General features: G+C 71.4%; 95 protein-coding genes and 2 pseudogenes (1 of these 97 only partly in view). 30 read left to right on the forward strand and 67 right to left on the reverse strand.

All coding sequences use genetic code 11. The annotated features are described in order from the left end of the window. A protein-coding gene (locus ABTW72_RS17015; RefSeq protein ID WP_350859760.1) for a glycosyltransferase family 87 protein crosses the window boundary here: on the reverse strand, nt 1-1,103 show its 5' portion. 172 nt of this gene lie to the left of the window's left edge; only the first 1,103 of its 1,275 coding nucleotides appear in the window; the start codon lies at nt 1,101-1,103; its stop codon lies beyond the left edge, outside the window. A 35-nt stretch (nt 1,104-1,138) separates the two neighbouring features. Here ABTW72_RS17015 and ABTW72_RS17020 point away from each other — a divergent pair, with 35 nt between their 5' ends. Further along, a complete protein-coding gene (locus ABTW72_RS17020; RefSeq protein ID WP_350859763.1) occupies nt 1,139-1,720 on the forward strand; it encodes a GNAT family N-acetyltransferase in 582 nt (193 codons plus the stop codon). 40 nt (nt 1,721-1,760) lie between these two features. Here ABTW72_RS17020 and ABTW72_RS17025 read toward each other — a convergent pair whose 3' ends face one another. The 4 genes from ABTW72_RS17025 to ABTW72_RS17040 all read right to left on the reverse strand — a co-directional run bounded on the left by ABTW72_RS17025 (nt 1,761) and on the right by ABTW72_RS17040 (nt 6,108). Then, complete coding sequence (locus ABTW72_RS17025; protein WP_350859766.1) at nt 1,761-2,648, reverse strand: carbohydrate ABC transporter permease; 888 nt, start codon at nt 2,646-2,648, stop codon at nt 1,761-1,763. A 1-nt stretch (nt 2,649) separates the two neighbouring features. Next, entirely contained in the window at nt 2,650-3,771 is a 1,122-nt protein-coding gene (locus ABTW72_RS17030; RefSeq protein ID WP_350859769.1) for a carbohydrate ABC transporter permease, read from the reverse strand. A gap of 72 nt (nt 3,772-3,843) precedes the next feature. After that, nucleotides 3,844-5,094, reverse strand: coding sequence for a sugar ABC transporter substrate-binding protein (locus ABTW72_RS17035; RefSeq protein WP_350859772.1), 1,251 nt, complete (start codon nt 5,092-5,094; stop codon nt 3,844-3,846). Between the two features lie 24 nt (nt 5,095-5,118). After that, nucleotides 5,119-6,108: a LacI family DNA-binding transcriptional regulator gene (locus ABTW72_RS17040; protein WP_350859775.1), complete on the reverse strand. Its 990-nt coding sequence runs from the start codon at nt 6,106-6,108 to the stop codon at nt 5,119-5,121. Nucleotides 6,109-6,253: 145 nt separating this feature from the next. Between ABTW72_RS17040 and ABTW72_RS17045 the strand changes: the two genes are divergently transcribed. Beyond that, entirely contained in the window at nt 6,254-8,383 is a 2,130-nt protein-coding gene (locus tag ABTW72_RS17045) for an amylo-alpha-1,6-glucosidase (protein WP_350859778.1), read from the forward strand. Nucleotides 8,384-8,533: 150 nt separating this feature from the next. On the opposite strand, the gene ABTW72_RS17050 is transcribed toward ABTW72_RS17045, so the two are convergent. The 7 genes from ABTW72_RS17050 to truB form a co-directional block, all read right to left on the reverse strand. Further along, nucleotides 8,534-9,004 (reverse strand): GNAT family N-acetyltransferase, encoded by a 471-nt coding sequence (locus ABTW72_RS17050; protein WP_350859781.1) that lies wholly within the window; start codon nt 9,002-9,004, stop codon nt 8,534-8,536. A gap of 56 nt (nt 9,005-9,060) precedes the next feature. Further along, nucleotides 9,061-9,828, reverse strand: coding sequence for a 4-hydroxy-tetrahydrodipicolinate reductase (gene dapB, locus ABTW72_RS17055; RefSeq protein ID WP_350859784.1), 768 nt, complete (start codon nt 9,826-9,828; stop codon nt 9,061-9,063). A gap of 107 nt (nt 9,829-9,935) precedes the next feature. Continuing rightward, nucleotides 9,936-11,360, reverse strand: coding sequence for a M16 family metallopeptidase (locus ABTW72_RS17060; RefSeq protein WP_350859787.1), 1,425 nt, complete (start codon nt 11,358-11,360; stop codon nt 9,936-9,938). 47 nt (nt 11,361-11,407) lie between these two features. Further along, on the reverse strand, nt 11,408-13,795 hold the full coding sequence (locus ABTW72_RS17065; protein ID WP_350859790.1) for a polyribonucleotide nucleotidyltransferase: 2,388 nt from the start codon (nt 13,793-13,795) through the stop codon (nt 11,408-11,410). Nucleotides 13,796-14,022: 227 nt separating this feature from the next. Then, on the reverse strand, nt 14,023-14,292 hold the full coding sequence (gene rpsO / locus ABTW72_RS17070; protein WP_030337594.1) for a 30S ribosomal protein S15: 270 nt from the start codon (nt 14,290-14,292) through the stop codon (nt 14,023-14,025). 199 nt (nt 14,293-14,491) lie between these two features. Continuing rightward, nucleotides 14,492-15,421 (reverse strand): bifunctional riboflavin kinase/FAD synthetase, encoded by a 930-nt coding sequence (locus ABTW72_RS17075; RefSeq protein ID WP_112699907.1) that lies wholly within the window; start codon nt 15,419-15,421, stop codon nt 14,492-14,494. A gap of 71 nt (nt 15,422-15,492) precedes the next feature. After that, nucleotides 15,493-16,377: a tRNA pseudouridine(55) synthase TruB gene (gene truB / locus ABTW72_RS17080; RefSeq protein WP_091402049.1), complete on the reverse strand. Its 885-nt coding sequence runs from the start codon at nt 16,375-16,377 to the stop codon at nt 15,493-15,495. A 215-nt stretch (nt 16,378-16,592) separates the two neighbouring features. Between truB and ABTW72_RS17085 the strand changes: the two genes are divergently transcribed. Beyond that, complete coding sequence (locus ABTW72_RS17085) at nt 16,593-17,603, forward strand: hypothetical protein (RefSeq protein WP_350859794.1); 1,011 nt, start codon at nt 16,593-16,595, stop codon at nt 17,601-17,603. A 21-nt stretch (nt 17,604-17,624) separates the two neighbouring features. Here ABTW72_RS17085 and ABTW72_RS17090 read toward each other — a convergent pair whose 3' ends face one another. Continuing rightward, nucleotides 17,625-18,947: an MATE family efflux transporter gene (locus ABTW72_RS17090; RefSeq protein WP_350859797.1), complete on the reverse strand. Its 1,323-nt coding sequence runs from the start codon at nt 18,945-18,947 to the stop codon at nt 17,625-17,627. A 204-nt stretch (nt 18,948-19,151) separates the two neighbouring features. Between ABTW72_RS17090 and ABTW72_RS17095 the strand changes: the two genes are divergently transcribed. Beyond that, on the forward strand, nt 19,152-19,991 hold the full coding sequence (locus ABTW72_RS17095) for a hypothetical protein (RefSeq protein ID WP_350859800.1): 840 nt from the start codon (nt 19,152-19,154) through the stop codon (nt 19,989-19,991). A 445-nt stretch (nt 19,992-20,436) separates the two neighbouring features. On the opposite strand, the gene ABTW72_RS17100 is transcribed toward ABTW72_RS17095, so the two are convergent. From ABTW72_RS17100 to rimP, 9 genes are all read right to left on the reverse strand, one after another. Continuing rightward, nucleotides 20,437-20,646: a DUF6186 family protein gene (locus tag ABTW72_RS17100; RefSeq protein WP_350859976.1), complete on the reverse strand. Its 210-nt coding sequence runs from the start codon at nt 20,644-20,646 to the stop codon at nt 20,437-20,439. Further along, nucleotides 20,646-21,053 (reverse strand): hypothetical protein, encoded by a 408-nt coding sequence (locus tag ABTW72_RS17105; protein WP_350859803.1) that lies wholly within the window; start codon nt 21,051-21,053, stop codon nt 20,646-20,648. The genes ABTW72_RS17100 and ABTW72_RS17105 overlap by 1 nt, the downstream gene beginning before the upstream one ends. A 100-nt stretch (nt 21,054-21,153) precedes the next feature. Then, nucleotides 21,154-22,206 (reverse strand): DHH family phosphoesterase, encoded by a 1,053-nt coding sequence (locus ABTW72_RS17110; protein WP_350859806.1) that lies wholly within the window; start codon nt 22,204-22,206, stop codon nt 21,154-21,156. Beyond that, complete coding sequence (rbfA, locus tag ABTW72_RS17115; protein ID WP_350859809.1) at nt 22,203-22,703, reverse strand: 30S ribosome-binding factor RbfA; 501 nt, start codon at nt 22,701-22,703, stop codon at nt 22,203-22,205. The genes ABTW72_RS17110 and rbfA overlap by 4 nt, the downstream gene beginning before the upstream one ends. A 126-nt stretch (nt 22,704-22,829) precedes the next feature. After that, nucleotides 22,830-23,126 carry a DUF503 domain-containing protein gene (locus ABTW72_RS17120; RefSeq protein WP_091400377.1) on the reverse strand — a complete coding sequence of 99 codons (297 nt, stop codon included), beginning with the start codon at nt 23,124-23,126 and terminating at the stop codon, nt 22,830-22,832. A 91-nt stretch (nt 23,127-23,217) separates the two neighbouring features. Continuing rightward, nucleotides 23,218-26,235 (reverse strand): translation initiation factor IF-2, encoded by a 3,018-nt coding sequence (infB, locus tag ABTW72_RS17125; protein WP_350859812.1) that lies wholly within the window; start codon nt 26,233-26,235, stop codon nt 23,218-23,220. A 93-nt stretch (nt 26,236-26,328) separates the two neighbouring features. Then, entirely contained in the window at nt 26,329-26,661 is a 333-nt protein-coding gene (locus tag ABTW72_RS17130) for a YlxR family protein (RefSeq protein WP_112624296.1), read from the reverse strand. A gap of 16 nt (nt 26,662-26,677) precedes the next feature. After that, nucleotides 26,678-27,721 (reverse strand): transcription termination factor NusA, encoded by a 1,044-nt coding sequence (gene nusA, locus ABTW72_RS17135; RefSeq protein ID WP_238671748.1) that lies wholly within the window; start codon nt 27,719-27,721, stop codon nt 26,678-26,680. After that, nucleotides 27,718-28,410 carry a ribosome maturation factor RimP gene (gene rimP, locus ABTW72_RS17140; RefSeq protein WP_091400370.1) on the reverse strand — a complete coding sequence of 231 codons (693 nt, stop codon included), beginning with the start codon at nt 28,408-28,410 and terminating at the stop codon, nt 27,718-27,720. Before rimP ends, nusA begins: the two co-directional genes overlap by 4 nt. A gap of 233 nt (nt 28,411-28,643) precedes the next feature. Between rimP and ABTW72_RS17145 the strand changes: the two genes are divergently transcribed. From ABTW72_RS17145 to ABTW72_RS17175, 7 genes are all read left to right on the forward strand, one after another. Then, nucleotides 28,644-29,093, forward strand: a complete 450-nt coding sequence (locus ABTW72_RS17145) for a hypothetical protein (protein WP_350859816.1) — start codon at nt 28,644-28,646, stop codon at nt 29,091-29,093. Then, entirely contained in the window at nt 29,090-29,527 is a 438-nt protein-coding gene (locus ABTW72_RS17150) for a ferritin-like domain-containing protein (RefSeq protein ID WP_124856468.1), read from the forward strand. Before ABTW72_RS17145 ends, ABTW72_RS17150 begins: the two co-directional genes overlap by 4 nt. A gap of 54 nt (nt 29,528-29,581) precedes the next feature. Beyond that, nucleotides 29,582-30,184: a PadR family transcriptional regulator gene (locus tag ABTW72_RS17155; protein ID WP_350859818.1), complete on the forward strand. Its 603-nt coding sequence runs from the start codon at nt 29,582-29,584 to the stop codon at nt 30,182-30,184. Next, a complete protein-coding gene (locus ABTW72_RS17160) occupies nt 30,157-30,915 on the forward strand; it encodes an ABC transporter ATP-binding protein (RefSeq protein ID WP_350859821.1) in 759 nt (252 codons plus the stop codon). Before ABTW72_RS17155 ends, ABTW72_RS17160 begins: the two co-directional genes overlap by 28 nt. Continuing rightward, on the forward strand, nt 30,912-33,692 hold the full coding sequence (locus tag ABTW72_RS17165; RefSeq protein WP_350859824.1) for an FtsX-like permease family protein: 2,781 nt from the start codon (nt 30,912-30,914) through the stop codon (nt 33,690-33,692). Before ABTW72_RS17160 ends, ABTW72_RS17165 begins: the two co-directional genes overlap by 4 nt. Nucleotides 33,693-33,766: 74 nt before the next feature. Then, the gene (locus ABTW72_RS17170) at nt 33,767-34,267 is read left to right on the forward strand and encodes a nitroreductase/quinone reductase family protein (protein WP_350859826.1); all 501 of its coding nucleotides are present in this window, start codon (nt 33,767-33,769) and stop codon (nt 34,265-34,267) included. 92 nt (nt 34,268-34,359) lie between these two features. Further along, nucleotides 34,360-35,088, forward strand: coding sequence for a nucleotidyltransferase domain-containing protein (locus ABTW72_RS17175; RefSeq protein ID WP_350859829.1), 729 nt, complete (start codon nt 34,360-34,362; stop codon nt 35,086-35,088). Between the two features lie 6 nt (nt 35,089-35,094). Here the strand turns inward: ABTW72_RS17175 and ABTW72_RS17180 are convergent, their stop codons facing one another. Continuing rightward, a complete protein-coding gene (locus ABTW72_RS17180) occupies nt 35,095-35,808 on the reverse strand; it encodes a VIT1/CCC1 transporter family protein (protein WP_328650517.1) in 714 nt (237 codons plus the stop codon). A gap of 55 nt (nt 35,809-35,863) precedes the next feature. Next, on the reverse strand, nt 35,864-36,721 hold the full coding sequence (gene map, locus ABTW72_RS17185) for a type I methionyl aminopeptidase (protein ID WP_091400357.1): 858 nt from the start codon (nt 36,719-36,721) through the stop codon (nt 35,864-35,866). A gap of 95 nt (nt 36,722-36,816) precedes the next feature. On the opposite strand from map, the gene ABTW72_RS17190 reads away from it, so the two are divergent. Next, on the forward strand, nt 36,817-37,131 hold the full coding sequence (locus ABTW72_RS17190; protein WP_350859832.1) for an STAS domain-containing protein: 315 nt from the start codon (nt 36,817-36,819) through the stop codon (nt 37,129-37,131). A gap of 26 nt (nt 37,132-37,157) precedes the next feature. Here the strand turns inward: ABTW72_RS17190 and ABTW72_RS17195 are convergent, their stop codons facing one another. From ABTW72_RS17195 to pcaF, 11 genes are all read right to left on the reverse strand, one after another. Then, nucleotides 37,158-40,814, reverse strand: a complete 3,657-nt coding sequence (locus ABTW72_RS17195) for a SpoIIE family protein phosphatase (protein WP_350859835.1) — start codon at nt 40,812-40,814, stop codon at nt 37,158-37,160. Between the two features lie 194 nt (nt 40,815-41,008). Continuing rightward, on the reverse strand, nt 41,009-41,560 hold the full coding sequence (locus ABTW72_RS17200; RefSeq protein ID WP_350859838.1) for a pyridoxamine 5'-phosphate oxidase family protein: 552 nt from the start codon (nt 41,558-41,560) through the stop codon (nt 41,009-41,011). Between the two features lie 47 nt (nt 41,561-41,607). Next, nucleotides 41,608-42,339 (reverse strand): gamma-glutamyl-gamma-aminobutyrate hydrolase family protein, encoded by a 732-nt coding sequence (locus ABTW72_RS17205; RefSeq protein WP_350859841.1) that lies wholly within the window; start codon nt 42,337-42,339, stop codon nt 41,608-41,610. 20 nt (nt 42,340-42,359) lie between these two features. Beyond that, complete coding sequence (locus ABTW72_RS17210; RefSeq protein WP_350859978.1) at nt 42,360-43,127, reverse strand: 3-oxoacyl-ACP reductase; 768 nt, start codon at nt 43,125-43,127, stop codon at nt 42,360-42,362. 5 nt (nt 43,128-43,132) lie between these two features. After that, a complete protein-coding gene (locus ABTW72_RS17215) occupies nt 43,133-44,488 on the reverse strand; it encodes an aldehyde dehydrogenase family protein (RefSeq protein ID WP_502892214.1) in 1,356 nt (451 codons plus the stop codon). A 127-nt stretch (nt 44,489-44,615) separates the two neighbouring features. Further along, nucleotides 44,616-45,980 carry a glutamine synthetase family protein gene (locus ABTW72_RS17220; protein WP_112699918.1) on the reverse strand — a complete coding sequence of 455 codons (1,365 nt, stop codon included), beginning with the start codon at nt 45,978-45,980 and terminating at the stop codon, nt 44,616-44,618. 126 nt (nt 45,981-46,106) lie between these two features. Further along, complete coding sequence (locus ABTW72_RS17225) at nt 46,107-47,693, reverse strand: amino acid permease (protein WP_350859847.1); 1,587 nt, start codon at nt 47,691-47,693, stop codon at nt 46,107-46,109. 352 nt (nt 47,694-48,045) lie between these two features. After that, complete coding sequence (locus ABTW72_RS17230) at nt 48,046-48,546, reverse strand: DUF456 domain-containing protein (protein ID WP_350859849.1); 501 nt, start codon at nt 48,544-48,546, stop codon at nt 48,046-48,048. A 46-nt stretch (nt 48,547-48,592) separates the two neighbouring features. Then, nucleotides 48,593-50,785, reverse strand: a complete 2,193-nt coding sequence (locus ABTW72_RS17235) for a putative bifunctional diguanylate cyclase/phosphodiesterase (RefSeq protein WP_350859852.1) — start codon at nt 50,783-50,785, stop codon at nt 48,593-48,595. A 4-nt stretch (nt 50,786-50,789) separates the two neighbouring features. Then, the gene (locus tag ABTW72_RS17240) at nt 50,790-51,602 is read right to left on the reverse strand and encodes an SAM-dependent methyltransferase (protein WP_350859855.1); all 813 of its coding nucleotides are present in this window, start codon (nt 51,600-51,602) and stop codon (nt 50,790-50,792) included. Between the two features lie 110 nt (nt 51,603-51,712). Then, nucleotides 51,713-52,918: a 3-oxoadipyl-CoA thiolase gene (pcaF, locus tag ABTW72_RS17245; protein ID WP_091400345.1), complete on the reverse strand. Its 1,206-nt coding sequence runs from the start codon at nt 52,916-52,918 to the stop codon at nt 51,713-51,715. Nucleotides 52,919-53,024: 106 nt separating this feature from the next. Between pcaF and ABTW72_RS17250 the strand changes: the two genes are divergently transcribed. The 4 genes from ABTW72_RS17250 (at nt 53,025) to ABTW72_RS17265 (ending at nt 57,265) form a co-directional block, all read left to right on the forward strand. Next, nucleotides 53,025-53,990, forward strand: a complete 966-nt coding sequence (locus ABTW72_RS17250; protein ID WP_350859858.1) for a glutathione S-transferase family protein — start codon at nt 53,025-53,027, stop codon at nt 53,988-53,990. Beyond that, complete coding sequence (locus ABTW72_RS17255) at nt 53,983-54,666, forward strand: DUF998 domain-containing protein (RefSeq protein ID WP_350859860.1); 684 nt, start codon at nt 53,983-53,985, stop codon at nt 54,664-54,666. The genes ABTW72_RS17250 and ABTW72_RS17255 overlap by 8 nt, the downstream gene beginning before the upstream one ends. Nucleotides 54,667-54,834: 168 nt before the next feature. Next, nucleotides 54,835-56,127, forward strand: a complete 1,293-nt coding sequence (locus ABTW72_RS17260) for a dicarboxylate/amino acid:cation symporter (protein ID WP_350859980.1) — start codon at nt 54,835-54,837, stop codon at nt 56,125-56,127. 70 nt (nt 56,128-56,197) lie between these two features. Beyond that, nucleotides 56,198-57,265 (forward strand): NADH:flavin oxidoreductase/NADH oxidase, encoded by a 1,068-nt coding sequence (locus ABTW72_RS17265; protein ID WP_350859863.1) that lies wholly within the window; start codon nt 56,198-56,200, stop codon nt 57,263-57,265. Between the two features lie 49 nt (nt 57,266-57,314). On the opposite strand, the gene ABTW72_RS17270 is transcribed toward ABTW72_RS17265, so the two are convergent. The 3 genes from ABTW72_RS17270 to ABTW72_RS17280 form a co-directional block, all read right to left on the reverse strand. After that, entirely contained in the window at nt 57,315-60,857 is a 3,543-nt protein-coding gene (locus tag ABTW72_RS17270) for an ATP-binding cassette domain-containing protein (RefSeq protein ID WP_350859866.1), read from the reverse strand. A gap of 303 nt (nt 60,858-61,160) precedes the next feature. Next, nucleotides 61,161-62,000, reverse strand: a complete 840-nt coding sequence (locus tag ABTW72_RS17275; protein WP_350859869.1) for a GNAT family N-acetyltransferase — start codon at nt 61,998-62,000, stop codon at nt 61,161-61,163. Next, nucleotides 61,930-63,270, reverse strand: a complete 1,341-nt coding sequence (locus tag ABTW72_RS17280) for an MFS transporter (protein ID WP_350859872.1) — start codon at nt 63,268-63,270, stop codon at nt 61,930-61,932. Before ABTW72_RS17280 ends, ABTW72_RS17275 begins: the two co-directional genes overlap by 71 nt. Before the next feature lie 112 nt (nt 63,271-63,382). Between ABTW72_RS17280 and ABTW72_RS17285 the strand changes: the two genes are divergently transcribed. Further along, on the forward strand, nt 63,383-63,970 hold the full coding sequence (locus tag ABTW72_RS17285) for a PadR family transcriptional regulator (protein ID WP_091400331.1): 588 nt from the start codon (nt 63,383-63,385) through the stop codon (nt 63,968-63,970). A 132-nt stretch (nt 63,971-64,102) separates the two neighbouring features. Here the strand turns inward: ABTW72_RS17285 and ispG are convergent, their stop codons facing one another. The 6 genes from ispG to ABTW72_RS17315 form a co-directional block, all read right to left on the reverse strand. Beyond that, a complete protein-coding gene (ispG, locus tag ABTW72_RS17290) occupies nt 64,103-65,275 on the reverse strand; it encodes a flavodoxin-dependent (E)-4-hydroxy-3-methylbut-2-enyl-diphosphate synthase (protein ID WP_112588507.1) in 1,173 nt (390 codons plus the stop codon). Between the two features lie 9 nt (nt 65,276-65,284). Continuing rightward, entirely contained in the window at nt 65,285-66,535 is a 1,251-nt protein-coding gene (locus ABTW72_RS17295) for a M50 family metallopeptidase (protein WP_350859876.1), read from the reverse strand. Then, the gene (dxr, locus tag ABTW72_RS17300; protein ID WP_112624216.1) at nt 66,535-67,746 is read right to left on the reverse strand and encodes a 1-deoxy-D-xylulose-5-phosphate reductoisomerase; all 1,212 of its coding nucleotides are present in this window, start codon (nt 67,744-67,746) and stop codon (nt 66,535-66,537) included. The genes ABTW72_RS17295 and dxr overlap by 1 nt, the downstream gene beginning before the upstream one ends. A 43-nt stretch (nt 67,747-67,789) precedes the next feature. After that, nucleotides 67,790-68,422 carry a Uma2 family endonuclease gene (locus tag ABTW72_RS17305; RefSeq protein ID WP_350859879.1) on the reverse strand — a complete coding sequence of 211 codons (633 nt, stop codon included), beginning with the start codon at nt 68,420-68,422 and terminating at the stop codon, nt 67,790-67,792. Between the two features lie 351 nt (nt 68,423-68,773). Next, on the reverse strand, nt 68,774-69,349 hold the full coding sequence (locus ABTW72_RS17310) for a T6SS immunity protein Tdi1 domain-containing protein (protein ID WP_350859882.1): 576 nt from the start codon (nt 69,347-69,349) through the stop codon (nt 68,774-68,776). Continuing rightward, the gene (locus tag ABTW72_RS17315; RefSeq protein WP_350859885.1) at nt 69,349-77,145 is read right to left on the reverse strand and encodes a ricin-type beta-trefoil lectin domain protein; all 7,797 of its coding nucleotides are present in this window, start codon (nt 77,143-77,145) and stop codon (nt 69,349-69,351) included. The genes ABTW72_RS17310 and ABTW72_RS17315 overlap by 1 nt, the downstream gene beginning before the upstream one ends. A gap of 2 nt (nt 77,146-77,147) precedes the next feature. On the opposite strand from ABTW72_RS17315, the gene ABTW72_RS17320 reads away from it, so the two are divergent. Next, nucleotides 77,148-77,429, forward strand: coding sequence for a hypothetical protein (locus ABTW72_RS17320; protein ID WP_350859888.1), 282 nt, complete (start codon nt 77,148-77,150; stop codon nt 77,427-77,429). 162 nt (nt 77,430-77,591) lie between these two features. Continuing rightward, nucleotides 77,592-80,705: a DNRLRE domain-containing protein gene (locus ABTW72_RS17325; protein WP_350859891.1), complete on the forward strand. Its 3,114-nt coding sequence runs from the start codon at nt 77,592-77,594 to the stop codon at nt 80,703-80,705. Nucleotides 80,706-80,790: 85 nt separating this feature from the next. Here ABTW72_RS17325 and ABTW72_RS17330 read toward each other — a convergent pair whose 3' ends face one another. Together ABTW72_RS17330 and ABTW72_RS17335 are read right to left on the reverse strand one after the other, a co-directional pair. Then, complete coding sequence (locus ABTW72_RS17330; protein ID WP_350859894.1) at nt 80,791-84,762, reverse strand: CARDB domain-containing protein; 3,972 nt, start codon at nt 84,760-84,762, stop codon at nt 80,791-80,793. A gap of 450 nt (nt 84,763-85,212) precedes the next feature. Further along, nucleotides 85,213-85,764 (reverse strand): GNAT family N-acetyltransferase, encoded by a 552-nt coding sequence (locus tag ABTW72_RS17335; RefSeq protein ID WP_350859897.1) that lies wholly within the window; start codon nt 85,762-85,764, stop codon nt 85,213-85,215. A 51-nt stretch (nt 85,765-85,815) separates the two neighbouring features. On the opposite strand from ABTW72_RS17335, the gene ABTW72_RS17340 reads away from it, so the two are divergent. Together ABTW72_RS17340 and ABTW72_RS17345 are read left to right on the forward strand one after the other, a co-directional pair. Next, a complete protein-coding gene (locus ABTW72_RS17340; RefSeq protein WP_350859900.1) occupies nt 85,816-86,682 on the forward strand; it encodes a YhjD/YihY/BrkB family envelope integrity protein in 867 nt (288 codons plus the stop codon). A gap of 132 nt (nt 86,683-86,814) precedes the next feature. Then, on the forward strand, nt 86,815-88,410 hold the full coding sequence (locus ABTW72_RS17345; RefSeq protein WP_350859903.1) for a phytoene desaturase family protein: 1,596 nt from the start codon (nt 86,815-86,817) through the stop codon (nt 88,408-88,410). Here ABTW72_RS17345 and ABTW72_RS17350 read toward each other — a convergent pair. Beyond that, the gene (locus tag ABTW72_RS17350) at nt 88,399-89,082 is read right to left on the reverse strand and encodes a TMEM175 family protein (protein ID WP_350859906.1); all 684 of its coding nucleotides are present in this window, start codon (nt 89,080-89,082) and stop codon (nt 88,399-88,401) included. The genes ABTW72_RS17345 and ABTW72_RS17350 overlap by 12 nt on opposite strands. 141 nt (nt 89,083-89,223) lie before the next feature. Continuing rightward, entirely contained in the window at nt 89,224-90,804 is a 1,581-nt protein-coding gene (locus ABTW72_RS17355; protein WP_350859909.1) for a Rieske 2Fe-2S domain-containing protein, read from the reverse strand. Between the two features lie 198 nt (nt 90,805-91,002). Between ABTW72_RS17355 and ABTW72_RS17360 the strand changes: the two genes are divergently transcribed. Next, a complete protein-coding gene (locus ABTW72_RS17360; protein WP_036412111.1) occupies nt 91,003-91,224 on the forward strand; it encodes a DUF2631 domain-containing protein in 222 nt (73 codons plus the stop codon). Nucleotides 91,225-91,311: 87 nt separating this feature from the next. Here ABTW72_RS17360 and ABTW72_RS17365 read toward each other — a convergent pair whose 3' ends face one another. From ABTW72_RS17365 to ABTW72_RS17375, 3 genes are all read right to left on the reverse strand, one after another. Beyond that, entirely contained in the window at nt 91,312-92,475 is a 1,164-nt protein-coding gene (locus ABTW72_RS17365) for a DivIVA domain-containing protein (RefSeq protein WP_350859913.1), read from the reverse strand. A gap of 31 nt (nt 92,476-92,506) precedes the next feature. Next, complete coding sequence (rlmN, locus tag ABTW72_RS17370) at nt 92,507-93,664, reverse strand: dual-specificity RNA methyltransferase RlmN (protein ID WP_124854467.1); 1,158 nt, start codon at nt 93,662-93,664, stop codon at nt 92,507-92,509. A gap of 104 nt (nt 93,665-93,768) precedes the next feature. Beyond that, entirely contained in the window at nt 93,769-95,157 is a 1,389-nt protein-coding gene (locus ABTW72_RS17375) for a phosphatidate cytidylyltransferase (RefSeq protein ID WP_350859915.1), read from the reverse strand. A gap of 383 nt (nt 95,158-95,540) precedes the next feature. On the opposite strand from ABTW72_RS17375, the gene ABTW72_RS17380 reads away from it, so the two are divergent. Further along, a complete protein-coding gene (locus ABTW72_RS17380) occupies nt 95,541-95,984 on the forward strand; it encodes a hypothetical protein (RefSeq protein ID WP_350859916.1) in 444 nt (147 codons plus the stop codon). A 52-nt stretch (nt 95,985-96,036) separates the two neighbouring features. On the opposite strand, the gene frr is transcribed toward ABTW72_RS17380, so the two are convergent. From frr to ABTW72_RS17405, 5 genes and pseudogenes are all read right to left on the reverse strand, one after another. Continuing rightward, entirely contained in the window at nt 96,037-96,594 is a 558-nt protein-coding gene (gene frr, locus ABTW72_RS17385) for a ribosome recycling factor (RefSeq protein WP_088946658.1), read from the reverse strand. A gap of 84 nt (nt 96,595-96,678) precedes the next feature. Further along, complete coding sequence (gene pyrH, locus ABTW72_RS17390) at nt 96,679-97,446, reverse strand: UMP kinase (protein WP_030335195.1); 768 nt, start codon at nt 97,444-97,446, stop codon at nt 96,679-96,681. 161 nt (nt 97,447-97,607) lie between these two features. Beyond that, nucleotides 97,608-98,435: a translation elongation factor Ts gene (tsf, locus tag ABTW72_RS17395; RefSeq protein ID WP_030487500.1), complete on the reverse strand. Its 828-nt coding sequence runs from the start codon at nt 98,433-98,435 to the stop codon at nt 97,608-97,610. A 134-nt stretch (nt 98,436-98,569) separates the two neighbouring features. Beyond that, on the reverse strand, nt 98,570-99,472 hold the full coding sequence (rpsB, locus tag ABTW72_RS17400; protein ID WP_196921541.1) for a 30S ribosomal protein S2: 903 nt from the start codon (nt 99,470-99,472) through the stop codon (nt 98,570-98,572). Between the two features lie 462 nt (nt 99,473-99,934). Beyond that, a pseudogene (locus ABTW72_RS17405) lies at nt 99,935-101,144 on the reverse strand (hypothetical protein). A gap of 166 nt (nt 101,145-101,310) precedes the next feature. Between ABTW72_RS17405 and ABTW72_RS17410 the strand changes: the two are divergent. The 6 genes and pseudogenes from ABTW72_RS17410 (at nt 101,311) to ABTW72_RS17430 (ending at nt 107,177) form a co-directional block, all read left to right on the forward strand. Beyond that, nucleotides 101,311-101,670: a YraN family protein gene (locus ABTW72_RS17410; protein WP_350859921.1), complete on the forward strand. Its 360-nt coding sequence runs from the start codon at nt 101,311-101,313 to the stop codon at nt 101,668-101,670. A 30-nt stretch (nt 101,671-101,700) separates the two neighbouring features. Then, nucleotides 101,701-103,221 (forward strand): YifB family Mg chelatase-like AAA ATPase, encoded by a 1,521-nt coding sequence (locus ABTW72_RS17415; protein WP_350859923.1) that lies wholly within the window; start codon nt 101,701-101,703, stop codon nt 103,219-103,221. Next, nucleotides 103,218-104,432: a DNA-processing protein DprA gene (dprA, locus tag ABTW72_RS17420; protein WP_350859925.1), complete on the forward strand. Its 1,215-nt coding sequence runs from the start codon at nt 103,218-103,220 to the stop codon at nt 104,430-104,432. The genes ABTW72_RS17415 and dprA overlap by 4 nt, the downstream gene beginning before the upstream one ends. A 358-nt stretch (nt 104,433-104,790) precedes the next feature. After that, nucleotides 104,791-105,018 (forward strand): annotated as a pseudogene (locus tag ABTW72_RS32735) (site-specific integrase); the annotation flags it as partial. A gap of 3 nt (nt 105,019-105,021) precedes the next feature. After that, on the forward strand, nt 105,022-105,918 hold the full coding sequence (locus ABTW72_RS17425) for a tyrosine-type recombinase/integrase (protein WP_502892218.1): 897 nt from the start codon (nt 105,022-105,024) through the stop codon (nt 105,916-105,918). A gap of 77 nt (nt 105,919-105,995) precedes the next feature. Then, on the forward strand, nt 105,996-107,177 hold the full coding sequence (locus tag ABTW72_RS17430; protein WP_350859929.1) for an aminotransferase class V-fold PLP-dependent enzyme: 1,182 nt from the start codon (nt 105,996-105,998) through the stop codon (nt 107,175-107,177). Here the strand turns inward: ABTW72_RS17430 and ABTW72_RS17435 are convergent. Next, nucleotides 107,098-107,784, reverse strand: a complete 687-nt coding sequence (locus ABTW72_RS17435) for a murein hydrolase activator EnvC family protein (protein WP_350859931.1) — start codon at nt 107,782-107,784, stop codon at nt 107,098-107,100. The two genes, ABTW72_RS17430 and ABTW72_RS17435, sit on opposite strands and share 80 nt — an antisense overlap. Nucleotides 107,785-108,028: 244 nt before the next feature. Here ABTW72_RS17435 and ABTW72_RS17440 point away from each other — a divergent pair, with 244 nt between their 5' ends. Continuing rightward, nucleotides 108,029-109,171 (forward strand): sulfite oxidase, encoded by a 1,143-nt coding sequence (locus ABTW72_RS17440; protein WP_350859933.1) that lies wholly within the window; start codon nt 108,029-108,031, stop codon nt 109,169-109,171. Nucleotides 109,172-109,234: 63 nt separating this feature from the next. On the opposite strand, the gene ABTW72_RS17445 is transcribed toward ABTW72_RS17440, so the two are convergent. From ABTW72_RS17445 to rpsP, 10 genes are all read right to left on the reverse strand, one after another. Then, nucleotides 109,235-109,558 (reverse strand): DUF2469 domain-containing protein, encoded by a 324-nt coding sequence (locus ABTW72_RS17445; RefSeq protein ID WP_007075222.1) that lies wholly within the window; start codon nt 109,556-109,558, stop codon nt 109,235-109,237. Continuing rightward, complete coding sequence (locus tag ABTW72_RS17450; RefSeq protein WP_091400284.1) at nt 109,555-110,367, reverse strand: ribonuclease HII; 813 nt, start codon at nt 110,365-110,367, stop codon at nt 109,555-109,557. Before ABTW72_RS17450 ends, ABTW72_RS17445 begins: the two co-directional genes overlap by 4 nt. Continuing rightward, nucleotides 110,361-110,846 (reverse strand): NUDIX hydrolase, encoded by a 486-nt coding sequence (locus ABTW72_RS17455; protein WP_350859982.1) that lies wholly within the window; start codon nt 110,844-110,846, stop codon nt 110,361-110,363. The genes ABTW72_RS17450 and ABTW72_RS17455 overlap by 7 nt, the downstream gene beginning before the upstream one ends. 47 nt (nt 110,847-110,893) lie before the next feature. Continuing rightward, nucleotides 110,894-111,529 (reverse strand): signal peptidase I, encoded by a 636-nt coding sequence (gene lepB / locus ABTW72_RS17460; RefSeq protein ID WP_112588428.1) that lies wholly within the window; start codon nt 111,527-111,529, stop codon nt 110,894-110,896. Between the two features lie 10 nt (nt 111,530-111,539). Beyond that, nucleotides 111,540-112,409, reverse strand: coding sequence for a signal peptidase I (gene lepB / locus ABTW72_RS17465; protein WP_350859935.1), 870 nt, complete (start codon nt 112,407-112,409; stop codon nt 111,540-111,542). A 183-nt stretch (nt 112,410-112,592) separates the two neighbouring features. Continuing rightward, on the reverse strand, nt 112,593-112,949 hold the full coding sequence (rplS, locus tag ABTW72_RS17470) for a 50S ribosomal protein L19 (RefSeq protein WP_030335223.1): 357 nt from the start codon (nt 112,947-112,949) through the stop codon (nt 112,593-112,595). A 143-nt stretch (nt 112,950-113,092) separates the two neighbouring features. Further along, entirely contained in the window at nt 113,093-113,866 is a 774-nt protein-coding gene (gene trmD, locus ABTW72_RS17475) for a tRNA (guanosine(37)-N1)-methyltransferase TrmD (RefSeq protein WP_350859937.1), read from the reverse strand. 11 nt (nt 113,867-113,877) lie between these two features. Then, the gene (gene rimM, locus ABTW72_RS17480) at nt 113,878-114,480 is read right to left on the reverse strand and encodes a ribosome maturation factor RimM (RefSeq protein ID WP_350859939.1); all 603 of its coding nucleotides are present in this window, start codon (nt 114,478-114,480) and stop codon (nt 113,878-113,880) included. Further along, nucleotides 114,480-114,740 carry an RNA-binding protein gene (locus ABTW72_RS17485; protein ID WP_172862164.1) on the reverse strand — a complete coding sequence of 87 codons (261 nt, stop codon included), beginning with the start codon at nt 114,738-114,740 and terminating at the stop codon, nt 114,480-114,482. The genes rimM and ABTW72_RS17485 overlap by 1 nt, the downstream gene beginning before the upstream one ends. Then, nucleotides 114,715-115,215 carry a 30S ribosomal protein S16 gene (rpsP, locus tag ABTW72_RS17490; RefSeq protein WP_112736214.1) on the reverse strand — a complete coding sequence of 167 codons (501 nt, stop codon included), beginning with the start codon at nt 115,213-115,215 and terminating at the stop codon, nt 114,715-114,717. The genes ABTW72_RS17485 and rpsP overlap by 26 nt, the downstream gene beginning before the upstream one ends. Nucleotides 115,216-115,343: the final 128 nt, after the last annotated feature.

Below are 115,343 nucleotides of genomic sequence, written 5' to 3' on the forward strand. Positions count from 1 at the left end.
TTGCTGCCCAGGAAGCCGTCGACGCCGGTGAAGTCCTTCTCCCAGAGCCAGACGGTCCGGCTGATCAGCAGCGCGTACCCGATGGTCGCGGCGACCAGCAGGACCTGCCGTCGGCGGCCGGCCGGCGCGGCCATCGCGTTGTCGACCAGCAGGATCAACGCGGGCAGCAGCCAGACCAGGTGGTGCACCCAGGTGACCGGGCTGACCAGGCACATCACCGCGCCGGTCAGCGCCAGGCCGGTCGCCTCGTCGCCGGCCGCGACGGCGGCCCGGGAACGCCAGGCCCAGAGCGCCAGGGTGCCGAGCACCAGCAGCAGCCACAGCAGGGTGCTCGGGTGCTCCGGGTCGAGCCGGGCAACGACCCCGCGCAGCGACTGGTTGGAGACGAAGGCCAGCTCGCCCACCCGCCCGGTGTTCCACAGCGCCTCGGTCCAGAACTCCCGGGACGCGTCCGGGAAGAGCGCGGCGGCCAGCAGCGAAACCCCGGCGGCCGTGCCGCTGGCGGTGAGCGCCGCCCGCCACCGTCCGGTCACCAGCAGGTAGACGATGAACACGCCAGGGGTCAGCTTGATCGCGGTGGCGAGGCCGATGCCCACCCCGGCCCACCGGTTGCCGACCGGCAGCAGCCGCAGCAGGTCCACCGCCACCAGGAAGAGCAACAGGGTGTTGACCTGGCCGAAGTTGACGGTCTCCCGCATCGGTTCGAACGCGGCGGCCAGGCAGAGCGCCACGGCGAGGGCGAACCACCGGGTCCAGCCGGCGCGGCGGGCGATCGGGTCGACCAGCCACCAGATCAGCACCGTGGTGGTGGCCACGCTGGCGAGCACGCTCACCACGATCGCGGCCGTCCACGGCAGGTACGCCATCGGCAGCATGACCAGCGCGGCGAACGGCGGATAGGTGAAGCCGTACTGGGTGCCCGGTTTGAGGTAGTCGTAGATCTCCCCGCCGTCGCGCACCCACCAGGTCAACGCGCCGTAGTAGACCTTCAGGTCGAAGAACCCGTGCCGGACGGCGGCGACGGCGAGGAACCCGGTGACCGCCGCGGCGAGCACCACCACCCCGACGACCTGCGCGGTCGTCCTGTTGGCACCCTGCGCCACCGTCGTCTCCCTCGCCCTGCGTAGGCTTCCGTCCCATGGCTCTCGGGTACGTCCGCCCGGCGCGTCCCGAGGACGCCGGCGAGATCGCACGCATCCAGCTCGCGACCTGGCGGGTCGCGTACCGCCGGATCCTGCCTCGGCATGTGCTCGACAACCTGGACGAGGCGTTCCTCGCCCGGCGGTGGAGCGCCGCGGTGCTGGAGCCGCCCTCGGGCGCGCACCGGGTGCTGGTCGCCGTCGAACAGGCCGAGCAATCGTATCTGGTGGGGTTCGTCGCCTCCGGCCCGGCCGACGGCGAGGCGTTGGCCCCGGGTGAGCCGGCCGACGCGCTCGGCCCGGACGTGGCGGCGGTGACCGACCTGCTGGTGGAGCCGCGGTGGGGCCGGCGGGGGCACGGCAGTCGGCTGCTCGCTGCCGCCGTCGACCTGTGGCGCGAGGACGGGATGAGTCGGGCGGTGGCCTGGGCGTTCGACGGTGACGAGGCGACCCGCAAGTTCCTGACCAGCACCGGGTGGGAGTCCGACGGCGCGGCCCGGGCGCTGGACGTCGACGACATGCTGGTGCCCCAGGTGCGCCTGCACGTGGGCGTGCCGACCGAGAAGGTACCGGCCGAGTGAACCGGTGTGGCGGCCTCGGCAGGCCGCCACACCGGGCCGGTCAGCCCTTGTCCGAGCCGTCGTTGGCGTCGCGGACGAAGTACCGCTGGAACACCACGAAGATGATCGCTACCGGGATGGTGGCCAGCAGCGCGGCGCCGAGCTTGAGCGGATACTGGGTGCCCTTGCCGAGCGAGCCGCTGACCAGGTCGGCCAACCCGCGCGGCAGGGTGAACAGGTCCGGGTCCTGCACCGACACCAGGCTGTGCGGGAACTCGTTCCAGGAGCCCTGGAACGACAGGATGGTGAGGGTGATCAGCGCCGGTTTCGCCATCGGCAGCACCACCGACCAGAAGGTACGGAAGATGCTCGCCCCGTCTATCCGGGCGGCCTCCTCGACACTCACCGGGATCGACTCGAAGAACTGCTTCATGATGAACACGCCCGCCGCGTCGGCCAGCAGCGGCACCACCAGCCCGGCGTAGCTGTTGTAAAGGCCGAGCTGGTTGAGCACCAGGAACTTCGGGATCAGCAGCACCACCCCGGGCACCGCCATCACCGCGATGACGGCGGCGAACAGCCCGCCGCGGCCCCGGAACCGCAGCCGGGCCAGCGCGTACCCGGCGAGCGAGTCGAAGAAGACCCGGCCGATGGTGACCAGCACCGTCACCAGCAGCGAGTTGCCCAGCCACAGCGGGAAGTTGGTGCCGGCGAAGATCCGTTCGAAGCCGGCCAGCGTGAGCGGGTCCGGAAACGGTGACAGTGGGTTGGCCGCCGCGTCGGGCTCGGTCTTGAGCGCGTTGCCGATCTGGATGACGAACGGGTAGAGGAACACCAGCCCGAAGAAGACCAGCGTGGCGTACCCCAGGAAGCGGGTGGCCAGGGTGCGGGCCGCGCGCTGGTGACGCCGCGCGGGCGCCGCCGCCGGGCGGTCGGTGAGCACGGCCATCTCAGGACCTTTCCGGTACGCGCCGACGCCACGGGCCGCTGCGCGGCCGGTCGGTGTCCCGCTCGGCCAGCGCCCGGCGCTGGATCAGTGTGAGCACGATGATGATCAGAAACAGGACGAAGGAGATCGCCGCGCCGGAGCCGTAGTCGAAGTCCCGGAAGGCGGTCCGGTACGACAGGTACGCCGGGGTGAGTGTGGTCTTGGCCGGGTCGCCCTGGCTCATCACGTACACCTGGTCGAAGACCTGCCAGGAGCCGATCATGCCGAGGGTGAGCACCAGGAAGGTGGTGGGCCTGATCATCGGCAGGGTGACGTACCGGAAGCGCTGCCACCGGGAAGCGCCGTCGAGGGTGCTCGCCTCGTCCAGCGTGACCGGCACGTTCTGCAGCCCGGCCAGGAACATCAGCATGAAGGTGCCGGAGGTGGTCCAGACGACCAGCGTGATGATCGAGATCATCGCGACACTCGGGCCGGCCAGCCAGTCCCACCAGGTCAGCCCGAACGGGCCGCCGTCGGCCAGCGCCGCCGGTGGCGAGTCGACGCCGACCGCGCCGAACAGCAGGTGCAGCACGCCGCGGGAGTCGGCGAACCACTCCGGGCCGTCGATCCCGAGGAAACCGAGCAGCGCGTTCACCGCGCCGGAGTTGGCGAAGAGGAACAGGAACACCACGCTGATCGCGACCGAGCTGGTCACCGAGGGGAAGTAGAAGGCGCTGCGGAAGAAGCTCTTGCCCTTGAGCATCCGGTTGTTGACGACCAACGCCAGGCCGAGTGCGAGCACGGTCTGCGCCGGCACCACGATCGCCACGTAGTAGATGTTGTTGCGGAGGCTGGTCATGAAGTCGCGACGGGCCAGCCCGTCCTCGGTGAACAACTGGGTGTAGTTGTGCGCGCCGACGAACGGGACGTCGCCGGTGAACGGGCTGCCCTGGCCGTTCCAGTCGGTCAGGCTGACCCAGAGCGCCATCAGGATGGGCAGCAGCAGGAACAGCCCCAGAATGACGATCACCGGCGCGACGAAGAGCCAGCCGGCGAGGTTCTCGTTGCTCCGGATGCCGCCCCCGCGTCGGCGTGGGCCGGCCCCGCCCGCGGTCGCCGCGGCGGTCAGTGTCTCGGTTGCCATCTTCCCTCCTTTCCTCTCTCCGGCCGACGTGCGGCGGGGGCCCCGGTGTTCGCCGGGGCCCCCGCCATCACCTCAGCTGCCGCCGAGCGCCGCCTTGGCGTTCTTGTCGAAGTTCTGCAGCACGGTCTTCGGGTCGCCGTTGGCCAGCCCCTGTAGACCGGTGTCGAGGTCCTTGAGGACGCTGTCCATCTTCGGGGCGTTCACCGGGCCCTGGGCGTACGCGGCGCCGTCGATGAACACCTTGTCCGCCGGGAAGGCGGCGGTGTACTGGTCGCGGGCCGACTGGCGGGACGGCATGACGCCGAACGCCTTCGCGAAGGTCATCTGCTGCTCGCCGCTGGTCATCGCCTCGACGAACTTGATCGCCTGATCCTTGTACTTGCTCTTCGCGGCGATGCCCCAGCACTGGGTGAAGGAGAGGGTGCCCTGCCCCTTGGGGCCGGCCGGCAGCGCCACGACCTTGTACTTCACGTTCGGGAAGTCGTTCTGCAGAGCACCCTTGATCCAGTTGCCCTCGATGGTCATCACGGCCTTGCCCTTGCCGAACGCCTCACCGGACCAGCCGGCGTCGAGCTGCTTCGGGTACTTGGCCAGGCCGGTGCTGAGCATGGTCTTGACGTACTGGAGGGCGGCGAGGTTCTCCGGGCTGTCGGCGGTGGGCTGCTTGCCGTCCTTGCTCACCAGCCAGCCGCCGTTCTGCACCATGAAGGCGCCGATCCGGTCCCGGGTGTCACCGAGGGCCAGCGGGACCTGCCCCTTGGCCTTGATCTTCTGGGCGACGGCGGTGAGCTGCTCCCAGGTCGTCGGCACGTCGGCGTCGGTCAGCCCGGCCCTGGTCCACAGGTCGGTGTTGATCTGCAGGGCCAGGGTCGAAAAGTCCTTGGGAGCGCAGTAGACCTTGCCGTCGTACGTGAAGGCACTGCGCAGGCTCTCGTAGAAGTCGCCCGAGTTGCTGATCTTGTCGCCGTACGGCTCGAGGGCACCGACGCTGGCGTAGTTGGCGAACTGGGCCGCGTCCACGTAGAAGACGTCCGGCGGGGTGCCGCCGGCGAGGGCCTGACCGAGCTGCTGGGTGAGGTCCTGCGCCGGGGTGACCGTCGCGGTGTTGCCGGAGCTGCTGGCCCACTTCGCGGCGGCGTCCTGGACGGCTTTGGTCTCGGCCTCGCCGGACGAGCCGATCAGGATCTGCAGGCTGGCCGGGCCGCTGGACTGGGCGGTGTCGCCGGAGGAGTCGTCGAAGCCGCTGCCGCAGGCGGTGGAGCCGAGGAGGGCGACGGCGGCGAGGCCGGCCACCGCTGCCCGGGTGATTGTTCGGGGTGCCATGGTTTCTCCTGGTGGGGGGTGGGACTACGCGGTGTGCCGCAGTGCCAACGAGGGCTGGAGCAGCACGGGGGTGGGGGTCTCGTGGTCGCCGTCGAGGACCCCGGTGAGCAGGTCCACGCAGCGGGCGGCGGCCTCGCCGAGCGGTTGGCTGACGCTGGTCAGCCCGACCGCGGCGGCCACCGGCGTGTCGTCGAAGCCGATCACCGACACGGGCGGGTCGACGCCGCGAATCGCCTGGAGGGCGCCGAGGGCGAGTGAGTCGCTGGCGCAGACCACGGCGCTCGGTGCCACGGTGGCGAGCAGGTCGTGCATCAGGCGTTCGCCCTCGGCGATGCCGTCCTCGGTCTCCCGGTGCAGCCCGGTCGGGTCGACGCCGGCCGCACGCAGCGCGTCGCGCCAGCCGGCCCGTCGGTCGTCGCCGACGCCGGAGCCGACCGGCCAGCCGATGAAGGCGATCCGCCGGTGGCCGGCGTCGAGCAGACGCCGGGTGGCCTGGGCGGTGCCGGCCGCGCCGTCCACGTCCACCCAGGGGTGCGCGTCGAGCGCGTCCCAAGGGCGACCGAAGGTCACGAACGGCACGTCCCGGTCGGCGAGCCATTCGGTACGCGGGTCGCCGTGCTTGGTGCCCACCAGGACGAACGCGTCCAACTCGTAGGTGCCGAGCAGGTCGCCGTAGGTGGCGATCTCCCGGTCGTCGTCGGTGGCGGTGTAGAGCAGCACCCGGTAGCCGGCGGCGTCGGCGGTCTCGGTGAGGCCGTGCAGGAAGCGGTCGAGCACGGAACCGTTGATGCCGTCGCGGGTCGGGTCGATCCGGGCGGCGATGAGGCGGGACCGGCCGGTGCGCATCTGTCGGGCGGCCTGGTTGGCCCGGTAGCCGAGCGCGTTGATCGCGTCCTCGACCCGCTGACGGGTCTCCTGCCGCACGATGTGCGGGCTGTTGAGCACGTTGGACACCGTCTGCCGGCTGACTCGGGCGTGCCGGGCCACCGTCGCGATGGTCACCTTTTCGGCCACTTAATCCCTCTCGCCATCTTGAACGATCCAATTTGGATAAGGCAGGATTGGAACGTTCAAGTTTCTGGAATGTTTCGCACTTTGCACCGCCAGGGGCGCGTTGTCAAGATGGCCGCCCCGCACCCCGAGGATCTGGAGCCACACCGTGATCGAACGCCAGCTGCAACCCCTCCTGCACGAGCTGGTCGGGGTGGTCTTCGCCCCGACCAGCGCGCTGGGGGACGCGACCGGGCAGATCCGCCCGACCGGCGTCCAGGGCGTCTTCCACGCCGACGCCCGGGTGCTCTCCCGCGCCGAGCTGCGGGTCGACGAGCGGGAGCTCGAAGGGCTGGCCCGCAGCGACGACGGCCCGCACGGCGCACGTTTCGTGGGCCTGGCCCGCTGGCTCGGTGACCCCACCCCCGACCCCACCGTCCGCGTCGACCGGCTCCGGCGGGCGGCCCGCAACGGCCTCACCGAGGAGCTGCGGATCGTCTCCACCGCCACCATCGGCGTACGGGCCACCGTCTCCGTCGACCTCGGCTGCGACCTGGCACCCATCGAAGTCGTCAAGTCCGGTGGCGCCACCGACGCGCTGACGGCCAGGACCGGTCAGCCCGGCACGCTCACCTGGTCGGGCGCCGGGATCACCGTCACCGTCACCGCGCCAGGCGCCGACCTGCTGGTCGACGGCGAGCGGGCCACCGCACCCCGGCTGGTCTGGCCGGTCGACCTGCCCCCCGGCGGGGAGACGGTGCTGCGCTGGGAGCTGACCGTCGACGACCCGCGCGCCGTCGTCGTCGGGCCGGCCGGCGAGCCCGAGTGGTCCCGACCCGAGGTGACCGCCGACGACCGACGGCTGATCCGGCTGCTCGACCGCAGTCTGGACGACCTGCGCGGCCTCCGACTGGCCGAGACCGGCGCACCCGGCGACGTGTTCCTCGGCGCCGGGGTGCCCTGGTTCCTCACCCTGTTCGGCCGGGACAGCCTCTGGGCCGCCCGGATGATGCTGCCGCTCGGCACCGACCTGGCCGCCGGCACCCTGCGCGTGCTCGCCCGGCGGCAGGGCACGCGGGTCGACCCGACGACCGGCGAGGCTCCCGGCAAGATCCTGCACGAGCTGCGCCGCCACGCGTTCGCCCTGCCCGACAACGGCCTGCGTCTCCCGCCGGCGTACTACGGGACCGTCGACGCCACAATGCTCTGGGTCAACCTGCTGCACGACGCGTGGCGTTGGGGGATGCCCGCCGAGCAGGTCGAGCCCCTGCTGCCGCACCTGGAGGCGGCGCTGCGCTGGCTCGGCGAGCACGCCGACCCGGACGGTGACGGCCTGGTCGAGTACGTCGACACCACCGGGCACGGGCTGTCCAACCAGGGCTGGAAGGACTCCGGCGACGCCGTCCGCTTTCACGACGGGTCCCTGGCCACCGCGCCGATCGTGCTGGCCGAGGTGCAGGGGTACGCGCACGAGGCCGCCGTGAACGGGGCCGCCCTGCTGGACGCCTTCGGCCGCCCGGGCGCCGACCGCTGGCGCGAGCACGCCGCCGCGCTGGTCGGCCGGTTCCGCAAGAGCTTCTGGGTCGACGGTCGCCACGGACCGCAACCCGCGCTGGCCCTCGACCGCGACAAGCGGCCGGTCGACTCGCTGACCAGCAACATCGGCCACCTGCTCGGCACCGGCCTGCTCGACCGCGACGAGGAGGCCCAGGTCGCGCACCTGCTCACCACCGACACGATGGCCGCCGGGTTCGGGCTACGCACCATGTCCAGCGACGACGCCGGGTTCAGCCCGCTGTCGTACCACTGTGGCTCGATCTGGACCCACGACACCGCGATCGTGCTCGGTGGGCTGGCCCGTGCCGGGCACCGCGAGGCCGCTCTCGGTCTGGCCGACGGGCTGCTCAGCGCGGCCGAGGCGTTCGACTACCGGATGCCGGAGCTGTACGGCGGCGACGACCGGGCACAGGTGAATCGCCCGGTGCCGTACCCGGCCTCGTGTCGACCGCAGGCGTGGGCCGCTGCGGGCGCGGTGCTGCTGCTCCAGGCCGCCACGGGGCTCTACCCGGACGTGCCGGGCGGCACGGTCCGGCTGGCGCCCCTGGCGGGAGCAGAGTTCGGTGCCGTGACGGTCGACGGTCTCCGCGTGGCCGACACCCCGGTACACGTCACTGTCGACCGCACCGGCGAAGCCACACTAACCGGCCTCCCCACCCCCCTGACCCCAACCCTCCCCACCCAACGCCAACCCACGCCCCTCCCCCACCCGCCCCACCCCACGCCGCCCCGCCGATCATGAAGTTGTGGTGGGCGAGAGCTCCATGTGCGCCCCTTTTGTGAGGCACCACAACTCCATGATCGACGCAGGCGGGGCGAGGCCGGGGCGGGCGGGGCGGGCGGGGCGGGACAGCGCCTTGTGTCGCGACAGGAGGTGCCGGATCGGCGGGGTTCAGGGGGTTCGTTCGGCGATCAGCTCGTCGTCGTCCATGGCACCCGTGGGGTGGAAGCCCAGGGAGGTGTAGAGGGCTGCGGCCGAGGTGTTGTCGGGGTGGTAGGACAGGCGGACCGGGGGGTTGCCATCCCGGGCGGCCAGCCAGGGGGCGAGGGTCTGCACCGTCGCCCGGCCGACGCCCCGGCCCTGCTCGGCGGCGTCGATCAGCATTCCGCCGATCCAGTGCGAGCCGTCGTCGTCCACGCCCCACATGACGTGGCCGACGACCGTCTCGTCGGCGTACACCGCGAGCGAGTTCCACACCTCGGAGCGGGTGCTCAGCAGCAGATAGCGCGCGCCCAGCGCGGCCACGAACCGGCGCTGGTCGTCGCGCGGGGCGACGTCGGCCACCGCCCGCCAGTTGTCGTCGTCGACAGGCCGGAGCGTCACTCGCCGCCCGACCCGGTCATCATGTCCACCGTCGATCATCGGGGCAGCCTAGGGACGGCCAGGCCAACGCCGCCATTAGGTTTCGACCCGCCCGGTCAGTCGAGCAGGGCGTCCAGGCCGACGGTGAGGCCGGGGCGGTTGCGCACCGCGCGGACGGCCAGCAGCACACCCGGCATGAACGACACCCGGTCGTACGAGTCGTGCCGGATGGTCAGTGTCTCGCCGGTGCCGCCGAACAGCACCTCCTGGTGGGCGACCAGGCCAGTGGCGCGCACCGCGTGGACGCGTACCCCCTCGATGTCGGCGCCGCGTGCACCCGGCACCTCGTCCCTGGTGGCGTCCGGGACCGGGCCGAGGCCGGCCTCGGCGCGGGCCTGGGCGATCTGCCGGGCGGTGTGGGTGGCGGTGCCACTCGGGGCGTCCAGCTTGCGCGGGTGGTGCTGCTCGATGATCTCGACGGACTCGAAGTGTCGGGCGGCCCGCGCGGCGAACTGCATCATCAGCACCGCGCCGATGCCGAAGTTCGGGGCGATGACCACGCCCACCTCGGGCTTGTCGGCCAGCCAGCCGCGCACCTGCTCCAGCCGCTGCTCGGTGAAGCCGGTCGTGCCGACCACCGCGCTGATGCCCTGCTCGATGCACCACTGGAGGTTGTCCATGACGACGTCCGGCGTGGTGAAGTCGACGACCACCTCGGCGGTGGAGACGGAGGAGCGGCTGTCGCCCTGGTCGACCGCCGCGGTCAGGGCGAGATCGTCGGCGGCGTCGACCGCCTTGCAGACCTCGATGCCCATCCGGCCGCGCGCACCAAACACGCCGACCCGCAGCTGCTGGGCCGGGGTCTTTCCCTGCTCGTCAGTCACGGGGCACAACCTATCCCAATCGGGACGGACCCTTCCGGCCGGATCCGCTCTGCTCCACCGGCCGGGACGCCCGACCGGGGTGCCTCGACCGGGCCGGGCGGCAGAACTCAGACCGCGAAGTCGCCGGCGCCGAACGGGCCCACCACGGCCAGCGACATCGGCCGGCTGAGCAGCTCGGCGGCGAGGACGTTCACGTCCTCCACGGTGACCTCGTCGACCCGGCGGAGCAGCTCGTCGACCGGCATCAGGTCGCCGTAGAGCAGCTCACCCTTGGCCAGTCGGCTCATCCGGGAACCGGTGTCCTCCAGGCCGAGCACGAACGAGCCCTTGCTCATCCCCTTGCCCCGGGCCACCTCGGCCTCGGCCAACCCGTCGGCGGCCACCCGGGCCAGCTCGGCGCGGGTCAGGGCCAGCACCTCGTCCACCTTGCCCGGCGCACAGCCGGCGTAGACGGCGAACAGGCCGGTGTCGGCGTACTGGCTGGCGTACGAGTAGACCGAGTACGCGAGGCCCCGCTGCTCGCGGATCTCCTGGAACAGGCGGCTGGACATGCCGCCGCCGAGCACGTTGTTGAGCACCCCGAGGGCGAACCGCCGATCGTCGAGCCGGTCGATGCCGGGGCAGCCGAGGATGACGTGTGCCTGCTCGGTCTCCTTCGGCTCCACCAGGGTGGTCGCCGGTTTGGTGCGTACCGCCGGGGTGGCCGCGCGGTGCGGCGCCGGCGTGGCCGGGTCGCTGTCCAGTGGGGTGCCCCGCACGGCCTGGCGGACCATCTTGACCACAGCGGCGTGGTCGAGGTTGCCGGCAGCGGCGATGACGATCTGCGGCGCGGTGTAGCGGCCCCGGTAGAAGCTCTGGATCTGCCGTCGGGTCATCGGGGTGACGGTCTCGGCGGTGCCGGAGATCAGCCGACCCAGCGGGTGGTCGCCGTAGACGGCCTGGACGAAGAGGTCGTGCACCTCGTCACCGGGCTCGTCGTCGTGCATGGCGATCTCTTCGAGGATCACGCCGCGCTCGGTCTCGACGTCGGCCGGCTCCAGCAGCGAGTCGGCGACCAGGTCGCACATCACGTCGACCGCGAGCGGCAGGTCCTCGTCCAGCACGCGGGCGTAGTAGCAGGTGTATTCCTTCGTGGTGAAGGCGTTCGTCTCACCACCCACCGCCTCGATCTGCGAGGAGATCTCCAGTGCGGTGCGCTTGTGCGTGCCCTTGAAGAGCAGGTGTTCGAGGAAGTGCGCGGCACCGGCCTGCGGGCCGGTCTCGTCACGCGAGCCGACCGCCACCCAGATGCCGAACGAGACGCTGCGCATCGCCGGAATCGCCTCGGTGAGGACGCGCAGACCGCTGGGCAGCACGGTACGACGTACCGTGCCGCCCAGCGGGTCGTCGCTGAGCGTCCGGGTCACCGCGCGGGCGGTGCCGCCGGAGCGGCCCGCCCCGGTGTCCCGAACTCGACTCGCCTGGCTGGCCCGCCAGCCGGGGGCCACCCCCCGTCGATCCGGTGGAAACGGCGCGCTGATGGCCCGACTCACGACTTGCTCCCGGTTCGACGAGGGGTGGGTGATGCGTTGTACGACGGTCAGCTGTGCCGGGTCCGACGGCGCGGACGCTCGCCGCCCTCGCCACCCTCGCCGCCGCCGTTGCCGCCCTCGCCGCCGCGCTCCGGGCCACGCCCGCCACGGTCGCCGCCACGCTCACGGTCGCCGCGGTCACGCGGGGCCCGGTCGCCCCGGTCCCGGCCAGCCGGCCGGTCGCCAGCGGCGGCCTCACCGGCGGCCGGAGCCTCGGTGCCCTCCGGGCGGACCTTGTCGAGGTAGATCTTGCCGCGGGCGTCGATGTCCGCGATCTCGACCTCGACCCGGTCACCGACGTTGAGGAAGTCCTCAACACGCTCGACGCGCTTGCCGTCGCCCACCTTGGAGATGTGCAGCAGGCCGTCACGGCCCGGCAGGAGCGAGATGAACGCGCCGAACGCGGCGGTCTTGACCACCGTGCCGAGGAACCGCTCGCCCTGCTTCGGCAGCGTCGGGTTGGCGATGCCGTTGATCCGGTCGACGGCCGCCTGGGCCGACGGGCCGTTGGTGGCGCCGACGTAGATCGTGCCGTCGTCCTCGATGGAGATCTCGGCGCCGGTCTCGTCCTGGATCGCGTTGATGGTCTGCCCCTTCGGGCCGATCACCATGCCGATCTTGTCCACCGGGATCTTGACGGTGGTGACTCGCGGCGCGTAGTCGGACATCTCGGCCGGAGCCTCGATCGCCGCCTTCATGACCCCGAGGATGACCTGCCGGGCCTCGTTCGCCTGCTGCAACGCGGAGGCCAGCACGTCCGACGGGATGCCGTTGAGCTTGGTGTCGAGCTGGAGCGCGGTGACGAACTCCGGCGTGCCGGCGACCTTGAAGTCCATGTCACCGAACGCGTCCTCGGCACCGAGGATGTCGGTCAGCGTCACGTACTGGGTCTTGCCGTCCACCTCGTCGGAGATGAGCCCCATCGCGATGCCGGCGACCGGCGCCTTCAGCGGAACACCCGCGGAGAGCAGGCCCAGCGTCGAGGCGCAGACCGAACCCATCGAGGTGGAGCCGTTGGAGCCGAGCGCCTCCGACACCTGCCGGATGGCGTACGGGAACTCCTCGCGCGACGGCAGCACCGGGATCAGCGCGCGCTCGGCGAGGGCGCCGTGGCCGATCTCGCGACGCTTCGGCGAGCCGACCCGGCCGGTCTCACCGGTCGAGTACGGCGGGAAGTTGTAGTTGTGCATGTAGCGCTTGCGGTTCTCGGGGGACAGCGTGTCCACCATCTGCTCCATGCGGAGCATGTTCAGCGTGGTGACGCCCAGGATCTGGGTCTCGCCCCGCTCGAACAGCGCCGAACCGTGCACCCGGGGCAGCACGCCGACCTCGGCGGTCAGCGCCCGGATGTCGCGCGGGCCACGCCCGTCCATGCGGACCTGCTCGCGCAGCACGCGGTTGCGCACCTCGGACTTGGTCAGCGACCGGAAGGCAGCGCTGAGCTCCTTCTCGCGACCCTCGAACCGTGCGCCCAGCTCCTCGGCGACCCGGGCCTTGACCCGGTCCAGGGCCTCCTCGCGGTCGGCCTTGCCGGCGATGGTGATCGCCTCGGCCACGTCGGCGCGGGCCAACTCGGAGACGGCGTCGTACACGTCGTCCTGGTAGTCCAGGAAGACCGGGAACTCGGTGACCGGCTTCGCGGCGACCTCGGCCAGCTCGCTCTGCGCGCGGCACAGCTCACGGATCGCCGGCTTCGCGGCCTCCAGGCCGCTGGCGACGACCTCCTCGGTCGGGGCGGTGGCACCGGCCGAGATGAGGGCGACGGCGTTCGGGGTGGCCTCGGCCTCGACCATCATGATCGCGACGTCGCCGTCCTCGAGCGTGCGGCCGGCCACGACCATGTCGAAGGTGGCGCGAGCCAGCTCCTCCAGGGTCGGGAAGGCGACCCACTGGCCGTCGATGTGGGCGACGCGGGTCGCCCCGATCGGGCCGGAGAACGGCAGGCCGGAGAGCTTGGTCGACATCGAGGCTGCGTTGATCGCCACGACGTCGTACGGGTGCTGCGGGTCGAGCGCGAGGATGGTCTCGACGACCTGGACCTCGTTGCGCAGGCCCTTGACGAAGGACGGGCGCAGCGGCCGGTCGATCAGCCGGCAGGTGAGGATCGCGTCCTCGCTGGGCCGACCCTCACGGCGGAAGAACGAGCCGGGGATGCGACCCGCGGCGTACATCCGCTCCTCGACGTCGACGGTCAGCGGGAAGAAGTCGAACTGCTCCTTCGGATGCTTACCGGCGGTCGTGGCGGAGAGAACGACCGTCTCGCCCAGCTGGGCGATGACGGAACCGGCGGCCTGGCGAGCCAGCCGACCGGTGGAGAAGGTGATCTCGCGGGTGCCGAAGGACCCGTTGTCGATCACGGCGGTGCGGGATTCGGTGCCGAGTTTGGTCTCGGTCATGTGCTGTCGTGCTCCTTCGCGTCGTGGGCCCACGACATCGGGGAGCTGCTCAGCCGGCCGGTCTTCGATCGAAGCGCCCGGGTGGCCGGCATGATGCCGGGGTTCCCGGGGGCCACTACCGGAGACCGGTACGCTGACCGGCTCCCTCTCGGGTGGTCGCGCGGCCCGTGTTTCTTCAGGTGGGACGCGGTACGGGGGAGTGGCCGTACGGCCACTCCCCCGTCACGTCACCGGCGCAGACCGAGCCGCTCGATGAGCGACCGGTAGCGGGCAATGTCCTTCTTCTGGACGTAGTTGAGCAACCGACGGCGCCGGCCGACCAGCAGCAGCAGCCCACGGCGGCTGTGGTGGTCGTGCTTGTGCACCTTCAGGTGCTCGGTCAGCTCGGCGATCCGCTTGGTGAGGACCGCGACCTGGACCTCCGGCGAACCGGTGTCGCCCTCGGCGGTCGCGTACTCCGCGCGGATGCTGGCCTTGGCTTCCTGATCGAGCGCCATGTTCTCCCTGTTTCGATGGGTTGATCAAGTGGGTGTCCGTCGTCCCGGTGGACCGGGAACGGACCGGTACCTCGCACCCGCGGCGTCGAGCAGGCACGCGAGGCCCCACGCCGGTCACCCGACGTCCCGGCAAGACTACCAGCACTCGCCGGTAACACCCGGCGAAGGGCCTCGGTGGCGGCCCGTCAACCCACCACGATCAGGCCAGTACGCGCCGGGTGCGCTCGACGTCCTGATTCATCTGGGCGATCAACGGCTCGATCGAGTCGTACCGGATCTGACCACGCAGGTGCGCCACGAAGTCCAGCGCCAGCCGCTCGCCGTACAGGTCGCCGGAGAAGTCCAGCGCGTACGCCTCCACCCGCCGCTCCCGCCCGGAGAAGGTCGGGTTGGTGCCCACTGACACCGCCGCCAGCAGCGGCTCGTGTTGACCGCGGCGGATCAGCCGGGCCGCGTACACGCCGTCGGCGGGCACCGCCGCGTACCGGTGGCAGAGCAGGTTGGCGGTGGGGAAGCCCAGCTCCCGGCCCCGCTGGTCGCCGCGGACCACGACGCCCTCCACCCGGTGTGGGCGGCCCAGCGCGGCGGCCGCCGCGCCCACGTCACCCGCGTCGACGCAGGACCGGATGTACGTGGAGGAAAAGACGGTGCCGTCCTCGGCGACCAGCGGGCCGCCCTCCACGCCGAAGCCGAACGTCTGACCCAGCCGTTCCAACAACGCCACGTCGCCGGCGGCCCGGTGCCCGAAGCGGAAGTTGCTGCCGACCACCACCAACGCCGCGTGCAGGTGCTCGACAAGGACGTCGTGCACGAACTGCTCGGCCGGCACCCGGGAGAACTCCGGGGTGAACGGCACCACGCAGAGCACGTCCACGCCGAGCGCCTCGATCAGTTCGGCCTTACGGGCCGGCTCGGTGAGCACCGCCGGGTGCGAACCGGGGCGGACCACCTCGGCCGGGTGCGGGTCGAAGGTGACCACCACCGACTGCACGCCCAACTCGCGGGCCCGGGCAACGGCATGCCCGATCGTCGCCTGGTGCCCCTTGTGCACGCCGTCGAAGACGCCGATGGTGACCACCGAGCGTCCCCACCCGCCGGGCGCCGCGTCGTAGCCCCGCCACCGCTGCATGCCGTTCCTCTCTGCTGTCCCGCCGGCCGGCGGGTCGACACCGCCGGCTGCGGGCCGGCGGACCTGCGCTGTCAGGCCGGTGCGAGCACGATCTCCGCGCGGGCCCGTCCGTCCCGCTCGCTGACGATAGCGATCAGGCCGCCGGCCGGCCCGAAGACGGCGTACGGCCCGGTGAGGCCGGCCGGGTCCAGTGGCCCACCGTGGGCGAGCACCCGGGCCTCGTCCGGCGTGGCCTCCCGGCGGGCGAAGAACCGGTCGGCCGCCGCGTCCAGTGGCAGGTTCACCACGTCCGGGGCGCGCTGCTCCAACTCGTCGAGCGTCGCCGCCTCGGCGAGGGTGAAGCCACCCACCGCGGTACGCCGCAGCGCCGTGAGGTGCCCGCCGACGCCGAGCGCCAGGCCGGCGTCCCGGGCGATGGCCCGGATGTACGTGCCGGAGGAGCAGGTCACGTCCACGTCCACGTCCACCACGTCCGGCTCGGTGCGGCGGATCGCCAGCACTTCCAGCCGGGAGATGGTGACCCGCCGCGCCGGCAGCTCGACGCTCTCCCCGTCGCGGACCCGCTTGTACGCCCGCTGCCCGTCGATCTTGATGGCGCTGACCGCGCTCGGCACCTGGTCGACCTCGCCGCTCAACCCGGCCAGCGCCGACCGGATCGCGTCGTCGGTGACCTGCCCGGCCGGCACGGTGGCGGTAACGTCGCCCTCGGCGTCGTCGGTGACCGTGGTCTGGCCGAGCCGGATGGTGCCGGTGTAGCTCTTGCCCGCGCCGATCACGTAGGTCAGCAGCCGGGTGGCCCGGCCGACACCGATCACCAGCACACCGGTCGCCATCGGGTCGAGGGTGCCGCCGTGCCCGACCCGTCGGGTCTTCGCCAGTCGGCGGATGCGCGCCACCACGTCGTGCGACGTCATGCCGCCGGGCTTGTCGACCACGATCAGACCATCGGTGCTCACGTCGGCCAAGCCTGCCAGATGGCACCCACTCCGCAGAGCGTGGGCAGGCCCGGCGTGACCCGAGCCTCCGCTCACACGGCCTGAGCCGGTTTGTCGGGACGTGGCGTCCATCCGGCGGAATGTCGAGCGGGGCAGCCGTCCTCGGAGCGCCCTGGTGACCGGCGCCTACTATCTGCTCGCGCTGGCCACCAGCGGCGAAAACTGACGGGGGAAGCATGGACAACACGTCGTCGAGCGAGCCCACACCGACGGACCCGGTCGACCCGCCACCGCCGCCCGCCGCGGTGGCGCAGGTCAACCCGGTGCAGCTACCGGACTGGCTACGGTCATCGCAGACCGAGCACCAGCCCACCGGGTGGAACCGGGTCCGCTTCTTCTCGGCCCGGCACAACGGGGCCCTGCTGCTCGGCCTCGGGCTGGTGATGGCACTGCTGATGGTCGTCGGCGGGGTGGTGCTGGTCGGTCGGGTCGCCGATGGTGTCCGCGCGTCCGCCTCGGCGAGCCCCACACCGAGCCCCACCCCGCCGGTGAGCAGGGTCGGCGAACCACGGGACCTGTTCGCCGGGTCGCCGGCGGCCTCCTTCGCGCCAGCCGAGGAGGCCGTGCGGATGCCGGCGGCCAAGAGCACCGGGCCGTTCACCGCGGCCCAGGTGCGGACCGCGCTGGAGTCGGTGCGCAAGGCACTGATCGAGAGTCGGGTCGACATCTCGATGTTCTCCGGGGATCCGGAGCCGTTCCTCGCGCTGCTCGCCCCGGACGCTCGCGAACGGCTCCGGGGAGACTTCACCAACGGCAGTTTCCTGCGGTACGCCACGAGGATGGCGTCGCCGTCGGACTGGGAGTTCGGCGTCCGCGCCGACGGCCGGGTCACTTACCGGGCCACCAGGCAGAACGGCATCCGACTGCTGGAGGTCTCCACGGAGTTCGTCTGGGCGTACCCGTTCGACGTGGACCTGCGGGCGCCCGCCGGCGCGACAGTGGTGGCGCTGCGCGACCAGGTGGCGTGGCAGGTGCCGCACCCGGACGACGTGCCGGCCTCCGCCCGGGGCCTCTGGGTCGCCTCGGCGAAGGCCGTGACCTGGAACGCGGACTGCGCCCAACTCAGTGAAGGCTGGGTGCAGGAGCAGTTCTGGGTGGCCGACGTGCACCGGGACCGGATACCCGCGGGCGACCCGGGCACCATCTTCGACCTCGACGCGCCCGCGCCAACCACCACGCGCTGCTGACCGGCGGACCCCGGCGACCGGTCAGCGGACCGCGCCGGTCACCGCCCACCTGCCGTTGCGCAGTCGCAGCAGCAGGGCGACCAGCCGGATCACCACGAACACTGTGAGCCCGGCCCAGATGCCGCCCAGCCCGAGGTTGAGCGCGTACGCCAGCCAGATGGCCGGCAGGAAGCCACCGAGCGCCGCCACGATGGTGAGGTTGCGCAGGTAACGCACGTCGCCGGCGCCGATCAACACGCCGTCGAGGGCGAACACCACCCCGGCCAGCGGCAGCATGACGACGAACCACGGCCAGGCCACCATGGCCTGCTCGCGTACCCCTTGATCGGAGCTGAACCACGACGGCACCACGCCCGCGCCGGCGGCGACGAGCAGCGCGAAGCCCACGCCGCAGACGCCGCCGAGCAGCCCGACCCGGCGGGCGAGCGCCCGCGCACCCGCGTCGTCGCCGGCGCCGAGCGCGGCACCGACCAGGGACTGCGCGGCGATGGCGAGGGCGTCGAGCACCAGCGCGGTGAAGAACCAGAGTTGCAGGGCGATCTGGTGGGCGCCGACGGCGGCGGCGCCGAAGCGGGCGGCGACGGCGGTCGCGGACAGGAAGCTGGCCTGGAACGCCAGCCCACGGATCAGCAGGTCGCGGCTGAGCACCAGTTGTTGGCGGATCACGCGGGGTTGGGGGCGCAGCGACACCCGCTCGCCGACCAGGGCGGCGGCGAAGAGCACCCCGCAGAGCGTCTGCGCGACGACGTTCGCCACGGCCGAGCCGACCAGACCCAGCCCGCCGGGGTAGACCAGCAGCGGGCAGAGCAGCGCGGAGAGCAGGTTGGGGCCGAGCACGAAGTACAGGGGGCGGCGAGTGTCCTGCACGCCGCGCAGCCAGCCGTTGCCGGCGGCGGCGAGGAGCAGGCCGGGAGCGCCGAGGGCCGCGATCCGCAACCACTGGGCGGCGGCGTCGGCGACCTCGCCACCACCCCCGGCGAGGGTACGCGCGAGCGCGCCGCCGCCGACCTGCATGCCGATCGCGATCAGCAGACCGACACCGAATGCCAGCCAGGACGACTGGACGCCCTCGGCGACCGCGGCGGCCCGGTCACCCGCGCCGAAGCGGCGGGCCGCGCGGCCGGTGGTGCCGTAGGCGACCACGGTGCCCACCCAGGCGGTGAGCGTCATGACCGTGCCGCCGACGGCGAGCGCGGCGAGCGGCACCCGGCCGAGGTGACCGACCACGGCGGTGTCGACCAGCACGTAGAGCGGCTCGGCGGCGAGCACCACGAGGGCCGGCAGGGCGAGCGCGGCGATCCGCCGGGGCGAGGCGGGTCGGTGAGCGGTGGTGGCGTGGTTCATCGCCGCCGATCCTGGCATGACCACAGTAAGGAGCACAAGGCCGCTGGTGACTTACGGACCCGCCTCTCGACCAGCTCGGCGGACGTCACCGAGGATCGAGGCCCTGGTGCGCTCCATGTCGCCGCCATCCCGGTTTGCGGCGCTCACTACCCTGTCCGAGGCTCCCACGCGGGGGGCACCACGACAGCGATAGGCCTTATCACAGTGAGCGACAGTTACCCTCCGCCCGACCCGAACGTCACCCCCTGGAGCGGCCCGCCGGCCCCGCAGCAGGGCGGCTACCCGCCGTACGGACAGCCACCACCCCAGCCGTACTACGGCACACCACCGCCAGCGGCGCCGAACGGGTCGAACAAGGGCCTGATCATCGGGCTGGTCGCCGGCGCGGTGGTCGTCATACTCGCCATCTGCGGCGCGGGAATCGGCCTCCTGCTCGCCTACGATGACGACGAGCCCGCACAGGGCACGTCCTCCACCCCCACGGTGGGCACCGGCAGCACGCCCGGCACGGGGACCGCCCCCACACCGGGGCAGGCGGATCCACCGAACAACAACTCGATGACCGCCCGTTACTCCAGCGACCTGGCGAACGTCTGCGAAGGCAGCCCGATCCTGAACGCGGCGCCCTACAGCGGCCCGGCCGGCGCCAAGGCCTACACGTTCTCGAACAACCCCGACCGGCCGACGTCCTGGTCCTCGACGTACGTCCCCTCGGACAAGTCCTACTACGCGAAGGGCGCGGACTACCAGAAGGTGTCGGTGGTCGGCTGCCTGAAGTTCGACGAGGGCAGCCAGGGTGCCCCGAGAAAGTGTCAGTACAGGGACAAGGCGGAGAAGCAGGTCACCGTCGACTACGTCTCGTCGCGCTACACCCTGACCTTCTACGCGGCCAGGACCGCCGAGAAGATCGGCGACGGCGGCACCGTCACCGCCCCGACGAACAGGTGCCCGAGTTTCATCTCGTACGACAAGACCACCATGAGGGCGTACGCGACGCCGGACTCCGGCACCATCGAGGCGGCCCTGGACACGTTCCTGTCCTGAACGGCTCGACCCCCACCGGTGGCCGGACGGTGACGCCGTCGGCGCGGCGCGTCGGCGGCGTCACCACCGGTCGAGACGAGTCACTGACGGGTGTCCATCGACGTCTGCAGCGCGCGGCGGGCCTGCTCGCGGGCGTCGTCGGTGGTGGTCTCGGGCTTGGGCTTGTTCGGCATGGTGGCGCTCCTCTTCCCAGGGCGTGAGCCGCCGACACGCGGCGGCCCTCACGGGCGGTCCTGCTGAGCGCCCCACGGCGGTCCGGGGTTACCGGAGCAGCCGACTGGGCAGCGTGAGCCCGGGTCGATCCGACCCTGGAGGGAGGCGGCACGGGGTGTGGCACCACCGCCCATGACCTGCACCGCTACGCGGCACCGGCCTTCTCCCAAGTTATCGTTCAGGTCCACATACTGCTTACGGTTCCCGCCATTTGGACGGTCGGCAGCCCAGCTCAGCGAGCCAGGAAGTGCCAGCCCAGCCACCACCAGAACCCGAACAGACCGATCCGGCCCACCGGCACCGAACCGACCTCGTAGCGCATCACGTAGGCGCAGACCTCGCCCAGGGTGGGGATCCGTGACCCCTCCCGCCGGGCCATCCACTCGACCACCGCGAAGAGGATCAGCGCGGTGAGGAAGCCGCCGATCGCGAGCGCGCGCATCATCGCCGCACCAGCCCCCAGAAGGCGGCCAACCAGGCGAACCAGACCGCCGACCGGGTCAGTTGATCCTCCAGGAGAGGATCGGCCAACCGGGAGAAGGTCGGGAAGTCATCGCCGGCCGCCAGCACGAAGGTCACGCCCTCGAAGACCCCGAAGACCACCACCGGCACCGCCCACCAGGCCGCCCCCGTGCCCAGCCGACGCGGCGCCGGCCGACGGGGCACCCGGTTGCTCAGACCGAGCCAGATCAGCACCCCACCCGTCCCGAGGGTGAACAGATTCGCCTCGGTGGAGAAGGACGCGAACCGGCCACCGACGAGCGACAGGCAGACGAGGACGGGAACGGAGACGGCGGGCCGGTCCCAGGCGCGGGGGGCCTCCACGGTGAGGTCGTGCGGCTGCTCCATCCCGCAATTCTTCCCGGTATCACGGAACGCGGGAAGACCAACACTCCCCGGAGCTGACCCTGATCTTCCGGACCAACGGATCGATGGCGGCCGAAGGCAGTCAGCCGATCAGCGCCGCGTCCAGCTGACCGCGGATCGACTCGACCACCTGCTCGACGGTGCCCCGGCCGGTGAATCCGGCCGCGAACGTGTGCCCACCACCGCCCAGCGCTACCGCGACCCGACTGACGTCCACCGCGCCCTTGCTGCGCATCGACACCGCCCACTCGGTGGGCCTGGTCTGCTTCACCACACAGCTCACATCCGCCTCGGCGGTGCAGCGCACGGAGTCGATCAGCGCCTCCAGCACGTACGGCCGCTGTTCGTGCCGGGCCAGGTCGTCCAGGGTGGCGAAGGTCCAGACCAGGCCCCGACCTCCGGCGGCGGCCGGCTCCAGTCGAGCCCGGCCGAGAACCTCACCGAAGAGGCGGACCGCGCCGAAGGGCCGGGTGTCGAAGACCCGCCGGGAGATGTCACCCGGCGAGATGCCGGTCGCCAGCAAGCGGGCGGCCATCTGATGCACGGCCGGAGTGGTGGCCTCGAACCGGAACGAGCCGGTGTCAGTGGTCAGCGCCACGTAGAGGCACTCGGCGATGGCCGGATCCACCGCCACCCCGAGCCGGGCCAACAGTTGTTCGGCCACGACCGACGTGGCCGCCGCACCCGGGTCGACCAGGTTGACAGTGCCGAAACCCGGGTTGGAGGCATGGTGGTCGAGCACCAGCGCCGCACCCGCCGACGACAACCGCCCGGCCAACTCGCCGAGACGCGACTCGCTCGCCGCGTCGAAGCAGATCACCAGATCGGGCGCCGGGTCGGCGGCGTCCGCCGGGACCAGCAGGTCCAGCCCGGGCAGCCCCCGGAACGGCTCCGGCACCTCCGGCGGCCCGGGAAAGGTCGCCTGCACGTCGCGTACGCCGAACTGCCGCAGGCCCAGACCGAAGCCGAGCATGCTGCCCAGCGCGTCGCCGTCCGGATTGATGTGGCAGATCAGCAGCACCCGGGCGGTCGGCGGGAGAGCTCGCACCAACGCCTCGGCCGCGGCCCAGTCCGCCTCGGCGGGGCCGAGCGCGGCTGCCCCGGCGAACGGGGCGGTGCTGGCGGTGCTGGTCACCGCGTTTCCCCACCCCGCGGGGTCTCCTTGACGTCGGTGGCCTCGTCGGCCTCGTCCGTCTCGTCCGTCTCATCGGTCTCGTCGTCCACCCGGTACGGCTGGGCCTCGCCCGCGTACTTCGCCTGGGCGGCGAGCCGCTGCACCTCGGCGTCGGCGTTGCGGGCGGCGGCGAGCAGGTCGTCGATGTGCTTGACCTGGTCCTGCACGTCGTCGAGGACGAACGTGAGGGTCGGCGAGTGGCGCAGCCCGAGGGCCTTGCCGACCGTGCTGCGCAGCAGCCCCTTGGCGCTCTCCAGCGCCGCCGCGGTGTCCGCCTGGGCCACCGAGTCACCGAGCACCGTGTAGAACACCGTCGCGTCACGCAGGTCAGCGGTAATCCGGGCATCGGTGATGGTGATCATCCCGAGCCGCGGGTCCTTGATCTGGCTCCGCACCACCGACGCGACCAGCTCACGCACCCGTTCCGCGTGCCGGCGTACCTTGGCCGGATCAGACATCTCGCCACCTCCACGGCGTCCTGCTTCCGGCCGACCCGGCGGCCCGCAGGCCGCCGGCCGACCGGCCAACATCTCGAACATTACCTTCGCGGCCGCTCCGGTCGCCCGGCACGGCCGGCGCCATGGTCAGTCGTCGTCCACGCCGTAGAGCCGGCGTCGCACCGACAGCAACTCGACCTCGGGGCGATTGGCCACCAGGCGCTCACAGGAGTCGAGCACCTCGCGGACGTGCGCCGTTTCGGCGGCCACCACGGCCACCGCCAGCTGCGCTCGACCATGCAGGTCGAGCGCACCCACCTCGGCGGCCGACACCTCGAAGCGGCGCAGCGCCGCCACGATCGGCCGTACATATGATCTCTTGGCTTTGAGCGACCGTGAGTCGCCCGGCAGCAGCAGGTCGAAGACCGCGGTTCCGGTGAACATCGCCCCGGACGATACCGCCAAACCGCCCCGCATGATCAAGGGGTTTACGCCGACTCGGCGTAAACCCCTTGATCAGCGTGTCACTGCCGGATCAGGCGCGAACCTTCTCCCGCATCTCGAAGGTCTCGATGACGTCGCCGACCTGGACGTTGTTGTAACCACCCAGGGTCAGACCGCACTCGAAGCCCTCGCGGACCTCGGTGGCGTCGTCCTTGAACCGCTTGAGCGAGGTGATCGTGAGGTTGTCCGCCACGACCGTCCCGTCCCGAAGCAGTCGAGCCTTCGCGTTGCGTCGGATGATGCCCGACCGGACGATGCAACCGGAGATGTTGCCGATCTTGGACGAGCGGAAGACGTCGCGGATCTCCGCGCTGCCCAGCTCGGCCTCCTCGTACTCCGGCTTGAGCAGGCCCTTGAGCGCTGCCTCGATCTCCTCGATGGCCTGGTAGATGACGGTGTAGTACCGGATCTCCACGCCCTCGCGGTCGGCCATCTCACGGACCTTGTTCGAGGCCCGCACGTTGAAGCCGATGATCGTGACCGGCTCGGACGAGGCGCTCGCGAGCATGACGTTGCTCTCGGTGATCGCGCCGACGCCCCGGTCGAGGACCTTGAGCTGGACCTCCTCGGGGATGTCGAGGTTGAACAGCGCGTCCTCCAGTGCCTCCACCGAACCGGAGACATCGCCCTTGAGGATGAGGTTGAGCGAGGTCTTCTCGCCCTCCTTGAGCTGCTCCATGAGCGTCTCGAGGGTGGCCCGACCACGGGAGTTGGCGAATGCCGCCGCCCGCCGCCGTGCCTGTCGCTGCTCGGCGATCTGCCGCACCGTGCGGTCGTCCGCCGCGGCGAGGAACGTGTCACCCGCACCGGGCGGCGCGGTCAGACCCAGAACCATGACCGGACGCGCCGGCCCAGCCTCGGAGAGCTGGTTGCCGTTCTCGTCGAGCATGGCCCGGACCCGGCCGTGCGCCCCACCGGCGACGATCGAATCGCCCGCCCGCAGGGTGCCCTTCTGCACCAGCACCGTCGCCACCGCACCGCGGCCCTTGTCCAGGTGAGCCTCGATGGCCACACCCTGCGCCGGCCCGTCGATCGGAGCGGTCAGCTCCAGCGACGCGTCGGCGGTCAGCAGAACGGCCTCGAGCAGTTCCTCGATGCCGATGCCGGGCTTGGCTGCCACGTTGACGAACATGGTCTCGCCGCCGTACTCCTCGGCGACCAGGCCGTACTCGGTCAGCTGCTGGCGGACCTTGTCCGGGTTGGCCTCCGGCTTGTCGACCTTGTTGACCGCGACCACGATCGGCACGTCGGCCGCCTTGGCGTGGTTCAACGCCTCGATGGTCTGCGGCATCACGCCGTCGTCGGCCGCGACCACCAGGATCACGATGTCCGTCACCTGGGCACCACGAGCACGCATGGCGGTGAACGCCTCGTGACCCGGGGTGTCGATGAAGGTCACCGCGCGGTCCACACCATCGTGCGGAACGTGCACCTGGTACGCACCGATGTGCTGGGTGATGCCACCCGCCTCGCCGGCCACGACGTTCGCCTTACGGATGGCGTCGAGCAGCTTGGTCTTACCGTGGTCGACGTGACCCATGACGGTCACCACCGGCGCACGGCTGACCAGACGCTCCTCGGCCACCTCCGCGTCGAGGTCGATGTTGAACTGCGCGAGCAGCTCGCGGTCCTCGTCCTCCGGGCTGACGATCTGGATGTCGAAGCCCAGGTGCTCACCCAGCAGCTGCAGGGTGTCGTCAGAACAGGACTGGGTCGCGGTGACCATCTCGCCCAGGTTGAACATCTCCTGGACCAGCGAACCCGGGTTGGCGTTGATCTTGTCGGCGAAGTCCGACAGCGAGGCGCCACGGGAGAGCCGGACGACCTGACCCTGACCCCGGGGAGCACCCGAGCTCATGGTCGGAGCCGACAGGTTGTCGAACTCCTGTCTGCGCTGCTTCTTGGACTTCCGACCGCGCGTCGGCCGGCCACCCGGACGCCCGAAGGCACCCGCGGCACCGCCGCCACGGCCACGACCACCGGCACCCGGACGACCGCCGCCGCCGGACGGAGCACCCGGACGGAAACCGCCACCGGGAGCACCGCCACCGCCGCCGGGACCGCCACGGTAGCCACCGCCACCGCCGGCACCCGCGCCGCCACCGGGGCCGCCGCGGTAACCGCCACCGCCACCGGCGCCACCGCCGGGACCGCCACGGAAACCGCCGCCACCGCCACCGGGACGACCTGCGCCACCACCGGGACGACCGGCGCCACCGGGACCGGGGCGACCGGCAGCCGGACGCTGGCTCGGCATGGACGCCGGGCTGGGCCGCGGCGGCATGGAGTTCGGGCTCGGCCGCGGCGGCATGCCCGCCGGGCTGTTGGGCCGAGGACCACCCGCACCGGCGGCCGGAGGCCGCTGCTGCTGGCCACCCTGGATGCCGAACGGGTTGTTACCGGCACCGCGCGCCGGCGGACGACCGCCCGGCCGGGCACCCGGACCGGGAGCCGGCGTGCTCGGACGAGCTGCCGGCGAACCGGGACGGGGCGGCATCGCCGCGGGACCCGGCCGAGGACCGGGCCGGTTACCGCCGTCTGCCGGAGGCTCCCGGCGAACGGGGTTGTCCCGCTGCTGCTGGCGGGCGGCCTGCGCGGCCTTGACCGCGGCCTCCTGCTCAGCCTTCAGCGCGGCGGCACGCGCCTCCGCGGCCGCCACCTCGATGTCGTGGGCACTCGCCGGCTTGGCGACCGGGGTCGCCGTCTGCGGGGCACCGGGAACCGGACCCTTGGGCTTCGGACCGGGTGCCGGCGCGGCCGGCCGCCGAGGCGGCATGGGCTTGGCCGAGACCCGGGGCGCACCCGGGGTCGGGGTTGGCGTCGGGGTCGGGTTTGAAGCCGGCGTCGACGCGGGCGCCGACGGGGCGGCCGGAGCCGGGGCTCCGGCGGACGCGACGAATGCGTTCCGCAGCCGCCGGGCGACGGGCGCCTCGACGGTGCTGGACGCGGACTTCACGAACTCGCCCATTTCCTTCAGCTTGGCGAGAACGGTCTTACTCTCGACCCCGAGCTCTTTTGCAAGCTCGTGTACGCGGGCCTTGCCTGCCACTGCACTCCTCACTCCGAGGTCGTGCGGGCAGCACCCGCAGCGACCTCACTCGTGCACTTGAAGCCTGGTCATTTCAGGGACTTCATCGTGTGCTCATGTCGGTCGTCCTACCCTGCTAGCGACCCTCGCCCGGTCGGGCTGACCGGACGTAGTGGTTGGCGCATCGACGTGCTCCGCCAGCGCACCGTGGTCGAGGACCTCGGTGCTGCGCAGCGCACGCCCGAAGGCGCGGCGCCGCACCGCCAGCGCGAAGCAGGCCGGATCCGGGTGCATGTTCGCCCCCCGACCCGGCAGCCTGCGGCGCGGATCAGGCCGGAGACTGTGACCAGCCTCGTCCCTGACCGCGACGATCCGCAGCAATTCGCTGGCCGGCGCACGTTGCCGGCAACCCACACAGGTGCGCTCCGGCTGCGCGCGTCGTACCACTGGAGGAAGTCTACCCCTAGCTCCCCGAGATCGCGCCGCCCGGCTCCCGCACGTGATCAGTTACCCCACGCGCGGCCGGCGCCGTCTGCTCCGCATCGGAACGAATGTCGATCCGCCAACCGGTCAATCGGGCCGCGAGTCGGGCATTCTGCCCCTCCCGACCGATCGCCAGCGAGAGCTGGAAGTCGGGAACGGTCACCCGGGCGGCGCGGTTGGCCAGGTCGACCACCTCGACCCGCAGCGCCTTGGCCGGCGACAACGCGTTGCCGACGAAGGTGCCCGGGTCGTCCGACCAGTCGATGATGTCGATCTTCTCACCGTGCAGTTCACTCATCACGGCACGCACCCGCTGACCCATCGGGCCGATGCAGGCGCCCTTGGCGTTCACCCCGGGGGTGGTGGAGCGGACGGCGATCTTCGTGCGATGGCCCGCCTCACGGGCGATCGCACCGATCTCGACGGTGCCGTCGGCGATCTCCGGCACCTCCAGCGCGAAGAGCTTCTTGACCAGAGCCGGGTGCGACCGGGACAGGGTGATCTGCGGCCCGCGCATGCCCTTGGCCACGTGCACCACGACGCAGCGGACCCGCTCGCCGTGCGCGTACCGCTCGCCGGGCACCTGCTCGGACTGCGGCAGCACGCCCTCCAGCTTGCCCAGGTCGACGCTGACGATGCCCTTCTCGGTACGCGTCTCGTGCGCCTGCACCACGCCGGTGACCAGGTCACCCTCGCGGCCGACGTACTCACCGAAGTGCACCTCGTCGGTGGCCTCCCGCAACCGCTGGAGGATCACCTGCTTGGCGGTCATGGCGGCGATCCGGCCGAAGTCGTGCGGGGTGTCGTCCCACTCCCGTACCAGGCTGCCGTCGGCATCCATCTCCTGCGCGTACACCAGGGCGGCGCCCGACCTGCGGTCGATCTCCACCCGGGCGTGCGGTTCGGCCCCGTCGGTGTGCCGGTAGGCGGTCAGCAACGCGGTCTCGATCGCCGCGAGAATCGTGTCGAACGGGATCTCCCGCTCGCGCTCGAGTGCGCGCAGCGCCGCGAGGTCGATGTTCACCTCTCCTCGTCCTCCACATCATCTTCGTCGTCGATGTCGTCTGAATCGTCGTCGATCTCGTCGGAATCGTCCGCGTCGTCGAACTCGTCGTCCGGCTCACCCAGCTCGGCGAGCCGGGTGAACTCGACCTGCACGCGGCCCGGGCCCAGCTGGGCGTACGCCCAGGCGGCGCGGCCGTCGTCGGTCTCCAGGTGCACGCCCTCGTCGTCGGCCGCGACCACCCGGCCGGTCAGCTGACGGTCACCGGCGGGCTGTTCGCCCCGCTGGCCGGGCAGCGCGGCCGCGCCCCGGGCGGTGACCTTGACCAGTCGACCCACGTTGCGCCGCCAGTGGCGGGGCAGGGTGAGCGGCCGGTCGACGCCGGGCGAGCTGACTTCCAGCTGGTACTCGCCGGCGACGATGTCGCCACCGGTCTCCTCCGCGGCGTCCAGCGCGGCCGAGACCGCGCGGGAGACGTCCGCGACGGCGTCCAGGTCGATCCCGCCGTCGGTGTCCACCATCACCCGCACCACGTGCCGGCGGCCGGCCCGGGAAACCGACAGGTCCTCCAGGTCGTAGCCGGCGTCGTTGACCACCGGCTCGATCACGGCCCGCAGTCGGTCCCGCCGGGCGGCGAGGTCACCGCCGCGGGGGCCCGCAGCACCGCGGGGTCGACCCGTCGGCCTGGTGGCACGGCCACGCTGCGTCATCTCCGCACCCTCTCCCTGGTCGACGGGGACCGGTGGTCCCGCCATGCCGGCACGCCACCGGAGTGGACACGCCGGTGGTTGCGCAGAGCGTAACGCGCCTGCCCGGCGGCGGACCGGGCGGCGCACCGACGCCGGTGACCCCCGGACCGGCACGGATGGTGTTGACTTGGCCGGTGGGGATCGGCAGAACGACACAGCGCGACCAAGCATCCGGACATTCCCGGCGAAAGCTCATGAGTGCCGGGGCGCTGCTGGTGCTCGGCGGCGCCGTGACGCCGCTGACCGGCTGTGATCTTTTCGACCGCGACGACCAGCCAGACCCGCCGCCCGATCCGCTGCGGCCGATGGTGGACGAGTCACTCGCGCTGGCCGCTGCGTACCGGGCGAGCGCGACCGCCCATCCCGAGCTGGCCGACCGGCTCAACCCGATCGCCGAGACGCACACCGCGCACGCCACCGAACTGGCCCGGGTGATCGGCGTGACAGTGCCGTCGGCCGCCTCCGCCGCCCCGACCACCGCCCCGGCCGCCGATCCGAACGGCGCGCGCGCCGCCCTGCGGGCGCTGGAGAAGACCGCCCAGCAGTCCGCCACCGCCGCCTGCGCCGCGGCGCCCGCCGAGCGGGCGGCGTTGCTGGGGTCGATCGTCGCCGCCCGGGCAACTCACCAGGAGGCACTGAAGTGAGGCAGCCGTCCGCCGGGGAGGCACTCGCCGCCGCCCTGTCCGCCGAGTACGCGGCCATCTACGCCTACGGACGCATCGGTGTCCGGCTCAGCGGAGCGGCCCGGGACGCGGCACGCCAGGCGGAGGCCGCGCATCGACGCCGGCGCGACGCGCTGGTGGTGCAGCTCACCACGGCCGGCGGCGTCGTCCCGCCGGACCGCGCCGGGTACGCCCTGCCGTTCCCGGTCACCGACCGGGCCAGCGCCCTGCGGCTCGCCGCCGAGGTGGAGGAGCGCACGGCCGCGCACTGGCGGGCCGCCCTGGCGTCCACCACCGGCGCCGACCGGGACCAGGCGCTGGCCGCCCTTGTCGAGTACGCCGTGCGGGCCACCCGGTGGCGGAAGACGGCCGGGCAGACCCCGCTGACTGTCCCGTTTCCCGGTCGACCCACCTGAACCCGGTCCAACTCCGGTTGCGGTGCGCATACCAGGTATGCATACTCCGTTGCCATGTCCATCCGTCACGGGTTGCTCGCCCTGCTCGAACGCGGCCAGATGTACGGCTACCAGCTGCGCGCCGCGTTCGAGGAGTCGACCGGCTCGACCTGGCCACTGAACATCGGGCAGGTCTACACCACGCTGTCCCGGCTGGAACGGGACGGTCTGGTGCGCCCGCTGCCGGAGAGCGAGGCCGGGCAGCGCCCGTACGAGATCACCGACGCCGGCCGGGCGGACCTGGCGCTGTGGTTCGCCACCCCGATCAGCCGTACCGACCGACCCCGCGACGAGCTGGCGATCAAGTTGGCGCTGGCGCTGACCACCCCCGGGGTCGACGTCCGGTCGGTGGTGCAGGCCCAACGCAGCGCGACGATGCGGGCCCTTCAGGAGTTGACCCGGTTGAAGTACGGCAGCAACCGGCCGGAGGACCTTCCCTGGCGCCTCGTGCTGGACTCGATGGTGTTCCAGGCCGAGGCCGAGGTGCGCTGGCTGGACCACTGCGAGACCAGTCTGGTCCGGCACCAACCCAGCGGCCCGGCGCCTCCCGCTCCCCGACCCGATGACGCTGCCGAGCCGGATGCGGCTCGATGGGCCGGCGAGGAGGCAAGACGGTGAGCGGATCGGACGACGCGGTGCTGGAGCTACGCGCCGTCCACCGCACCCACGGCGCCGGCCCGGCGGCGGTGCAGGCGCTGCGCGGCGTCAGCCTGGTCGTCCGGCCCGGCGAGTTGGTCGCCGTGATGGGGCCGTCCGGCTCCGGCAAATCGACCCTGCTGGCTCTCGCCGGTGGGTTGGACCGTCCGACCGGCGGCGAGGTCCGGGTCGAGGGGCAACCGCTGGGGGCCCTGGACCGCCGCGGGCTGGCCCAGCTGCGCCGCCGTCGGATCGGCTACATCTTCCAGCAGCTCAACCTGCTGGGCAGCCTGAGCGCGCTGGAGAACGTCGCGCTCCCATTGGAACTCGACGGGACCAGCGGACGTCGGGCCCGCGCACTGGCCATGGCCGCGCTCACCGAGGTGGGCCTGCCCGCGTTGGGTGACCGTTTCCCGGACCAGCTCTCCGGCGGGCAGCAGCAGCGGGTGGCGATCGCCCGCGCGCTGGTGGGCGAACGCCGGCTGGTCCTCGCCGACGAGCCCACCGGGGCGTTGGACTCCCAGACCGGTGAGGCGGTGCTGCACCTGCTGCGCCGCCGGATCGACGCGGGGGCCGCCGGAGTGCTGGTGACCCACGAGGCGCGGCACGCCGGCTGGGCCGACCGGGTGGTGTTCCTCCGCGACGGCGTGCTGGTCGACACGACGGCGCCGCTGGGCAGTGTCGAGCAGCTGCTGTCCGGCAGCGACCGGTGACCGTTCGCCGTCCGACGCGGGCTACCGGGCGGGCCGACACCGCGACGCCGCGGCCGGTCGCGCCGCCCGCCCCGGTCGGCCGACGGCGGTTCGCCGAGCTGAGCGGGTCCTGGCGGGCGGCGCTGCGGATCGCCCGGCGGGAGTCACGCCGGTCCCGGCGACGGACCGCCCTGGTGCTCGCGATGATCGCCATGCCGGTGGCGGCGCTGGCCTTCCTGGCGGCGAGCTACGACATGGCCGAGCTGACCCCACAGGAACGCGTCGACCGCCGGCTCGGGGTGGCCGACGCCCAACTCCAGTGGATCGCCGACGCCCCGGTGGGGCAGGACGAGTGGGGTGAGGGCTGGTACACCACCGCCGACGGCAAGCCCCCCTCGAAGGTGACTGCGGCCCAGCTGACCGCGCTGCTCGGGCCGGGCAGCCGGGTCACCGAGGTGCGTCCGCGCGTCCCGCTGACCCTGCGCGGCCCGCACCGCGACGAGGTGGTGAACGGTCGGGTGCTGGACCTCACCGACCCGTTGGCCCGCGGGCTGGTGCGGTTCCGGTCCGGCCGGGCACCGCAGCAGCCCGGCGAGGTCGCGGTCAGTCCGGTGGCGCTGCGGCGCCTGGACCTGCGCCTGGGCCACGCCGTGGCCGCCGCCGACGGAAGCAGGGCGTACACAGTGGTGGGGGTGGTCGAGTTCCCCGACGATCTCGGACCGGTGGTGGCGCTGCACCCGGGGGCCGCGCCGTCGACCGGCCCGGAGCCGGACAGCGTCTGGTTGGCGGACGTGCCGGGCACCGTCGACGCAGGGCTGGTGTCCCGGCTGAACGACCGTGGGGTGGTGGTCACCGCGCGGCACCGGATCGGCTCGGCGACCGGAGCGGACCGGACGTGGCTCGGGTCGATCATGGGCGGCAACCCGAACGACCTGAGCACCGGCGTGCTGATCGCCGGCCTCGGGCTGCTGGAGGTCGTCCTGCTGGTCGGGCCCGCCTTCGCCGTCGGAGTTCGTCGCCGGCGACGGGACCTGGCGCTGGTTGCGGTGGCGGGCGGGGACGCCGCCCAACTTCGCCGGGTCGTGCTGGCCGACGGTGTGGTGCTGGGTGTGCTGGGGGCCGCCGCCGGCCTGCTGGTCGGCGTCAGCGCGGCGTTCGCCGGTCGTCCGCTGATGGAGCAGTACGTCTTCAGCGCACGCTTCGGCGGCTACCGCTGCTGGCCGAGCGCCCTGGTCCTGCTCGGTGGGGTCGCGGTGCTGGCCGGGGTGCTCGCCGCGCTGGCACCGGCGTGGACCGCCGCGCGGCAGGACGTCAGCGCCGGGCTCGCCGGGCGGCGCACCCCAGCGAAATCCCCGGGCCGCTGGTTGGCTCTCGGACTGACGCTGGTGGTCGGCGGGGCGGGGTTGGCGGCGTTCGGGGCCACCCAGACTTCCCCGGCGGTGGTTCTCACCGGGCTGATCCTCGGCGAGTTGGGCCTGGTCTGCTGCACGCCCACGCTGCTCGGTGCGCTCGCCCGCCTCGGCCGGGTGTTGCCGCTCGCACCACGGATCGCGCTGCGCGACGCCAGCCGCAACCGGGCCGCCGCGGCACCGGCCATCTGCGCCGTGATGGCCGCCGTCGCCAGTAGCGTCGCGCTCGGCGGATACCTGGCCAGCGACGGCGCCCGCGACGCACGCGCCTACCGGCCGGCGCTGCCGACCGGCCACGTACTTGTCAACCCGATCAATTTCGCTCAGCAGCCGACACTGGCTCAGATCACCGACGCGGCTCGGAATCAACTCGGGGTCGGCGCTGTCGCCCCGGTGCAGACACCGAACTGCGGGCCGGGGCGCACCGGCTACTGCGACATCGCGCCAGTGCTCCCGCTGGCCCGGGCCTGCCCCTGGCAGCCCGGCGTTCAACTCCCCGCGGCGCAACGCCAGCAGGCCCGTGCCGATCCCCGCTGCCAGTTCCGCGAGGCGGACTACTTCGGCGGCTACGTGGAACCCGGAGTCGACGACGGGACCGCGCTCCCCCTGCTCACCGGCGTGGACCCGACGACGACCGCCGCCGCCACGGCCGTGCTGCGCGCCGGCGGCGTGGTGGTGACCGACCCGCGCTACCTGCACGACGGCCTGGTGACCGTCCGGGTCAGCGAGGTGGACGCCGGCCCGGACCGGCCGCTCACCGTCCGCGACCTTCCGGGGTACGCGCTGCCCCGGGCAGTCGGCCAGTCCCGTCTGCTGCTGTCCGCGGCCGCCGCCCGGCAACTCGGCCTGAGCTGGTCCCAGACCGGCTGGGTGATCGGCACCACGACTCCGCCCGACGAGGAACAACAGGCACGGTTCGCCGCCGCCCTGCGGCCATTCGGGACGCTGTCGCTGGGCGTGGAGTACGGCGGGGCCCCGCGCGACGTCTCACCGCTGCTCCTCCTGCTCGCGGCGGCGGCCGGGCTGATCACCGTGGGTGCGGCCGGGATCGCCACCGCGCTCGCCGCCGCCGAGGGGCGCGCCGAGCTGACCACCCTCGCGGCCGTCGGCGCGGCCCCGGCGGTACGCCGGCTGCTGGCGATCTGCCAGGCCGGGGTCATCGCCGGTCTCGGTTCGGTGCTCGGCATCGTGGCCGGCCTCGGCACCGCCGCGATCGTGCTGGTATCGGTGAACCGGCAGTACGCCAGTGCCTGGCCGGTATCCGATCCGTACCCCTTTCTGGTGCCGTGGCCCGCGCTCGGGGTCCTGGTGCTGGTGCCGGTGGTGGCGATGCTCGGGGCGGGCCTGTTCACCCGGGCCCGCCTGCCGATCGAGCGGCGGCTGGACTGACCGATCCGCCGGGCGACCGAAAGGGGACCGCGCGGGGGTGCCGCCGGGGCCGGGCAGCCGGCAGACTGATCGGCGTGCCAGTGCTCACGAATGTCGTCCGTCGAGTCGGTCATCATCGCTGGTTCGGCGCCACCGCGCGCCTGCTGGTTCCGGCCGATCGGATGGTTGGTCGACTCACCCGGGGTCGGGTGGTCGCGCTCGGCCTGCTCCCCTCCCTGCTGATCACCACGACAGGCCGCCGCTCCGGCAAGCCCCGCAGCAATCCGCTGCTCTACGTGCCCGACGGCGACGCGTACGTGGTGATCGGCTCCAACTGGGGGCAGACCCACCATCCCGGCTGGGCGATGAACCTGCTCGCCGATCCCGCCGCCGAGGTGGACGTGAAGGGCCGGCGGGTCGCGGTGCGGGCCGAGCGGGCCTCCGGTGCCGAACGGGACCGGTTGTGGCAGCTGCTGGTCACCGCGTGGCCCGCGTACCACACGTACGTGCGGCGGGCCGGCGGCCGGGAGATCCACATCTTCCGGCTGGCCCCGACCGGGCGCGGCGCGCCCGAAGCTCCGCCGTCGGCTGGCTAGGCTGACGCTCGGTAGCCAAGGCGAGGTGGTCCCGTGAGCGCGAGGAGTGAGCCGGGGTTGCGAGCCCCGCAGCCGCGAACAGAGCTGGTCCGGTGAGTGAGCTGACCGGTGTCGACCGGGGCGTCGACGATCGGCGGTGGACGGTCGCGGAGCGGGTCGCCGAGGCGGTCCGACGGCGGTTTCCGGCCGATGCGCTCGCGATCGCGGTGCACGGGCCTCTGGCGCACGGGGACGACGACGGCGGCGGAGACCGCGAGGCGGGAATGCTGGTGGTCACCTATCGACCCGGGACGGGCCCGCCGCCGGCGACCCGGCGGGTGGACGGGGTGCTCGTCGATCTGACAGTGGCCGCCGCCGAGGACTACCTGGCCCAGGCCCGGGTGCTCTCCCCGCTCTGGCCGCTGACCGCCGACCGGTACGTCACCACGCAGGCGTTGCACGATCCGACGGGCTGGTTGCGGACGCTGCGCGACGAGCACCTCGGTCGGCTGGCTCGGGCCCGGCCGGCGGAGTTCAGCACCGCGGCCCGCCAGGCGTGGTACCGGGGCAGCGCGGCGCACTCCCGGGCGGCCCGGCTCGCCGAGTGGTACGAGACCGATCAGGCTCTGCTGATGCTCGGTGAGGCCCGGCTGGCGGCGGCCACGGTGAACGGTCTGCTGAGTCGCACCTACTTCCGTGACCCGGGGGACGCGGTGCGGCGCACCGGGTTGGCCGGCGCGGACATGACCGAGGTGGGTGTGGTGCTGGCCCGGCAGGCCGAGGAGTTGGCCGCCCGTGGTCGTGCGGTCGACGGCACGATCGACGAGCTGCTCAGCACCTGAGGCGCGTCACAGCCCGCCCGGTACGCCGATCAGCGAGCCGATCAGGTAGGTGGCGCCGGCCGCCGCGGCGCCCAGCAGCAGCTGGCGCAGCCCACTGGTCCACCAGGGACGGCGGGTGAAGCGGGCCACCACGGCACCGGCGGCGAACAGCCCGAGCCCGCCGACGGCGAGCGCCAGCCACAGTTCGGTGGCGCCGAGCAGGTACGGCAGCAGCGGGACCAGCGCGCCGATCGAGAAGAACAGGAACGACGAGATCGCCGCGGCCCACGGGCTGGGCTGGTCGTCGGGGTCGACGCCCAGCTCCTCGCGGACGTGCACCCGCAGCGCCTCCTCCGGGTCGCGCCGCACCGCCTCGGCGACCTGGGTGGCGAGGTCCCGGGGCAGGCCCCGGGCCACCCACGCGTCGGCCAGCTCCCGGGCCTCCGCCTCGGGGTGTCGTTCCAGTTCCCGTCGCTCCTTGGCCACCTCGGCGGCGACCTGCTCGTTGGCGGAGCGCACGCTGGTGTACTCGCCGAGGCCCATCGAGATCGCACCGGCGACGAGGCCGGCGCTGCCGGTGAGCACGATGCTGCGGGGCGACACCCCGCCGCCGCCGACGCCGGCGATCAGGGCGATGTTGGTGACCAGGCCGTCCATCGCGCCGAAGACGGCGGGGCGTAGCCAGCCGCCGGAGACGTCCGCGTGGTGCGCCTCGCGCAGCGCCGCTGGGGTGTCGGTCACGGCGCCCACCCTTCGTTCGCGACTGCGGGACGTCGCTTCGCTGCGTTCCTCGCGCTCACGGAAGGGTCAGGATCTCGTGGCCGTCGTCGGTCACCACGATGGTGTGCTCGAACTGCGCCGTCCACTTCCGGTCCTTGGTGACCACGGTCCACCCGTCGTCCCACATGTCGTACTGGTAGGTGCCGAGGGTGATCATCGGCTCGATGGTGAACGTCATGCCGGGCTCCATGATGTCCGTGGGGCGCGGGCTGTCGTAGTGCGGCACGTAGAGGCCGCTGTGGAAGGCCTCGCCGATGCCGTGGCCGGTGAAGTCGCGGACCACGCCGTAACCGAACCGCTTGGCGTACGACTCGATGACGCGGCCCACCACGTTGATCTGGCGCCCCGGGGCGACGGCGCGGATGCCGCGCATCATCGCCTCATGGGTCCGCTCGACCAGCAGGCGGGCCTCTTCGCTGACCTCGCCGACGCAGAAGGTGGCGTCGGTGTCACCGTGCACCCCGCCGATGTACGCGGTCACGTCGACGTTGATGATGTCGCCGTCGGTCAGGACCGTGGTGTCCGGGATGCCATGGCAGATGACCTCGTTGAGGCTGGTGCAGCAGGACTTCGGGAAGCCCTTGTAACCCAGCGTCGACGGGTACGCGCCGTGGTCGCAGAGGAACTCGTGCACCACCTTGTCGATCTCGTCGGTGGTCACGCCGGGTTTGCAGTGCTCGCCGGCGAGCTGGGTCGCCTGGGCGGCGAGCCGGCTGGCGATCCGCATCTTCTCGATGGTCTCCGGCGTCTGCACGTGCGAGCCACGCCACTCCCGCGGACGCGCCTTGCCCACGTACTCGGGTCGGGCGATCTGGGGTGGCACCGGTCGCATCGGGGAGAGCGTGCCTGGTGTCAGCGGCGGACGGACGGTCATGCCGCAAGCCTATCGCCGGGGCCGCTGGTGACCCGCGCCACGGCCGCCCGGTGGAGGTTGTTGCCCTGCCAGGGTGGCTGTGCCATGGTGTCAGCGTGGATCAAGGGGGAGCGCCGCCCGTCTTCTCCGCCAGCGCCGAGATCGACGGTGACCACCTCCACGTCGTGGTGGCCGGTGAGGTCGACATGGCAACCGCGGACACGATGCTCCAGACGGCGCTGCGCGAGCCCGCCGGGAAGATCACGCTCGACCTGAGCGCAGTCACCTTCTTCGACTCGGCCGCCATCCACGCCCTGGTCCGGCTTGCCCAGGAGCGTCCGGGCCGGCTCACCGTTCGCCCGTCCCGGCAGGTCCGTCGGGTGCTGGAGATCTCCGGCCTCGGCGAGCAGAGCTGGCTCGACCCGGCCTAGGCACCCGGCCGCCGCCGGGCGCGCGGTCAGTCCTGCAACTGCCGGCGCAGCGTCACCTCGGTGCCTTCAGCGGTACGCCGTACCGACAGCTCACCCAGCGCCTTGATCAGAGCCAGGCCGCGGCCCCGGAAGCCGGAGCCGGTCGACTCCCGCCACTGCCCGCTGTCGCGCACCGTGGCCGTCACCGTCCGATCCTCGATGGCCACCTCCACACTGATCATGGCCTCGGCGGGGTGGACCGGGTGCTCGATGGCGTTGGCGGCGGCCTCGGAGACGGCGACGGTCAGGTCGAACAGGTCGGTCTCGCCGACGGAGTGCGCGATCAGGAAGTCCTCCAGCCGCTTTCGAAGCACGCTGAGCCGGGTCGGGTCCGCCGGTAGCCGCAGCGCGAAGCGGTTCAGCTCCGCCGCCTCCAGGGCGAGAACCGCCACGTCGTCGCGGCGCGGCCGTCCGGTGACCCGCTCCACGACAGCGTCGATCAGGTCCACCACGTGCTCACTCGGGATGGCCGCGTCGATGCGCAGCTGGGCCAGTGAGGCATCGATGCCGAGCTGACGGTCCTCGATCAGCCCGTCGGTGTAGAGCAGCAGTCGAGTGCCGGCCGGCAACTCGCCCTCGACCGACTCGTACGTCGCGCCGGGAAGAGCGCCGACCGGTGGGCCGAGCGCCCGGTCGTGCAGGAACGCCACGTCGCCTCCGGTGATCAACAGTGGGGACGGGTGACCGGCACTCGCGTACCGCAGCCGACCGGTGCGGGGGTTGAACAGCAGGCAGACCACGGTCGCGAAGGATCGGCCCTCGGTGGAGCCGACCAGCCGGTTGAGCCGGGTCAGCGACTCGCCCGGGTCGAAGCCCTCCAGCACGTACGCCCGCAGCGCGTTGCGCAGCTGCCCCATCGCCGCGGCGGCCCGGACGCCCTTACCGACCACGTCGCCGATGACCAGCACCAGCTCGTCGCCGTTCAGCGCGATCGCGTCGTACCAGTCGCCGCCGACCTCGACGTCGGCGCTGCCGGGCAGGTAACGGCTGGCCACCACCGCGCCGGGCAGTTGAGGCAGCGACCGGGGCAGCAGGCTGTGCTGGAGGGTGGTGGCGATGCGGTGTTCGGCCTCGTAGAGCTGGGCGTTCTCCAGTCGCACCCCGACCAGCCGGGCCAGCTGGGTCAACGCCGCGTCGTCGGCCTGCGCCTCGTCGCCGGCAGCCCGCCAGACCTGCAGCTCACCGAGCTGCTTGCCGGTCGTGCCGGTCAGCTCGGTCACGAAGGACGGGTCGGCCGCGGTGGTGCCGCCGCCGTCCGCCTCGAAGCGCACCTCGGCGGCGGTGACCACCACCCGAGCCGCCTCGGCGAGGCTCAACGCGTGTCGGGCGGCGACCTGGAGCACGTCGGCGGTGGATCGGGCGGTGTTCACCGCCACCGCCGCGTCGGCCAGCGCGCGGAGCCGGCGGATGATCTGCCCCCGCAGCTGGCCCAGCTCGACGTTGGCCCGGACCCGGGCGATCAGCTCCTGCGCGGAGAACGGCTTGGTGAGGTAGTCGTCGGCGCCGACGGCGAGACCGGCGACGGCCTCCGCGGAACCGGCGCGGGCGGAGAGCAGCACGATCGGCACGTGCCGGGTACGCGGGTCCGCGCGCAGCGCGCTCACCAGCCCGAACCCGTCCAGCCGGGGCATCATCACGTCGGTGAGCACCAGGTCGACCCCGCCCTCGCGGGCCAGCGGCAGGGCCTCGAGCCCGTCGTTGGCGGTGACCACGTCCCAGGTCGGGGAGAGCAGCCGGCTCACGTGCTCCTGCAGGTCGGCGTTGTCGTCGACGACCAGGATCCGGCCAGCCGAGGTGCCCTTCGCCGGCTGCCGGTCGAGCTCGGGTGCCGACGCGACACCGGCCCAGAGCGCGGTCTCCGCCACGAAGAGCCGGGCCTGCTCGGGCTCACCCACGGGCAGCGGGTCGAACGACGCCACCCGGTCCGCCGGCAGGTGCGCCGAGCCGAACGGGACGGTCACCGTGAAGGTGCTGCCCTCGTCGACCTTGCTGGTCAACCCGACCTCACCGCCGTGCATCTCGACGAGTTCCCGGACCAGCGCAAGGCCGATGCCGGTGCCTTCGTGGGTGCGTGCCCGCACCCCGGGCACCCGGTGGAACCGTTCGAAGACGTGCGGCAGTTCGTCCGGCACGATGCCGATGCCGGTGTCGGTCACCTCCAGCCGCGCGGCGCCTTCCACGGCCCGGATCCGCACCCGGATCTCGCCGTCGAAGGTGAACTTGAGCGCGTTCGACACGAGGTTGAGGACGATCTTCTCCCACATGTCCCGGTCGACGAAGACCGGTGTCGGCAGCGGCGGGCAGTCCACCACCAGTCGCAGCCCGGCCCGGTCGGTCGCCGAGCGGAAGGTGCTGGCCAGCCGGGCGGTGTAACCGGCGAGGTCGGTGGGCTGGTAGCGGGCGGCGAGCCGGCCGGACTCCAGTCGGGAGAAGTCCAGCACGGTGTTGACCAGCTTGAGCAGGCGCAGCGCGTTGCGGTGCATCATGGTGAGCCGGTCGGTCTCGGCGGCCGGTAGCTCCGGGTCGGCCAGCATGTCCTCCAGCGGGCCGAGCACCAGGGTCAGTGGGGTACGGAACTCGTGGCTGACGTTGGCGAAGAAGTTCGTCTTCGCCCGGTCCAGCGCGGCCAGTTCGGCGGCGCGGGCCCGCTCCTCCTCGTACGCCCGCTGGGCGCCGACCGCCCGGGAGATCTGGGCGGCGACCAGGCCGAGGAAGTCCCGGTAGTCGTCGCTGAGCGGCAGTTGGCGGGCCACGCCGGCGATCAGCGCGCCGACCGTCTGGTTGTTCACCGTCAGCGGCAGCACGAGCGCCTGGTCGGCGGCGTCGAGCGGCAACGCGTCGAGCAGATCGGCCGCCTCGACCGTGGCGGGCCCGCCATCGACGGTCAACGCGCCCAGCAGCGACGTGACATCGACGGCGGGCGGGGTGGTTCCGGTGCAGCCGGCCAGGGTCAACTGCCCGCTTCCGTTGGCCAGGTAGATCAGGGCGAACGGCACGTCCGCCCGGTGCCGGCCGAGCACCCCGGCGGCGATCCGGCCCAGCTCCGTGGCGCTGCCGATGTCGCTCAGCTCGGCACCCAGCTCGGAGAGCGCCCGCAGCCGACGCTCGCCGAGCACCCGCCCGGTGGTCTCGCTGACGATGCAGTAGACGCCACTGACCGAGCCGTCGTCACCGCGGATCGGGTCGTACGAGACGTTGAAGTAGGTCTGCTCGACAAAGCCGTGCCGGTTCAGCAGAAAGGGATGGTCCTCGCCGCGGTAGGAGCGTCCGGTGCTCCGGACGCCGTCGAGCAGTGGGCCGAGCACCGCCCAGGTCTCCGCCCAGTAGGAGCGGGCCGGCTGGCCGATCACGTCTGGATGCTTGTCACCGATCGTCGGCCGGTAGGCGTCGTTGTAGAAGGCGAGTTGCTCGTCGCCCCAGAACATGACGATCGGCGCGCTGGAGGCGAGCATCATCCCGACCGCGTTGGAAAGCGCCGGGGGCCACTGACCGGGCTCGCCCAGCGGGCCGGAGGACCAGTCGAAAGAGGCCAGCCGGCCACCCATCTCACCGCCGGCCGCGAACGCGGCCGCCAGCATCGGAGGGGTCTCGCGGCCGGACAGAGCGGCATGCCCGATGTCCGCGCCCCCCTGGGCCGAGCTCATGCAGCCTCCCGCTCCGGCCGTACCCCTCGACCGTTGATCTTCACCCGCCGTGCTCCGACTTGTACCCCAGCGGACCAGCAACGTAACGCATCACGAGCGATGGACGCTGGTTACGTACGCCTGGACCGTCGGGCACCGGACAGCGCGGATGGTCGGCGGCGTCGAACGACGGTGGCCGGGAGCGCCCTGACGAGTCAGAAGACCGGCAGTCCGTCGATGCTTGCCGCGTTCTTGGTGGCCCGGTAGACGACCAGATCATCGGCGCTGCGGCGAGAGTGTGAGGTGAGTAACAGGTCACGTTCGGCCCGGAAGTCCATCAGTGGCACCGCGTATCCGCAGGAGTCACTGACCCGCTCCACCTCGACGGTGATGACCGCCCGGACGGCGTGCACGTCCGGCGGTGCGGGAAACTCGGCGAGCCGATCGGCGAAGGCGTCCTCGGTGACCGCGACGCTGCTGCCCCGACCGTGCAACCGGACGATCTTCGGCGGGCCGTCGAAGGCGCAGAACATCAGCGTGATCCGGCCGTTGTCCCGCAGGTGGGCGATGGTCTCCGCCCCACTGCCGTGATAGTCGAGGTAGGCCACCCGGTGCGGGCCGAGGATCACGAACGTGCCCCGCATGCCCTTCGGTGACACGTTGACGTGCCCCTCGACCCCGGACGGGGCGGTCGCCACGAAGAAGAGCGGCTGGGCCACGATGAAGTCACGCAGTCGACGGTCGATTTCCGGATGAACCTTGCCCATGCGCCGATCCTCCCACCGGTGCCATCGACGGGTGGGGGCGATCCCAGTCACACCCGCCGGCCGGCGGCCTGCACCAATGCCGTGATCGGGCGGGGATCCGACTCGTTCTCCGGATGCCACTGCACTCCGAGCACGAACGGCAGGGCCGGGTCCTCCACCGCCTCGACCACGCCGTCCCCCGCCCAACCGGTCACCGTGAGCCGGCCCGGATCGGCGACCGCCTGGTGGTGGTACGAGTTGACCTGGTCGACACCGGCCAGCACCGAGGCGGCCAGGCTCCCCGGCGCGAACCGCACCGCGTGCGCCCCGTACACCCCGGGCGCCGGGCGGTGCGCCTCGTGACCCACCACGTCGGGCAGGTGCTGGTGCAAAGTGCCGCCGTACGCGACAGCGAGCAACTGCATCCCCCGACACACGCCCAGCACCGGCACCTCGGCGGCGAGCGCGGCTTTCAACACTGTCAACTCGCCGGCGTCCCGGTCCGGCCGGTCCTCGGTACGGGGGTCGGGCGGCTGGCCGTACCGCCCCGGGCCGACGTCCGCGCCACCGGCCAACAGCAACCCGTCGAGGACGGCCACCACGTCCGCGTCCACGTCGTCCGGTGGCAGGACCACCGCCCGGCCGCCCGCGGCCGCCACCGCCCGCGGGTACGCCTCGGGCACCAGCACCGCCCGCACACCCCGCCAGACCGCCCAGTCGGCGGGTTCGACGTACGCGCTGACCCCGATCAGCGGCCGTCGGCTCCGGGCTGGCCGGGTTCGCGACTGCGGGGCTCGCAAACCCGGCTCACTCCTCGCGCTCACAGCGGCGTGACGTAGGCGCCCGTGATGCCGCCGTCGACCACGAACTGCGCGGCGGTCATGAACGAGGCGTCGTCGCTGGCCAGGAACGCAACCGCGGCGGCGATCTCCTCCGGTTGCCCGAAGCGGCCCATCGGCACGTGCACCAGCCGACGGGCGGCCCGCTCCGGGTCGGCGGCGAAGAGTTCCAGCAGCAACGGGGTGGCCACCGGGCCGGGACAGAGAGCGTTGACCCGGATGCCCTCACGGGCGAACTGCACACCCAACTCCCGGGTCATCGCCAGCACCCCGCCCTTGCTCGCGGTGTACGCGATCTGCGACGTGGCCGCACCCATCAACGCCACGAACGAGGCCGTGTTGATGATCGAGCCCTTGCCCTGCCGACGCATGTGCGGAATGGCGTACTTGCAGCACAGGTAGACGCTGGTGGTGTTGACCCGCAACACCCGCTCCCACGCGTCCAGGCCGGTGTCCAGGATGGAGTCGTCGTCCGGCGGTGAGATGCCGGCGTTGTTGAACGCGACGTCCACCCGGCCGTACCGGTCGGCCACCCCGTGGAACAGGTCACGCACCGCCACCTCGTCGGCCACGTCGGTGGCCACGAACTCTCCGCCGCACTCCTCGGCGGCCTTCGTACCGGCTGCCGCGTCGATGTCCACGCACACCACCCGGGCCCCCTCGGCGGCGAACCGCCGCACGGTGGCCAACCCGATGCCACTGCCCGCCCCGGTGACCACGGCCACCCGGTCCTGCAACCGACCCTGCACTGGCGTCACTCCTCCGTCGCGATGAACACGTTCTTGACGTCCGTGAATGAGTGCAGCGCGTCCGGGCCCAGCTCGCGGCCGAGTCCGGAGCGCTTCATCCCGCCGAACGGGGTCCAGTAGCGCACCGAGGAGTGCGAGTTGACGCTGAGGTTGCCCGAGTCGACGGCGCGGGCCAGGCGCAGGGCCCGACCCACGTCGCGGGTCCAGATCGAGCCGGAGAGGCCGTACTCGGTGTCGTTGGCGAGCCGGACCGCGTCCGCCTCGTCGTCGAACGGCAGCACCGACGCCACCGGGCCGAAGATCTCCTCCCGCCAGTGCCGGTCGGCCGGCGAGTCGGCCAGCAGCACGGTGGGCGCGTGCCAGAACCCGGGGCCGTCGGGGCAGGAGCCGGTGAAAGCTGTCTTCGCCCCGGCGAGGTAACCGGCTACCCGGTCCCGCTGGGCGGCGGAGATCAGCGGGCCCATCTCGGCGGTGTCGCGCGACGGGTCCTCGACCCGCACCGCGCGTACCGCCGGTTCGAGCAGTTCCAGGAACCGGTCGTACACCGAACGCTGGACCAGGATCCGCGACCGCGCGCAGCAGTCCTGGCCGGCGTTGTCGAAGACCGCGCCCGGCGCGGTCGCGGCGGCGCGTTCCAGGTCGGCGTCGGCGAACACGATGTTCGCGCTCTTGCCGCCCAACTCCAGGGTGAGTCGCTTCACCTGGGCGGCGCAGCCGGCCATGATCCGGGTGCCGACCTCAGTGGAGCCGGTGAAGCAGATCTTTCGGACCGCCGGGTGGGTGACGAAGCGCTCCCCCACCACCGAGCCCTCACCCGGGATGACGGTGAAGACGCCGTCGGGCAGACCGGCCTCGCGGGCCAACTCGGCCAGGCGCAGTGCGGTGAGCGGGGTCAGTTCGGCGGGCTTGAGCACCACGGTGTTGCCGGCGGCGAGCGCCGGGGCGAACCCCCAGGCGGCGATCGGCATCGGGAAGTTCCAGGGCACGATCACGCCGACCACACCGAGTGGCTCGTGGAAGGTGACGTCCAACCCGCCGGGCACCGGGATCTGCCGCCCGGTCAAGCGCTCGGGCGCGCCGGCGTAGTAGTCCAGGACGTCGCGGACGTTGCCCGCCTCCCACCGGGCGTTGCCGACGGTGTGCCCGGAGTTGCGCACCTCCAGCGCTGCCAACTCGTCCAGATGCGCATCGACCACGGCGGCGAACCGCCGCAGCAACCGTGCCCGGTCCCCCGCCCCCACCTGACGCCAGGTCTCGAACGCCGTGGCAGCCCGCGAGATGGCCGCGTCAACCTCGCCAAGAGAGGCCCCAGCTACCTCCCGGAACCCAGCCCCAGAAGCCGGATCCACAACCAAAGCCACCGTCACCCACCCGCCCTTCGTTGCCGATCATGGAGTTGTGGTGCCCCACGAAAGCCGCGATCCATCACACTCCGCCCGCCACAACTCCATGATCGACCGGGCGATGGGTGGGGGTGGGGAGGGGGAGTTAGAGGCGTTCGAAGCCACGGGTCAGCTCCCAGTCCGTCACCGCGGCGTCGAAGGCGGCCAGCTCGACCCTCGCCTGGTTGGCGTAGTGGGCCACCACCTCCGCGCCGAACGCCTCGCGGGCCACTGTGGATCCCTCCCAGAGGGCCAGGGCGTCGCGCAGGGTGCCGGGAACCCGCTCGGCCTCCGGGTCGTCGTACGCGTTGCCGGTGCACTCCGCACCCAGCTCCAGCTCGCCGTCGATGCCGTGCAGCGCCCCGGCGACCAGCCCGGCGATCGCCAGGTACGGGTTGACGTCGGCGCCGGGCACCCGGTTCTCCACGCGCATGCCCTGCCCGTGCCCGACCACCCGCAGCGCGCAGGTGCGGTTGTCGACACCCCAGCGCAGCGCGGTCGGGGCGAACGATCCCGGCTGGTAGCGCTTGTAGGAGTTGATGTTCGGGGCGAAGAGCAGGCTGAACTCCCGCATGGTGGCCAGCAGCCCGGCGAGCACCCGCTGCCCGGTCTGCGACAGGTGCGCCGGTCCGTCGCCGAGCATCGCCGACGAGCCGGACTGGTCCCGCAGTGAGAAGTGGATGTGGCAGGAGTTGCCCTCCCGCTCGTTCGGCTTGGCCATGAAGGTGATCGCCATCCCCTCCTGGGCGGCGATCTCCTTGGCGCCGTTCTTGTAGATCACGTGGTGGTCGGCGCAGGCCACCGCCTCGTCGTACCGGAAGGCGATCTCGTGTTGCCCGAGGTTGCACTCGCCCTTGGCGCTCTCCGGGGTGAGCCCCGCGCCGGCCATCTCGACGCGGATGCGGCGCAGCAGCGGCTCCACCCGGGCGGTGCCGAGCAGCGAGTAGTCGACGTTGTACTGGTTGGCCGGAGTGAGGTCGCGGTAGCCACGCTGCCAGGCGTCCTCGTACGAGTCACGGAACAGGACGAACTCCAACTCGGTGCCGGCGTACGCGGTCAGCCCGTGCTCGGCCAGCCGGTCCAGCTGCCGGCGCAGGATCTGCCGGGGCGAGGCGACCACGTCACCCGAGCCGTCGAGCCAGGTCAGGTCGGCCAGCAGCAGGGCGGAGCCGGGCTGCCAGGGCACCCGGCGCAACGTGGCGAAGTCCGGCACCATCGCGAAGTCGCCGTAACCGCGTTCCCAGCTCGACATCGCGTACCCGTCGACGGTGTTCATGTCGACGTCCACGGCGAGCAGGTAGTTGCAGCCCTCGCTGCCGTTGGTCACCACCTGGTCGAGGAAGAAGGGCGCGTGGAACCGCTTGCCCTGCAACCGGCCCTGCATGTCGACGAGGGCCAGCACCACGGTGTCGATCTCGCCCTCGGCGACGGCGACCCGCAGTTGTTCCAGCGTGAGCGGAGCTTTCCTCATTCGCGGGCCTCCATCACCAAGGTCTACTGGCAAACCGGATCACCGTCAATGCCCCCGGCGGCACGTGCGGCAAACCCGACCGACGGCCGGCGGGACGGCAGCACCGCCCGTCCCGCCGGAGGCCGATCAGACCGGGCCGTCGGCCCGCGCCGGGTCGGCCGCCACCCCGGGTTCCTCGACGGTACGAACCGGGCCGGTGAACCACGTGCGGGCCGAGGCGTACCACCAGACGGCGACCACCAGCAGCACCCCGCCGACGGCGAGCGGCGCGTAGTTCACCGCCGACCAGGTGAACTCGTCGTTGCCGGGCACTCCGGCGGGCACGATCGGCAGCACGAAGTAGACGGCGATGATCGCGATCTCGATCACCGCGATCCAGCCGAGCAGCTTGTACTTGCGGCCCAGCGTCCACGGCCCCGGGACGAACCGGTCGCCCATCCGCAGTCGGAGCGCGATCGGAATGAGGAACGACAGGTAGAGCCCGAGAACCGCGACGGAGACGACCGCGTAGAAGGCGATCGGGATACCGGCGGAGCTCTCGTACAGCGCCGGCAGGGTCAGCACCAGGCCGGCCAGGGTGGCGCCGATGATCGCGTTGACCGGGGTGCCGTTGCGGTCGACAGTCGACCACAGCCGCCATCCGGGTACGGCACGGTCCCGGCTGAACGCGTACGCCATCCGGCTCATCGAGGTCACGCAGCTCATGCCGCAGAAGAACTGGCCGATGGTCGAGATGATGATGACGATCTTGAAGAAGACCGGGGTCAGCGCGGACTCGAAGATGGCGCCGGAGAAGCCGCCAGCGGCGTTGACCGCCTCGACGTCGGTGGCCGCGAAGAGGAACGCCAGCAGCAGGATCCAGCCGCCGACCGCCGAGTAGAAGATCGACTGCCAGAGTCCGCGGGCCGCGGCCTGGGAGGCGCCGCGGGTCTCCTCGGAGACGTGCGCGCAGGCGTCGAAGCCGGTGATCGTGTACTGGGTCAGCAGGAAGCCCAGCGGCAGCACGTAGAACCAGAACGTCAGCCCGCCGATGTCCCCGTCGCCGAAGCCGGAGTTGTTGAACCGCTCGGTGAACACGAACTGGAAGCTCTGGTGGTTGTCGGGCACGAAGACCAGGATGGCGACCACGACGGCCGCGCCGGCAACGTGCCACCAGACCGAGACGTTCTGAAGTACGTCGATGATCCGGTGCCCGAAGATGTTGATCAGCCCGTGCAGCACCAGGATGATCACGAAGAGGACGAACGCCTGACGCAGTGTCCCGGCCCAGCCGTCGAAGAGCGCCGACAGGGTGAGGTTGAGGAACGTCGCACAGCCGTAGTCCACCGAGGCGGTGACCGCCACCAGACCGATCAGGTTCAGCCAGCCGGTGAACCAGCCGTGCACCGGGCGGCCCATGGTGGCCGCCCACCAGTAGATCCCGCCCGCGGTCGGGTACGCCGACACCAGCTCCGCCATGCAGAAGCCGATGATCAGGATGAACAGCGAGATCAGCGGCCAGCCCCAGGAGATGGCGACCGGCCCGCCGTTGTTCCATGCCTGACCGAAGGTGGTGAAACAACCGGCCAGGATCGAGATGATCGAAAACGAGATGGCGAAGTTGGAGAAGCCACTCCACTTGCGGCGCAACTCCTGTTTGTAGCCGAGTTCGGCGAGCCGTCGGGCATCCTCGTCCATCGGTTGCTCGGCGGTCGGCACGGGCGTCGTGGCCACTGCACACCTCCCTGAGGTGGTTCCGCGTGCGAGTGGGCAAAGTGTCGACCCGGCCGATCAAGGCGGTCAATACGTAGTCGGTGGGAATCTCACCGCCGTCGGGCTAATTGCGTTGCCGATCGGCCTCCCCGGCCGGCATCCTGGACCGGTGACCAGGCCCGACAAGGGCCCACCCCGGGCGCTCGGACCGCCCGACCCGGTGGCGCGGGGCACGCCTCTCTCTCACGTACGGCCATTCCGCCGTACCCGAAAAGTGCCCCGCGCCCCACTCCCCCTCGCGATCAAGAGGTTTGCGTCAGATTTCCGACCGCGCCTGACCGAAAGCTCTTGATCAACGCGGGAAAAGCGTGGGTCAGGTCAGGAGGAGGCCGGCTACCCAGAGGGCCGCTACCAGGAGGCCGGCCAGGAACTCCACCAGCATCGACAGGCCGGCGGCCTTCAGGGCCTGCACGGTGGAGGGCCACGCGAGCTGGTTACTGCCCAGCCGGAGCCGTTCGGCCGCCCACACCCCGGCGACGAAGCCGAGCACCAGGCCGACGACCGGCACCACGAAGAACCCGATGATGCCGAGCGCCCCGCCGGCGAGCAGCGTGGACGTCGGCACACCGGTGCGCTTCAGATTCCGGCCCGGCCACGCGTACTTGATCACGGCGCCACCCCCGGCGACCAGGGTGGCGGCGGCGAACACCGCCCAGCCACCCAGGCCGGCGCCGCCGAAGATCGCCCAGAGCAGCACGCCGCCCCAGCACAGCGGCAGCGCCGGCAGACCGGGCACCACCACGCCGGCCAACCCGGCCAGGATGGCCAGCCCGGCCACCACCGTCACCGCCGTCTGCGAGTCCGTCAGGTCCACGCCGCCATCCTCCGTCGCCACCCTTCGGACCGGAGCGGTCCCCCACTCACTCCAAAGCTCCGCTACCGCGCAGCCGGGCGGTGATCACCTCGGCCGGGGCGGGCGCACCGAAGTATCGGCCCTGCCCGGTGTCGCAGCGCAGCGCCCGCAGCCGTTCGGCCTGCACGCCGGTCTCCACCGCCTCGGCCGTGACCCACAACTCCAGGGCGTGCGCCAACCGGACCAACGCGTCGACGATCCGTTCGTCGCGGTGGTCGGCGGCCACGTCGGTCCCGTCCGCGCGGATGCCCTCGACGAACGGACCGGCGAGCTTCAGGCAGTGGATCGGCAACCGACGCAGGTACGCCAGGTTGGAGTACCCGGTGCCGAAGTCGTCCACGGCCAGCCGGACGCCGAGCGCGGCGAGCCGGTGCAGGCTGCGCAGGGGTTCACCGGCACTACCCATCACGGCGCTCTCGGTCAGCTCCAGTTGGAGCAGCTCCGCGGGTAGCCCGCTGGTCTGCAACGCGTCGGCGACAGTGTCCACGATGGCCGGTTCGTCGGCCTGCCGGGCAGCCAGGTTGACGCTGACCACCAGCCTGGCGTCGGGGAACTCCCGCCACCACCGTTCGGCGTCTTCGCAGGCCCGCCGCAGCACCCACTCGCCGAGCCGGACGATCAGGCCGGTCTCCTCGGCAAGACCGATGAACCGGTCCGGCCCGATCAGGCCCAGCTCCGGATGCTCCCAACGGACCAGCGCCTCCACAGCGAGCATGGTGCCCTCCAGCAGCGACACGATCGGCTGGTAGTGCAGCACGAACTCGCCCCGCTCCAGTGCGGCGGGCAGCCCAGCGACAAGCGCCGAGCGGGCGATGTCCCGGGCACCGCGCTCGGGGTCGTAGACCGCCCACCGGCCTCGGCCCGCCGCCTTGGCCCAGTAGAGCGTGGTGTCCGCGGCCTTCATCAGCTCCGACGCGCTGGTCTCCGAGGCCGGGCAGTGCACGATGCCCACACTGGCCGAGACGGCCAACTGGTGCTCACCGACGTGGACCGGGGTCGCGACGGCGGCCAGCGCGGCCTCCGCGACGGCGACCGGGTCGTCGGTGTCGTCCCCTCCGTCGACGAGGATCACGAACTCGTCGCCGCCCATCCGGGCGACCAGGTGGCCGTGGTCGGCCACGCACGCGGCCAGCCGCCGGCCGATCATCACGAGCAGCCGGTCACCCAGGTCGTGGCCGAGACTGTCGTTGATCGCCTTGAAGCCGTCCAGGTCAAGAAAGCAGACCCCGACGCGCTGCCCGGCGCCCGCGGTGTCGAGTACCCGACCCAGCGTCTCGAAGAACAGCGTCCGGTTGGGCAACCCGGTCAGCGGATCGTGCAGCGCCTGGAAGCGCAGCCGCTGCTGGAGTTCGTACCGCTCGGTGATGTCCTCGATCATCGCGACCGTGAATCGCGGCCGGCCATCGTGTCGGATCAGCGATACGGCGAGATCCGTCCAGACCACTGTGCCGTCCTTACGGTGGTAGCGCTTCTCCACCCGGGCGGCGTCGTGCTTTCCCTCGATCAGCTCCTGGTAGAGCTCCCACATCCCGGCGGCGTCGTCGGCGTGGAACAGCGCCGCCACGTTGATCTCGCGCAACTCCTCGATCGAGTAGCCGAGCATGTCGGCGAACGCCTGGTTGACGTCGATGATCCGACCGTCCACGCCGGCGATCCCGATCCCGATCGCGGCGCCGGTGAACACCGCCCGGAACCGTGCCTCGCTCTCGCGGAGCGCCTGCTCGACCTCGTCGCGCGCCTGCCAGGCGGACCGGGCGATCCGCTCCTGCTGGCTGAAGGTGCGGTCGCGCAACGCACGGGCGAACCCGGCGGCCAGCCCGCCCTGCACCGCCGCGATCCGGTCGGCGAGGTCGGCCGGCCGGTCACCGTCGCACAGCACCCGACGCCCGAAGGTCGCGCCGAGCGCGTGCAGCGTCCACTCCAGGGCCTGCGGCTCGGTGAGGTGCGCCTCCACCAGAGCCCGCCCGACCTCCTCGGCCGGGTGGGCACTGAACGGCTCCGCCCGTACCGCCTGGGCCAACCGGATCGTGTGCGCCAGCAGCAGCCGCTCGGTCTCGGCCACGCTGAGCGGCACGAAACCGAGCCGGCGCACCGCGCGGGCCCAGTCGGCGGCGTACCCCCGGGCGTCCGCCCGACCGGCATCGACCCCGGCGGGGTCCCGGCCGGAACCGACCCCGGTGGGGTCCGGGACGGCGGCCACGAGATCAGCCGGCGGGCTGGTCGTACCGGGCGACGCCCCCGAAGGCGCCGAACCGCTCCGGGTGCTCGTCCACGTCGGACGGTGAGTCCGGGCGCCAGAGCGGCATGTGCACCACGCCCGGTTCCAGCACCGTCCAGTCGCCGAAGAAGCCGGTGACCTGGGCGCGCGAGCGCAGGGTGATCTCGGTGGCGGTGCGGGCGGAGAGGCGCTGGGCGTCCAGCATCTCCTGCGGCTGGTCCTCGAAGGTGGAGTGGGAGACGACCAGGAAGCTGCCCGGCGCGGCCGCGGCCCGCAGGGTGGCCAGGATCGCCTCGGGCCGGTCGGTGTCCGGGATGAAGTGCACCACCCCGGCCAGCAGGATGCCCATCGGACGACTGAAGTCGATCAGCCCGAGCTGTCGGGTCTCGGTGAGGATCCGCTCCGGCTCACGCAGATCGGCGTGGATGACCCCGGTCAGGTCGTTGCCAGCCAGCAACTCCCGGCTGTGCGCGACCGCCACCGGGTCGATGTCGACGTACACGACGCGGGCCTTGGGGTTCACCCCCTGCGCCACCTCGTGCACGTTGCCCACGGTGGGAATTCCGGAGCCGATGTCGAGGAACTGGTCGATGCCGGCGTCGAGCAGCACCCGGACGGCCCGGCGCAGGAACTCCCGACCGGAGCGCATGGTGGCGGCGAGATTCGGGGTCATGCTGGCGATCTGCTCCGCCAACTGCCTGTCGATCTCGAAGTTGTGCGCTCCACCCAGAAAGTAGTCGTACACCCGGGCCGCGCTCGGCCTGGTCAGATCGATCTCGGTCGGCAGTCCGTCCGGCATCAGCGTGCTCCCCAGTTCATCGCCGCGGCGCGGGACGGCACCGGCGTCGGGGCGCGCAGCGGGCACGCGTGGGCACCGGTCGACCCGCGGGTCGTGTGGTGTGGACCACTCTAGGCGGCTGACTCCAGCAACAGCGAGATGCCTTGACCAACGCCGATGCACATGGTGGCCAGAGCCCGGCGGCCGCCGCGACGGCGCAGCTCCAGGGCGGCGGTCAGCGCCAGCCGCGCGCCACTGGCACCGAGCGGGTGCCCCAGCGCGATGGCCCCGCCGTTCGGGTTGACGTGGTCGGCGTCCACGGGCAGCCCCAACTCTCGCAACACCGCCACGGACTGCGCGGCGAACGCCTCGTTCAACTCCACCACGTCCACAGCGCCCACCTCGACGCCGACGCGGTCGAGCAGCTTGCGGGTGGCCGGCACCGGGCCGATCCCCATGATCCGGGGCGGCACACCGGCCGCCGCCGCGCCGACGATCCGGGCCAGCGGGGTCAAGCCGTACCGCGCCACAGCCGCCTCGCTGGCCACCAGCAACGCGACAGCCCCGTCGTTGACGCCCGAGGAGTTGCCGGCGGTCACCGTGCCGCCGTCGCGGAACGGGGTGGGCAGCGCGGCCAGCTTCTCCAGCGAGGTCTCCCGGGGGTGCTCGTCGACCTCGACCAGCCGGGTCTCCCGACGGCCGGCCGGCACCGACACCGCCACGATCTCCTCGGCGAACCGGCCGTCGGCCTGCGCCTTGGCCGCGCGCTGCTGCGACCGGTACGCGAAGGCGTCCTGCTCGGCCCGGCTCACGCCGTACTCGGCGGCCACGTTCTCCGCCGTCTCCGGCATCGAGTCGACCCCCCACCCGTCACGCATCAACGGGTTCACCAACCGCCAGCCCAGGGTGGTGTCGTACACCTCGGCCGAGCGGGAGTACGCCGACGTCGCCTTCGGCATGACGAACGGCGCCCGGCTCATGCTCTCCACCCCGCCGGCGATCACCAGCTCCGCGTCCCCGGCGACGATGGACCGGGCGGCGGTGGCGAGCGCGTCCAGGCCCGAGCCGCAGAGCCGGTTGACAGTGCTGCCCGGCACCTCCTCGGGCAGGCCGGCCAGCAGCGCCGCCATCCGGGCGACGTTGCGGTTGTCCTCGCCGGCCTGGTTGGCGCAACCGAGCACGACGTCGTCGACTCGCGCCCAGTCCACCGACGGGTGCCGGGCTACCAGTTCCCGGATCACGTGCGCGGCCAGGTCGTCGGGGCGGACGCCGGCCAGCGCGCCCGCGTACCGGCCGATCGGGGTGCGGACACCGGCCACCAGGTATGCCACGGTCATCGCGAGTCCTTAGGGGGTGCAGACGGCGGGGGTGGGGCACGCCCACCGGGTCACGAGGGCTGCCGGCCGCCAGGATATCCGCGCCGGCAGCGGATAGGTTGACGGCATGGCCCGGGCCCAGTTCAGCGCAGAGACCAGCGGCGGCGGCGCGTTCGTCCGCCAGCCGAACCGGTTCACCGGTCGGGTCACCGCCGACTCCACCTCACCACCCGGCGGCGGCCCGGACGAGCAGGACCGCTGGCCGCTGGAGGCCGGCCGTTACCGGCTGATCTGGTGCCGGGCCTGCCCGTGGGCGCACCGGGCGAGGATCGTGCGTGGCCTGCTCGGGCTGGACGACGCCATCTCGCTGGGCACCGTCGACCCGATCCGGGACGAGCGGGGCTGGGCGTTCGCCCTCGACCCGGACGGCTTCGACCCGGTCCTCGGCGTGAGCTTCCTCTCCGAGGCGTACCTGGCCACCGACCCGGACTACACCGGCCGGGTGACGGTGCCGGCGCTCGTCGACACAGTGACCGGTCGGGTGGTCACCAACGACTATCCGCAGCTCACCCTCGACTTCTCCACGCAGTGGCGGTCGCTGCACGCGCCCGACGCCCCGGATCTGTACCCGGTCGAGCTGCGCGCCGAGATGGACGCGCTGATGGCCGAGATCCACACCGACGTGAACAACGGCGTCTACCGGTGCGGATTCGCCACCTCGCAGCAGGCGTACGACGAGGCCTTCCGGGCGCTCTTCGCCCGGCTGGACGCGCTCTCCGAGCGGCTGGCCGGGCAGCGCTACCTGATGGGCGACGCGATCACCGAGGCGGACGTGCGGCTGTTCACCACGCTGGTCCGCTTCGACGCCGCGTACCACGGGCACTTCAAGTGCAACCGCAACAAGCTGACCGAGATGCCGGTGCTCTGGGCGTACGCCCGGGACCTGTTCCAGACGCCGGGTTTCGGCGAGACGGTGGACTTCGACCACATCAAGCGGCACTACTACGGCACGCACCGGGAGATCAATCCCAGCGGCATCGTGCCACTCGGGCCGGACGAGTCCGGCTGGAGCACGCCGCACGGGCGTGGCTGAGCCGGGTCGGCCGGCCGCCCCGACCGTGCCGAGGGCCCGCGGCGAGGTCGCCCGTCGGGTCGCCGGGTCCGCGGCGGCCGGCTGCACCCTGGCCGGTGCGGTGGCGGTGACGCTCGCCGTGGTCGCCGGTCCCGGTCCAGGGTTCACCGGGTACGTCAGCGAGGCGGGCATCGCCGGCAGCGCCCACGCCGCGACGTACCGGATCGGGATCCTGGCCCTTGCCGGCGCGTTGCTGCTGATCGGCGCGGCGCTGCCTCCCGGGGTGTGGGCGGCCGCCCCGGCGCTGCTCGCCGCCGGTGCGGTGTTCACCGCCGTGTCGGGGGCGGTGACCTGCTCCGGCGGCTGCCCGTTGCCCCCGTTCGAGCGCGCGACGGCGGCGGACCTGGTGCACGGTGGCGCGAGCATCGCGGCGACCGCGGCGGTGGTCTTCGCCATGATCACGCTGGCCGTCTCCGGGCCGGCCGGCCGGACGGTGCGTCGGCTGGCCGGCGTCGCCGCCGCGCTGGCCCTGCCGCTCTGTGCCACGGTGGGGCTGGCGATGCTCGTGCTCGGCCGAGGCCCGGTGGTGGGGGTGCTGGAACGGCTGATCCTCGCCCTCGCGGTGCTGTGGGGCGTGAGTACCGCCACCGCGCTGGCCCTTTGTAAGGAGCCTCACGCCGCCCGGTCCTTCCGATGAGCGGGAATCGGCGTATCGTCGGCCAGCGATGACCAATGTCTGGGGCCTCACTGTCCGCCTGTATGTCGATCTCCGACTGCAGGCCAGTGGCATCTGTCCGGGCTAGCAGCGTTCCCACGCCTACCCCGATCGGACCGGACAATTGGATACATCCTCATGCCCTTCAGCCTGCGCAAAATTCCCTTCTCCGTGCAGATCCTGCTCGGCCTCGTGCTCGGCGTCGCGCTGGGCTTCCTTGCCCGCAGCAACGACCTGAGCTGGCTGACCAGCACCCTGCACACCGTCGGCACCCTCTTCGTCCAACTGCTCAAGCTGGCCGTGCCGCCGCTGGTCTTCACCGCCATCGTGGTCAGCGTGGTCAGCCTGCGCGGCGTCGCCAACGCCGCCCGGCTCGCCGTCAAGACCCTGATGTGGTTCGGCATCACCGCGCTGATCGCGGTGAGCATCGGCATCGGCCTCGGCCTGCTCACCAACCCGGGCAAGGGCGTGACCCTCGACCTGGGTGGCGCCGCCGCGCCGAAGAAGACCGGCTCGTGGACCGACTTCCTCACCGGCATCGTGCCCACCAACCCGGTCGGCGCGTTCGTCGAGGGCAACGTCCTCCAGATCGTCTTCCTCGCCGTCGTCATCGGTGCCGCGGCCCTGCTGGTCGGCGAGGCCGCCGAACCGTTCGTGGCGCTGAACCGCTCCCTGCTGGAGATCGTCCAGAAGGCGCTCTGGTGGGTCATCCGGCTCGCGCCGATCGGCACCCTCGGCCTGATCGGCAACGCCGTCGCCTCGTACGGCTGGGATCTGCTGGCCCCCCTCGCGAAGTTCACCACCGCCGTCTACGTCGGCTGCGCCATCGTGCTGTTCGTGGTCTACCCGCTGGTGCTGGTCCTGGCCGGCCGCCTCAACCCGCTGCGCTTCTTCGCCGGCGCCTGGCCGGCGATCGAGCTGGGCTTCGTGTCCCGCTCCTCGGTCGGCACCATGCCGGTGACCCAGCGCTCCGTCGAGCGACTCGGCGTGCCCCGCGAGTACGCCTCGTTCGCGGTGCCCTTCGGCGCCACCACGAAGATGGACGGTTGCGCCGCCATCTACCCGGCCCTCGCCGCGATCTTCGTGGCCCAGGTGTTCGGCGTTGACCTCGGCATCGGCGACTACCTGCTGATCGCCTTCGTCTCGGTGGTCGGCTCGGCGGCCACCGCCGGCCTGACCGGCGCGATCGTGATGCTCACCCTGACCCTCAGCACGCTGGGCCTGCCGCTGGCCGGCGCCGGCCTGCTGCTGGCCATCGACCCGATCCTGGACATGATCCGCACCGCCACCAACGTCGCGGGGCAGGCGCTGGTGCCGACAGTGGTCGCCGCCCGCGAGGGCACTCTCGACCGCGCCGCGTACGAGTCCGCCGGCCGGCGTGACCTGACCGACCCGGAGCCGGTCGCCGACACCCGGCCCGAGCTCAGCCCCGTTCCTGCCTGATCGATTCACCGCTACGGCGACGGGCCCCTCTCCCCGGGGGCCCGTCGCCGTGTCGGAGAGGATGACCCCCATGAGTTCCCTGTTCACTCCCCTGGCCCTGCGCGGGGTCACACTGCCCAACCGGATCGCCATGGCACCGATGTGCCAGTACTCCGCCGGCCCCGACGGCCTGCCCACCGACTGGCACCTGATCCACCTGGGCAGCCGCGCGGTCGGCGGTGCCGGTCTGGTGCTGACCGAGGCGACCGCCGTACTCCCCGAGGGCCGGATCAGCCCGCAGGACACCGGCCTCTGGTCCGGTGCGCACGTCGACGCCTGGCGGCCGGTGACCGCGTTCGTCGCCGCCCACGGCGCGGTGCCGGCCGTGCAGCTCGCGCACGCCGGCTTCAAGGCCTCCACCTACCGGCCGTGGGCACCCGAGCGCGGTGGTGTGCCGGACGCCGAGGGCGGCTGGACGCCCGTCGCCCCCGGCTCGGAGCCGTTCACCGCCGGCTACCGGACGCCGACCAGCCTCGACGAGGCCGGCATCGCCGGTGTGGTCGAGGCGTTCGCGGCCGGCGCCCAACGCGCGCTGGACGCCGGCTTCGCCGCCGTGGAGATCCACGCCGCCCACGGATACCTGCTCAACGAGTTCCTCTCGCCGCTGACCAACCACCGCACCGACGCGTACGGCGGCGACCGGGCCGCCCGGATGCGGCTCACCCTGGAGGTGGCCCGCGCGGTGCGCACCGCTGTCGGCGAGGACGTGCCGGTGCTGACCCGGATCTCCGCCACCGACTGGGTCGAGGGCGGCTGGACCATCGAGGACAGCGTGGTGCTCGCCGGTGAGCTGGCCGGCGTCGGCGTCGACCTGGTCGACGCGTCCTCCGGTGGTGTGAGCACGGAACAGCGCATCCCACTCGGCCCGGGTTACCAGGTGCCGCTGGCCGCCCGGATCCGCCGCGAGGCCGGCGTGCCGACCGGCGCGGTGGGCCTCATCGTGGAGCCGGAGCACGCCGAGCAGATCGTCGCCAGCGGCGAGGCCGACCTGGTGCTGCTGGGCCGGGAGTTGCTGCGTGACCCGTACTGGCCGCGCCGGGCCGCCGCGAAGCTCGGCGTCGCGTACTCCGGCCCCGCCCAGTACGCCCGCGCCTCCTGATCCCGACCGGTCGGGCGGCCGCCGCGTGAGCGGCCGCCCGAGCGATCGATCAGCCGGCCAGGTGTGACCAGTCGCCCTCCAGGTCCTGCCAGGTGCCCTGAGCGGCCACCGTGCCGCCGAGCAGCACCACCACGTGGTCGGCCCGGACCAACGCGGCGCGCTTGGCGGTCGAGCCGACAACCGTCACCCCGTGGCCGCGCAACGCCTGCCACAGCGCCAGCTCGGTGGTGACGTCCAGCGCCGACGACACGTCGTCGGCGACCAGCAGTTCGGTACGCGGGGCCAGCGCCCGGGCCAGCGCCAACCGCTGCAACTGCCCGCCGGAGAGCCGGGTGCCCTTGTGCCCGATGAGCAGGCCCAGCCCACCACCGGCGGCGGCCAGGTCATGGTCGAGCTGGGCGGTGCTGACCGCCCCCGCCGCGTCCACCTGGTGCCCGAGGGCGATGTTGTCGGCCACCGTGCCGGAGAGCACCCGGGGCAACTGACCGACGTAGCCGACCTGGTTGGGACGCAGGAACAGCTCCGGCTCGGTGACCGGGTCACCGTTCCAGGCCAGCTCGCCGGTGTGGTGCACGATCCCGGCCAGCCCGCGCAGCAACGAGGACTTGCCCGACCCCACCGGCCCGACGACGAGCACCAACTGCCCCCGCTGCACGGTCAGGTTCACGTCCCGGACGGCCACCGTCCCGTCGGAGTGCACCACTCCGAAGCCGCGCAATTCCAGCCGGCGCAGCGGGTGCCGCGGCGGCATTGTCGGAGCGGGTGCCGTCCCGGCGGTCAGGTCGACCTCCGGCACCCCCGCGGAGTACGCGCTCACCCCGGTCATCGCCGCCGTGCGCCGGGTCCAGACCCGCGCCGAGGGCAGCTGCGAGATCAGCGACGCCGTCGTCCAGGCGAACCAGCGGGCCGCGCCCAGGGTGGAGACGGCCACCAGCACCGCCCCGGCGGAGAGCGAGCCGTTCAGGTAGAGCGCCCAGGCGCCGATCGGCAACAACCCACTGGCCATCGACGGTGTGGAACGCGCCCACACCTGCACCGAGATCTCCCGCCGCTGCCGGTCGCTGCGCAGCACGTCCAGGCCCGCCAGGTGGCGCAGCACCGCCGTGGTCGCGCCGGCGAGCTTCACCGTCCGCGCCGCGGAGAGCGCAGAGACCAGCGCGGTGGCGAAGGAGGCCCGCGCTGCCACCGTCGCCCGGGCCGCACGCTCCAGCTTCGGCCCGAACAACGTCGCGGCCAGCCCGGAGACGACCATCGTGCCGAGGAAGAACAGCCCGGGTACGACGCTGCCGGTGACCGCCGTCATGGCGACCACGAGCACCAGCGCGACGGTCTGGTCCAGCACGTTGTCGGCGAGCTGGACCACCCGTTCGGTGTCCCCGCCCTGAGCCACCACCTCGGCGGGGGTGTGTGAGCTGACCCGGCGCGGCCCGGTCTGGCCGTGCACCAGGCGAAGGCCGATCCGCAGCATCTGCCGCACCCACCACTGCGGGAACCAGACGTGGGTGTAGAACGGCAGCGGCAGGGTGACCAGCAACCCGGCGACGATCCCCACCGCCGGCAGGTACGGGTTGCCCGTCCCGTCGACCAGGTCCGCCCAGAGCCAGGGCAGCACCGGGCCGTCCAGCCCGAGCAGGCTGAGCCCGAGGAACAGCACGATCGCGGCCGCACCGTACCGGGGATCGTTGGTGCAGAGTCGGAAGATCTCCCGCAGCGTCCGGGCCGGCGGCACCGGCGGCAGCGGCGGCGGGTCGGCCCGGGTCGGCCCGACCGCGCCCTGCGTGCCGTCCGGTGGTGTCGCCCGCGCGGTCTGCCCATTCGGCTCGGCCCGCGTGGGTGCCGGCTCGCTCGGCCAGGGGTCGGCCGGGCCGGGTCCGACCAACAGGTCCGTGCCGACGCCGGTGCGACCGGCCGGCGCCACGGTCGCGTACGCGGCGGCGTGGCTGGTCGCCAACAGTTCCGCGAAGCGGGTCGACGTCTCCAGTGGGCCGGCCTCGACCACCGCACCGTCGGCCAGGACGACTACCTCGTCACAGCGGCGCACCGAGGAGAGTCGGTGCGCGATGACGATGCCGATCCGGTCGCGCAGCAGTCGTTCGGTGGCCCGTTGCACCCGCGCCTCGGTGACCGGGTCCAGCCGAGCGGTGGCCTCGTCGAGGATCACCACGTGCGGCTCCCGGACCAGGATCCGGGCGAACGCCACCAACTGCTCCTGACCGGCGGAGAGCACGTGCCCGCCCTCCCCCAGCCGGGTCGTCAACCCGTCCGGCAGCTCGGCGATCCAGCTGGCCAGGCCCAGTTCGTCGAGCGCCCGAGCCGCCGCGTCGAGCAACTCCGGGTCGAACAGCGCCACGTTCTCGGCGAGCGTGCCGGCCAGGATCTCGGTGCGCTGCGGCACCAACGCCACCCAGCGGCGCAGTTGCTCGACGTCGAGGTCGCACAGGTCGGTGCCGCCGAGGAAGACGGTGCCCGGCGGCACGTCGACCGCGCGGGTGAGCACCTTCGCCAACGTCGACTTGCCCGAACCGGTCCGCCCGATCAGCGCGTACGAGCGACCGCGCGCGAAGGTGAGGCTGAGCCCGCGCAGCGCGGCCCCCCGGTCACTCTCCCCGTACCCGAATGTCAGGTCCCGGATGCGCAGGTCACCCTCGCTCGGGCTGACCCCGCCGACCGGCTCCTGCCGGGCCTTGTAGAGCAACTGCACCCGCGCCCACGCGCCGAGCGCTTCCTGGATCTCCGGCACCATCCGGCTGACGTGTTCCGCGGTCGCCCCGAAGGCCAGGGCGAGCAGCCAGATGGCGGTCAGCCGGGCGGCGTCGATCCGGCCGGTGGCCAACGCCCAGGCACCGCCGAGCACCACAGCGCCGATGCCTGCCCGGATCGTCGCGGTGGCCACCGTCGCCACCCGGGCGGACAGCACCCAGACCACCAGGCCACGGGACAGCACGGCGGAGGCCCGTCGGGCGTACAACCGCAGCACGTACGGCCGCGCCAGACTGGTGCGTACATCGTCCTGGCCGTGCACCGCCTCCTCCATCACGGCGGCCAGATCGGACCACGCCTCCTCCTCGGCCATCCGGGCCGGGCCGATCCGCGCCGTGGGCCGGCGCAGGCCGACCGCGAGCACCACAGTGAGCAGAAGCATCGCGATCCCCGCCGGCCACCACACGAACAGCGCCACGACCATCGACAACAGACCGACGCAGAGGCCCTGGGCGAGCCGGGTGCCCTGGTTACGAATTGCCGACGCCACCTGATAGACGTCCCCGTCGATCCGGTCCAGCAACTCGCCCACCGGAGTGGTCTCCAAGGTGGGCAGGTCCTGCCCGAGAGCGACGCGGCAGAGCCGGCGACGCACGTCGGCGGACCAGTCGGCGGTCAGGCCGGCCATCAGCAGACTCACCGCGAGGTCGCTGAGGACCACGGCGACCAGGGCCGCGGCCAGGACGGCGAAGAAGCCAGCCGAACGATGCACCAGCACCGCGCCGGCCAGCGCCGACGCGCCCGCCTGCCCCGCGGCACCCAGCACGATCAGGACGGCCACGATCGTCACACGACGGGTCGAAGTTCCCCACAGATCACGGAGCAGGCGCATGAAAGTCCTCCGGGACGTGGGTGGCGGAGAGCTCAGCCTGCCGGCACCACCCCGTCAACTCAACCGATTTTCCCGCCTCTGAGCTGGGCGGGGTTGGTTCGACGTCGTGAGGAAGTCGGCGGGCACGCCAGCGTTGATCAGCCGTTCCCGCATCCGTCGCAGGGAGCCCGGTGTCCAGTCCGGGTATGCGGAGAGGAACAGCAGCCGCTGCGCCGCATCGCGGTCGCTTCGGGCCGCCTCGATCGACGCCTCGACCGTGCTGGCCGCGAACTCCCAGGCGGCGGCACGGCCACACACCAACGGTCAGAAGAGGACTGTGGCCAGGGTGCCGACCGGCTGAAAGCCGCAGCGTTCGTAGACGCGGCGGGCCGGGATGTTGAAATCGTTGACGTACAGGCTGACGGTGGGGGCGACGCGCAGCAGCGCGTCGCGGACCACGGCTGCCATGGCGGCGGTGGCGATCCCCCTGCCGCGCCACTCCGGTGCCACCCAGACGCCCTGGACCTGGGCTGTCCGCTTGGTCACCACGGCCAGTTCGGCCTTGAACACGACCTTGCCGTCGATGACGCGGGCGTACGCGCGACCGGTCCGGACCAGGTCGTTGACCCGTCGGCGGTAGCTGCGGCCGCCGTCCTCGGCAAGCGGGGAGACGCCGACCTCTTCGGTGTACATGGCGACCGCGGCCGGGAAGAGCCGGTCGCCCTCGCCGGAGCGGACCTGGCGTACCTCCGGATCGGCCGGTACGGGCGGCAGCGTGTCGGTGACCAGCAGTGGCTGATTGGGGCGGACGTCTCGCGCTGGCCCCCACGTGTCGGAGAGGCGGTCCCACAGCCCGAGGACGGCATCGGCGCGGCCGACGATGGAGGAGCAGAGCCGCTCCTCGCCCGCGAGCAGGTCGGCGAAGGCAGCCACCGCGGCGTCACTGGCCAGCACCGGGGTCAGGTTGCCGCCGAGCCAGCAGAGGGATTCGAGGTTGCGGCGAGCCCCGTACCCCAGGACTCGGCCCTCGGCCCGCCACCAGGAGAGTCCGCGCGCGGCGATCCGCTCGGCGACCTGCGCGCCCGCGAACGGGTCATGGTCGAGCAGTCGCTCGACCGCGCGGCGCTCCGATTCCCCCAGTTGGCGTACCGGCACCGTCAGCACGACTATCAGCCTGCCAGATCGACCCCCCGCTCCGCCGGTCGAGTGACGAGGCCGGCACCGGTTCTGCGGGCCCACTGATCGGCCGGGTCCGCCCGGCCCACCGGACGACCGGGGGCACCAGGGCTCCGAGCAGGAGAAACAGGGCACCGAGCACGAGCCAACCAGGTACGCCCCAGCCGAGTGCGAGGCTGGTTACCACCACCGGTGCGAGCATCTTGCCCAGTTCGTAGCCCATGCCGTACGCCCCCTGGTACTGCCCCTGGGCGTCTGCTGGTGCCAGCCCGAAGGAGATCCCCCAGCCTGCGGCGGAGTGCCACAGCTCCCCGGTGACGTGCGCGAGCGACCCGAGGCCGAGCAGGCCCACCGCCCCGGCGGTGGGCACCGCGCCGCTGGCGGCGAAGAGTACGCAGGCCAGGGCGATGGCCACGCCCGCTCGGCGGGCGGCGCGGGCGGCTCCGGGCAGGGTGGCGGCGGTGCCCGCGGCGCGTACCTGAAGGAGCACGACCAGCACGGTGTTGACCAGCGTCAACGCGGAGATCATCCAGGCGGGGGCCCGGGTGTGGCCGGCGATCCACAGCGGCAGGGCGATGGTGAGCAGGCTGAAGTGCATCGACATCAGCCCGTCGACCAGGGTGAAGGCGAGGAACGGGCGGTCCCGTAGGGCGACCAGCCGAGGACCGTGCGTCGGGGCGGCGACCGGGGCGACGGCGGGCAGTCGAAGGAAGACCACCGCTGCGGCCAGTGATGTCGCCGCCGAGGCCAGGATCAGCGCGACGTAGCCGGTTCGGGTGTCGGCGGCGATGGCGAAGCCACCGAGGACGGCGCCGACGGAGATCCCGACGTTGGTGGTGGCTCGTAGGTAGGCGCGGGTGCGGACCCGCTGGTCGGCCGGGATCGCTCCGGCGATCAGCGCGCCGCGGGCACCGCGTTCGACGGCGTCGGCGAGCGCGGTCGCCGCTCCCACCAGCACGAATGTGGGAAACGACCGGACGGCGATCAGGCCGGTGGTCAGGGTGCCGGCGACGAACAGCGCGCCGACCTGCACGCCGCGTGGGCCGACGCGGTCGGCCAGGTAGCCGCTCGGGGCGCTGGCCAGGACGCCGACCAGGGCAGAGATGGTCAGCCCGATGCCCACCTGGGTGGCCGACAGGCCGACCGACCTGGTGAGGAAGAGCGCGCTGGCGACGAGCCAGAGGCCCCGCCCGACGGTCTTGACCAGAGTGCCGAGGGTGAGGACCCGGGCCGGACCCGGCGGGGGAAGCAGGCGCATGACCGACACCCTAGCAAGACGTACGTACGGTTTGGTAGATCAGGCTTGCCGACGATGCATTGCCGATATATCGTTGATGCATCAGCGATAGTCCTACGGAAGGAAGAACCCGATGAGGTTCCACCGACAGCACCACCCGATGCACGAAGCCCGGATGCGGGGGTTCGGCTTCCCGCCGGTCCCGCCCGGTCCGCACGGACACGAGCACGGACACGGCGGCCCGTGGGGCGGCCGGGGCCGTGGACGGGGTCGGGGCCGACGCCCCAACGTTCGAGCCTCCGTGTTGGCCCTGCTCACCGAGCGGCCGATGCACGGCTACGAGATGATCCAGGAAATCGACTCCCGCACCGGCGGTGCGTGGCGGCCCAGCCCCGGCTCGATCTACCCCACCCTCCAGCTACTGGAGGACGAGGGCGTGATCGTCGCCAGCACCGAGGAGTCCGGTGGCGGGCGGAAGCGGTTCACGGTCACCGAGGCCGGTCAGGCGGAGGCCACCGAGGCCGCGCAGACCCCGCCGTGGGCGGACGTCGCCCAGGGCACGGTGAGCAGCTGGCACGACATCCGTGACTCCGGCGCGCAGGCGATGAACGCACTGCGCCAGGTGATGATGAACGGCACCGACGACCAGCGTGAGCGGGCCGCCCAGGTGCTCGACGAGACCCGACGCAAGCTGTACGCGATCCTCGCCGAATCCGAGTGACGCCGGGCCGCACCACGGAACAGCAAGGCACGGCAGCACGGCCCAGCAGCACAGCGCGAGAGCGCGGGATCAGCACCAACGCGAAGCGGCCGTTCCCCGCACGGGGAACGGCCGCTTTCTCCACATGGAAGATCAGTGCACGGTGACGGTCGGGCCGGTGACCAGCCCGCGCAGCTCCTCGGGAAGCTCGGCGCCCATCTCGTCGGCGATCCGCAGCGCCTCCTCGATCAGCGTCTCCACGATCTGCGCCTCGGGCACCGTCTTGACGACCTGCCCCTTGACGAAGATCTGGCCCTTGCCGTTGCCGGAGGCGACACCGAGGTCGGCTTCCCGGGCCTCGCCCGGACCGTTGACCACGCAGCCCATGACGGCGACCCGCAGCGGCACCGGCAGCCCTTCCAGACCAGCGGTGACCTCCTCGGCGAGCTTGTAGACGTCCACCTGGGCCCGGCCGCAGGACGGGCACGAGACGATCTCCAGGCCCCGCTCACGCAGACCGAGGGACTCCAGGATCTGGTTGCCGACCTTGATCTCCTCGACCGGCGGGGCGGACAGCGACACCCGGATCGTGTCGCCGATCCCCTCGGCCAGCAGTGCGCCGAAGGCGACCGCCGACTTGATGGTGCCCTGGAACGCCGGCCCGGCTTCGGTGACGCCGAGGTGCAGCGGGTAGTCGCACTGCTCGGCGAGCTGCCGGTACGCCCGGATCATCACGACCGGGTCGTTGTGCTTGACCGAGATCTTGATGTCGCGGAAGCCGTGCTCCTCGAACAGCGAGCACTCCCACAGCGCCGACTCGACCAGCGCTTCGGCGGTGGCCTTGCCGTACTTGCTCAGCAGGCGCTTGTCCAGTGACCCGGCGTTGACGCCGATCCGGATCGGCACCCCCGCCGCCCCCGCGGCACGAGCGATCTCCTTGACCTTGTCGTCGAACTGCCGGATGTTGCCCGGGTTGACCCGGACCGCCGCGCAGCCGGCGTCGATCGCGGCGAAGACGTACTTGGGCTGGAAGTGGATGTCGGCGATCACCGGGATCTGCGACTTCTTGGCGATCGCGGGCAGCGCCTCGACGTCGTCCTGGGACGGCACCGCCACCCGGACGATCTGGCAGCCGGACGCGGTCAGCTCGGCGATCTGCTGAAGGGTCGCGTTGATGTCGGAGGTGAGAGTCGTGGTCATCGACTGCACGGAGACCGGCGCACCACCACCGACCGGAACCGAACCGACCATGATCTGGCGGCTGGCCCGACGGGGAGCGAGCGGCGGGGGCGGCACGGCGGGCATACCGAGACTGATTGCTGTCACTTCAGGCACTCACCTTGAGAAGAGCGTGATGGGGTTGACCACGTCCGCGGCGATGGTCAGCAGCGTGAACGCGCCACCGATCAGGATCACCACGTACGTGAAGGGCATCAGTTTGAGGTAGTCCACCCGGCCGGGGTCGGCCCGGCCGATCCGCCCGTAGACCCAGGAACGGGCCCGTTCGAACCAGGCGATGGCGATGTGGCCGCCGTCCACCGGGAGCAGCGGCAGCAGGTTGAACACACCGATGAAGAAGTTCAGCGACACGAAGAGCATGAAGAAGACCAGCCAGGCGTTGTTCTCCACCGCCTCGCCGCCCAGTCGGCTGGCGCCGACCACACTGATCGGGGTGTCGACGTCCCGCTCGCCGCCGGTGAGGGCCGTCCACAGGGCGGGGACCTTCTGCGGGAGGCGCTGGAGCGCCTGGGCGGTGCCGACGGCCAACTGACCGGTGAAGTCGGCGGTGGCGCCGAAGGCGCCGACCGGGCCGTACGTCACGCGGGTGGGCGTGCTGGGGACGAGCCCGACGCCGAGCGCGGCCACCGGCGCGGCGGCGCCCGTGGGGTCGTTCAGCGGCGGACGCTGGGTCTGCGCGAGCACCGTGCGGGTGGTGCCCGGCTGCCCGTCGCGGACGTACGCGATCTGCGCGGTGTCGCCCGGCTTGAGCCCGCGCAGCGTGGTGAGCAGGTCGCCGTAGGAGTTGATCGGAGTGCCGTTGACGGAGGTGATCCGGTCTCCGTTGCGCAGTTGCGCCTGGGCGGCCGGGCTGGCCGCGTCGGCCGGGGTGCACGCCCGAACCGCGTTCTCCGGAACCACGCACTCGCTGAGCTGGATGACGGCGGGCTCCTGGCGGGCCTGCGCGTCGGTGGTCGGGAAGTCGGGGTTGGGCAGGCCGGCGGAGACGGCGAGGATCCAGATGGTGACCAGAGCGAGCGCGAAGTGCGTGATCGACCCGGCGGCCATCACGATCGTCCGCTTCCAGACCGGGTAACGCCACATCACCCGCGACTCGTCGCCCGGCTCGACGTCGTCGTCCTGCGGGGTCATCCCGACGATCTTGCAGAAACCGCCGAGCGGAATGCCCTTGACGCCGTACTCGGTTTCGCCGCGCTTGAACGACCAGATCGTGGGGCCGAAACCGACGAAGTACTTGGTGACCTTCATCCCGAACATCTTGGCGGTCAGCAGGTGCCCCGCCTCGTGCAGACTCACCGAGATGAGAATGGCCAGGGCGAAGAGGACCACCCCGAGCAGGTACGACATCAAGCTCCTTCCACCGAACCCGCGATGATCTCCTGCGCGTGCGCGCGTGCCCACGACTCGGCCGCGAGCACGTCCTCGACGGTACCTGGTTCGTCGAAGTCCGGAGCCTCCTCCAACACGCGTTCGAGGGTGTCGACGATGCCGAGGAACGGCAGCCGGCCCGCCACGAACGCCGCCACGCACTCCTCGTTCGCCGCGTTGTAGATCGCCGGGCGGCTACGCCCGGCCTCCCCGGCGGCCTTGGCCAGCGCGACGGCCGGGAACGCCGCGTCGTCGAGCGGCGCGAACTCCCAGGTGTGCGCGGCCGTCCAGTCGACGGCGGTGGCGGCCCCGGGCACCCGGTCCGGCCAGCCGATGCCGAGCGCGATCGGCAGCCGCATGTCCGGTGGGCTGGCCTGGGCGATCGTCGAGCCGTCGACGAACTCGACCATCGAGTGGATCACCGACTGGGGGTGCACCATCACGGTGATGTCGGCGTAGGGCACGTCGAACAGCTCGTGCGCCTCGATCACCTCAAGCGCCTTGTTGACCATGGTCGCCGAGTTGATCGTGACGACCGGCCCCATGTTCCAGGTCGGGTGCGCGAGCGCCTGCTCGGGTGTGACCTGCGTCAACTCGTCGCGTCGTCGACCCCGGAACGGGCCGCCGCTGGCCGTGACGATCAGCCGACGCACCTCGCCGCGCGAACCGGAGCGCAGACACTGAGCCAGCGCCGAGTGCTCCGAGTCGACCGGGACGATCTGCCCCGGCCGCGTCACCGCGGCCTTGACCAGCGGGCCGCCGGCCACGAGCGACTCCTTGTTGGCCAACGCGAGAGTACGACCACCGCGCAGCGCGGCCAGCGTAGGAGCGAGGCCCAGCGAGCCGACCACCCCGTTGAGCACGATGTCGCACGGCCACTGCGCCAGCTCGGTCATGGCGTCCGGGCCGGCCACGATCTTGGGAAGCTTGAAGTCGCCGGTGGCCCACCCGCGCCGGCTCGCCTCGGCGTAGAACGCGAGTTGCAGGTCCTGCGCGGCGGACGCCTTGGCCACCCCGACCGCCTCGACGCCCAACTCCAGGGCCTGCGCGGCGAGCAGCTCGACATTTCCGCCGCCGGCACCCACGGCGACCACCCGGAACCGGTCCGGGTTGCGCCGGACGATGTCGATGGCCTGCGTGCCGATCGAGCCAGTGGACCCGAGCAGAACAAGGTCGCGGGGGGAAGTCACCCGACCATTCTTCCCCACCCCCGCTGCACGCCCGCTGGGAGCCTCAGCCTTCCCCGCCCGACTCCTCCTCGTCCAGCAACTCGGCCGGGTCGATGGAGAATTCGAACGGCTCCCGCATCGCGAAGGTGCTCCCTGCCGCAGCGGCAGCCAACGGCCGGTACTCCCCGTCGACCAGCTCCAACAGAGCCATGGTCGGCACCCGGTTGCGCAGGTCCACCCGGAGGAAGAACGGCACTCCGACAGCGGCGTACTCCCTGGGCCTGTCGATCACGTCCTTGCGCCGATTTCCGGGAGACACGATCTCCCCCAGCAGCACCGCCTCGGCGATGGGAACCGTCGTGCGGCCACCACCTGATTTGCGCAGCACAGCGATGTCCGGGATGAAGAGATCACCCCCGGAGATCACGTTGATCTCCGGATAGACCCAGAATCCGGCCTTCCGCGCAGCACGATGCAGCACGTACGGCAACTCCCGCTCGACCGACTGATGATCGATTCCCGCGTGTGGTGTCACGATCACGCTTCCGCTCAGGACCTCAACCTTGGGGCCGTTGGTCTCCGGCAACAGGTCGAGGGCGAGCTGCGCAGTCCAGGGTTCGTCGTGCCACCGCAGCACGTCGAACGACGGCTCGGTGTGCTGCGGCGCCGGCTCCGGCTCGAACGCGGCCTGGGCCATCCGGGCTCACCCCCTCAGCGGGACATTCTGCTCAGGTCAGCCTAGCCACCGCAGCCCCAGATGTGCGTCATCGCACACCCAGTGCGTCATGACGATGCCTACCGCCAAAATGGAGGCCTACGGCCCCGCGTGCACGCGGGGCCGCACAGCGACCGCGGATGACCAGGCGACGCCTTCCCAGCCGAAGCGATCAAGGCCGCGACGATCCATCACGGTTCAACCCACGCGACGGGTTCCGGAATCGACGTCACGCCGCTACGCGTCGTCACCCAAGTTGACAAATCTCAAGGTTCAATAAGCGCACACAAACGATGTTTGGCACGCCCTTGGCAGTCGCATCCGCCAGTCCGGCTATTTCGGTTTAGCCTGAAGCTGCCCCAAGATCGACCAATACACTTCTTCGTCACCGATTTCCAGGTTTTCGATGGACCCCGCACCACCAAGGAACAATGGAACCTTGAACCCTACACACTGCCCACTTTGAGGAACCGAGAATCCCGCACCCCGCCATTCAGAAAATAGATTCGAGGCAAGAAAAGTAACCGGATCTGCCACCATCTCGACATCAAACAGCTGCTCTATAGCGCACTCGACGTCAAACACCTCAGCAGAGCCCGGCTCAAAGAGCAACAATCGGGGAAACGTGGGATCGACACCCGCGAAATCGAGCGCGAACTGTCTGCCGAGCCAGTCTTTGGCAATAGGCACAATATCGACGTAGCCGGGAAATACCTGCTGCACAAGCTCGCGAGCCCGGGAAGCTTCGTCTCCAGAGTGCACCCGCAGGATGCCGGCACCGAACGAGATTCCGGAACCAATACGGACCAACTCGTTGTATCCTGCGACGCTTCCTAGCCGCGGTTCACGGTAAGGCGGCAACGCACTTCGCGCGTCGGCGGGAAAATTGCTGATGAAATTCTCAAACATCACGGCCTCTTGCAAATCGACACGCCACACACTCTAGTTCCCATAGGAAGATTCCTAATCCGAGCGTCAATCTGTGGCCCAAGGCTGGTGTTCACACTACCATCAAGCGCACCAAGGTTACTTAGCGTATCTGACCCGCCCAGCTGGAGATCCTGCATGTGATCACCGTGATAACCATCCGGAACGGTTTCGCCTGCCCGACGAAGTCGACCTGCCGCGGATCCCGGGACGACACGTACTGCCTGCGTCTTCACGAGCAGTCCGTCCTGCGCGAGATCATTCAGGTACGCGACCTTTCCGTCGGCCTCGTCAATTTGCGTGGGGCTCCATCCTTCTTTGTAGTGCAAGTCCAGGTGAACCGCGTCGGGGTCGTTACCGCAGTTGTGGACGAGCACCGGCGTGTTGCCGGCTATCACATAGTACGTGTGGGTGTTGGCGACGGTCAGGTTGTGGACGGTGGCCCATGGAGTGGTCCACCGTTCGATTGCTGTGACCTGCACGAGGGTGCCGGCACCGGTTCGCAGCAGCTGGCCGGATCGCAGATCGACGGCGTCGACCCACTCGTTCAGCTCCGGCACCCAGAACGGGTGACCGTCGGTCGCCGTGACCTCGGCCGTGGCCGAACCCTGCTCACCGTCGGTGTCGATGGTGACCTGCACCAGGTGCTTGACGCCGTCACCCTTGATCGCCGCGGTGACCGTCTCCACCTCGACCCGACCCGTCTCGGGATCAGTGACCTGGACCTTGTCGCCCGGCTTGACGTCCTCGATGGGCTTGGTGGACCCGTCCGCCATCAGGACCTTCGTGCCGGGAACGAAGCTGTTGACGAGGCAGGAGTCTCCGCCGTCGGCTCTGCCGGTGCCGCCCCCTCCACTGGCCCCGCCATTGCTGCGGCCGGAAGCACCCGACGAGCCACCGGGCTTTGAGTCGCCCTTGCCGGCACTGCCGGAGCCCTTGCTGGCGCCGGACTTGCCGGCGCCGCTCGACGCGGCCGAGGAGCCCTTCGGGTTGGACTTGGCCTGGGCATCCTTCTGGGCCGGGTTACCGGTTTTCTTCGTGGCGTTCGTCGCCTTGTTACTGGTCGTGTTGATCTTGTCGGCGGCCTTTTTCTTGGCTGCCTGGGCGGCCTTCTTCGCCCGTTCGATCGCCAGCTTCTTGGCGTTGAGTGCCGCTGTCTCCGCCGCTCGGACGGCCGCCAGGACAGCCTCAGCCGCCCGTTTCGCGGCCTTCCACGCCTGGATCGCTGCGATCGTCCGGTCGATCGCCCTTATCACGGCCGGGATCTTGCCGATCTTGCCCCAGGGGATCGCGCCGATGATCAGGCTGCCGCACGCCCACATGTCACCGCCGAAGCAGTTGATGGCGTCGTTGATCCCGATGAAGTCCTTCAGCATGTACCAGGCCGAATCGAGGATCACCGACATCAGCGATCGGCCCATGTTCGCCTGCGCCTGGGCGACCATCGCCGCCGACAGGCCCGCGCCCGCCAGCGCCGCAGCCGTCTCCGATGCGGTCAGCGCCACCGACAGACCCGACGGGTCCGAGTGGGTCACCGGGTTGTTGTGGGCGTACGCGTACCCGTTGGACTGGGCCGGGTCGGTCAGGTCCAGGACCGGGTCGGCGGAGAGGAACCGTCCCACGGTCGGGTCGTACAGGCGTGCGCCGAGCGGGGTGTAGCCGGAGGCGTCGTCGCGGACCGCGCCGAGGAATCCCTTGTTGCTCTGCATGTTGACGCTGAGCGGGGTGGTGCCACGTTGGTTGCCGAACGGGTCCTGCTTGCGGATCCGCACCGGCATCGCCGCGTCGTGCAGGCCGATCTCGGCGTACGTGCTGCCCTGGTGGTCGCCGGCGAGGGCCAGCAGGTTCGAGCCGGCGACGGCGCGGTTCGCGTAGCGCACCACGGTGCCACCCGGCGCGGCGTACGAGCGTTGGACGGAGATCTGCACCCCGCCCTGCTGCACGGTGAGCTGCGCCTCGCCCAGGTTCAGGGTCGCCTGGCGCTGCTGGATCGTCAGGAGACGGGTGCCACCCGGCCCGTAGATGTGCCGGGTCTCGTCCTGCGCCTCCCACTGCTGGGCGGGCACGTTGGCGCACGCGGCCAACACGATCGGCGTGCCATCGGCGGACGCCGCGTCCTTGACGGCGACGCACAGCCCGGACGCGGTGTGCTTGAGCTGGCCCGTCGACAGGCGTTCCAGTTGCTGGCCCGCCGAGCCGTTGCAGGCCTGCACCGCGAGGACCGAGCCTGCGGTGGTGGCAGCCGGCTGCACACACCAGTTGTCGTACGCGGCCAGGGTTCCCAGGTTGGCGTTGCTCTGGTTCGGCGTGGCAGCGAACGCCCACTTCTGCGCGGGCGACTCGTTGCACGGGTAGAGCATGAGGGGCTGGTTGGGGGTGGCGAGTCCGTTGGTGAGGTCGAGGCACTTGCCGGCCAGACCGACGTACGGGCTCTTGCCCTTGGTGCCCGCACCGGCGATCCGGTCGATCTGGCCGTCGTAGGTCCAGGACAGCGTCTGCTGGTCGCCGTTCTGGATCGAGGTGACGGACTTCGTCTCACCGGTCAGCTCGTACAGTCGCTCGGCCGCCGCGGTGACCGCGGCACCGGCCGGGGTGACGTAGTTCTTGGTCACCTTGGTGAGGGTCCGCGGCTGGCTGCCGTCGGCCTTGCCATAGGTGTACGAGGTGGTGGCGTCCTTGGCGGTGGCGCCGGTCAGGTCCTTCTCCACCAGCTTGGTGCGGTTGCCGAGCAGGTCGTACTCGTACTCCTGCCAGTAGCCGGACTTGTCAGTGCCGGCCGCCACGTTGAGGGTGCCGTCCGCGTTGACCGGGCCCGGCGAGCACTGCGCCTGGTTGCTGGCGGTCCAGGCCGTCTTCACCCGGCCCAGCGCGTACTGGAAGCACTGCCGTTCCTCGATGCCGGTCGCCTGCTCGCGGATCGCGAGGATGTTGCCCGCGTCGTCGTAGTTGTAGGAGCGGTTCGAGACGAGGTTCCCGCCGACGATGCTCTTGTCGCCGGTCTGCTCGCGGTAGACCTGCTGGCTGTTGAGGGCACCGCTGGCGTCGTCGTACGAGGCCATCGTCCACACCCGGTACGGCTGGGCGCCGAGGGTGGACCGCAGCACCTGCCCGTACGGCGAGTACACGGTCTCCGCGCCGTACCAGTCCTTACCGGACACCGACAGTGGCAGGCCGTCCTTGGTGTAGCGGACGAGGAGCTTCTCGGACGGGAGGCTGCCGACTGCGGGAAGTGTGGTCGACTCCGGCAGACCGGTGTCGGTGTAGTTGTACTCGTAGGTGTAGGAGGTCCGCAGGCCCCACGTGTTGGCGACGGTCTGCGGCAGCGTGAGCGTCGTCGACGTCGGCTGGTAGTCGTTGCTGTAGCCGCCGACGGTCTGGGTGTACGGCAGGCCGTCGGTGTAACGGGTGGCGCTCGCCGGCAGGCCCTTGCCACCGGCGACGGTGTCGTAGGTGAACTCACCCAGGAGCGTGCCGGTGCTGCTGCCGAGCCGCTGAGACGTCGGGCGGGACAGCTGGTCGTACCCGTTCCAGACGGTGATACCGCGAGCGTTGGTGGAGGTCAGCTGCCGGTCCCGGTGGTCGTACGTCATCCGGCTGGTGCCGGAGTCCGGGTCGGTGGAGGTCTCCATCCGGCCGCGCTGGTCGTAGGTCCAGGTCCACGGGCGGGTCGGGCTCGCGGAGTGGCTGGCCTGCGCGAGTTGGCCACGCGCATCGTGCTGGTAGCGCATCGTGGTGAACTCGGTGCGGGCGCTGTTGGTGAAGGTGTCGACCCGGGTGGTCCGGCCCAGGGCGTCGGTGAACAGCCGGTAGGAGGTCGCACCCGCCGGGTTGATCACCGTGGAGTGGTCGGCGCCGTACGCGTAGCGGGTGGCCCGGGCCGGCTGCTCGACCTCGGCCAGTACCGGCAGCTCCTGGGTCACCCGGCCGAGGCCGTCGTAGGTGTAGAGGGTGGCATTGGGTACGGGTGCCGGGTTTTCGGTATCCACGTACGGCGTGAACAGCTGGCCGTTCGGCGCTCCCTTGGCGAGGTAGGCGTTGTTGGTCCGCCACACCTCGCCGGAGCTGTTGTAGTGGGTGTCGGTGATCAGCCGGCCGCCGCCGGTGGCCTCCTCCTGGGTCTGCCGTTCGCGGCCCAGGCCGTCGTAGATGGCGACGGAGGTCTGGACGCGGTTCTCGTGCCCCCGGGCGAAGGTGGTGATGTACGGCGGCTTCCCGGCGGGCACTGTGTACTGGGCCCGGAAGTCCGGTACGGACGTGGACGACGGGGTGCGTCCAGGTCCCCACGCCTCGACGAGGCGGCCCAGCGCGTCGTACTTCGCCTCACTGACCCGGTCGTTCAGGTCGGTGGTCTTGACCGTGACGGCGCGGCCCGGATCCAACTCCCGGATCTGCCTGTGCCCGAGCGAGTTCTCCTCGGTGACGCTGGTGGCCTGGCCGGTGGCCGGAGTGTAAGTGATCGTGGAGGTCTTGCCGTCCGGGTCGGTGCTGCTGACGACGCGACCGATGGCGTCGAAGCCCGTGGTGCCGTCGTTCTGGAAGCCGGAACCGTCGCCCTTCAACGACCAGGTCTGGCTCGCCAGCCCGCGGGTCGAGGCGCCGAGCGCGACGTCGTACGCCTGCCCGTCGTAGGCGACCCGGCCCGCGGAACTCAGCGTCTTCAGGTCGTCGAAGTTGGCAGTGGCGCAGGTCGTCGGGCTGGTGCGGATCTGCTTGGTCAACCCGATGAGGTTCTTGTCGTCGCGGTGCAGGTACTCCACGAAGGTGCAGGACTCGTCGCCGGTCTTGCCGGTGTCACCGAGCGACTCGATGTGCGTGGGCAGACCGTGCGTCGTCTCGTGGGTGGTCTTCGTCTCGACGGTGCGCAGGGTGCGGGTGTCGTCACCGGTGCCGGAGGACCTGGTGTACGAGGCCTGCCGGGGCTCGGTGACCCGCCATGCCTGCAAGGGGCTCAGTCCGTCGTCACGTGAGCGCGTCGCGAGTTCCTGCGCGGCGGGGAACGTCACGCTGCGGGTGAGCCAGTCGCCGTCGGCGTCGGCGGCGTCGGCGTACGTCAACTCCTCGGCGACCCGGCCGGCGAACGCCTCGTGGTCCTTGGCGATCTCGGAGCCGGTGGAGTCCTTCACCGAGACGGTGTCGCCCAGGCCCCGGAAGTACCGGGTGACGGACTTGCTCCGCTTGCTTCCGATGTCGGGGTCGTCGGCGCCGGTGATGACGGTGACCTTCTCGACGCCGGCGAACTGGGAGTACGTGCGGGTGGACTTCTTCGTGAACTCCTGCTCGGCGAGCCGCCATGCCGGCTTCTCGTACGCGTACCCGGTGATGGTGGTGTACGCGCCGTCCAGGTTGGGGAGTTCCTCGACGCTGTCGACGACGTACTTCTGGAACCAGTCGATCTCCTCGACCGCCGGGTCGGGGTGCCAGAAGGCGGGGTAGCACAGCCTGTCGTTGGCCTTCAGCTCGGCGGTGTCGCCCTTGCCGGGCAGGCCGGTGCCGTCCTTGCAGTCACCCACCGGCGCCTTGTAGTTGATGACGGTCTCGCCGCCGTACTCGTTGATGACCCGAGCGATGCGCAGGCGGGAGAAGCCGGGGCGGTTGTCCCGCTTGACGCGGTTCGGCATCTCCTCGGTGTTGGACTCGAAGCGCACCGCGTTGAGCGCGATCTTGTCGCCGCTTCGGCCGTGTCCGGTACGGGTGATGGACTCCAGCCAGAGCGCGGTGTTGGGGCCGGTCTTGAGGATCGGGAACGACTGCTTGAGCTGGTACTCGTCCACGAGCTGGAGGGTCTTGGCCGACGTCCGCTGCGCCGACGTGGTGATCTTGTCGAGGCGCTTGCGGGTGAAGAAGGACGGCGAGGCGTTCCAGCACTTCTGGTCGGCGGAGCACCGCAGGTCCGCCGGAGTGTCGTACCAGATTCGGTACTTGTCGGGGTTGGTGCTGGCGAAGTTGCCGTCGGTGCAGGTGAGCGATCCCTCGGCGAAGCAGCGCTCTGCGACGCTGAAGGCGATTCGCGCCAGCGGCACCTCGGAGAAGAGATTGTCCTTGCGCTGCCCGTAGTCGATGCGGGTCAGGTAGCCGCCGCGGTCGTAGCTGACCGGGTCCTTGAAGTTGAAGTTCCGGGCGTAGTGGTTCGTCTCGCGTTCCCACCACAGACTCATGGCGTTGCCGTGGATGTCCTCGACGTAGTCGAGGGACCACCGCCACGCCTCGATGCAGGCCGAGCCGGCCCAGTTGCCCGCCTTGTAGCAGGGCTCATTCGCGTGGTTGCCGTACACCGGCACGGTGAGCACCGAGTTGGTGACCGGGTCGTCCGCCGCGCTGCCCCGGTCTGACCAGCCCGGAAGGCGGTTGCGGCCGAAGTGGTAGCGGGTGCCGTCGCGGGTCGTGACGATCCAGTACTCGCCGTCGGCGTCACCGTTGGCCAGGCTGGTGTCCTGCACCAACTGGACCTTGGAACCGTCGCCGTTGGCGGTGAACCAGGCCCCTCTGCCCTCGTCCCAGACCAGCTCGGTGGTCATTCCGGCAAGTGACAGGGTGGCGTTCTTCGAACCCCAGCAGAGGTCGGCGGTGCGGTGGGAGGAGTTGTTCGCACCTGGCTTCTTCGAGTCCTCGCGGCAGCTGGCGTAACTGCGGGTGATCGCCCCCGCGCTGTAGTCCCAGCCGTCACCGATCCAGGAGGACTGGTTGTTGCTGGCGGAGGTGCGGCCGTCCACCGACTGCGAGGAGTACGACAGAGACACCTTCGGCATCAGGCCGGCGGCCGTCTCGGGAGTCTGCACCTGGTACGAGTAGGTGAAGGCGCCAGACGACGAACCCGCGGCCCAGGAGCCCGAGGAGAGCAGCGGAGTGGCGGTGAAGTCGCCGGCCGCGGACGCTCCGGTGTCCAGTACGCCGACGACGCTTGAGCTTTCCGCAGCGGCCGCGCGTGCGCCCGCCGCACCCTGTGCACCCAGCAACGCGCCCACGGGCACCTTGCCCGTGACGACCCGCTGCGTCGGCTCGTCCGCGGTGGCCGCGACGCGTGCCGACGCCCGCTTGGTGGGCACCAGCTTCACCTGGCTGGACACCACCTGGGCACTCGTCGCACCGGGTGCTGCCCACATCGTCCCGCTGTCGCCGGTGGCGCAGTCGCCGCTGTCGGGGGCGTCGAAGACGCAGTCGGGCAACAGCATGACGCCGAAGCGGTCGGCCGCCAGCGGGCCGTACAGGTCGGCGAAGTCCGTGTAGTTGACGTCGAGAGCGACCTCGGCGGCCGGGTCGGCGGTGGCCGGCGGGGTGATCTTCATGATCAGGCCCGACACGCTGGCCGCCTGGGACGCCTCGGGTGCGGCGAGATCGACGGTCCAGGTCCCGGCGAGGGCAGCCGGGTCACCACCGGCCGGTACGCCGAGGGCGACCGGCAGGTCGTCGACCTGCCTGGTCGCGCCAGCCTCGACGCCGGTCAGGTCCACGGCGCCGCTGTCCTGCTGCCACGGCGCGACGGACGTGGGCGCGTACGGAACCACCGGCACCTGGTCGGCGGTGAGCAGGTCCGAGTCGGCTTCCTGGTTCTGCAGGACCTGCTTGCTCTGCGGGACGTCCGGCAACTGGACCTGGGTGTCCTCGCGGCTCATGCCAGCGCCCGGCACCGCCCACGCCGGCGCGGGCACGGAGGTCGCGACGAGTGTCGTGGACAGGAACAGCACCATCGCCGTACGGGCGCGGTGCCCCCGAGGGCGAAGCGGCTCCGTCGAGGTCCGTCGGCCATGCCACCGCCGGGACAGCAACCCGATACCACGCATACGTGTCGACTCCACCCAGGCGCAAAACGAACGAGGAGGCGCGGAAAACCGCGAAAAAGCACGTGCCGGATCGGCACGTGCGTGAGCACTCTGCGGTAGACGGAGTCATCACTCAAGGCCAGCCGATCATCACCGGATCGACATTGCGTGATCTGGGTCACGCCGCCATTGGTGATCAGTTAGTTGCGGATGGCAATAATCGGGCTTGCGGGAAAATCGGCCCAACCGCCCCTGAATCGGGCTGGCAAAACGTACACAAGATCAAATTACGCATGAACCCCTGACGACTTCCCAGCGTTGTGTAACGGATCGATAACGTTGCTCGGGCGGACGAAAAAGACTCGCGTCATGCGATCGTGTGCTCGCGTTTTGCCCCGCGGCCCGCCGGACGGGGCTGCTTGTTGTGCCATCCCCCTGTTGTCGGCCCCCACGGGAGTAGAAGCGCCGTGACCGTGCCTCGCCTGCTCAGCCCGCTTGTGCGTACGCGCTTCAGGCTGACTCTCACCCTGGGCGTCCTGCTGGCCGCACTTGTCGCGACCCCACTGCCATTGCGGTGGACCGACCAACCGCGCGACACCGTCCTCGCGCCGGTGCCGGCCGCCCCGCGCGACGAGGCGACCGCGATGACCGACGCCCGGCGAACCGGCACGGACGTGCTGGTGGATACGGCCACCAGCGCCACCTCGCTCACCTGGGCGATGCCGAACGGGCAGTTGCGCACCACCGTCCACGCCATCCCCCAACGGTCGAAGAACACCTCCGGCCAGTGGGTGGCGGTCGACAACACCCTGACCCGCGGTGCAAGCACCGCCAGCGGACTGGACATCCGACCCGTCAACGCCGTCACGCCGGTGCGGTTCTCCGGCGGCAGCGACAGTGGTCAACCGGACGGCACCCCGACCGTACTGACCGAGATGGACGTCGAGGGCCACACCATCGCGTACACCTGGCCCGGCCGACTGCCGAAGCCGGTGCTCGACGGCCCGCGCGCCCTCTACCCCGAGGTCCACCCCGGAGTCGATCTGCTCGTCGTCGCCCGCGACGACGGCGGCGTCGGACAGCTGCTGATCGTCAAGAACCGATCAGCCGCCACGATCCAGGCCGTCAGCTCCCTGACCTACGGTCTGCGCTCCCCGACGGTCGTCTTCCGCCGCGACGCGACAACCGGCGGCGTCCTCGCCCTCGACAAGGTCAGCGGCGAGGAGGTCAGCTCGATCCCCAGCCCGTTTGCCTGGGACTCCGCCGGACGCGACCCGGAGGCGCCCGACAGCGCCCCCCGCACCTCCGTGGCCACGCCCGCCGACGTGCTGAAGCTATCCGGCCTCGTCGGCAGTGAGCCGGGCGCACGCGAGGCGCAGATCCCCACCCGACTCGACGGCGACGGCACCGGCGACGTCCGACTGCACCTCGACGCCGCCGCCACCGGGCTGCTCACCGGCCCGGACGTGCTCTTCCCCGTCTTCCTGGACCCGACCCTCACCAGCGGCAAACAGGCCTGGGCCACCGTCTATTCACAGCACCCCAACACCAACACCTACAACGGCACCAACTTCAACTCCGGAACCACTGACGCCCGGGTGGGCTACGAGGAGGACACGCCGCTGCGAGCCCGCTCGTTCTGGCGGATGGGCTTCGACGCCAAAATCAAGGGCGCGACGGTCACACTGGCCAGCTTCAAGGTGCTGAACAACCACTCGTGGAACTGCACGTCCCGCGAGATGCAGCTCTGGCGCACCGGTTCCATCTCCAGCGGCAGCACCTGGAACAAGCAGCCGGCATGGGCGGAGGAGCAGTCCCGACGGTCCTTCGCCTACGGCTACGGCAGCAGCTGCGCCGACGACTACGTGAGCTTCGACGTGAAGAAGGGCGCCCAGGACGCCGCCAACGGCGGCTGGGCGAACCTCACCCTCGGCATGCGGGCCAGCAGCGAGTCCGACACGCTGACCTGGCGCAAGTTCAAGGTCACCTCCGCCGAGCTGACCGTCACCTACAACCGGCCGCCCAACGAGCCGACGGGCGGCACCACCTCACCCGGCGGTAGCTGCGTGCCCGGCCCCGGCGGAGGCGTGACGGTGGCGAAGACCAACATCATCCTGTCCGCGTCCGCCTCGGATGGTGACGGCAACCTCAAGAGCCTGCGCTTCCGCTTCTGGAAGAACGGCACGACCACCCCGGCGGGCACCGCCGTCACCGCCACGAGCGACGGCAAGGCCAGCCTGACGATCCCCGCCGGCAACCTGGAGGACAAGGCGGTCTACTCGTGGGAGGTGAGCGCCGAGGACGCGGTCGGCGCCACGTCGTCGTTCTTCCCACCCGGCAACGAGCCGTGCCGCCTCACCATCGACGCCTCCGCACCCCCGGCACCGGACGTCGCCAGCGACGTCTTCAAGGAGGCCACCCCCGACGGCGCGACGTGGGCCACGATCAAGTTCGGCGAGACCGGTCCCATCACGTTCACCGCCTCCGGCGCCACGAGCTTCACCTACTCGTTCGAGAGCATCGGCGCCGTGAGCGTGGCAGCGACCGCCGGCAAAGCCACGGTGCCCAACCTGGCCCCCCGGCACGCCGGCCCCACCACCCTGCACGTGTACGCGTACGACTCGGTCGGCAACCGCAGCGCCCGCACCGACTACACGTTCTACCTGCCGCCGCGCTCGACCGCCGACGGGCCTGGCGACACGGGCGGTGACGGAATTCCGGACCTGCTCCTGGTGGACTCCTCGGGCAACCTGCGCAACTACGCCGGTGACACGGGCGGCGAGCTGTACGCCTGGCTCGTCGGCTCCTACAGCGACGGAAAGCTCAACCCGACGGGTCACTGGTTCGACCCGAACACGGGCAGGGCGGCCCTGCTCACCAAGCACACCGACACCTATCCCGGCGACGGCACGACCGACATGTTCGCCCGCACCCCGGACGGCGGCTTCTGGCTCTACCCGGGCGACGGGTACGGCACCTTCGACGTCGAGCGTCGGCTGCGGGTCATCCTCCCGGCCACCGGTGTCGGCGGAACCGCGGTGCCCTCGCCGGACACCTGGACCCAGATCAAGGCCGTCGGTGACATCACCGGCGACAAACTCCCGGACCTGATTCTGCGGGCCGGGCCCGCCTTCTGGGCGCTGAGCGGCTACACGGGTGGCAGCTTCCAGGAGGCGACCCTGATGGAGGGCACCGCCTGGGCCCGACGTGAGGTCGTCAACGTCGCCGACATCGATCTGGACGGCACACCGGACATGCTCTGGCGCAACCTGGACAACGGCAACATGTACGTCCGGCACGGCAAGCCTGGCTCGACCGCGGGCAGCGTGAACCTTGATTCGCTCAAGTCGGCCGCCGGCTCGCGCAGCGGCGACGTCTCGTACGGGACGGGATGGTCCGAGGCCAACATCAGCGCCATGATCAGCATTCCGGACGTCAGCGGAGACCGGGTGCCTGATTTCTGGACCCGTTCGGGCACGGACGGCATGATGCGGATCTATCACCCGTCCACCACCAACACCGGTGGGCCGGTGAAGGTCGTCCTGGGTGACGACTGGCGCGGGGTCAAGTCCTTCGGCTGAGCGCCGTAGTGACCAGCACGAGAGTCGGGGTGTCCGCGTCTGCGGACACCCCGACTTCACTTGGACCGTGTGATCAAGCGGACGGCTAGCCGCCGTTGATGACGAACTGCGAGCCCGGCTGGATGACGATGTTGCCGTCGGCCGAGTTGGTGATGGTCACGTTGGTCAGGTTGGCGTTGCCGCGCGCGCCGCTCATCGCGAGGATGCCGGCACCGTTGACGGACCTGTCGATCCGCACGTTGGTGATGGCGACGTTCGGCATGTTGCCGCCACCGTTCTTGAACTGGATGCCGTCGTACGTGGAGTCGATGATGTCGGTGTCACGGATGGTGACTCCGACGATGTCCCTGGTGGCCGGGAAGAGGGTGATGGCACCGAACTCCTGGTCCTCGTTCCAGAAGGCGCCGCCGGTGCGGTAGAGCCCGTTGTTGGCGATCAGCGTCGTGCCGGAGAACGGCAGCGGGTCGTGGTCGGTCGCCAGCATGATGCCCGGGTAGTTGGCGGTGTCGTAGATCAGGTTGTTCTCGATCGAGTTGTCGTAGCCGCCGTAGATGGCGATGCCGTTGGCCCGCCAGGGCAGCTGGATGGTGTTGTTGACGAAGTGGTTGTCGTGGGCGATGTCGACGTTGCGGTCCTTGACGTACGGGTTGGCCCAGACGGCGAGCGCGTCGTCACCGGTGGTGCGGAAGGACGAGTTGAACACCCGCGAGTTACGCGTGCCGTTGCTGAAGTTGATGCCGTCGGCGTACGTGTTGCGGATCCGCATGCCGGTGAACTCCAGCCCATCGGCCGGCCCCCAGAGGTCGGGGATGTTGTCGTAGTCGCGGCCCACCCAGACACCCACGTTGGCGTGCTCGATCCACACGTTACTGATCTTCGTGCCGGTGCCGAAGCGACCGTTCAGACCAACGCCACCCTCGGCGTTGCCGTCACCGCCCCGGATCCGGCCCGAGCCGAAGATGGCGATGTCGGAGATCTGGGTGTTCTTGTCGATGTCGAAGCCGAAGTTGCCCTCGTGCGGGTGGTTGATGCCGCCCACGACGTTCTGCGGCTCGGTCAGCGTGTAGAGCTGCGAGTGCCACATGCCGGCGCCCCGGATCGTGACGTTGCTGATGCCGACCTGGTTGTGCGTACCCCGGTTCAGCGGGTCGTCGGTCAGGATCTTCTGCTCCTGCCGCCACTGCCCGGCGGGGATCCAGACGCAGCTGATGACACCGTTCTGGTCGTCGGTCACCGCCCGCTGGATGGCGGCGGTGTCGTCCAGCCCGTCGTTCGGGACCGCACCGTACGAGGTGATCGAGGTGCAACCGGCCGGCTGGCTCGCCGCCGGCGCCACCTGCTCCAGATCGATCATGTCGATGACGTAGAAGGAGGCGGTGTCACCCGAGTCGCGCTGCAACTTGAACCGGGTGCCGGCCGGGTACGACTGCGCCAACAGCGCGTTCGACTCGTCGAAGAGCCGTCGGGCGTCGGCCTGCGGAGTGTTGGTCAGCGCCTCCGGCCCGTCGGTGTTGCCGTAGAGCCAGCTGTGCTTCGACGACACTGTCAACTTCCGGGTGAAGACGTCGTTGACGTAGAGGCTGATGGTCGCCTCGATGCCGCCACCACCGGGCGCGTCCGGGATGGAGTTACGCACCACGATGGAGTTAGCCTGGTTGGCCGAGGTGAACTCGACGAACTGGCCGGTGCTGGTGAGTCGTACCGACTTGCGACCCGAGGACTCGCTGGCGAAGTTGGTGTGCCCGAAGGTGCGCAGCGGGTCGGCCTCCAGCAGGGTGCCCTGGTAACGGCCGGCCTCCGCCTCGTAGGAGACGTACGGGACGGCGGCCCCACGACCGACCACTATCGACTGGCTGAACGCGTTGTTGGTCTCGTTGGTCTCGGCGACCACGTTGGTGGCGTCGGCGGTGGCGGTGATGGTGGCGCCGCCGCTGGTGGCGGTCCAGCTACCGCTGACGGCCACGGTGACCGTCGCGCCAGCGGCGATCGAGGCGGTGTTGGTGTTGAGCGTGGTGCTGCCCGCCACCAGCCGGGTGACAGTGGTCGCGCCGGTCGCGCTGGTGCCCCGGTTGCGAACCGTCACGGTGAAGGTGACGGACGCCCCGACGGCCGGGTTCGGCGGGTTCGAGGCGATGCTGAGTACCTGGAGGTCGGGACCCGGGGCCTGCGCCACCACCAGCGGTGACGCGGCGGTGCGGCTGTTGTTGCCGTTGTTCTGCTCGACGATCGTGTTCGCCGGGTCGACCACCGCCGAGACGGCGTAGCTGCCCATCGGCCGCGTACCGGCGTTGAACGACACGGTGGTCGAGGCGCCCGCGGCGAGCGTGCCCACCGAGGCGCTGCCGACGACCGCGCCGGCCAGGCTGAAGTTCACAGTGGTCGCACCGGCGGCGGCCGAACCGATGTTCTGCACCACCGCAGAGAGGGTGACCGGGGAGACCTCGCTGGGCGACGTGGGAGACCAGGTCACCGAGCTGACGACCAGATCCGGGTTGGGCGCCGGCGTGCCGCACACCTCAAGCTCGGCCACCTGACCGGACGGGGCACCGGTGTTGCCGGTGAACCGCAACTGCACGTCCGCGGTGGTCGCGCTGACCGGGATGGTCACCAGGTTGGTGCCCTGGGCGAACTGGTAGGCCGCCGCCGACACCAGACTGGTGTACGCCGACGACGCCTGGTCGCGGCCGAGGACCTGGATGGTCTGGGTACGGGTGCCCCAGGCCGGGTCCGGGTTGAGCTTCACTGTGACGCCGGAGATGGAGTGGTTCGCGCCCAGCGCCACGGTCAGGTTCTGCGGGTAGCTCGCCGCACCCTCCCAGTAGGTGGTGAGCTGCCCGTCGTTCGCCTTGTCGGGGGTGAAGCTGAAGGTGGAGCCGCTCGCCGTCATGCTCTTGCCCTGCGCCACGTTGGTGCAGGCGGGCGGGTTGCTGCCGGTCCGCGTGACGGTGTTGCTGTTGTCGGAGAGGTTGCCGGCGCCGTCACGGGCCCGGACGTAGTAGGACACGGTCGCCGTCGCCGGTTGGGTGTCCTGGTAGGTGAGGACGGTGCCCAGCGTGGCGATCAGGCTACCGCCCCGGTAGACGTTGTAGCCGGCGAGCCCGCTGCCTCCGGAGTCGGTGGAGGCCCCCCAGTTGAGCGTGATCGTGCTGCCCGACGTGCTGTGCGACAGCGTCCCCGGGACGCTCGGCGCGGTGGTGTCACCGCTGCCGGTACGGGTGACGGTGTTGCTGTTGCCGGAGAGGTTGCCGGCGGCGTCACGGGCCCGGACGTGGTACGACACTGTCGCCGTGGCGGGCTGGGTGTCGTTGAAGGTGGTCACGTTGCCGATGGACTGGAGGAACGCGCCGTTGCGGTAGACGTCGTAGCCGGCGATGCCGCTGCCGCCCGCGTTGTCGGTCGACGCGACCCAGTTGAGGCTGATGGTGGTGCCTGACTGGGTGTACGAGAGGTTGCCGGGAACGCTCGGCGCGGTGGTGTCGGGGGTGGTGCCGCCGCTGCCGTACACCTCCAACTCGGAGAGCTGCCCGGCCGGCCAGCCGCTGTTGGCGGTGATGGTGATCCGGACGTAGCGGGTGGAGGTCGAGCTGAAGTTGATCGTGGCGGTGCTGCCGCTGGCGGGGTTGAAGGTGTACGTCTGCGACCCGACCAGATCGGTGAAGGACGAACCGTTGGTGCTGCCCCGCACGCTCAGCGTCTGCGTCCGGGTTCCCCAACCGGAGGTCGGCAGCTTCAGCACGACCTGGTTGACGCTCTGCGACGAGCCGAGATCGACCTGCACCCACTGCGGGAACGCGTTGTTGACGCTCTCCCAGTAGCTGCCCGCGTTGCCGTCGACGACCTTCGACGAGTCGTAGACGTCGGCGTGGCCGCTCTCCTGGGTGGGACGGCCCTGGGCGAGGTTGGTGGCCGCCGGGGCGAAGCCGGTGCTCGGTGCGGCGGCCGGGTCGGCCGGGCGGGCGGCGGCGGCCGGGTTCGCGAGGGCGGTCGCCCCGGCCGTCGCGATCAGCGCGGCGGCGGCCGTGGCCGCCACCATCCTGAACAGATTCGTTCGTCTCATCACTGTCCTTGTCGTCGGGGGACGGTTACCGCGGTGGCTGGACCACGGGGTGGGGGTGCGGTGCAGCGCCGGCCGACGCGAGCGGGCCGGGGATCGAGAGAGACGGGTTGGCACGGGCGGTGCGGGGGCGCCGCTCGTGCTGGAAACACCAGATGGGTACGACCATCAACGGGCCTCCCCCAGGGAGCCCGTTGAATCTTCCGAGCACATGCACGGAACCGTGCACATGTTTGTCAAAATCTTGCGTTACTTTGGCCCAAAGGTTACTGACGTGCTACGGGAGCGTCAACACTTCGACCACCGTGACTATTGACGGACTTGTCTGTCCCGTGGGGGTTACCGCTCTGCCCGGCCTGCCCACAATTTCGGGGAAGGCGCCGCCTCCCGACGACTGGAGGCCACACCTTCCCCGAAGTTGCACGGATCTTGCGTCAGGTCGTGCGGGAACGATCAGGCATCTGGTGCGGTCAGCACGAAGGTCTCCAGCAGCTCCCCGCCGTACCAGTCGGTGCGCCGACCGACATGGGTCATGCCCAGCCTCCGAGCGACCGCCATCGACGGCTCGTTGCTCGGCGACACGACCGCGTAGATCTCGCGGGTGCCGGCGGCGAACTCCCGTGCCACCGCCGCGCGGGCCGCCTCGGTGGCGTAGCCGTTACCCCACGCGTCCGGGTGCAGGTGCCAGCCCACCTCGATGTCGTCGGTCCGGCGCGACTCGTCGCGCCCCGGCAGCGGCTTGAGCAACGCGGTGCCCACCACCTGGCCCGTCTCGCGTACCTCGATCGCCCACGTGCCGTACCGGCCGCCGTCGTCGGCGTGCCGCTCCTGCCAGATCCGCAGCCGCTCGACGGCCTGAACCGGGTTGGTCATCGGCAGACCCGACGCCATGCCCAGATATCGGCTCACCTCGGGACGCGAGTAGATGTCGTAGATCCGGGTCAGATCGGCCGGATCGTCGGTCCAGTCACGCAGGATCAGGCGTTCGGTGGTGAGAACAGTCATGACCGGCGATCTTAAGGAGTGACGGCCCCGGCGACAGGGAAGGAGGATCCGATGAGCAACGGATGGCAGCGCGCGAAACGGATCACCACTGCCGCGTTCCGTCCGGTGCGCGGACGGGACCTGTCGCTGCACGCCGCCGCGATCACCTTCTACGGTGCGATCGCCGTGGTGCCGGTCGCCCTGCTGGCGATCTGGCTCACCGCGCTGGTGGCCGGGGCCGACCGGGTACGCCGGCTCACCTCGTACGCCGTGGAGGCCCTGCCCACCGCGATCGGCGCGCCCCGGGCGGTGGAGGCGCTGGTCGACGCCGGGGTGGGGTTGACCCCGCTGCTGGCGCTGGCCTCCCTGCTGCCCGCCTCGCTGTACGGCGAGGGCCTGCGCCGGGCCTTCGTCTCGGTGGCCGCGCCCCGCTCCGACGAGCACCTGGTCGGCTGGCGGGGCCGGCTCCTGCTGCTGCCACTGCTCGCCCCGGCCCCCGCGCTGCTGCTGTCGATCCTGCTGGCGCTCCCGCTCACCACCCGCCTCGTACGCCAGGGCGGTTGGCTCGGTGTGCTCGGTGTGGTGCTGTCGTTCCTGGGGGTCTGGCTGGTGCTGACGCCGGTGCTGGTGTGGGTGTTCCGGGTCGTCGGGCCGGCCTCACCGGACTGGCTCTCCACCCTCGGGGTCGGGTCGTTCACCGCGGCGAACCTCTCCGGCTTCCTGCACGGCTTCGTGCTCTTCGCCTCGCTCCCGCTGGACCTGGGAGTGCCCTTCGGGGGCTTCGACGCCATCGGCGCCGGCGTGGCCGTCCTCCTCTGGCTCTACCTGTTCCACGTGATCGTCCTGGCCGGCTACTCCGCCACCCTGGCCCTCTCCCACTGGCGCACCAACCCCACCCGCACCCGCACCCCCGCCCCGCCGGGTGCCCCGCCGGGTTGATCAAGAGGTTTGCGTCACCGGGAAGCCATCTCTTGCCGCAAACCTCTTGATCACCGGGGGGCCCAGGGGGGAGGGGTGGTGTGGGGTGGAAGGGGTGACCTGGGCTGGTGGGGCGGGCTAGGCTGCCGCGGCATGAGCAGTGAGATTCCGGCCCGCGCCGATGTCGTGATCGTCGGTGCCGGGCACAACGGTCTGGTCTCCGCGGTCCTGCTGGCCCGGGCCGGCCTGGACGTCCTCGTGCTGGAGGCGGCCGACGTGATCGGCGGCGCCACCCGCACCGAGAACCCGTTCCCGAGAGTGCCGGGGCTGCGCCACTCCACCGGGTCGTACCTGCTCGGGCTGATGCCCCCGGAACTGCTCGCCACGCTCGACGTACGGATTCCGGTGCTGCGCCGCGACCCGCACTACTTCCTCCCCACCCCGGGCGGCCTCGGCTCGCCGTACCTGCTCTTCGGCAGCGACACCGCCGCCACCCGGGCGCAGCTCGCGGAGTTCTTCTCCCCCGCCGACGTGGCCGCCGACGACGCCATGCAGGCCGAGCTGGCCGCGCTCCGGGAAGACCTCGCCCCGGCCTGGCTGGCCGAGCCGCTGAGCGTCCAGGAGACCGCCGAGCGGCACGTCCGCCCGGCGCTGCGCCAGGTCTTCGTCGACCTCGTGCAGGGCTCGGTCGCCGACTACCTGGCCCGGTTCGAGTTCCGCTCCGAGCTGCTGGTCAGCATGTACGCGGTCACCGACGGCCTGTCCGGGCTCAACGCCGGCCCGGACGACCCCGGCACCGGCCACAACTTCCTCGTGCACAACATGTGCCGACTGCCCGGCTCCGGTGGCACCTGGATGATCGCCGAGGGTGGGATGGGCACCGTCTCCCGGACCTTCGCCGAGGCCGCGCGCGCCGCCGGAGCGACCATCCTGACCGGTACGCCGGTGCGGGCGGTGACCCTGGACGGGGGCGCGGCGAGCGGAGTGGTGCTGGCCGACGGTCGGGAGGTCGCCGCCCGGGTGGTGCTCGGCGCGTGTGACCCGTACCGGTTGATGGACCTGTTGCCCGACGGCGCCCTGCCGGCGCGGCTCGGCGAACGGATGGCGGCGGTCCGCCGGCCCGGCACCACGCTCAAGCTCAACCTGGCCCTCACCGGGCTGCCGCGCTTCTCCTGCCTTCCGGACGGCACACCGAGCCCGTTCGGCTCGACCATCCACCTGCTGCCCGGGTCCGCGTCGCTGGTCGGCGGGGCGGAGGCGTCGCCGATGACCGCGCTGCGCGCCATGTGGGCGGACGTGCAGGCCGGGTTGCTGCCGGCGGAGCCCACCATCGAGTGGTACCTGCACACCACCGTCGACCCGTCGCTCTCCGACGCCGCCGGGCACCACTCGTCGGCGCTCTTCGTCCAGTCCGTCCCCTACGAGCTGGCCGGCACCACCTGGGACGCGGAGCTGCCCGGCTACGTCGACCGGCTGCTCGGGATCGTCGAGCGGTACGCCCCCGGCACCGCCGACCTGATCGCCGACGCGGTGCCGCTGCCGCCGCCCGGCATCGAGGAGCACTTCGGCATCACCGGCGGGCACATCCACCACGTCGACAACACCGTCTCGTTCACCGACCGGATGCCGTACGCCACCGGCGTCGACGGTGTGTACGCCGGCAGCGCCGGCTGCCACCCGGCTGGCAGCGTCATCGGCGCGGCCGGCCACAACGCCGCGCGCCGCATCCTGGCCGACCTAGGCCGCTGACCCGCTGGCCGATGGTCGCAGGTCGCCCGCACCCCCGATCAGGTAGTAGCCGACCAGCAGGAGGTACGCGCCGAGGCTGAGGATCGGGTCGACGAAGACGACGGCGAAGGCCACCAGGTAGAGCAGGGGCTTGAGGAGTATCCGACGTGTGATCGCCTGGGCCAGCCGGGGATCCAGGTCGGAGAGGAGCAGCCCCCGCCGGCGGGCCCACCACCAGGTCAGATTGACGAATATCGCCTCACCGAGCACGGTGCCGACGTAGAGCGCGGCGGTCAGCCGCTGCTCGGTCACCCCACCGCGCAGGTTGTCCGAGAGCAGGTCGGCGGTGAACGGGATGGTGGCGATGAAGAGCAACACGAACAGGTTGAGGACCAGCAGCATCTGATCGACCCGGGCCACGTACCGCCACAGGTTGTGGTGGGCGAGCCAGACCTGTCCCGCGATCGCGAAGGTGATGACGTAGGCCAGGTAGGACGGCCAGGCGTGGGCCAGGGCGTCCGGAAGCTCCCGCCCGCTCTCCCGCGCCGGGCCGCTCTGCAACAGCTCGACGGCCATCACCGTCAGCACGACAGCGAAGACCCCGTCGCTGAACGTCTCCACCCGGGCAGCGTCGCGGGTCTTCTCCCGGCCGCGCCCGTACCGGAACTCGTCCTCCTGCGCGCCCTCCGACACTGCCGCCCCGCCCTCGGTGGTGTCCGGTTGCTACCGGACTGCGGCTTTCACCGCACCACTGCATCCTGGCGCACCCGGCGGCGGCAGGGAGGCGGAACGGGGTGTGGCCGGGGCAGCACGTCGAACGCCCCGGCCGACCCGTCAGATGACCGACTCGCCGGCCGGAGCCGGAGTCTCCGCGTCCACCCGGTGCGCCCTCACCTTGTGGCCGACGCTCGTCAGGCAGCGGCCGCTGGGCAGGTCGAACCGCCAGCCGTGCAACTGGCAGGTGAGCTGGTCACCGTCGACGATGCCGAAGCGGGTCAGGTCCGCCTTCAGGTGCGGGCACCGCCGCTGCACCACCCAGTCGCCCAACGTGATGTCCTCGGCGTCGGTGCTGCGTTCGTGCTCGTCGTACCAGCCCTCGGCGTACTGGAGCCGCTCCTCGGAGAGGCACTTGAAGAACGCGTAGACGAACTCGTTGTACTGGCCGATCCGGGCCGCCGAGAACCGGCAGGACAGGAAGAGCGAGTTGACCCAGTCCACCTCGTCGATGAAGAGCAGGTGCTCGATCAGCGACCGCTCGGTCCGGAACCGGTAGCGCACCTTCTCGTCCGCGTACGGCCGGACCTCCTTGCCGGGGAAGTCCACCACGATCGACTCGACGCTCTCGCCGTCATAACCCACCAGGTCGAAACGGACCGGCCCGCCGACCCCCTTGGCCAGGTAGATCGACTCGTCGAGCAGCGGCTCGATCCGACGCTTCATCTCGCCGAGCACGTCCACCTCGGGGTGCCGCCAGGACGCCTTCTCCGCCTCGATGATCGGGCGCTTGCGCTCCCGCATCTCCTCCAGGTGCGCGACCTTGTTCGCGAAGAACTCCTGCACCGGCACCGGGTGGGTGGTGCTCGCGCCCTCGGTGGTGACCTCGGCGACGCTGCCCGGCAGCAGCACGATCCCGTTGGTGCCGCCGACCTTGGCGTACTCCGACAGGAAGACGGACTGGTCGGGGAAGATGTTGCCCTCGTCGCCGTGGATGTCGTTGAACTGCCACAGGGCGTCGTCGAGGAAGCACGGCGGGCCGGCGATCGGGAAGACGTGCGACGCCTTCAGGTCGTCGATGTACCGCCAGGTCCGGTCGAACTGCCGGTCACGCTTCTGCTTGCCGAACGCGGTCTTCGCCGCCTGCGGCAGCTCGTAGACCATCGGGTACCAGATCGCACCGGAGAACTGGAGCAGGTGCGCGTGCACGTGCCCCAGCTCGGCGAAGACGCTCAGGTCGGTGGGGCGGGCGTCGTTCTGGTTGAGCAGCCGCACACCCTCGTACTCCACCCAGAGCGAGGAGTCGCCGATCGGGCCGTCGGTCGGGCTAGTCAACGCCTGAATCATGATCTTCAGGCCGCCGGGCAGCTCCACCACCTGCTCGTTGGGCGCCTTCAGGAACTTGGTGAAGCCCAGCGCCCGGAACTCGTCCTCCATCTCCGAGGTGGGGAACTCGGGGAGCAGGACCGTGGCGTCCTTGGAGACGAAGTCGCGCAGGTGCTTCGCGTCGAAGTGGTCCCGGTGCAGGTGGGAGACGTACAGGTAGTCGACCTGACCCAGGCTCTCCCAGTCCAGCAGGGAATTGTCCGGGAAAGGGAACCACGACGCGAAGTAGGCCGGGTTGACCCACGGGTCGCACAGGATGCTGCCCGCGGCCGTGTCGATCCGCATGCTGGCGTGCCCGGTTCCGGTCACTCGCACCGCACAGTCCCCCTCAAACAGACAATCAGGTGTACGCCAAACGCTACCGGAGCGAGTCTGACCGCCGCCCCGCGACGCCGGTAGTGCCGTTCAGCCCGGGTGGGGCAGGGCCGATGGCCAGGAAACCCCCACCCCACCGCACCGCGTACGAGGCGTGCCAGACTAACCAAAGATCCGATCGCGAGGGAAGGACCGACAGTGGCAGGAAGCGAGCCGGTAACGTCGCCAGACCAGCACAAGCCCGGGCACCGCAAGGCCGGGCAGATCGGCGCCGTGCTGTCCGCACTGGCGCTGCTGGCGATGATCTGCGGCAACCACGAGGGCAGGGTCGAGGACATCTGGCTGATCGGCCTGGCCGCGCTGCTGCTGATCATCGTGATCGGCGACATCGTGTTGCGGCGCAGCGGTCTGCGCTCCTGACCCCGACCCACCGCCGGACGACCGGCCGACGTACGCCGAGGGCCCGCCCCCACCCGGGGGACGGGCCCTCGTCCGTATCGCGTCGGGTCAGCGCCCGAAGAGGATGTCCTGCACGTCCTTGAGCGCGGCGTCGACCTCGGCCTCGAAGTAGCCACCCGGCACCAGGCCGAACCGGAGAGTGTCCAGGTCCTTCGGGTCGACCGGCATCGGGTTGCGGCGCTGCATGCCACCGAGCAGGGTGTCGAAGAACCGGTCCACCTGGTCGGGGTCGTACCCGCTGCCGAACCGGCGCACCTGGAAGCTACGACGGATCTGGTCGACCCGGTACAGGTCGCTGCCGGGCGGACCGGCCATCGGCGGGCCACCCATCGGCGGGCCACCCATCGGGGGGCCGGCGACCGCGGGCGGACCGGCCATCGGCGAACCACCCATGCCCGGCTGCGGCAGCGGAGGCGGACCGGCCGGACCACGGCGCATGTCGCGCAGATCCCGCTCCGGCATCCGGATCTCGGCCGTCATGTCGGCGCGGCCGTGGCGCCCGGCCTCGAAGCCGTCGAAGCGCGGCTCCTCCGGCGGCGGTGGATAACCGCCGGGCGCGCGCTGGTCGTCGGGGCCGTACCCGCCGCGCTGATCATCCTGGCCGTAGCCACCGGGTGAGCGCTGGTCGTCCGGGGGGCCGTACCCGCTGGGGCCGGCGGGCAGGCCGCGCTGCGGCATGCCGTGGCCACCCATCGGGCCCGGGCCCATCGGGCCACCGGGACCCATCGGGGGGCCGGCCGGGCCACGTGGCGCGTCGTAACCCCCGCCGCGAGGGGCGTCGTACCCACCGGTGAAGGCACCGGTCGGCTCGTCGTAGCGGCCGTAGGGCGGGCCGGCCTGCGCGGGCATCGGCCGGGGCGGCATCGGCTGCGGGACCATGCCCCGGTCGTCACGCATCGGCGGACCCATCCGGTCCGGTGGGCCCATCCGGTCACCCATCCGGGGGTCGCCACCGCGTCCGGCGCTGTTGCGCTCCTCCAGCTCGGCCAGCTGCCGCTCGACCCGGTCCAGGTGCAGGTCGACCTGCCACTCGTCGTAGCCGTTGAAGCGGACCCGGAAGACGACGTCATGAACCTCCTGGGAGGCCACCGGGGCACCGACCTGTCGGCCGTCGAGCGTCGCCTCGACCCGGTCGAGGAAGGCATCCACCTCGTCGACCTTGTATCCCCGGCGGAGCGCCTTGCGCCGGAAACGCTGACCCTGACTCGCCACTATGTCTCCTGGTCTCGTTCGCCACGCCCGGTCACGCCGGTGCCTCTCCGGCGCGGTCGGTGTTGGTGTCGTTGTCTTCGGCGGCGGCAAGCTGGCCACACGCGCCGTCGATCTCGCGACCTCGGGTGTCCCGAACTGTGGTGGACACCCCGGCGTCGCGCAACCGCCGGACGAACTCCCGCTCGACCGGCTTCGGGCTCGCATCCCAGCGGCTGCCCGGCGTCGGATTGAGCGGAATGAGGTTCACGTGGGCCAACTTGCCGGCCAGCAGCCGCCCGAGCAGGTCGGCTCGCCACGGCTGGTCGTTCACGTCCTTGATCATCGCGTACTCGATCGACACGCGGCGGCCCGTCCGGGCGGCGTAGTCCCACGCTGCGTCCAGCACCTCGGCTACCTTCCAGCGCTGGTTTACCGGCACGAGTTCGTCGCGCAGATCATCATCGGGCGCGTGCAACGACAACGCAAGGGTCACTGAGAGGTCTTCGCTGGCCAGTCGGTGGATGGCCGGAACCAGGCCGACCGTGGAAACGGTGATGTGCCGCTGGGACAGGCCGAGCCCCTCCGGAGCCGGGCTGACCAGCCGACGGATCGCCGCGATCACCCGGTTGTAGTTGGCCAGCGGCTCGCCCATGCCCATGAAGACGACGCGCGACAACCTCGGCGGGGAACCCGCCACCACGCCGGAGGCCGCCACCCCGGCCATGTACACCGCCTGGTCGACGATCTCCGCCGTCGACAGGTTGCGGGTCAGCCCGGCCTGGCCGGTCGCGCAGAACGGACAGGCCATGCCGCAACCCGCCTGGCTGGAGATGCAGACGGTCACCCGGTCCGGGTAACCCATCAGCACGCTCTCCACCAGCGCACCGTCGTGCAGCCGCCAGAGCGCCTTGCGGGTCGCGCCGTCATCACAGGCCAGCTCGCGCACCGGGTTGAGCAACGTCGGCAGCAACTGGTCGGCCAGCCGCTCCCGGGTCGCAGCGGGCAGATCGGTCATCGCCTGCGGGTCGCGGACCAGCCGCCCGAAGTAGTGGTTGGAAACCTGCTTGGCGCGGAAGGCCGGCTCACCCAGCCCGGTCACCAACGCCTGGCGGCCGGCCAGGTCCAGGTCAGCGAGGTGCTGAGGGGGCATGGAGGCCCGGCGCGAGGCGGGGGCGACCGAGATGGCGGGGATCAAGGGCAGGCTCGTCATGGCTGGTCCAGTGTGTCACGCCGTCGGCGGTGGCTGCCGGTCCGGAGGTGTCGAACGGGCCGCGACCGCCGGAGCCGGATGACCGGGTCGCCGTGATTCATACCTCAGCTCACCACCGGCACGAAGACCGCCAACAGCAGGTAGGCCGTCGGCACCGCGAACAGGATCGAGTCCAGCCGGTCCATCAGACCGCCGTGGCCGGGTAGCAGGTTGCTCATGTCCTTGACGCCGAGATCCCGCTTGATCATCGACTCGGCCAGGTCGCCGAGGACCGCAGCGCAGGAGACGGCCACGCCGAACAGCGCGCCCCACCAGGGGGCCACCTCGAACATCAGCCACAGCAGCAACGCTCCGCCCAGGGCCGCCGCGGTGACCGAGCCGGCGAAGCCCTCCCAGGACTTCTTCGGGCTGATCGACGGGGCCATCGGGTGACGGCCGAAGGAGACCCCGGCCGCGTACCCGCCGGTGTCGGAGAGGACCACCCCGATCAGCGTGGCCAGGATGCGCAGGTGCCCATCGTCGGGGGCCGCCGCCAGCAACGCCGCGAACCCGGCGAGGAACGGCACGTAGACGGCGATCAGGGTGGCCGCGGTGAGATCCCGCTGGAAGCCGGCCGGCCCGTCACCCAACCGCCAGATCATGGTGCCCAGCACGGTGACCAGCAGCCCCAGGCTGAGCGCGTCCGGGCCGGCGTACCAGGCCAGACCCACGGTCAACACGCCGCCGGCGATCAGTGGCACCAGCGGCGGGTGCGCACCGCTGCGTCGTACCGCGCGGGCCATCTCCCAGATGCCGATGGCGACCGCGGCGGCGATCACCGGCAGGAAGGCCAACGGATAGAAGAGCAGCGGCACCACGATCAGCGCGCCGAGGCCGAGCCCCACCCCGATCGCCGCGGGAAGGTTGCGCCCGGCCCGCCCGGTGCCCACCTGCTGGGTGGCCGGTCGGTCGAGGCTGGCCCGACGTCGCCCCTTCGACCGTCGAGCGGTCGTCGGAGCCTCGTCCGGCACCACCTCCGCCCGGACGGGCGTGAGCTGCTCGGTCGGGTAGCCCGGGTCGTCGAAGCGGACGGGAGGGCCGTCGAGACGGCTCGGCTCGTCGAAACGCCCGCGGTCCGGGCCGTCGTAACCGGGCGGCCCCTCCCCCGCGGGAGGTCGGTCCGGGTAGCGGTCCGCGCGACCCCGGTCGTCGTACCGGTCGGGCTGGTTGCGGTCTTCGACGTGCCGGTCCCGGTCGTCGAACCGATCGTGCCGTTCCCGGTCGTCGAAACGGTCGTCCGGGCGGACCGGGCGGCCACGCTCGTCGTACGGGTCCGCGGGGTGCGGGTCGGCGTACGGCCGGGCGTGCGGGTCGGCGTACAGCTCAGGGCCGGCGGCCGGACGGCGGCTCCACTGGCCGGCCTCCAGCTCCTGGTCCGGCCAGGGCAGCGCCACCGGGCGCTCCGGCCGGTCCCAGCCGCGAGGCTCGCTGCCGTAGGGGTCGGGGTGGGACATCACGCACCGCGACGCGGCACGAGAACCACCACATGACGCAAGACCACAAGCATCCCCTACACGTGCGATGTTCCTCCGATTGACCGCCCCGACGGTCGGTCGATCCCCGGTGTTCACCACCCGGTGGCCGGGAATCCTGCCGAGCCTACTGCACACGCCGGATCGGCACGGCGGACGAGGCACGCCCACGGGACGCCACGCACGCCGCCGGCCCGCCGGCCAGCGACGCACACCCGTTCGGTACGGCAGACCGCAGGCAATCCGCAGCCGTCGATCCGACTCGTCCGGTGCGCGATCGAGTACTGAGCAAACCCCGCCCGGCGTGGTCCGCTGGTGCCGCGCCGGCGCCAGCCCGCGCTCCGCAACGGGGGAAGGGCACTCACATGTACACGTTCGGTCTCGCGGTGTTCACGGTGGCCGCCATGGTCCTGGGAGCAGGGTCACCGGCCGCCGCCACCACGGCACGGACCAGGATCACCATCGACCGCCAGACCAGCGAGCTGTACCCGTTCGAGCCGCCCGTCGGCGAGCCGGGAGTGACGTACCCGGCAGCAGGGGTCACCGCCACCGCCCGGAACTGCCCGGCCGGCATCGTTCTCATGTCGGCCTCGCTGGTGCAGGACGGCCTGCCGACCCTCTGGGCCACCGGGGGACACGGCGCCGGCGAGATCCTCTGCGACGGCGGCAGTGTCGAACTCGGGATGGCGTTCGCCCGGATCGCTCCTGCGCTGCACCCCGGCCGGGCGACCGCACACTTCTCGCTGCGCGACTGGGACACCGGCGAGCAGTTCGCCGAGAGCACCAGGACCGTCTGGATCCCCTGCTGACCTGTGCAACGAGGCCCGTTCCCGACGTCGGGAACGGGCCTCGAAGCACGGGTCACACCTCGAGCAGCTCGGTTTCCTTGTGCTTCACCAGGTCGTCGATGCTGGCCACGTACCGCTGGGTCAGGTCGTCGAGTTCCTTCTCGGCGCGGCGACCGTCGTCCTCGCCAGCCTCGCCGTCCTTGACGATCCGGTCCAGCTCTTCCTTGCCACGGCGGCGGACGTTGCGGATCGCCACCTTGGCCTCCTCGCCCTTGTGCCGAGCCACCTTGATCATGTCGCGGCGGCGTTCCTCGGTCATCTGCGGGAGCAGGATGCGCAGCTGGTTGCCCTCGTTGTTCGGGTTCACCCCGAGGTCCGAGTCGCGGATCGCCTTCTCCATCGCGTTGATCTGCGAGTTGTCGTACGGCTTGATGATGGCCATCCGCGGCTCGGGGACCGCGATGGACGCCATCTGCGTCAGCGGCGTGGGCGTGCCGTAGTAGTCGATGATGACCTTGGAGAACATGGCGGCGTTGGCGCGACCGGTACGGATGGCGCCGAACTCCTCCTTGGCGTGCTCAACCGCACGCTCCATCTTCTCCTCGGCCTCGAGGAGGGTGTCGTCGATCACCGGTCTCCTCGCCTCCTTCTGTGCTCGTGGTGGGCTCTGCTGAAAGTCGTCAGACCGCTGTCGTCGTCGCCGGTCGGCGGGAACTCAGGCGGTGATCAGGGTGCCGATCTTGTCGCCACCCACCGCGCGGATGATGGTGTCGTCACCCTGCGCGCCAAAGACCAGCATCGGCAGGCCGTTCTCCATGCAGAGGCTGAACGCTGCCGCGTCGGCCACCCGTAGGTTGCGGCGCAGCACCTCGGAGAAGGTGATCGAGTCGAGCTTACTGGCGGTGGGGTCGATCCGCGGGTCGGCGGTGTAGACGCCGTCCACGCCGTTCTTGCTCATCAGCACCACGTCGGCCCGGATCTCCAGCGCCCGCTGGGCGGCCACCGTGTCCGTGGAGAAGTACGGCATTCCGGCGCCGGCGCCGAAGATGACCACGCGGCCCTTCTCCAGGTGCCGGATGGCCCGCAGCGGGATGTACGGCTCGGCGACCTGGGCCATCGTGATGGCGCTCTGCACCCGGGTCTCGATGCCCTCCTTCTCCAGGAAGTCCTGGAGCGCGAGGCAGTTCATCACGGTGCCGAGCATGCCCATGTAGTCGGCGCGGGCCCGGTCCATTCCACGCTTCTGCAGCTCCGCGCCGCGGAAGAAGTTGCCTCCGCCGACCACCACGGAGACCTGCACGCCGCGGCGGACCACTGTGGCGATCTGCCGGGCGATGGCCTGGACGACGTCCGGGTCGACGCCGATCGCGCCGCCACCGAAGACCTCACCGGAGAGCTTCAGCACCACCCGGCGGGCACGCCCCGGCGGCGGTGCCGTCGGATCGTCCAGCTCCAGCGTCCGGTCACTCACAACCTGCGTCATCCGCCCCGCCCTTCCCCACGCGCACGCCCCGTGCGGCGCGTACCGCGAACCTGCCGCTGCCGACCCTATGTGACGAGGAGGCCGCGGTGCCTGTCACGTACACCGGCGGCCTCCTCGTTGATGTCTCCTGCCCACGGGCGCCAGCGGCGCCCGGTGGCGGCTCAGGCCTGGCCGACCTCGAACCGCACGAAGCGGGTGACCTCGATGCCGGCCTCGGCCAGCAGCTGCTTCACCGACTTCTTGTTGTCAGAGACGGACGACTGCTCGATCAGGACGAAGTCCTTGAAGAAGGAGTTCACCCGACCCTCGATGATCTTCGGCAGAGCCGCCTCGGGCTTGTTCTCCTCGCGGGCGGTCTGCTCGGCGATGCGCCGCTCGGACTCGACGACCTCAGCCGGAACCTCGTCCCGGGTGAGGTACTTCGGCCGCATCGCGGCGATCTGCATGGCCACACCACGGGCGTCGGCGTCGCCGGCCTCGTCGGTCTTGCCGGTGTACGACACCAGCACGCCAACGGCAGGCGGCAGGTCCTGGGCCTTGCGGTGCAGGTAGACGGCGGTGGTGCCCTCGACCCGGGCGAACCGGTTGAGCACCAGCTTCTCGCCGATCTTGGCGGACTGCTCCTGGATCAGGTCCGCGATGACCTTGCCGTCGAGCTCGGTGGCGAGCAGCTCCTCGGCGGAGTTCACGCCAGCGCGCTCGCCGTGCTCGACCAGCTGCTGGCCCAGCGCGATGAACGACTCGGTCTTGGCGACGAAGTCGGTCTCGCAGTTGAGCTCGAGCAGCGCCTTGCCGGAGTGGGCGATCAGGCCGTTCGCGGCCGTACGGCCGGCACGCTTGCCGACGTCCTTGGCGCCCTTGACGCGCAGGATCTCGACGGCCTTGTCGAAGTCGCCCTCGGCCTCGGTCAGCGCCTTCTTGCTGTCCATCATGCCGGCGCCGGTGAGGTCGCGGAGCTTCTTGACGTCCGCGGCGGTGATTTGGGACATGGCTCTCTCTTCGGTGTTGAGACGGCGTGTGGATGGTCAGAGGTGCCGGTTACCCGGATCCGGGCGGATCGTGCCCGGCGTACCGTCGCTGCCCGCCGTTCGCGAAAACGGACGGCGGGGCAGCGACGGTGCGATCACTCCGCGGTGGCGGCCGCCGGCTGCTCGGTGGCGGCCTGCGCCGGCTGCTCCGGGGTGGCGGGCTGCTCGGCGGCGGCAGCGGCCGGCTGCTCGGCCGGGGCGGCCGACTCGTCGGCCTTCTTCGGCTCGAGCAGCTCGCGCTCCCACTCGGTCAGCGGCTCGTCGCTCGCGACGCCCTCGGGCTTCTCGTCGTTGCCCCGGCGACGGCCGGAACGCGCGATCAGACCATCCGCGACGGCGGCGGCGACGACCTTGGTCAGCAGCTCCGCCGAGCGGATCGCGTCGTCGTTACCCGGGATCGGGAAGTCGACCTCGTCCGGGTCGCAGTTGGTGTCCAGCACCGCGATCACCGGGATGCCCAGCTTGCGGGCCTCGTCGACGGCGATGTGCTCCTTCTTGGTGTCGACGATCCAGACCGCGGCGGGAAGCTTCTGCATGTCCCGCAGGCCACCGAGGGTGCGGGTCAGCTTGATCTTCTCGCGGGAGAGCTGCAGGGTCTCCTTCTTGGTGTAACCGGCGGCGGTGCCGCTGAGGTCACCCAGGCCCTCCAGCTCCTTCATCCGCTGGAGCCGCTTGTAAACGGTCTGGAAGTTGGTCAGCATGCCACCGAGCCAGCGGTGGTTGACGTACGGCTGGCCGACCCGGGTCGCCTGCTCGGCAATCGCCTCCTGGGCCTGCTTCTTGGTGCCGACGAACAGGATGCTGCCACCCTCGGCGACGGTCCCACGCACGAACTCGTACGCCTTCTCGATGTACTCGAGGGTCTGGCGCAGGTCGATGATGTAGATGCCGTTGCGCTCGGTCATGATGAAGCGCTTCATCTTCGGGTTCCAGCGCCGGGTCTGGTGCCCGAAGTGGACACCGCTCTCCAGCAGCTGACGCATGGTCACGACGGCCATGGTTGGGGTACTCCTCAAGGTCCCTGGTTGTCACGCCCGGCCGGTGGCCGGGCGTCCTGGCGCCTGGTCGCCGACCCATGGTGGACCCGATCAAGATCGGGACCAGGGAGGCCGTCGCTCCACGACGATTCGTGAAGAGGGCGCGCGAGGTCGACCGCACGAGGCGGTCGCCAGTTGGCCAGTGTACGCCCCTCACCCGTTCAGCCGCCCCGGGGTGCGCGTGGCGTGCTGCTCCCCCCTCCGCTGCTCGCCTGCCCGATGCTGCTCGATCGGCGGGTCGCCGGGAAGCGCGCGTTGCCGGGGAGATCGCGCTGGCTCGTGGAAGAAGATCGCGCTGGTTCGTGGAAGAAGATCGCGCTGGTTCGTGGAAACAGTGGCCTCCGCGTCGCCGGAGGCCACTGTTTCCTGGTTGTTGTCCGAACCGTCGGGACGCGCGACAGGCCGGCGGCAGGCCGGGCCGGGTCAGCCGGCGGCGAGCGCGGCGGCCACGAAGAGCACCAGGCCGACGGTCAGGTAGGCCGTCGGTGGGCGCAGCCAACCCCGACCGTTGTCGGCGAGCGCCAGACCTCCGGTTCGTAGCCCGTACAGCCCGGTCGCGAAGATCGGCAGGCCGGCGACCAGGGCGATACCCACCACCACGTTCCCGGCGTCCACCGGGTCGCCGGTCACGCCCGCCAGCAGCACCCGCAGCGCGGGAACCTCGAAGACCAACACCAGCAGAGCGAAGAGTACGGCCAGCACCGGTCGACGGGTCCGATAGACGCCGTCGGCAGCCGGCGGGTACACCGGCAGCTCGCCTGCGGGCAGGTCGGGTCGCGGGCCGATCCCCGGCATCGGGCCGGTCGGCATCTCCAGCGGATGCGGCGTGTCGCCGCCGCCCCGGGTCGGCTCGATGATCGGGTACCCGGCGAGCGGAGCGGGACGAGCCTGGTCGGCGAGCACGGTCGCCGGCGTCGTGGACGTGCTGTCGCGGGACATCTCCGGCGGGGCGCTGGTCACCGGAGATCCCGCCGTGGTCGCCTCGCGGGCGGCCCGGCGTCCGGGCAGCTCACCGGAGGTCTCCGAGGGGTCCCGGTCCGCCCGCCGCGATCGGGTGGCCCGGTAACCGTCCACCTCCGGCCGTGCCGCACCCAACGGGTCGACCGCGCCGAAACGGCCCGAATCAGCCTCGCTCCCCCCGAACCGACCGGTCTGGGCGTCCAGGGCGCCGAAGCGACCGGAGTCCGACTCCGGCGTACCGAAGCGGCCCGCGTCCACCGCGCTCAGACGACCGGACTCCGACTCCGGCGCACCGAAGCGGCCCGCGTCCACCGCGCTCAGACGACCCGAGTCCGACTCCGGCGCACCGAAGCGACCCGCGTCCACCGCGCTCAGACGACCCGAGTCCGACTCCGGCGTACCAAAGCGGCCCGCGTCGACGGCGCCGAAGGGTCCCGGGTCCGGCTCGCGGCGGCGGCCGACGCCGGTGTCCTCGACGGAACGGCCGTCTTCCGCGCCACGCGGCTCGGGGATCTCACTGTCCCGGTACCGCGGTTCGCCCGCGCCGCGCCACTCCGACTCGCCGTAACCGCGACCCCGCTCGTCGGGGTACCAGCGCGACTCCTGATCTTCCGGAAAACTCCGTCGTCCGTCCACGTCAGGCACCGTATGCGACCAGCCACGCCCGCGCCATTTCAGCCCGGCCGACCGCGCCGCCGATCGTCCGGGCAACGCAGACACCAGTCGCGCCCTAGCACAGCGCGAGCATGATCATCCGACTGTCCACAGCACCCCCGTTGTCCACAGTTGGGCTGCTGCCGGGTCGCGGCGGTCACAGTCCGGCGGGCACCGTGCCGGCCATGACGAAGCGGAACCAGGCGGTTGGCGCGTACGGCGAGCAGTGTGCGGCCCGGCACCTGACCGAGGCGGGGCTGCGCCCGATCGCCCGAAACTGGCGCTGCCCGGCCGGGGAGATCGACATCATCGCGTGGGACGGGCCCGTGCTCGCCTTCTGCGAGGTGAAGACCCGACGGGGTGAGAGCTTCGGTACCCCGGCCGAGGCGGTCGTACCGGCCAAGGCCCGCCGGCTGCGAGGGCTCGCCGCGCGGTGGCTGACCGAGACCGGTACGACCGCCGAGGAGGTGCGCTTCGACGTGCTGTCGGTGCGGCTGCCCGATGCCGGTCCGGCGCAGGTCGACCACCTCAAGGGCGCGTTCTGACATGCGTACCCGGAGGATCGGTGACGTGCGGTGAGCTACGCGAAGGTGCTCTGCGTGGGGCTGGTCGGAGTGACCGGCCACCTGGTCGAGGTGGAGGCCGACCTGGCCGCCGGTCTGCCGGCGGTGGTGATCTCCGGTCTGCCGGACACCGCCCTGCACGAGGCCCGCGACCGGGTCCGCGCCGCCGTGGTCAACTCCGGCCAGCGCTGGCCCAACCGGCGGATCACCCTCAACCTGCTGCCCGCCACGCTGCCGAAGTTCGGGTCGGCCTTCGATCTGGCCATTGCCGCAGCGCTGCTGGGCGGCTCGGGTGAGCTGCCGCTGCTCCCTCTGGAGGGAGTGGTGGTCCTCGGCGAGCTGGGGCTCGACGGGACGGTCCGGCCGGTGCGCGGGGTGCTCCCGATGGTCGCCGCCGCAGCCCAGGCCGGCGTCGCGCGGGTGATCGTTCCGGTCGGCAACGCCGCCGAGGCCGCCGTCATCCCGGGGGTACGGGTGCGAGCGGTGGACACCCTGCACCGGCTGGTCGCCTTCGTTCGGGACGGGACCCCGCTGATCGAACCACCGGCGGACATCCCGGAGCCGCTGGCCGGTGGGCCGGATCTCGCCGATGTCGCCGGGCAGCAGATGGGCCGGCGTGCCCTGGAGGTCGCCGCAGCCGGCGGGCACCACGTGGCACTGCTCGGTCCCCCGGGCGCCGGCAAGACGATGCTCGCCGAACGGCTGCCGTCGATCCTGCCCGAACTGGATGACGACGCGGCGCTGGAGGTCACCGCGCTGCACTCGGTCGCCGGGCTGCTGCCGCCGGGTGGTCGGCTGCTGCGTCGCCCGCCGTTCCAGGCACCGCACCACACCGCGACCGTGCCGTCGCTGGTCGGGGGCGGCTCGGGGCTGGCCCGGCCCGGCGCGGTGTCGCTGGCGCATCGCGGGGTGCTCTTCCTGGATGAGGCTCCCGAATTCAGCAAGGGTGCGCTGGAGGCGCTGCGCCAGCCGCTGGAGCACGGCCGCATCCAGCTGAGCCGCAGCGGAGGCGGCACCGTGTACCCGGCCCGCACCCAGTTGGTGCTGGCGGCCAACCCGTGTCCGTGCGCGAAACCGGCCGGCGATGCGCACTGCGAGTGTTCGCCGCTGGTTCGCCGCCGCTACCTGGGCAAGCTCTCCGGGCCGCTGCTCGACCGGATCGACGTCCAGGTGCAGCTGATGCCGGTGCGGGCGGCCGAGCTGATGGCGACCGGCGGCGATGTCGAGCCCTCGGCGACGGTGGCCGCCCGGGTGGCGGCGGCCCGGCAGGCGGCGGCCGCCCGCTGGGCGGACCTCGGCCGGCGACTCAACGCCGAGGTGGAAGGGCCGCACCTACGCCGACCGCCGTGGCGGCTGCCGGCCCGGGTCACCGTGGAGCTGCGTGGACGGCTCGACTCCGGGTCGCTGTCGGCGCGCGGCTTCGACCGGGTGATCCGGATGGCCTGGACCATCGCCGATCTGGACGGTCGCGACCGACCTGACCGGGACGACGTCCGGGAAGCGCTTCAACTACGGACGGGGGAGGCGACGTGAGCGCCGAGGAGGAACGCAGGCTGGCCCGGGTCGCCCTGACCTGGCTGGCGGAGCCGGGCACGCGCGCGGTGCATCACCTGGTCGAACGGCACGGCCCGGTGGAGACCCTGGATCTGCTGCTCGACGGCGGCAGCCCGGACGGCTGGCTGCACAGCACGGTCGCCGCACGCTCGGCGGCAGGCGACGCACGGGCGGTGGCGGCGGAGGCCCTGGAGCGGGCGGACCGACTGGGTGCCCGGCTGGTCACGCCGGACGACGAGGACTGGCCGGCCCAGGTCGCCAGCCTGGCCGAATTGCGGCTGCCGGACGTCAGCCGCCGGGTGGATGGTGAGACCGCCCCGCCGCTCTGCTTCTGGGTACGCGGAAGCTGGCCGCTCGGTGAGGCTCTGGATCGTTCGGTGGCCGTGGTGGGGGCGCGGGCGGCCACCGGCTACGGGCAGCACGTCGCGACCGAGTTGGGGTACGGCTTGGCCGAGCGGGACTGGACGGTCGTGTCCGGTGGCGCGTTCGGCATCGACGCCGCCGCCCACCGGGGCGCACTCACCGCGGGCGGTCTGACCGTCGCGGTGCTCGCCTGCGGGCTGGACCGTCCGTATCCGATGGGCAACGCCGCGCTCTTCGACCGGATCGCCGAGACGGGGCTGCTGGTCAGTGAGTGGCCGCCCGGTGCCGAGCCGCTGCGACCTCGGTTCCTGATCCGCAACCGGGTGATCGCCGCAGGCACCCGGGGCACCGTCGTGGTGGAGGCGTCGGCGCGCAGTGGCGCGACGCAGACCGCGCGGCGAGCCATCCACTCCAATCGGGTGGCCATGGTGGTGCCGGGGCCGGTGACCTCGGCGATGTCCGTCGGCGCGCACGAGTTCCTGCGCGAGCAACCCAAGGCCCGGCTGGTCACCGGGGTGGCGCACGTGCTGGAGGAGGTGGGTCGGATCGGCGCGGACCTGGCTCCGTTGGCGCGAGGACCGCAGCGGGCAACCGACGCGCTGGACGACGAGGCGCGGGCACTGCTGGAGGCGCTGCCCCGCCGAGGCGCGATGGGCGTGGACCGGCTCTCCGCCCGCGCAGGCGTCGCTCTGCGGACCGCGTTGCGCAAGCTGTCGCTGCTGGAGGAGCTGTCCATGGTGGTCCGTCGCGACGACGGCTACGCCCTCGCCCCACCCGCCAGACAGAAGCGTGCGGCGGCGGAGACGTCCGGTCGGCCTGTTACCTGAGCGGAAGCGTCACCGCCACCCGGCCAGGATGCCCGTAGCCGCTCGCGGTCGGGATCCCGGCCAGCCGACACTGCCGGTACCGTGCCCGGTCATGGGTGCAATCAAGCCGTGGCACATCAGCGTGCTCTGCTGTCTCGTCGTGACCGCCGTGCTCGTTGTCGGCTTGGTCGTGTTCCTGAGCAAGAGGAACAACCGCCGGTAGTCGGGGGTGGACACCGCCACCGTCGTGTCCGGTGGTCGAGGCGGACCGGCCGTAGGCTGGTGCCGTGTCAGCCGTCAGTGAGGGTGCCGGGGCCGAGGTGCCGGCCGGCACGTCGGCGCGGCCACGATGAGCCGGGCGGACCGGGGCACCCGGGCCATGCACCAGGCACTCCCGCCAGCGTTGCGCGACGCTGTCGACGACTTCGCCGAGCACCTGTCCCGGGTTCGTAACCGATCGGCGCACACCGTCCGCGCGTACGTCACCGATCTGGTCTCGCTGCTCGACCACGCCGTCCGGATGGGCTGCGTCGACCTCGCCGAGCTGGACCTGTCGGTGCTGCGCAGTTGGCTGGCGCGGCAGCGCACCACGGGCGCGGCCCGCACGTCGTTGGCCCGGCGGGCCGCGTCGGCGCGGGCATTCAGCGCCTGGGCACACCGGGCCGGCCTGCTCCCCGCCGACGTGGGCGCCGCGCTGGCCAGCCCTCGCGCGCACCGGGAGCTGCCCAGCGTGCTGCGCGCCGACCAGGCCGCCGCCCTGGTCGAGGCACCGTCCCGACAGGCACCGTCCACCAACCCGTCACCCATGAACCAGGCCAGCACGGACCAGGCGCGCACGGACCCAGGCCGCCCACATCCAGAGCTCCCGAATCAGACCCTCGCCGATGCAGAGCGCACGGACCCGGCCCGCACGGACCCAGAGCTCCCGGACCAGGCCCGCGCCGACGCGGAGCGGACGGACGCGGCGGCCGGGCCGGCGTCGGGCGCTGCGCAAGGAGCCGAGGCGGTGCCGCTGCGGGACCGGGTGCTGCTGGAGCTGCTCTACGCCACCGGCGTACGGGTCAGCGAGGCGTGCGGGTTGGACGTCGGGGATGTCGACCACGGCCGGCGGGTGATCCGGGTGTTCGGCAAGGGCGGGCGGGAGCGCTCGGTGCCGTACGGGGTGCCCGCCCAGCGCGCGTTGGACGACTGGCTGCGCCGGGGCCGCCCGACGATGGTGGGCGCCCGCTCCGGCGACGCGCTGCTGCTGGGTGCCCGGGGTGGTCGGCTCAACCCGACGACCGCACGTCAGATCGTCGGTGCGTACGCCGAGACCGCCGGGCTGCCCCGGACCAGCCCGCACGATCTGCGCCACTCCGCGGCCACCCACCTCCTGGAGGGTGGTGCGGACCTACGCGCCGTGCAGGAGCTGCTCGGCCACTCGTCGCTGGCGAGCACGCAGATCTACACCCACGTCTCGGTCGAGCGGCTGCGTGCCGCCTACCGGCAGGCGCACCCGCGCGCCTGATCAAGGGCCGCAGGGCGCGCACGCGCGCCCTGATCAAGGGCCGGAGGGCGCGCACGCGTGGCGGTTACGATCATCAAGTGAGCGTCCCGAATCCCCCTGAGCCGATCCCGGGCGCCCGCCTGCTCTTCTCCCTGGACCCGGCGGTCAGCCACCTCAACCATGGCTCATTCGGCGCGGTGCCGATCGGCGTGCAGCGCGCCCAGCAGCGGCTGCGCGACGAGATGGAGGCGAACCCGCTGCGCTTCTTCACCCAGGGGCTGGTCGACCGGATCGCGCACACCCGCCGGCACCTCGTCGGGTTCCTGGGCGCCGACCCGGACGGCAGCGCCCTGGTGGGCAACACCACCACCGGCGTCGCCGTGGTGCTCCAGTCGGTGGGCCTCAAGGCCGGCGACGAGGTGCTGAGCACCGACCACGGGTACGGGGCGGTGAGCCTGGCCATCCAGCGCGAGTGCCGCCGCACCGGCGCGGTCAGCCGGGTCCTGCCGATCCCCCTGGCCGCCACCGACGAGCAGATCGTGCAGAGCATCCGCTCCGGCCTGCGCCCCGGGCGGACCCGGCTGCTCGTCGTCGATCAGCTCACTTCGGCCACCGCCAAGCTCTTTCCGACCGCCGCCATCGTCGGGGTGGCCCGCGAACACGGCGTGCCGGTCCTGGTGGACGCCGCGCACGCCCCGGGCATGCTGCCTGTCCCGGTGGCCAACATCGGCGCGGACTTCTGGGTGGGCAACCTGCACAAGTGGGCGTACGCCCCACGCGGGACCGCAGTGCTGGCGGTGGCACCGCAGTGGCGGGACCGGATCGAGCCGCTGGTGGTGTCCTGGGAGCAGGAGTCGGGTTTCCCGGCCCGGCTCGAGTGGCAGGCCACGCTCGACTACACGCCCTGGCTGGCCGCCCCGGCGGGCCTGTTCACGATGCGTAGTCTCGGCGTCGACCGGGTGCGGGAGCACAACGCCGCGCTCGCCGCGTACGGCCAGCGGGTGGTGGGGGACGCCCTCGGGGTGGCCCCCGCCGATCTGCCCGACCCCGGCGGACCGGGGGTGGCGCTGCGCCTCATCCCGCTGCCGGCCGGCACGGGCACCACGATCGACGCGGCGCGGGCGTTGCAGGCGCGGATCGGTGAGCGGCTCGCCGCCGAGGTGGCGGTGATGAGCTGGAACGGCCGAGGGTGGCTGCGGCTCACCGGCCAGGTCTACAACGCCGCCGACGAGTACGAGCGGCTGGGCGCACGGCTGCCGGCACTGCTCGCCCAGCGCTGAGCGGCCGGCCGGGAGCGGACACCGGGAGCAGGCGCACCGGGCCGAGGCCGAGCAGCGCGAGTGGGTCGAGGTACTCCTCGCCCCGGCGCAGGCCCCAGTGCAGGCACGCCTCGGTCGGGCAACCCGGATGCCCGGGTAGCAGCTCGCCGAGCGGTGCGCCGGCGGTGACCGGCTGGCCGGGGCGTACGGCGGGTCGGACCGGCTCGTGGGTGGTCCGCAGCCCGTCGGCGTGCCCGACGGTGACCACCGGTCGACCGGCCACCAGACCGGCGAAGAGCACGGTGCCCGGCCCGGCGCTGCGGACCACCGCTCCGGCGGAAGCGGCCAGGTCGACGCCGCGATGACCGGGCAGCCACTGTCGCGGCGGCGGGTCGAACCGGCGCACCGGACGGGGTGGGCCGTCGACCGGCCAGCGGAACCGCCCGGCGGGCGCTGGGGCGGCGACCGGCTCCGCCACGGCCGCGACCGGCACGGTCGTTGTCGGTGGTTGGCCGGGCACCGCCGCGACCAGCACCGCCAGCCCGCAGAGCTGGACGGTCAGTGTGAGCGGGAGCGTGGTGCACAGCAGCAGCGTGCGGCGGATCGAACGGACGGATGGCGGTCGCATGACGGCAGCCTCCGACCGACTCCGGGTCGTCCGCCGGCCCGGCCGACCGGGCTGTGGACAACCGGAGGGGCTGTGGACGACCACCCAACGGCGTCGATGATCTGTTATGCCCGGGACGGCGGGAGGCTGTCCACGGCCCGCCGCGCGAACGCCGTCGTACCTCCAGCGCCGTTCTCGAGCCGCCACGGAGGGCCTAGGCTGGGCCGCGTACGGCGGGTGCCGCCGTCTGTACCGGGGAGGCCGCATGACCACTCTCGATGACCGGACGTCGTACCCCACCGGGCCGGCGGTGGCCGACGTGAGCGGCCCGTCCCGGCTCGCGGAGCCGGACGAGACGATCAGCGCCGAGGAGTTGCAGCTCGCGGCCCGCAACCACGGCATTCCGTTGGAGGCGCTGCGCTACGACGTCACCCCGGCCGGGTTGCACTACCTGCTGATCCACTACGACATCCCGGAGCTCGACCCGGCGGCGCACACGTTGACCATCGGCGGTGCGGTGGACCGTCCGTTGACGTTCACCCTCGCCGACCTGCGCGAACGGCCCCGCGTCACCCGGCAGGTGACACTGGAGTGCGCCGGTAACGGGCGGGCCCTGCTGCACCCCCGGCCGGTCAGCCAGCCCTGGCTGGTCGAGGCGGTCGGTAACGCGGAGTGGACCGGCACCCCCCTCGCTCCGCTGCTGCGGGAGGCGGGCGTCGACCCGGACGCGGTGGACGTGGTCTTCACCGGCGCGGATCACGGCGTGGAGCGTGGGATCGAGCAGGACTACCAGCGGGCGCTTCCGGTCGCCGACGCACTGCGCGAGGAGGTGCTGCTGGCGTACGAGATGAACGGCGCTCCCCTGCTGCCGCAGCACGGTGCGCCGCTGCGGCTGATCGTGCCGGGCTGGTACGGCATGGCGCACGTGAAGTGGGTCCACTCGGTCGAGCTGCGGACCGAGCCGTTCGAGGGGTACCAGAACGCGGTGGCCTACCGGGTACGCCGCGACGCTGACGACCCGGGCGTGCCGGTCACCCGGATCGAGCCGCGGGCGCTGGTCCGCCCGCCCGGCTTCCCCGACTTCATGTCCCGCCGTCGGGTGCTGCGACCCGGCCCGTGCACGCTGGATGGTCGGGCCTGGTCGGGGCACGCCCCGGTGGTCGCCGTGGAGGTGACCACCGACGGCGGGCAGAGCTGGGCGCCGGCCGAGTTGGACCCGGCGGACGCGGGGGACTTCGCCTGGCGGCGCTGGCGGCACGAGTGGGTCGCCAGCCCCGGCCGGTACGTGCTCGGCGCGCGGGCGACCGACGCGTCCGGGCGGACCCAGCCGGTCGAGCAACAGTGGAACCGTGGCGGCTTCGCCAACAACATGGTGCAGCGAGTCGAGGTCGTGGTGCCGGCCGAGTGATCGGCGGCGGGTGTCACGCCACGGGTGGGGGGCCCGTGGCACGGCCCGACGGCTCGGGTGCGCTCAGCCGCCGAAGCCGGAGTCGGCGGGCAGTGAGATGTCGGGCTTCTCCAGTTCCTCGACGTTGACGTCCTTGAAGGTCATCACCCGGACGTTCTTCACGAAGCGGGCGGGACGGTACATGTCCCACACCCAGGCGTCGTGCATCTCGACCTCGAAGTAGACCTCGCCGTCGGAGTTACGCACGTGCAGGTCGACCTGGTTGGCCAGATAGAACCGGCGCTCCGTCTCCACCACGTAGGAGAATTGGCGGACAATGTCGCGGTACTCCCGGTAGAGCTGCAGCTCCATCTCGGTCTCGTACTTCTCGAGATCTTCCGCGCTCATCGCACTCCGCCTTCCATGGCCACATCTTCCCCCACCGGCGTCGGAGGCCGAGGCTGCTCGCCCAACGCCACGCCGACGGTACCCCCTGACGCCCATGAGCGCTCCATCGGCTCATCCGGGCCGTGGCCGCCGGGCCGTCGAGCGCGCGGCGGCCGGCCGTCGCGGCCGGAGACCGCGGCGACATTGACGTACGAGAACCGATGCTCCCGGCACGGCCCGTGCTCCCGCAGCGCCGCCGAGTGCTCCGGGGTGATGTAGCCCTTGTGCTCGGCGAAGCCGTACGCCGGGAACACCCCGTCCAACTCCACCATGAGCCGGTCCCGGGTGACCTTGGCCAGCACACTGGCCGCCGCCACACACGCGGCCACCCGGTCACCCTTCCACACCGCCAACCCGGGCACACCCAGGCCGTCCACGCCGAACCCGTCGGTCAGCACGTACTCCGGACGGGTGGTGAGCGAGGCGAGCGCCCGGCGCATCGCGGCCAGGTTGCACACGTGCAGACCCCGGGCGTCGACCTCCTCGGCCGGGATGACCACCACGGCGTACGCGAGCGCGCGGTCCACGACCTCCGCGTACACCCGTTCCCGGCTGGCCGGGGTGAGCAGCTTCGAGTCGGCCAGCCCATCGATCTCGCCGCGCCGCCCCTCGGGCAGCACCGCCGCGGCGGCGACCAGCGGACCGGCGCACGCCCCCCGGCCGGCCTCGTCGGCGCCGGCGACGTGCCGGAAGCCACGCCGCTGCAACGCCCGTTCCAGGGCGTACAGGCCGGCCTCGCGGCGCACCACGGTGCGCGGCGGGGTCAGCACGACGCCTCGCCCTGGCCGGCGGTGGTCGACTGCCCCAGCCGGGTCAGCAGGGCGGGCAGCTCGGGCGGGTAGAACCGGTCACCGCTGGCGGCCAGCTCGTCCGGAACCCACCAGCGGTGGTCGGCGATGCTGCGTCGCTCGATGTCGTTGAAGCCCGTGGTGTCCACCCGCCAGGAGTCCACCCGGAAGAGGAAGAAATCCTGCTCCTGGCGGTACCAGATGCCGTCGAAGGAGAACTCGGTCGCGTCGGACCAGACCGGCTCGCCCAACTGGGCCGGGTCGAGCCGCAGGCCGGTCTCCTCGGCCAGCTCCCGGGCCGCGCCCACTGCCGGCGCCTCCCCCGGATCGAGTCCACCGCCGGGAGTGAACCAGTATCGGTGCCCGGGTCGGGCCGGGTCGAAGCCCTCGAACAGCAGGACCCGGCCGGCCGCGTCGACGAGCAGCACGCGGGCCGCGCGTCGAGGGGTGTAGACGGTCACCGCACCAGCCTGCCAGACCGAGGACGGATCGCCCACGCCCCGTCTGCCTACGGCTTGGGAATGCCGTCGAAACCGTCGGGCACCGTCAGCCAGGTGGCCCGACTGACCGGCCAGAACACGGTGAACGCCCGCCCGACCACGTCGTCCTCGGGGATCGTGGCCTCGGTGATGTTCTGCTGGGACTGCTGCCAGTGCTCCAGTGAGTCGCCGGAGGCCGACCGGTGGTCGCCCATCACCCACAGCCGGCCCTCCGGCACGGTGATGTCGAACTCCTGGTCGGCGGGCTTGTCGCGAATCCCGTCCATGGAGAAGATGTACGGCTCGTCCAGCGACTTGCCGTTGATCATCAGCCGTTCCTCGGGGTCGCAGCAGACCACGTGGTCGCCGGGGATGCCGATCACCCGCTTGATGAAGTCTTCACCGTCGGGGTTGCCGCTCCACGCGGTCGGAGCCTTGAACACGATCACCTCGCCGCGGTGCGGTGACCGGAAGTCGTAGACCAACTTGTTGACCAGCACACGGTCATCGATCTTGAGAGTGTTTTCCATGGACGGGGAGGGGATGAAGAAGGTCTGCAGCACGAAGGCGCGGACCAGCACCGCGACCAGGATCGCCACACCCAGCAGGATCGGCAACTCCTTCCAGAAGGAGCTGCGCGGCTTGTCGGTCTGCTCGTCAATCACGCCAAGGAGCCTACGTTGCCCGGCTGGACGGCACCGTCCGGAACGCGCGGGAACCACGTAGCGCGGCTGCCAACGGCAGCATCAGCAGCACGCCGCCCTGCGGAGTCGGTCGCGCCGGAGTCGCACCGGGCGACGCGGTGGCCGGCCCGGAGATGTCCTCGAACGTGGACGGCACCGACAGCGAGCTCCACCGCGACGACGGCCAGACCACCATGAAGGCCCGGCCGACCACGTTGTCGATCGGCACCGGCCCCTGGCAGCGCGCGTCCTGGGAGACCTCACGGTGGTCACCCATCACGAAGATCTGACCGGGCGGCACGACGACCTCGTCGAAGCGCCGGGAGCGACACTCCGCCGGGTTGGGTGGCAGGTCAAGGGGTGAGTCCCGCAGGACGTACGACTCGTTGAGCGGGATGCCGTTGACCGTCACCCGACCCTGACTGTCGCAGCACTTGACCCGGTCACCGGGGAGACCGATCACCCGCTTGATGAAGTCCTTCTCACCGGGGCGGCTCACCCCGACCAGGTCGCCGACGGTGCGGGCGAGCCGCCCGGCGACACCGGGCTTCGGCTGCTCGTCGACCTGCGGCGCCCAGCGGTCGGTGCCCCGGAAGACCACCACCTCGCCGCGCAGCGGGTCACGAACGTCGTAGACGACCTTGTTGACCAGCACCCGGTCACCGACGAGGAGGGTGTCCTCCATCGAGCCGGACGGAATGAAGAACGCCTGGAGCAGGAAGGTGCGGATCAGCACCGCGAGGCAGAACGCGACCACCAGCAGCAGCGGCAACTCCTGCCAGAGAGGCATCTGCCGGCGGGTGCGGCGAGCCCGTCGGCGCCACGGATCGACGGTGCCGTCCTCGTCAAGCGTCTGCACCACGCCACTCCCCGGTCCGCAGAAAACACCACCGCCCGGGAGCCTCGTCGAGGCTCCACGGGCGGTAGTGGACAACTACCCGCCACCTGGGCGGGACCGCCGCCTCGCTGCGCCCGTACCGACCAGGGTAGTGCGCTCTGGTCGTTACGGCATACGCGCAGCTCGGGCGGCGTGGCGAGCGGGAAGTCAGCTGGGCTGCTTCTCCCGCTTCTCCTTGATCTTGGCCTTCTTGCCGCGCAGCTCGCGCAGGTAGTAGAGCTTGGCGCGACGCACGTCACCGCGGGTCACGACCTCGATCCGGTCGATGCCGGGGCCGTTGAGCGGGTAGGTCCGCTCGACGCCGACACCGAAGCTGACCTTGCGGACCGAGAAGGTCTCGCGCAGACCGTCACCCTGGCGGCGGATCACGACGCCCTGGAAGATCTGGACACGGGACCGGTTGCCCTCGACGACGCGGGCGTGCACCTTGACGGTGTCACCGGCCCGGAAGTCGGGAAGGTCGGTCCGCTTCGACTGGGCGTCAAGGGCGTCCAGGATGTTCATCGCTGCGTCCTCGTAAGGCTCACGGCGCACCGTCACTCGGTGCGCGGGTGGGTGATTCTGATTCCCGGGTGGTGATCGGCGGACCGACCCCGGTCGGGGATCCTCGCAGCCGACCGCGGGCGCGGACGGATGCGGCAACCCCCCTACTTTGCCACATCCCCCGGTGGAGGCTGAAATCCGGCCTGGTCCAGGGCCGCGATGTCCCGTTTGTCGAGCCGATCGGCCGGCAGCGCGGCCAGCAGGTCCGGCCGGCGGGCGGCCGTGCGCAGCAGACCCTCCTCGCGCCGCCAGCGGGCGATCTTGCCGTGGTCACCGGAGCGGAGCACCTCCGGCACGTCGTGCCCGCGCCAACTCGGCGGCTTGGTGTAGATCGGCGCCTCCAGCAGCCCGTGCGCGTGCGACTCCTCGTCCAACGAGCCCGCGTTGCCCAGCACCCCCGGCAGCAGCCTGGTGACCGCCTCCAGCATCACCAGGACCGCGACCTCGCCGCCGAAGAGCACGTAGTCACCGAGCGACACCTCGGTGACCGGCATCCGGGTCGCGGCGTGCGCCAGGACGCGCTGGTCGATCCCCTCGTAACGGCCGCAGGCGAAGAGCAGATGCGACTCGGCCGCCAACTCGTACGCCATGGCCTGCGTGAAGGGGGCACCGGCCGGCGACGGCACCAGCAGCCTTGGCGCCGGGGCGTCGACCGGCGCGAGAGCGTCCAGTGCCTCACCCCACGGCTCGGGGCGCATCACCATTCCCGGCCCGCCACCGTAGGGGGTGTCGTCGACCGTGCGGTGCACGTCGTGGGTCCAGGTCCGCAGGTCGTGCACGGCGAGCTGGAGTACGCCGTTGGCCCGCGCCCGTCCGATCAACGACAGGTCCAGGGGGGCGAAGTACTCCGGAAAGATCGACACGACGTCGACGCGCATGCGGGCTGGTCCTAAAGGTCGAGCAGTCCGGCTGGCGGGTCCACGATCACACGTCCGCCGGCCAGGTCGACCTCCGGGACGATCGCCCGGACGAACGGGATCAACGCGGTACGCCCCTCGGGGCGCCGCAGCACCAGCAGGTCGGACGAGGGCGCGTGGTCGATGCGGGCGACCTCGCCCAGGCGTTCGCCGGCCGGGGTCACCACGGCCAACCCGACCAGCTGGTGGTCGTGGAACTCCTCGGGGTCGTCCGGTGGGGTCACGTCGGCGCTGTCCACCACGAGCAGCGTCCCGCGTAGCGCCTCGGCGGTGTTGCGGTCCAGGATGCCCTCGAACGCGATCAGCACCCGACCCTGGTGGAAGCGGGACTCCTCGATGGTCAGCTCCGCGGGAACCCGGAACGGCACCCCGGGCTCATCGCTGGCTGGCGGGGGTGTCGCCCCCGGCTCAGTGCGCAGCACAGTGTTGCGCGCAGGCGGGGGTGTCGCCCCCGGCTCAGTGCGCAGCACTGTGCCGGGGGCGAACCGTGCCTCGGGCTCGTCGGTCCGCACTTCCACGGTGACCTCACCGCGGACCCCGTGCGGCTTGCCGATCCTGCCGACGACGAGCTGCATCAGTACGAGTCGACGATGTCGACGCGAACCCCGCGCCCGCCGATGGAGCCGATCACCTGGCGCAGCGCCTTGGCGGTCCGGCCGGACCGCCCGATCACAGTGCCGAGGTCCTCGGGGTGCACGCGGACTTCGAGCCGCTTGCCCCGACGGGAATCGACCATCCGCACCCGGACGTCGTCCGGGTGGTCGACGATGCCCTTGACCAGGTGCTCCAACGCCGGACGCAGTGGCATGTCAGGCCTGCTCACCGGCGTCGGCAGCGGCCGGGGCCTCGGCCGGAGCCTCGGTCTTCGGCGCCTCGGCCGCCGGAGCCTCAGCCGGAGCCTCGGTCTTCGGAGCCTCGGCAGCCTTGGCGGCCTTCTTGGCCGGCTTGGCCGGGGTCTCCGGGGCGAGCCCGGCGGCGGCCTTCGCCTCAGCCTCGTACGCCGCCTTGCGGTCGGCCCGCTCGGGGGCGACCAGGAGCGGCGGCGGGGCCGGCAGGCCCTTGTACTTCTGCCAGTCACCGGTCAGCTCCAGCAGCCGCTGCACCGCCTCGCTCGGCTGAGCGCCGACGGACAGCCAGTACTGGACCCGCTCCGACTTGACCTCGATGATCGAGGGGTCTTCCTTGGGCTGGTAAACCCCGACGAACTCGATCGCCCGGCCGTCGCGCTTGGTGCGCGAGTCGGCGATGACGATGCGGTACTGCGGGTTGCGGATCTTGCCCATCCGCAGGAGCCGGATCTTTACGGCCACAGTTGTTTCGCTCCTGTTGCGATCTCACCGGCCCAAACGGGCGGTGTGCATGGGTGAGCGCCGACCGGCACAGTGGGGTTGGGCCGGAGACTACTCGGTGGACTGGCGACGTGCCCGGGTTAGAGGGC

The sequence above is a fragment of the Micromonospora sp. NPDC127501 genome, from assembly GCF_040302185.1.
In the GTDB taxonomy this organism is placed as follows: domain Bacteria; phylum Actinomycetota; class Actinomycetes; order Mycobacteriales; family Micromonosporaceae; genus Micromonospora.

Excerpts from the sequence above, each read along its gene's own strand:
- ABTW72_RS17020 (WP_350859763.1), top strand. The coding sequence starts at position 1,139 with ATGGCTCTCGGGTACGTCCGCCCGGCGCGTCCCGAGGACGCCGGCGAG.
- ABTW72_RS17025 (WP_350859766.1), bottom strand. The coding sequence starts at position 2,648 with ATGGCCGTGCTCACCGACCGCCCGGCGGCGGCGCCCGCGCGGCGTCAC.
- ABTW72_RS17030 (WP_350859769.1), bottom strand. The coding sequence starts at position 3,771 with ATGGCAACCGAGACACTGACCGCCGCGGCGACCGCGGGCGGGGCCGGC.
- ABTW72_RS17035 (WP_350859772.1), bottom strand. The coding sequence starts at position 5,094 with ATGGCACCCCGAACAATCACCCGGGCAGCGGTGGCCGGCCTCGCCGCC.
- ABTW72_RS17050 (WP_350859781.1), bottom strand. The coding sequence starts at position 9,004 with ATGATCGACGGTGGACATGATGACCGGGTCGGGCGGCGAGTGACGCTC.
- ABTW72_RS17065 (WP_350859790.1), bottom strand. The coding sequence starts at position 13,795 with ATGACCGAGACCAAACTCGGCACCGAATCCCGCACCGCCGTGATCGAC.
- rpsO (WP_030337594.1), bottom strand. The coding sequence starts at position 14,292 with ATGGCGCTCGATCAGGAAGCCAAGGCCAGCATCCGCGCGGAGTACGCG.
- ABTW72_RS17075 (WP_112699907.1), bottom strand. The coding sequence starts at position 15,421 with ATGCAGCGGTGGCGGGGCTACGACGCGGCGCCCGGCGGGTGGGGACGC.
- ABTW72_RS17085 (WP_350859794.1), top strand. The coding sequence starts at position 16,593 with ATGGACAACACGTCGTCGAGCGAGCCCACACCGACGGACCCGGTCGAC.
- ABTW72_RS17090 (WP_350859797.1), bottom strand. The coding sequence starts at position 18,947 with ATGAACCACGCCACCACCGCTCACCGACCCGCCTCGCCCCGGCGGATC.
- ABTW72_RS17100 (WP_350859976.1), bottom strand. The coding sequence starts at position 20,646 with ATGCGCGCGCTCGCGATCGGCGGCTTCCTCACCGCGCTGATCCTCTTC.
- ABTW72_RS17105 (WP_350859803.1), bottom strand. The coding sequence starts at position 21,053 with ATGGAGCAGCCGCACGACCTCACCGTGGAGGCCCCCCGCGCCTGGGAC.
- rbfA (WP_350859809.1), bottom strand. The coding sequence starts at position 22,703 with ATGTCTGATCCGGCCAAGGTACGCCGGCACGCGGAACGGGTGCGTGAG.
- ABTW72_RS17120 (WP_091400377.1), bottom strand. The coding sequence starts at position 23,126 with ATGTTCACCGGAACCGCGGTCTTCGACCTGCTGCTGCCGGGCGACTCA.
- rimP (WP_091400370.1), bottom strand. The coding sequence starts at position 28,410 with ATGACGCAGCGTGGCCGTGCCACCAGGCCGACGGGTCGACCCCGCGGT.
- ABTW72_RS17145 (WP_350859816.1), top strand. The coding sequence starts at position 28,644 with ATGAGTGCCGGGGCGCTGCTGGTGCTCGGCGGCGCCGTGACGCCGCTG.
- ABTW72_RS17155 (WP_350859818.1), top strand. The coding sequence starts at position 29,582 with ATGTCCATCCGTCACGGGTTGCTCGCCCTGCTCGAACGCGGCCAGATG.
- ABTW72_RS17160 (WP_350859821.1), top strand. The coding sequence starts at position 30,157 with ATGGGCCGGCGAGGAGGCAAGACGGTGAGCGGATCGGACGACGCGGTG.
- map (WP_091400357.1), bottom strand. The coding sequence starts at position 36,721 with ATGACCGTCCGTCCGCCGCTGACACCAGGCACGCTCTCCCCGATGCGA.
- ABTW72_RS17195 (WP_350859835.1), bottom strand. The coding sequence starts at position 40,814 with ATGAGCTCGGCCCAGGGGGGCGCGGACATCGGGCATGCCGCTCTGTCC.
- ABTW72_RS17200 (WP_350859838.1), bottom strand. The coding sequence starts at position 41,560 with ATGGGCAAGGTTCATCCGGAAATCGACCGTCGACTGCGTGACTTCATC.
- ABTW72_RS17220 (WP_112699918.1), bottom strand. The coding sequence starts at position 45,980 with ATGAGGAAAGCTCCGCTCACGCTGGAACAACTGCGGGTCGCCGTCGCC.
- ABTW72_RS17240 (WP_350859855.1), bottom strand. The coding sequence starts at position 51,602 with ATGCCGGACGGACTGCCGACCGAGATCGATCTGACCAGGCCGAGCGCG.
- pcaF (WP_091400345.1), bottom strand. The coding sequence starts at position 52,918 with ATGACCGTGGCATACCTGGTGGCCGGTGTCCGCACCCCGATCGGCCGG.
- ABTW72_RS17250 (WP_350859858.1), top strand. The coding sequence starts at position 53,025 with ATGGCCCGGGCCCAGTTCAGCGCAGAGACCAGCGGCGGCGGCGCGTTC.
- ABTW72_RS17265 (WP_350859863.1), top strand. The coding sequence starts at position 56,198 with ATGAGTTCCCTGTTCACTCCCCTGGCCCTGCGCGGGGTCACACTGCCC.
- ABTW72_RS17270 (WP_350859866.1), bottom strand. The coding sequence starts at position 60,857 with ATGCGCCTGCTCCGTGATCTGTGGGGAACTTCGACCCGTCGTGTGACG.
- ABTW72_RS17280 (WP_350859872.1), bottom strand. The coding sequence starts at position 63,270 with ATGCGCCTGCTTCCCCCGCCGGGTCCGGCCCGGGTCCTCACCCTCGGC.
- ABTW72_RS17285 (WP_091400331.1), top strand. The coding sequence starts at position 63,383 with ATGAGGTTCCACCGACAGCACCACCCGATGCACGAAGCCCGGATGCGG.
- ABTW72_RS17295 (WP_350859876.1), bottom strand. The coding sequence starts at position 66,535 with ATGTCGTACCTGCTCGGGGTGGTCCTCTTCGCCCTGGCCATTCTCATC.
- ABTW72_RS17305 (WP_350859879.1), bottom strand. The coding sequence starts at position 68,422 with ATGGCCCAGGCCGCGTTCGAGCCGGAGCCGGCGCCGCAGCACACCGAG.
- ABTW72_RS17310 (WP_350859882.1), bottom strand. The coding sequence starts at position 69,349 with ATGTTTGAGAATTTCATCAGCAATTTTCCCGCCGACGCGCGAAGTGCG.
- ABTW72_RS17315 (WP_350859885.1), bottom strand. The coding sequence starts at position 77,145 with ATGCGTGGTATCGGGTTGCTGTCCCGGCGGTGGCATGGCCGACGGACC.
- ABTW72_RS17330 (WP_350859894.1), bottom strand. The coding sequence starts at position 84,762 with ATGAGACGAACGAATCTGTTCAGGATGGTGGCGGCCACGGCCGCCGCC.
- ABTW72_RS17335 (WP_350859897.1), bottom strand. The coding sequence starts at position 85,764 with ATGACTGTTCTCACCACCGAACGCCTGATCCTGCGTGACTGGACCGAC.
- ABTW72_RS17340 (WP_350859900.1), top strand. The coding sequence starts at position 85,816 with ATGAGCAACGGATGGCAGCGCGCGAAACGGATCACCACTGCCGCGTTC.
- ABTW72_RS17345 (WP_350859903.1), top strand. The coding sequence starts at position 86,815 with ATGAGCAGTGAGATTCCGGCCCGCGCCGATGTCGTGATCGTCGGTGCC.
- rlmN (WP_124854467.1), bottom strand. The coding sequence starts at position 93,664 with ATGACGAGCCTGCCCTTGATCCCCGCCATCTCGGTCGCCCCCGCCTCG.
- ABTW72_RS17375 (WP_350859915.1), bottom strand. The coding sequence starts at position 95,157 with ATGTCCCACCCCGACCCCTACGGCAGCGAGCCTCGCGGCTGGGACCGG.
- ABTW72_RS17380 (WP_350859916.1), top strand. The coding sequence starts at position 95,541 with ATGTACACGTTCGGTCTCGCGGTGTTCACGGTGGCCGCCATGGTCCTG.
- pyrH (WP_030335195.1), bottom strand. The coding sequence starts at position 97,446 with ATGACGCAGGTTGTGAGTGACCGGACGCTGGAGCTGGACGATCCGACG.
- tsf (WP_030487500.1), bottom strand. The coding sequence starts at position 98,435 with ATGTCCCAAATCACCGCCGCGGACGTCAAGAAGCTCCGCGACCTCACC.
- rpsB (WP_196921541.1), bottom strand. The coding sequence starts at position 99,472 with ATGGCCGTCGTGACCATGCGTCAGCTGCTGGAGAGCGGTGTCCACTTC.
- ABTW72_RS17410 (WP_350859921.1), top strand. The coding sequence starts at position 101,311 with ATGACGAAGCGGAACCAGGCGGTTGGCGCGTACGGCGAGCAGTGTGCG.
- ABTW72_RS17435 (WP_350859931.1), bottom strand. The coding sequence starts at position 107,784 with ATGCGACCGCCATCCGTCCGTTCGATCCGCCGCACGCTGCTGCTGTGC.
- ABTW72_RS17440 (WP_350859933.1), top strand. The coding sequence starts at position 108,029 with ATGACCACTCTCGATGACCGGACGTCGTACCCCACCGGGCCGGCGGTG.
- ABTW72_RS17445 (WP_007075222.1), bottom strand. The coding sequence starts at position 109,558 with ATGAGCGCGGAAGATCTCGAGAAGTACGAGACCGAGATGGAGCTGCAG.
- rplS (WP_030335223.1), bottom strand. The coding sequence starts at position 112,949 with ATGAACATCCTGGACGCCCTTGACGCCCAGTCGAAGCGGACCGACCTT.
- trmD (WP_350859937.1), bottom strand. The coding sequence starts at position 113,866 with ATGCGCGTCGACGTCGTGTCGATCTTTCCGGAGTACTTCGCCCCCCTG.
- rimM (WP_350859939.1), bottom strand. The coding sequence starts at position 114,480 with ATGCAGCTCGTCGTCGGCAGGATCGGCAAGCCGCACGGGGTCCGCGGT.